Below are 114,065 nucleotides of genomic sequence, written 5' to 3'. Positions count from 1 at the left end.
CGCATCGGCCGGCTGTCGGTGATCCCGGACCGCTCGCAGCGGCTCGCCGAGATCTACCTCAACCCGATCCGGCTCGCCTTCTACCTCGGCATCCAGCAGGGTCCGGGGGAGGGGCACGACCAACTCGTCGACGACATGTACACGACACCGGCCGGGGACGCCCTGGTCGTCTCCCGGCCGAGCTTCGCCGACGTGGTCTCGATCGACCTGGCCACCGGGGCCCTGAAGTGGCGCTTCCCGGTCAGCGGGTTCCGCTCCGACCACATGGCGGTCTCCCCGGACGGTCGCTCGGTCGCGGTCTCCGCCTCCACCGGCAACACCGTGCACGTGCTCGACATCGTCACCGGCCGGCAGCTGGGCTCGTTCGCGACGGGCGACAAACCGCACGAGAACATCTACACCGACGGCGGCCGGTACCTCTGGAACAGCTCGATCGGCGAGGTCAACACCGACCTGGACGATCCCTGGCTGGACTTCACCAAGGGGGACCGGAAGATCACGATCGCCGACACCAGCACCTACCGGGTGGTCCGTACCGTCGACATGCGGACCCGACTGGACGCCTTCGGCCGGACCGACCTGTCCGACGCGGTCCGCCCCGCCGTCTTCACCCCGGACGAGTCGAAGCTCTACTTCCAGGTCTCGTTCTTCGCCGGGCTCATCGAGTACGACGTGGCCACCGACCGGATCACCCGGATCAAGGATCTGCCGCAGAACCCGGCCACCGACCCGGACCGTACCGCGTGGGTGAACGACTCCCGCCACCACGGCCTGTCGATCAGCCGGGACGGCGCGAAGCTCTGCGTCGCCGGCACCATGGACGACTACGCGACGGTGGTCGACCGGGCCACCCTCTCCCAGGGCCCGCTGGTCACCGCGATCAAGCCCTACTGGGCCACGGTCAGCGCGGACGGTCGGGACTGCGTGATCTCCGAGGCCGGCGCCGACCGGGTCACCGCGATCAGCTTCGCCACCGGCCAGGCGGTCGCCTCGGTCGCCGTCGGCGATCACCCCCAGCGGGTACGGATCGGTCAGGTCCCGGCCGGCTGGACCGCTCCCTGACCGACGGCCTGGGCGCGCCGCTCCTTGCGTTCGCGCTTACGCCGGTACATGGCGGCGTCGGCCTCGCGCAGCAGGCCGTCGCCGTCCCCCGGCTCGCCGGCCGAGACGCCGACGCTGGCGCCGACGGTGAGCAACTCGCCCCCGATCGGCATCGGCTCGGCGAGCATCGTGGCGATCCGCTCGGCCAGCCGGCCGGCCTCGGTGGCGTCGGTGCCCGGCAGCAACACCGCGAACTCGTCGCCACCGAGCCGGGCGGCCAGTTCGCCGGCCCCGAGCAGACCGGCCAGCCGCTGAGCCACCTCCGTCAACACCTGGTCGCCGGTGTGGTGCCCGTGCCGGTCGTTGATCTCCTTGAAGCCGTCCAGGTCGATCAGCAGCATGCTGACCCGCTCGGTCGCCGCGTTCAGCCGCCGGTGCAGCAGCACCCGGTTGGCCAGCCCGGTCAGAGCGTCGTGGGTGGCCTGCCGTTGCAGCTCGTCGTGCAGGGCCCGGGTCTCGCTCGCGTCCCGTGCGTTGAGCACCACCCCGGCGACGTTCGGGTTGTCGCTCAGGTCGGTGACCACCAGGTCGAGCCAGCGGTACGACCCGTCCGCGTGCCGCCACCGGACCTGGGCGGCGACCCCGGCCCCCGGGGCGCGGGTGAGCAGCTCGGTCAGTTCCGCGACCTGGGGACCGTCGTCCGGGTGGGTGCGCTCGTAGAGCGAGGTGCCGAGCAGGTCGTCGGCGGGCATGCCGAGCACCCGGAACGCGGCCGGGGTGGCGTAGCTGATGCGTCCGTCGTAGTCGATCACCAGGGTCAGGTCGGACGTGTTCTGCACCAGGGCCCGGAACCGCTCGGCCTGTCCGTCGAGCTTGGTGAGCAGCCGCTCGTTGTCGCGCATCGCCGCCACCTGCCGGCCCAGCACCAGTGCGGTGATCACCACGGCCCCGATCGCCACACCCCACACCCGCAGGTCGACGTCGTCCTCCCGGAGCGAGACGACCAGCAGGATCTGGGTCGCGATCACCGCGAAGTAGGGGAGCCGGCTGGAGCGGCCACCCATCCCGACCGACCGGGTCTCGGTGAGCCGCCACACGTGCAGCTGTTGGACCCGGAAGGCCGCCGAGGCGAGCACACACGGCAGAAGTGCCACGATCGCGGCGCCGCCGGGGCCCGGGTCGCCGATCAACCCGAGGGTCACCGGTCCGGCGAAGGCGGTGCCGGACACCCCGATCGCGGCCGCGATCCCGGCCGAGCGGGTGAACGGGGCGGTGCCGCTGAGAATCAGTTTGAGCAGCCCGAACGTGATCAGCAGCATCACCACGGCGGTGGCCGCGGCGCCCCAGCGGTCGGCCGCCTGCCGACCACTCAGGTCGGCGGCCAGCACGAAATACCACAGGAAGACCGCGACGCCGGTGAGTACCGTGGTCGCATCGAACCAGAGCCGCAGCCGCTGCCGACCGGCGCCGCCGAGCGGGTGCCGCAGCATCGCGCCGACCACGATGACCATGCCGAGCACGACGAGGCCGGTCTGGATCGGGCTGACCGCGGTGGTCGACGGGTCCAACACCAGCCGGACGGTCTGATATCCGTCACCGAGCAGGCAGCCCGCGCAGGCGATCACCGCGGCCCACCAGAACCGTCGGCCGGCCGCCGACATGCCCTGGTGGGTGGCGGTTCGGAAGGTGAAGTACACGTTCGCGGCGTCGATGGTGGTCTGTAGACCCCAGGAGACCCGCTGCTGGTCACCGAAGTGCAGGAACCACGGAACCAGGAGCACACCGAGCGCCACCAGGCCCAGCAGGACCGGGTCGGTGACCACGGATCGCTTCGGCATGAGGGCTCCCGTCGGCGACAGCTCCGGATGGCTTCCGGGTCGGTACGTTCCATCGGCCGTCGCCGGGCGGACGTGAGTGATCCGTTCCGGTCAGAGGAACCTTAGAGGAGCGGCTTCGACTGCGTCTGACCTGCGGCGCGGCTGAACGGACAAGGAGCCATATTCGGGTACTTTCTTGGACATGATGACCGGTCGGGGCAGTGCACTGCCGCGGTCGATCGTCGTCCTTTTCGCCCTTCTGGTGGCGCTACTCGCGGCCGTCGGCGAAGGGGCCGCCGGCGAAGGGGCCGCCGGCGAACTGGCCGCCGTCGAAGTGACCGCCGCCGAAGTGACCGCCAGTGCGGCACCGCCCCGCCCCGTGGCCGCCTCCTGCGCGCGGACGGAGCACGTAACCCGTACCGGCGCGGCTGAGGTGTCGACCATCGTCGAACCCGCCGCCGAACCGCCTGCCGTGACCGCTCCGGTCGCGGACCGCGCTCCCGCGCTGACCTCGCAGGACACCGCGTGCGCCGCGGTCTCCCGCGCTCCGCCGCACGCGGCCTGAGACCTCGCGGACGCCCGATCGGGCGCCCGGGGCGACGCCTGTGCTGCGCGAACTCCCCCCACGAGCGGACGGACCCGCCATGAACATCCTTGCCGAGATGCTGCTCGCCGAGCCGACCCCGATGGCCATCTGGGCGGCGCTGATGCTGCTCACCCTGCCCGCGCTGGTGGTGCTGGCGAATCCGGATGGAGTACGCAATCCGGGCACTGCCCTGCTGGAGGCGGCGAACTTCGTCCGGCGGACCCGGCGGCGGAGGGCCGAACGGCGGGCCGCCGAGTCGGCCGAAGCACAGGCGGCGGTGCGGTATGCGCTCGAGGTCCGGGTCGCGGCCACACAGGCCGCCGAGGCGGTCGAGCGGTGGCAGGCGCATTGGCGGGCGGCCGCCGACCGGGTGGACGCGACGTGGGCGGCGTTCCGGGTGGCCGACGCGCGGCGGGCGCGCAGTCGGCAGGCGGCGGCCTTCGGCACGCCGTGGACCCCTCAGGATCCCGCGGAGTACGCCGCCCGCGAGCGTTTCCTGCATGAGGGGGTACGAGCCGCCGTGTCCCGGGCCGAGCTGCCGGTGTCGGCGCTGGCCGACGCCCTGGCCGGCCGGGCCGGGTGGGACCCGCGACGGCACCCGGCCGAGCAGGAGGTGGTCCTGGAGCGGGCGTGCGCCGAGCACCTGGAACGGTTGCATCGGGCCGCGGTCGTGGCCGAGCGGGCGGCCTGGCACGACACCCGGCTGGCGTGCCGGGGCCGGGACAGTCTGCGACGGGAGGCCGGGATCGCCGAGTCACGGGTGGCGACCTGGCCGATCTTCATCATGGCTGCGGGTGACTCGCCGCTCACTGTGGGAAACGGCGCTCACCCACTGTTCCCGATCCACTCCGGAAATGGATGAACGGAAGCAGTTTCACGTTTTCGGAATGCGTGATCGCCCGGTCGCTGGAAGCGACCGGGCGGTGCCTTCCGGGTGCACATCGTGAAAGTCCGGGCCTCAGCGCGGGACTTCCATCGGTGCGCACCTATCGGTAGGCTTTCACGAAACGATGTCGAATTCGCCGTCCTTGGCTGAGTCCACGAAGGCGGTCCACTCCGCCGACGTGAACATGAGGGCCGGTCCCATCCGGTCCTTGCTGTCTCGGACGGCAATTCCCTCGTCGAGGAATGCGACCTCGACGCAGTTGCTGCCGCCGGTTCCGTTACTGCGGCTGCCCTTCTTCCAGACAGCTCCGTCGATTTGGTGCGCGCGCAACTCAAGCACCTCCCTTCGATGTGAGATTTCCTCGGGAGTGCTAAGCGACGAGCAGACTCTCGATCATCTTTATGGTCGTGCGATGGTCGAGCGCCATGGCGCTCAATCGCTCGAACTCCTGCCGGTACCAGTCAACCATGTCTGGTTGTTCCTCGTACAAGTCTCCCGCAAGGCCTTCCATATAAACAACATCCAAATGGGTGGTCTCTCGGAACTCCAAAAGCGCCGCCGGCCCGCTCAGGAAGGGGTGCGCACCAGCGGTGAAGGGGAGTATCTGCAGGAATACATTTGGCAATTTAGCTATCTCGATTAAATGGCGGAGCTGGTCGGTCATGACCGCTCGATCGCCGATCACCCGATGCAGTGAGCCCTCGTCCATGAACGCCGACAATTCCAAAGGACGATCGCTGGTGAGCCGGCCCTGCCGGGTCTGGCGCAGCGCGATACGCCTGTCGATGTGCTCCTCGGGGTCGGTCGGCCGACCGCTTCTCATCAGTGACCGCATGTAGTCGGGCGTCTGGAGGAGGCCGGGAATCAGCACCGGCTCCCACGTGCGCATCGCCGACGCGGCGGCCTCCAGGCCCACGAAGTTGCCCGGGCGCATGATGTCGCGATAGTCGGTCCACCACGTGCGCTCGCGGGACTGGCGAGCCAGCTCGACCAGCGCCTCGCGCATGTTCTGATCGCGCACGTTGTAGAGAGTGAGCAGGTCACGGACGTCCCGCGGGGTGACCGCGACCCGCGCGGTCTCGATGCGGGTCACCTTGGCGGAGTGCCACTCGAAATGTCGGGACACGTCCTGTTGTGTGAGGCCGGCGGCTTCCCGGCAGCGTTTGAGCTCAGCCCCAAGGCGGCGGCGTCGCAGCGTCGGACCCTCTATATCGGACACCTGGACTCCCTACGGTCCTGATGTGGTCGATATTACGACCGCGCCAACACGATCCAGATACCCATTTCATGATCGCGATTCTCGAATGATCAAATACTGCGGGTGCTGAATAAGAAGTCTAGTACTTCTTGTATTGACCTTGATGTTGGGTACATGATGCTGCGGACATCGAGTTCTGTCTTGTTTCCTACATTCCTAGGTAAAAGATCATTGGAACTTGCGTCTAAGGGGCGTGGACGGAGTGTTGGCTGACCAGTATTACCTGATCGCACACGAGGACCGCACCGGGCGGTCCCGGCTGCATCCTCGTGCGACCGGCCTGGGGCTGGCTGCCGCATTACTCGCGGAGTTGGTCCTCGAAGGCCGTATCGCCGTCAACGACGGCGACCTGATCGTCCTCGACCGGCGCCCGCCACGCGACGCGCTCAACCACGACATCCTCGACCTGCTCAACGCCCAGCCACAGCACCGCGACATCCGTACCTGGCTCGCCTTCCTCGCGCAGGACTCGGCGTTGCGGGTCGCCGAGCGGCTGATGCGGGTCGGAGCGGTCGAGCTGGTGACCAAGCGCCGGATGCTCGGCACCACCCAGACCCTCTACATGCCCAACACCGCACGCCAGCGCAACGCCGCCGCCTGGGCCTCCACCCGGGTCGCCAACATGCTGGTCCGCGGGATGGAGCTGAACGTCACCGATCGGATGCTGGTCGGTCTCGTCGTCTCCACCGGTCTGACCAGGCATGTGATGTACGGGTTCGAGAACTACCCGCACATCTACCACGCGCTGCCCAGCATGATCGCCTCCCTGCCGGGTGACCTGCAGGAGCTGGTCGAGTGCACCGAGGCCCTGGTCGGTTCGGCTCTCGCGGTCGGTCGCCGGTGAGCCCCGGACGCCATCAACGACGACGTGACAACGTCGACCGCTGGGCCGGCACGATGCTGAACGAACTGAACCGGGAGGCGGCCGCCAAGCGCGGCGGCCCCGGTTCGGACATCATCAGCGCGGCCCTCGCCAACAACCGGCTCGGCGTCTCGTCGGTGGTCTTCTTCGGCGTCGCCGGAGCCGCCCCGCTCACGGTGATCATCGGAGCCATCACGACGGTGTACGCCGTGGTCGGCAACACCGCACTACCACTGGTCTACATCGTCGTCGCGGGCATCCTGTCGATCTTCACGGTCGGGTTCGTGGCGATGAGCCGACACATCGTGAACTCGGGTGCCTTCTACTCGTACATCAGTCATGGTCTCGGCCGGGAGCTCGGTGTCGCGGCGGCCTTCGTGGCCCTGCCGGCGTACGCGATGATGCAGATCGGTCTGTTCGGGCTCTTCGGCGTGGTCGCCGCCGGCATCCTCGGCTCGCTCGGATTGAACGTCCCATGGGTGGTGTGCGCGCTCTTCGCCTGGGCGATCATCGCGGTGCTCGGCATGCTCTGGGTCGACCTGAGCGGCAAGGTGCTCGGCATCCTGCTGGTCGCCGAGATCGCCGTGGTGCTGATCTACGACCTGGTGATGGTGGCCAACCCGCGGGACGGTGAGGTCAGCGTCGCGATGCTCAACCCGGCGCAGCTGCTCACGCCCGAGGTGGTCGCGATGATGGTGATCGCGATCGGCGGCTTCACCGGTTTCGAGGCCACGGTCGTGCTCTCCGAGGAGGCCAAGGACCCGAAACGGACCATCTCTCGGGCCACCCACATCGCGGTGCTGCTCGCCGGTCTGATGTGCGCGGTGTCCGCCTGGGCGATGTCGGTCGGGGCCGGTCCGGGCCGGATCGTGGCGGACGCCCAGCGGGAGGAGACGAACCTGGTCTTCAGCCTGGTCGGTCCACATGTGCCGGACATCATGATCACCATTGGCTATCTGCTCTTCATGACCAGTATCTTCGCGGCGCTGCTGGCCTTCCACGCGGCGGTCTCCCGGTACCAGTTCGCCCTGGGCCGCGAGCGGATGCTGCCGAGTCGCTGGGGCTACACCCACCCGCGGACCGGTGCGCCGGTGGTCGGCTCGATCACTCAGAGCGTGCTCTCCCTGGTCGCGATCCTGGCCTACTGGTTCACCCAGGCCGACCCGCTGGTGCAGCTCTTCGGCTATCTCACCGTGGTCGGTGGGTTGGGCGTCCTGATTTTGATGTGGGGTACGTCGGCCGCGGTGATCGCGTTCTTCGTACAGCATCCGAGGCTGGAGAACGTGTGGCGTGGCCGGGTCACCCCGGTGATCGCGTTCTTCCTGCTCAGCATCATCCTGTTCGCGACCGTGGTGGGGCTCGGCGACGTTCTCGGGCTCGCCGAGGACTCGATCTTCAACTGGGCCTTCGCGGCCGGGTATGCGGTTCTCGCGGTGCTCGGCGCCGGCTGGGCGGCGATCGTCAGATACACCAAGCCGGACGTGTACGCGGTGATCGGCCGTGGTGTGGAACGCCGGACCCTCTTCGAGTTCCCCGAGCCGCCCCGGCCGCACTCCCACTCGATGGCCTTCCAGGACCACTATTCGACGACCAGCTCAGGTAGGGAATCCCGATGACGTACGCCATCCAGGAACTCGTGATCCGTCACGTGTCGCCGTTCGACACCGAGGAGATCACCGACCTCGTGGCCGCAGCGATGTGGGACGGACCGGTCGCCCGCTGGCTGCACCCGGACGCCGCCGAGCGCCGTCGCCTGTCACCGGGCTACTTCGAGATCTTCGTCGAGTACGCGCTGCAGTACGGCGAGGTCTACAGCACCGCCGACGCCGACGACGGCCGGATGTGCGGGGTCGCCCTCTGGTTCCCGCTCACCGCGATGATCCCGCCGCCGATGGACTACGAGCGGCGGGTCAAGGAGGCGTCCGACACCGCGTTCCACCGCGTGCAGCAGCTGGACGCGGCGCTGGAGGGGGAACACCCCCTCGACCCGCACCACTATCTGGCGTTCCTCGCCGTCCGGCCCGGCCGGCAGAACGAGGGCATCGGCAGCGCGCTACTCGACCGCCACCATTCCCGTCTGGACCGGGCCGGGATTCCGGCCTATCTGGAGGCGAACGACCCGCGCAACCGCGATCTCTACCTCCGGCACGGATACCAGGTCCGGTCCGTGATCGAGCTACCCGACGGGCCGCCGTTGTGGAGCATGTGGAGGGCGCCCATGGGTTTGAGCTAGCGATCAGGCAGCGACCTTGAGACTGGGGGCCGCCGGGAACTCGTAGATCCAGAACGACTGCTGGTCCAGGCATTCGGCGCGCATCGCGCCACCGGACAGGCGCTTCAGCATCAGCCGGACCACCCGGCCGAAATTGCGCTCGTCGTCGTTGTACCGGCAGTAGTCGATCCCGATCATGCCGTTCCGCGCGGCGGCGGTCTGTTGCATGGCCGTGACCAGTTCCGAGAAGGCCCTCGTGTCCCGGGCCTCGGTGCCGACCGCGGCGAATCCGACGTACCAGATGCGCTTCTGCGCGTACATCTCCGGCCATCGGCGCTCGAAATACTCGGGCGCGATCAGTGGCACCGCGTAGAGGTCGTTGGTGAACGTGGACAGGCCGCAGAGCTTGCCGTCGTCGTTGAGGCAGAGGTACTTGTCGACCCTCGGGTCGCGCATGACCTCTTCGAACTCTGACCGATACATCAGGTGACGTTGCACGGCGAGGGAGCGGAGGTCGCGGAACGCGCCTTCATAGAGTTCCCAGGCTGCCTTGTGCATCTCATCGTCGGTGATCTGGTCGATGATCTTGACAAGCATGGCTGCTCCCCGCGTTTCATCGTACTCAAGGCGATCGATGATGTTGGGCTTTAGAGTACGAACAGTTTTGGCGCCGCGACAATAGGTAGTCGCGGGAATTGTGTGCCAATCCTGATTGGAGGTACGCCGTTCGAAACAGCGAGTATGCAACTTGCGTAGTTGCAGGTAGACGGCCACATCTCACCCGTTCGAACCCTTGTCGCAGCTTTTCGCCGGAGACAGGTTAATCGGTTTACTCGAAGCGCATGATTCGGTGAGTCAGCCTTTTAGTGGAATGCACCGAGGACTAGCCTTCGTGTGTTGAGCGCCGTGCGTTCGCCTTTTTGTCGAATGGCCGGCGCGCGACTAGGGATCACCCTTCGACGACGCAGCGGGGCAAGAGGTGCGAGCCGCATGGGACGGGCCGTCCGAGCGAGGAGAGCATCCCCCTCTCGCCCGGACGGCCCGTTCATCTCTGTCCATCGATTGACATAGTTTGGGATCCATACTTAGTCTGCCGAGGTCAGACCTCCCCGACTGTCCTCCTAGGAGCGTCATGTCGCGCCTGCTCGGCAGATTGCTCGTCCTAGCGCTGCTCGTCACCGGCCTGTCCACCGCAGGTTCGTCCGCAGCGAGCGCCCGCGAGTCCGTCCGTACCCCCGCCCAAGCCGTCGCCGCCATGCAGCCCGGCTGGAACCTCGGCAACACCTTCGACTCCACCGGCGACGACGAGACGTCATGGGGTAACCCGCGAGTCACCCGTGAACTGCTCGCCGGCATCCGTGACCAGGGCTTCAACAGCATCCGCATCCCGGTCACCTGGGGCGGGCACCTGAGCCCGGACCTCGTTCTCGACCCGGCCTACCTGGCCCGTGTCCAGGAGGTCGTCGGTTGGGCCATCGACGAGGGCTTCTACGTGATGATCAACATTCATCACGACTCGTGGCAGTGGATCGCCACCATGCCCACCGACCACGACAATGTCCTGAACCGCTACAACGCCATCTGGACGCAGGTCGCCGCCGCCTTCCGGGACGCGTCGCCCCGCCTGGTGCTGGAGAGCGTCAACGAACCACAGTTCTGGGGCAGCAGCGGCGACGCCGAGAACTACGCCCTCCTCGCCGAGTTGAACACGTCCTTCCACCGGATCGTCCGCGGCTCCGGCGGCGGCAACGCCACTCGACTTCTGGTACTACCCACGCTGCACACCAACGCCGATCAGGGTCGGCTCGACGCGTTGACGGCTGAATTCGCCGCACTGAACGACCCCTACCTGATCGCCACCGTGCACTACTACGGCTACTGGCCCTTCAGCGTCAATGTGGCAGGTGGATACCGTTTCGACGCCACCGCGCAGGCCGATCTGCTCGGCACCTTCGAAAGGTTGCGTACCTCATTCGTCAGCAAGGGCATCCCGGTCATTCTCGGTGAATACGGATTGCTCGGCTTCGACCGGCACACCGGCACCATCGAACAGGGCGAGAAACTCAAGTTCTTCGAACTCTTCGGGCACCAGGCGCGGATCAGCAAGATCACCACGATGCTCTGGGACAACGGGCAGCACTTCGACCGTACCGCCGGCGTCTGGCGCGACGCCGAGCTCTTCGGACAGATCGCCTCCAGCTGGCGCACCCGCTCCGGCACCGCCGCGAGCGACCTGCTGTTCGTCAGGCGCGGCGTGCCGGTCACCGCACAGACCATCACCCTCAACCCCAACGGCACCGGCTTCACCCACGTCCGGCTCGGGGCGGCGACCCTGCGCCGCGGTCCGGACTATCAGGTGTCCGGCGATCAACTCACCCTGAGCGCGGGGTTGCTGTCCAGGCTTCAGCGGTACGGGGAGAGGACCTCTCTGACACTGCGGTTCTCCCGGGGCGTCCCGTGGCGGCTCGACGTCGTCACCTTCGACACGCCCGTGCTGTCCGCCGCCACCGGGACCACCGCGGCGTTCGCGGTGCCCACCGCGTTCAACGGTGACCAGCTCGCCACGATGACCGCCACCTACGCCGACGGCGGCTACGCCGGCCCGCACAACTGGACCGCGTACAAGGAGTTCGATCGGGCCTTCGCCCCCGACTACACCGCCGGAGCGATCAAGCTGACCCCGGAGTTCTTCGCCGAAGTGACCGACGGTGCCCCGGTCACCCTGACGTTCGTCTTCTGGAGCGGGTCGACGGTCAGCTACCAGGTGACCCGCAACGGCACCTCGGTGACCGGAACCCTCTCCTGAAACCACCGGGCGGTTGGAGGCGGTCGGGCCACCGCCCCCGCCGCCCGGTCTCCACCCCGGCCGGTCGTCAGGGCTGTCGCGGACCCGTCCGGACAGCCCTGACGACCAGCCTCATTCAGGAGGTGGCGGCCAGGCGCAGGCCCAGGGCCACCAGGACGGCGCCGGTGACGGCGTCCAGCGAACGGCGCACAGCCGGCCGGGACAGCACCCGGTGCATCGCGGCCACCAGGTTGGCGACCACCACGAACCAGGCGATCGTCACCGCCACCGCGACCAGCGACAGCAGCATCACGTCGCCGGCCGAGCCGTCCACCGGCGCGAACTGGGGCAGCACGGCCACGAAGAAGACACCACACTTCGGATTCAGCACGTTGGTCAGCAGGCCGTCCCGGAACGAACCCCACAGCCGCGCCTCGGCGCGCCCGGCGAGCTGCCGGTCCGGGCCCGAACCTCCGCGCCGGGCCGCGAGCAGGGCACTGACCCCCAACCACATCAGGTACGCCGCACCGGCCAGCTTGACCACGGTGAACGCCACGGCCGACGCCTCCAGCAGAGCGGCCACCCCGACCGCGGCCGCCACCGACCAGACGAACACCCCGGCTGCCACTCCGGCGGCGGCGACCATCCCGTGCATGCGGCCGGCCACCACCGAACGCCGCACCACGATGGCGAAGTCCGGCCCCGGCGACACCGCCGCCAGCCCGATCACACCCGCGAACGCCAGCGCCTGCCCCACGTCGCTCATGCCCCGATCCTCACCCATCCCGGCCGCTCCGAGCGACCCCGGCCGGTTCCCAGGGCTGCCCCACACCGCCGGGGACAGCCGTGGGAGCCGGCCGGAGTGTGGGTTTCAGGCGAAAGTCACGGAGGTCAGCGTGATCCCGGGCTGGTCGAAGAGGACGAACAGGGCGTGTGGGCCGGTCACCGGTGGGATCGGGGCGGTCGCCTCGCGCGAAGAGTCGGCGGCCAGAGTGGCCAGGATCGGGCCGGACAGGGGGTCGTCCAGGCGCAGGGTGACCGTTGCGCCCGCACCGGCAGCCGCGAAATCGGCGGTCACCGTGGTGACCGGGTGGCTGAAGTCGAGGCCGTCGAAGACCACCCAGGCGGAGTCGTCGTCGCTGCGAAGGGCCTCACCCGGCGTCGTCGGGATGGCCACCGGGGTCGTCTGGGCGTACCCATCGTTGTCGATCATCCGGAGCACGGACCTCGGTGACCGGGCCGGAATCCTCTCGCCGCGGACGCGTAGCGACGCGGTGCGGCGCCAATCGGCGCTGGACGAGCCGGCGGCGATGGTGTGTGTGGCGTCCTCGATCACCCAGCGGGAGCGGGTGACGTCCCAGAAGGCCAGCTCGGCGGCGGGCAGCGTGAATTCCACTGTGGTGCGTCGGCCGGGCTTGAGACGCACCTGACGGTGCCCGCGCAGTCGGCGCAGCGGCTGCTTGACGCGGGAGCTCCGCTGGCGGGTGTAGAGCTGCACGACCTCCGTGCCCGGGCGGTCGCCGACGTTCACCACGTCGACGCGGACCGTCACCTCGCCGTCCGGGTCGATCGTGTCGGCGGTGAGCCGCAGGTCCTCGTAGGCGAACCGGGTGTAGGACAGCCCGTGCCCGAACGGGAACAGCGGCGCGCCCCGGAAGTAGAGGTAGGTGGCGTCGCTCGCGATGATGTCGTAGTCGAGCAGGTCGGGCAGATCACCGGCGTCGTGGTACCAGGTCTGGGTGAGCCGGCCGGTCGGGTCGACGGGCGCTCCCGTCCGGTCCGAGCCGAACAGCACGTCGGCCAGCCCGGTGCCGTGCTCCTGGCCACCGTGCGCCGACCACAGCAGGGCCGGCAGGTGGTCTGCGGCCCAGCCGACCGCATACGGGTAACTGCTGGTCAGCGCCAAGATCGTGCGCGGATTGGCGGCGTGCACGGCGTGTAGCAGGGCGTCCTGTGTGCCGGGCAGGTTCAGGTCGCGGCGGTCCTCGGTCTCCCGGCCGGCCACCAGTGGGTGGTTACCCAGGGAGAGCACCACCACATCGGCCTCGGCGGCCACCGCGGCGGCCTCGGCCACCCCGTCGACCAGCAGGTCCACGGTGAAGACGGTCGCTTCATCGGCGGTACGGACCAGGCCGTCCACCCCCACGAACAGGTAGCGGCGGCTCTGCACGTGCCGGATCGCCACCCCGCCGTCTCGCGGCTCCAGGCGGAACGTCTCGCGAACCTCCCAGCCGTTCGGTCCCGGACGGTCGCTGACCAGCAGGTGTTCCTCGGATCCCAGACCGTCCGCACCGACGAAACCCGAGATCACCGACCGTAGGGAGATCGTCTCCTCACCCCAGTCGAAGACGTCGAACAGTGCGGCGTCCGGGATGTCGTCGGCGGCCCGCACCGCCAGCGGGCCGGCACCAGCCACCAGCAGGCCGGCCGAGCAGCGCAGAGCGATCCGGTCGACACCCTCGTGGAAGATCACCGCGTCGGTGCCGAGCCGTTCGGCGAGCGCGGCCCGCAGCGTCCTGCGGTACGGCGGGGTGCCGCTGTACCAGTCGTCGAACGTGGTGTCGCCGAGCGGACCGATCACCGCCACCCGGCCCACGCCGGCCGGATCCAGCGGGAGGATGCCGTCGTTGCCGAGCAGCACGACCGAGGCACGGGCGGCCTCCCGGGCCAGCGCGCGATGCTCCGGGCAGTCGATCACTTCAACACCGATGCTTCGGTACGGGTCCTCGTCCGGATTGAACTCGCCGAGCCGTACACGTACCGAAAGAATGTGCCGCACCGCCGCGTCCACGTCGGACTCGGTGATCGATCCGCGTTCGAGAGCGGTGGTGAACGACGCCTCGGACAGCGGTCCCGGCTCGGTCACACAGTCGATGCCGGCCCGTAGCGCCGCCGCGAACCCGGCCGGGTGATCCTCGAAGAGCGCCTGGTCACCGGCGAGGTTCTGCACCGCGAAGGCGTCACCGACGACCATCACGTCATCCTCGGACCAACCCCGCAGCACCTCGTTGATCAGTGGGCTGAGGTGGGTGGGCCGCCCGTTGATCAGGTTGTAGGAGGCCATCACGGCGACCGCGGCTCCGGCGGCGATGGCCGGCCGGAACGCGGGCAGTTCATATTCGTGCAGCACTCGCGGCGGCATGTTGCTCGACGTCAGACAGCGATCGGTCTCGTTGTTGTAACCGAGGAAGTGCTTCAGGGTGGGCGCGGTGCGCAGCCGGCGCGGATCGTCGCCGCGCAACCCTTCCGAGTACGCCGTGCTCAGCACCCCGGTCAGCCACGGGTCCTCGGCGTAGCCCTCCTCGTTGCGGCCCCACCGCGGATCGCGCAGCAGATTGACGACCGGCGCCCAGACGTTGAGCCCGACGTTCTCCGGGTCGCGGTGGTGCATGGCCCGCACCTCGGTGCCGACCGCCGTGCCGACCCGGCGCAGCAGATCCGGGTCCCAGCTCGAAGCCAGCCCGACGGCCTGGGGGAAAGCGCTTGCCGTACCGAGCCAGGCGACGCCGTGGAGAGCTTCGGTTCCGGTGCGGAACGAACCGACGCCGAGACGTGGGACGGCGGCCTGGTGCTGATGCAGGAGGGCGATCTTCTCCGCCAGGTCGAGCCGGCCCAGAAGGTCGGACACCCGAGCGGCGAGCTTCTGCTGCGGGTCGCGAAAGACGATGCGAGAGGGGGATTCGGTCACAACGTGTTCCTTCGGGCCAAGCCGTGTCGTCGAAGCGCTTCGACTGCGCGGCGAAAGAAGCCTCCGCGAGTGGTTTCGCGAATGTTTCGGACGGAGTTCCCTGAGGCTCGCACCACAGTTACGCCTCGGTCAAGGCGCTGCGGCCATGTTTGGTCATCGATTGTTACCCGCCCCGCCGACCGACCCTTGCTGGTCGGCGTCCACTTCGCCCGCATTGATCCCTGCGCATGCACTCCGACGCTCCAGATCGGACCCCCGGCTCTCGGGCCGCGTAACCGGTCCGGGGCTTTGTCGGCTCGGGGCTTTGTCGGTCCGGGGCTTTGCTGGCCCCGGTCCGGGGCTCTGCCGGTCCGGGGCTTTGTCGGTCCGGGGCTTTGCTTGTGCGGCTTTGCCTGTCCGGCGGTGGCCGAGGTCCGGGCAGGGGACGCGCTCGACACCGCCGCCCAGACCCGCTGCGGCCCGTGCTCCCGGCTGGTCCTCAGGGCTGTCGCGGCGGGCTCGCGGCTGAGAACCAGCCGTTTGGAGGGGTGGCGCTTCGGTGGCTGGTTCTTGGAGCTGCTTTGGCGTGGTGGTGCCAGCCCTGAGAACCAGCTGCATGATCGGCGAGGTGACCGTGCGTGCGGACCCGGGGCGGGCGCGGGTCTAAGGGGCGGCGGTGGGTAGCGCGCCGGTGTCGATGCGGTCCAGGTGGGCCACTGCTCCGCCCAGGGCCGCGGCGTGCAGACCCAGCGACGACGCGACCAGTCGGGCGCCGCCGGCTGCCGGGGCCAGGGTGTTTCGGGAGAGCTCGGCTTCGGCGGCCGGGAGGATCCACTCGGCCAGCGTGGCGTAGTGGTCGCCGAGCACGATCACCTCGGGATTGACCAGGTTCGCGAGTAGGGCCAGGCCCTGACCCAGGTGACAGCCCGTGTCCCGGAGCGCGGCCAGCGCGGTCGTGTCGCCGGATCGGGCCTCGGTCGCCACCTGTTCCACCGCCGGGGTGAGGTCGGACAGCTCCGCCGGGTCGAAACCGGGCAGGGCGCGCCGGACCAACTGGTCGACGCCGGCCAGGTCGGCCAGAGTGGGGGAGCCGGCCGGGCCGAGACTGAACCGTCCGATCTGGCCGGTCAAACCCCGTGCGCCGTGCAGGAGGCGGCCGTCGACGACGATGCCGGCTTCGATCCCGGCGGCGCCGGTGACGTACGTCAGATCGGATTGTGCCTGATGACCGCCGTGCCGTAGCTCGGCGATCGCGGCGAGGCCCGCATGGTTGGCGACGGCGACGTCCAGGTCGGGCTGACGCAGCGAGCCGGTGAGTAGACCGCGAAGGTCGACGTCGGACCAGCCGAGCGCCGGTGACAGGCTGACCGTGCCACCGTCGGAGACCAGGCCGGGCACCGCCACGGTGAGGCCGAGCACCTGCCGGCCGTGCTGCCGGACCCGGGTGGCGGCACGCTGGGCCAGAGCGGCCACCGCGCTGATCGCCCGCCCGTCGGCGGCGCCGTTTCCGGTAGGGTCGAGGTCGAGGGCGGCGGTGCCCGGGCCGCTGGAGAACTGCCGGTGCCACAGCAGCAGCTGCTCGCCGGCGAAGTCCACGGCCAGGGCGGTCAGGCGGTCGCCGGCGATCTGCAGGCCGATCGCGGCATATGCCGAACCGTCCAGCGCCAGCGCCGTCCCGGGTCGGCCGATCCGGTTGCCGCTCAGGCCCGTCTCACGCAGGAGACGCTGCTCGATGAGGCTGCCGGTGAGGCTGGAGACGGTCGCCTTGTTGAGCCCGGTGGACGCGGCGATCGAGGCGCGGGAGCTGGGCCCGTGGGCGCGCAGGTGTCGCAGGACCACGGCCAGGTTGGTGGCGCGCACGTCGGTGAAGTCGGCCGGTTGTGGGTCGGCCCGGGTGGTCTTCACATCAAGCCCCGCTCTCGGCGCGCACACATGCTGTCCGCCTGGTCATCTTGCCGCATCACCGCGGTTCGTCGTCTCCCCTGATCGGCGCCTGTCCGTGGGTGCGCTCCCATTCGATGCTTGTCCGGTCGGCACCACGTCGGTTAGCTTGTCTTCGATGTACTTAGTTTAGACGCTAACCAAACTAAACCCATAACGGAAGGGTGGTGCGCCGTGGCTAGAGCGATGGAAGGCGCGTCGACGAACAGGCGGAACTTCCTCGGACTGGTCGGCCTCGGCGCCGCCTCCCTGGCCAGTGGCGGAGTTCTCGCCGGTTGCAGCAAGGACCCGAGCACCGGGGGCTCGGCCACCAACGCCCAGCAGGCCGCCGGTCTGCTTCCGCAGTTCAAGGACTCCACCCTGGTCCAGCCGGACGTCAAGGGCATCCGTCCGATGGCGGACGGCTACGTGAAGTACCCGACGTCGCTGGTCGACGCCATCAGCGACAAGGCGATCACCAGCGGCAAGCCGGTCACCGCGACCACCCCGTGGTGGGGTCCGGCGCCACCGGCCGGCAACAAGCTCAACGAGGCGGTCAACGCCGATCTGGGTGGCGCGATCAACTTCAACATCCAGGACGGCAACACGTACGGCGACAAGCTCAACACCATGCTGGGCGCCCGGGACGTACCCGATCTGACCTGCATCCCGGGTTGGGAGGTGGCCAAGCTGGCCCGGTTCTCCGAGGGTGTGCACGCGCTCTTCGAGGACCTCACCCCGCACCTGTCCGGGGACAAGGTCAACGCGTACCCGATGCTCGCCGGCCTGGAGACCGGGGCCTGGCAGGACTCGGTGTGGGGCGGCAAGCTGATGGGCGTCCCGTTCCCGACCGACGCGCCGTACCCCTCGGTGCTCTTCATCCGTAAGGACGTCACCCAGGAGCGCGGCGTCGCCGACCCGACCACGCTGGACGAGCTCTACGAGTTCGGCAAGAAGATGACGAACGCCGACAAGGGCGAGTGGGCGTTCGGTGACATCTGGCTCGAGGTGCAGCAGATCTGCGGCGCGGGCGGCTCGGAGGACGGCTGGCTGAAGACCGCCGACGGCAAGGTCGTGCACCGGATGGAGCTGCCGCAGTACAAACGGGCCGTCGAATTCATGGCTCGGCTCTACGCCGAGAAGCTGGTCCACCCCGACATCGCGTCGAGCAAGGGCGGCGACACCCAGGCCCTCTTCAAGGGCGGCAAGATGTTCATGTACGGCACCGGCGGCGGCTCCTGGAAGGAGACGTGGCGGCCGGCCGTGCAGATCAATCCGAAGTTCAACATGCAGGCCGTCAAGGTGTTCGGTGCGGACAAGGGTCAGGCACCGGTCCGCTGGCGGACCCGCCCGGCGATCCTCTGGACGTTCGTCAAGAAGGGACTCGGTCAGGAACGCACCCAGGAACTGCTGCGTGTCCTTAACTACACCGCGGCGCCGTTCGGCACCAAGGAGTGGGAGCTGCAGAACTACGGGGTCGAGGGCACCCACTTCAAGCGGGACGCCAGTGGTGCGCCGGTCACCAACGACCTGTGGGTGAAGGAGTTCGCCAACCAGTTCATCTTCCTCGGCGGCCGCCCGCCGGTCGTCGTCGGCGGCCCGGACATCCCGACCTACGCCGCGGACTTCGTGAACTGGGGTAACGACGCCTCGAAGTACCTCGAGGTCAATCCGTGGGACGGCATCAAGGTGGAGAAGCCGACCCAGATGGCGGCCCTCGCGCAGCCCACCGAAGACAAGATCACCGACATCCTCAAGGGCCGCACTCCGGTCAGCGAGTTCGACAAGGTGGTCTCCGACTGGCGCGCCGCCGGTGGCGACGCGGGCCGCGAGTTCTACGCCAAGGTTCTGGCTGACAACGGGCGATGAGCGCGCCCCCTGTCGCTGCTGAACCGCAGGTCGCGGTGAAGAAGGCGAAGAAGAAAGTCAAGGTGGTCTCGCGGCAGCAGCTGTCCTTCGGGCAGCGGCTGCGGCGGGACTGGCCGCTGCTGCTCATGTGCTTCCCGGCGATGGCGCTGCTGCTGGTGTTCCACTACATCCCGGCGCTCGGCAACATCATCGCCTTCCAGGACTACAACCCGTTCGTCGGCGACAACCCCCTGGAGGCGTTCCTCTACAGCGAGTGGATCGGGTTCGGGAACTTCGAGTACCTGTTCAAGACGAGCGCGTTCTGGGACTCGGTGATCACCACGCTGTCGATCACCGCGTTCCAGCTGGTCTTCTACTTCCCGATTCCGATCGCCCTGGCCGTCCTGCTGAACAGCGTCCTGTCGCCGCGGATCCGGTCGCTGGTGCAGAGCGTCGTCTACCTGCCGCACTTCTTCAGCTGGGTGCTGGTGGTGTCGCTGTTCCAGATGATGCTCGGCGGGGCCGGTCTGCTCGCGCAGACGCTGCGTCAGGCGGGGTACACGCCGCCGGAGATCATGACCAACCCGGATACGTTCATGTTCCTGATCACCTCCCAGGCGATCTGGAAGGACGCCGGCTGGGGCATGATCGTCTTCCTGGCGGCGCTCGCGGCCATCGACCCCTCGCTCTACGAGGCGGCGGCCGCGGACGGCGCCGGCCGCTGGCGCCGGATGTGGCACATCACCCTGCCCGGCCTGCGGTCGGTCATCGTGCTGCTGCTGATCCTGCGGCTGGGCGACGCTCTCAACGTCGGCTTCGAGCAGTTCGTGCTGCAACGCGAGATGGTCGGCCGGGAGGCGGCCGAGGTGGTCGACACCTACGTCTACTACCAGGGCATCGCGGTCCAACAGTGGGGTGTCGGTGCGGCGGCCGGTCTGTTCAAGGCGGCGGTCGGGATCCTGCTGATCGTGGGGGCCAACAAGCTGGCGCACCGTTTCGGCGAGCAAGGGATCTATTCGAAGAGATGAGCGCAGACACCGTGGTCCGGCCGCGTCGCAACACGCTGCGGCCGGTGTGGGAGGAGCAGCCGTCGCTGCTCGGCCAGTTCGGCAAGGGCACGATCCTCACCCTGGTGGTGGCGGTCGTGGTGGTGCCGCTCTGGGTGGTCGTGGTGACCAGCCTGTCGTCCGAGAAGACGATCAACGACGCCGGTGGGTACGTGTTCCTCCCGCGCGAGTTCAACCCGTCGGCGTACGTGGTGATCTTCTCGGGTGGGCAGATCACCGACGCGATCCTGGTGAGCACGATCGTCACGCTCGCCGGAACGGCGCTCAGCCTGGTCGTCACGGTGCTCGCCGCGTACGGCCTGTCCCGGCCGGGCACGCTCGGGCACCGGCCGATCCTGTTCTACTTCCTGCTGACGTTCCTGATCTACCCCGGCATGATCCCGAGCTACCTGGTGGTCACCGGCCTGGGGCTGAAGGACAACCTGCTGTCGCTGATCCTGCCGACCGCGATCAGCGCGTTCAACCTGGTGGTGCTGCGGGCGTTCTTCATGAGCATCCCCGGTGAGCTGTACGACAGCGCCCGCATGGACGGTGCCGGTGAACTGCGCATCCTGACCCGGATCGTGCTGCCGCTCTCCAAGGCGGTGACCGCCGTGGTCGGTCTGTTCTACGCGGTCGGCTACTGGAACGCGTTCTTCAACGCGATCCTCTACATCGACCGGAACGACCTCCAGCCGGTCCAGCGGGTGTTGCAGCAGTTCATCCTGGCCGGCCAGTCACCGGCATCGTCAGGTGCGTCGGTCGCCATCCCGGGTCTCGGCTCGACGGTCCCGCCGAGCCTGGCGATCAAGATGGCGGTGGTGGTCGTGACGGTCGTCCCGGCGCTGATCATCTACCCGTTCGTCCAGCGCCACTTCACCAAGGGCGTGATCATCGGAGCGGTGAAGGGCTAGAGCCGGTGTGGGACGTTCGCCCGGAGGGTGATCGTCTCGACCGCGCCGGAGGGGAGTCCGATGTGCACGGTGCGATCGGCGGCGGAGGTCAGGACCGCCCGCACCGTGCCCGGGGACCAGGTCAGGTCGACCGTCACCGGGCCGCGGGCGATCAGGCCGCGGACCGAACCGGTGGGCCACGCCGCGGGCAGGGCCGGGAGCAGGTCGATCCGGGCGACGCCGTCGGCGAGGACGTCACGGCTGCGCAGCAGCATGGCCACCACCAGGGCCGGTAGGCCGCCGGCCAGGTCCACGTTGAACATGTGGTCCCGGTTGTGGGTGGGCGCCCGGTTGGGCCGCCAGTACGCCTCGGAGATCCTGGTCAGGGCCGCGTAGGCCTCCTCGGCCAGCCCCAGATGGGCCGCCGCTACGCCGAGCAGTGCCAGGCCGTACCCCATCTCGTCGGAGGCCTCGCTCAACCACCACCGCAACCGGGCCCGCACCGCACGCACCGCCGCGGCGCGCAGCGCCGGATCCTCGTCGAACGCCGGATCCCCGCCGTAGTAGAGCGGGTAGAGATGACTGCAGTGCCGGTGCTCGTGGTTGTCCGGAAAGCGCGGATCGACCCATTCGGCCAGCTCGCCGGCGTCGTTGACACGCATCGGCGGGAGCGCCGCGAGCAGCGACTTCCACCGCAGCGTGTCCGGGTCGGTGATCCCCAGCACCTCGGTGACGGTCAGCAGGCCGCGCAGCAGCGCGCCGACCGCCTGGACGTCCAGGGTGGCGTCGACGGTCGCCTGCTCACCGGAGCCACCCGGATCGTTCTCCGGGGAGTAGGACGGGCTGAACCGTGCGCGCCCGTTCCTGATCGTGGCGAACGACAGCTGGAACTCGGCCGCCGCACGCAGGAACGGCAGCGCCCGCTCCCGGAGGAAGTCCAGGTCACCGGTGTGCTGCCAGTGCTCCAGGTAGAGGCGGGCCAGCCAGGCGGCCCCGGCGGTCCAGAACGTCAGGCACCAGATGGGTCCGAAATGGTTCTGCCGGCCGTGTGTGCCGAGATGTGCCGGCACGAACAGGCCGGGCAGACCGTAGAGGCGGTGCGCGTTCTCCCGGAAGTCGTCGAACTGCTCGTCGAGCAGGTCGAACAGCGGCGGCATCAGCTCCGGCGTCCCGGTCGGCAGGACGGCGAGTAGCGCGGCCTGCAGGTTGCCGTCGATCGTCCAGCCACTGCGCCACGGCGGCGAATACGTGCCGCTCCACACCCCCTGCAGCGTCGGCGGGCGCCGGCCGGTGCTGCTGAGGATCGTGTAGCGGCCGGCGTCGAACAGTTCCCGCGCGGGATGCCCGCCGAGGTCGAGATCGACCCGGCCGAACAGGTTTCCATGCTCGGCCACGTGCTCTTTCAGCAGGTCGTCGAAGTCTCCGGCGGGCAGATCGGCGAGGGCGTCGGCCGGCGCGGGCGTTCCGGTCACGGTTCGAGCAAAGATCAAAATCCCTTCTTCGGTACGCCGTACGCGTACCGCCAAGGCCCACCCCGGCAGGGCCCCGGCCCAGAGCGGCTGCTCGAATCGTCCGGTCAGGACGAGATCGTCCCCGAACTCGTCGACGGTGTAGTGGATCGGCCGCTCCGGGGTGCCGTCGATCGGGCCCACCCCGACCGTCCCGTCCGTGCCGACGACCCGGATGACCAGCACGTCCGCCGTCCGGGAGACGAAGGCGTCGACGGTCACCCCGGCCCACTCCTGCCGGACCACACCGGTGCTGAAGTCGGTGCCGCGCCGATAGTCGTCCCCCGGGTTCGCCGGAGTGAAAGTCAATGTTCCGGCGCCGATCAGCGGATCGATCCAGCGCGTCTGCTCGTACCCCGGATGCTCCTGAACGGCGAGGTCGCAGACCGCGCGAGCCGCGTCGCGGAACCGGTCGGCGTCGAGAAGCTCGCGTAGTCGCGGCAGCGCCGGGGCGGTCAGCGGAGCCGGCAGCGGCTCGGTGACCGGCTGGAACAGGTCCTCGTGGGCCAGGGTGAACCGCAGCCGGGCGGGCGAGCCGTAACAGAGCGCACCCTGCCGGCCGTTGCCGCTGATCAGCGCGCGCTCCCAGTCCTCGGTGGACTCGGCGTCACGGAACGACGGATTGACGTTGCTCTGCACGGCTCATATTTTGTTTAGGGTTCAAACTAATAGCAAGAGGTGGTCTGATTGCTCTTCTTCGGCGGCGACTACAACCCGGAGCAGTGGCCGGAGGAGGTGTGGGCGGAGGACGTCGCGCTGATGCGGCAGGCCGGGGTGAACATCGCCACGGTCGGCGTCTTCGCCTGGTCCGACCTCGAACCGGAGCCGGGTCGCTACGAGTTCGGCTGGCTCGACCGGGTGCTCGACCTGCTCCACGCGGGCGGGATCCGGGTCGCGCTGGCCACTCCGACCGCGTCGCCGCCGCCCTGGTTCAGCCTCGCCCACCCGGAGGCGCTGCCGGTCACCGCCGACGGGGTGCGACTCACCCACGGCAGCCGGGACACCTACTGCGTGTCGGCGCCCGCCTACCGCGCCGCGGCCCGGGACATCGCCGGTCGCCTGGCCCAGCGGTACGCCCACCACCCGGCGCTGGCCATGTGGCACGTGCACAACGAGTACGGCACCGATTGCCGCTGCGACGCCACGGCCACCGCGTTCCGGCTGTGGCTGCAGAAGAAGCACGGCGACCTGAGCGTCCTCAACGAGGCGTGGACCACGTCGTTCTGGAGCCAGCGCTATTCCGACTGGGCACAGATCACCCCGCCGCGCGCCACCCAGTACATGCCGAACCCGGCGCACGTGCTCGACTTCCGCCGGTTCCTCTCCGACGAACTGCTGGACGGTTTCATCGAGCAGCGTGACCTGCTGCGCGCGGCCAACCCGGACGTGCCCGTCACCACCAACTTCGTGCAGGGCGGCTGGGTCAGTGTCGACCACGCGCGCTGGGCCGAGGAGGTCGACATCGTCGCCGTCGACCACTACCCGGACGACGCGGGCACCGGCGCCGAGGAGCAGACCGCGTTCGCCGCCGACCTGGCCCGCGGCTGGGGCGGCGGATCGTGGCTGCTGATGGAGACCGGGCCGAACCTGATCTACACCGCCGGGCGGATGCACTCCAAGGAACCGGGACGGCTCACCCGGCACAGCCTCGGGTACGTGGCACGGGGCTCCGGCGGGGCGATGTACTTCCAGTGGCGGCAGCCGCGCGGCGGGGCCGAACTGTTCCACTCGGCGCTCGTGCCGCACGCGGGACCGGACACCCCGGTCTTCCGGGAGGCGATCGCGCTTGGCCGTACCCTCCGGAATCTGGAAGTGACCGAAACCGAACAGCCCACCGCGAGTGTCGCGGTGACCTGGGACGCGCCCTCGTGGTGGGCCCTGCAGGGGCCCGGTCTGCCCGCCGGGGACATCGACTACCTGGCCGCCGTGCGGCAGGCGCATCGCGCGCTGTACCGGGCCAAGCTGCAGGCTGATTTCGTCTTCCCCGGCGTCTCCACCGACCTCGGCGACTACCGGATGATCGTCATGCCGCACCTCTATCTCGTCTCCGACGAGGCGGCCGCGGCCTTCCGGGACTACGTCGCCGCCGGCGGGACGCTCGTGGTCACCTACCTGAGCGGCATCGCCGAACCGGACAGCCGGATCCGGCTGGGTGGTTACCCGGGTGCGTTCCGCGAGGTCCTGGGGATGCGGGTGGTCGAATGGCACCCGCAGGCACCGGAAACCGTGATCAACCTGTCCGCCGCCTCCTCCGCCGGCACCGCTCTCACTGCCGAACGTTGGATCGAACGGGTCGAGACCGCCGGGGCCGAGACGATCAGCCTGTACGCCGACGGGCCGCTGGCCGGAGCGCCGGCGATCACCCGCAACCGGTACGGCGCCGGCACCGCCTGGTACCTCTCCACCGCATTGACCGACGACTCGCTCCAGGCGCTGCTGCATCAGGTGGCGGTCGATGCCGGTATCGAGCCGGTGCTGCCCGATCTGCCGTCCGATGTGGAGGCGGTCCGTCGTGGTGACCTGCTGTTCCTCTTCAACCACGGCACCGAGCCGGCCACCGTGGGTGACCTCCTCCTGCCGCCGGGCGGGACGCGGATCCGGTCAGCTCATGTGGAAGGCGCGCCGGTAGGCCGAGGGTGACGTGCGCATCGACTGCGCGAAATGGTGCCGGAAGGTGACCGGGCTCTCGAACCCGACCGCGGCCGCCACCTCCTCGATCGGTGTGCCGGTCGTCTCCAGCAGGGCCAGGCTGGCGTGCACCCGCTGGCTGATCAGCCAGCGGATCGGCGTCGTCCCGGTCGCGCGGGAGAAATGCCGTAGGTAGGTGCGCTCGGACATGTGCGCCCGCCGGGCCAGGATCTCCACCGAGATCGGCGTGGCCAGGTTGCCGAGCGCCCACTCCATGCTGCGCGACAGTCTGTCGTCGGCCGGGTCGTCGGGCATCGGCGCCTCGATGAACTGGGCCTGGCCGCCGTCCCGGTGCGGCTGCACGACCAGGCGGCGGGCCACCAGGTTCGCCGCCTTCGGGCCGTGGTCTCGGCGGATCACGTGTAGGCACAGATCCAGGCCGGCCGCGCTGCCGGCGCTGGTCAGCACGTCGCCGAGATCGATGTAGAGGACGTCGGCGTCGACCGCGACAGCCGGGTGGCGGCGGCGCAGGATCTCCGCGTACCGCCAATGGGTGGTGGCCCGGCGCCCGTCCAGGAGACCGGCGCCGGCCAGCGCGAACGCGCCCGAGCAGATGGACATGATCCGCGCGCCCCGGGCGTGGGCCGCCCTGATCGCCGCCACCAGCTCCGGTGACGGGCCGACCCGCATGTCCGGGACCCCGGGAACGATCAGCGTGTCGGCGGCCGCGAAGGTGTCCAGCCCGTGCTCGGTGTGCAGGGTCGCGCCACCGACCAGCCGGACCGGCCCGGGCGTCTCGGCGCAGATGGTCAGCTCATACCAGGGGAAGTCGAACTCGGGCCGGGGCAGCCCGAACACCTCGGTGACGATGCCCGTCTCGAAGACCGACATCCCCTGATAGGCGAGAACCGCCACGGTATGCATGGCGGGATCTTAGCGGCCGGTGTCGTCACCGCCACTGGGCTCGACGCCGGCGGAACGGCACGATCAACGTCATGACCAGCGCGATCGAACACTTCAGCAACCGGCTCCGCTTCGAGACCGACGTCAGCGACGTCCACCACGACCTGCACGCGGGCACGCCCGGCCTGGTGGTCGTCGACTCCCGCGGCACCGAGGCCTGGGACCAGGGCCACCTGCCCGGCGCGATCCACCTGCCGACCCGGGAGATCGCCGCCCGGGCCGCCGCGCTCGTGCCGGTCGGCAGCTCGGTGGTCACCTACTGTTGGGGACCCGGTTGCAACGGCGCGACGCGGGCCGCGCTGGAGTTCGCGAAGCTCGGCTACCAGGTCAAGGAGATGATCGGCGGGTACGAGTACTGGGTGCGCGAGGGCTTCGCCGTCCAGGACCTGACGGGTGAGTGGTCGCGCCCGGCCGACGACCTGACCGCCCCGGCCGGTGCCGCCTGCGGCTGTTAACCGAGGAGCGCGTCCAGCCAGGGGTTGCGGAAAGCGCCGGTGGGGTCGAAACGGGTGACCAGCGCGGCGAAGTCGGTGAACCGGGGATAGGCGGCCCGCAACTCGGACGGGGCGGTCGTGAAGACCTTGCCCCAATGTGGACGGGCGCCCAGGGGCGTCAACGCCTTCTCCAGGTCGGCGACCACCGGGAGCACGGCGTCGGTGTCGGCGATCCAGGTGAAGTGCAGGGCCAGACTGTCCCGCTCGTGGTGGGGGCTCAGCCACAGGTCGTCGGCGGCGATCGTCCGGATCTCGCACACCTGCAGCACCGCGGCGACCCGGTCGCGGAGGCCGGAGACCGCCTCGATCGCGGAGAGCGCCGCCGAACGTGGCAGATGCCACTCGGACTGCAACTCCGCACCACTGCTCGGCGTGAACTCCATCCGGAAATGCGGCAGCCTGGTATGCCACGGGCCGGGCACCCCGCCCTGCTCGGTGCAGTTCTCCGTGGGCATGCCGGGCACCGGGTGCCGTGGACCGTCGGCCGGGCGGGCGCCGAAGAAGTCGCCCGCCATCGGTTCGGCCCGCTTGAGCCACACCTGGTCGATGCCGGGACCGGCCCAACGGGTGAAGAGGCTGGCGCTGTAACCCGACGACAGGATCTCGTCGAGGTGCTCGTGCAGGGCCGCCTCGGGCAGGTCGTCGTAGACGTACTGACGTAGCTCGAAAGCGGGACCGACATCGAGCGTGAGGGCGGTGACCACACCGAGCGCACCGAGGCCGACGACCGCGCCGGCCAGCTCGGGATCCGACCGGTCGAGCACCGTCACCGAACCGTCGGCCCGCAGGATCTCCAGGCCGGAGACGGCGGTGGCCAGGTTGCCGTTACGGACGCCGGAGCCGTGGGTGGCGGTGGCGACCGCCCCGGCCACCGAGATGTGCGGGAGTGAGGCCATGTTGTGCACGGCCAGTCCCGCGGAGGCCAGGTGAGCGGCCAACTCGCCATACCGCATACCGCCGTCGATCTTGACCGTGGCCCGATCGGCGGCGATCTCGACGGTGCGCGGCTGGCCGGCCAAGGAGACCAGGTCGCCGTCGGTGTCGGCGAGACGGTTGAACGAATGGCCACTGCCCAGCACCCGCAGGCGCTCCGAACCGGTGACCACCTCGCGCAACTCGTCGAGGGTGCGCGGACGGTATAGCCGCCGTGCGTCGAACTCGATGTTCCCCGCCCAGTTGGTCAGACGCTCCGGCATTGCTACACCCTACGTGTATTGCCTGTTCACGGCCACGGCGTGGGGGATCCGGGTTATCGTCGGGCGACCCGTGGGACGAGCGATGGGGGAACACCGATGGCGTCGATCGTGGTCGCCGAGGACGACACCGACATCGCGCAGCTGCTCTCCACGGTGCTGAGCAACGCCGGGCACACCGTGCGTACCGCGCCGACCGGCGCCGACGCGCTCGACATGGTCAACGAGGTCGGCCCGGACCTGGTCATCCTGGACCATCACATGCCCGGCATGAGCGGACTGGACGTGGCCGGCCGACTGCGCGGCGACGCCGCGACCGCGGCCATCCCGCTGATCATGCTGTCCGCTGCGGCGCCGGCCGCGGCCCGCGGGCTGTGCGATGTGACGATCTCGAAACCGGTGCGCCCCAAACACGTGGTGGACGCGACAAACGAGTTGCTGGCCGCCCACGGTGGCCGGCATCACGATGCCGCCGACCAGTTGGTCGACGTGGAACGCCTGCTCGCGGTCTCCGACTATCTGACCCGACCGGCCCACGCCGACGCTCTGGACGCCTTCGCCGCGAGACTGACCGAGCTGACCGGGGTGCCGGCGGCGGCGATCACGCTGGTGCTCAACGACAGCGTGGTGGTGGCCGGGTCGCACGGCATGCCGCGCTGGGTGCGCGAGGCCGGCGGGGTGCCCGTCGAGTGGTCGCCGGACACCATCGTGGTGTCCGAGGACGTGCCGGTCCTGATCGGCGACAGCGCGGCCGACGAGGAGTACGCCGGCTCGCCGCTCTTCTCGGTCAGCGGGGTGCGTTCCTACGCGAGTGTGCCGCTCAACTCGACCGAGGGGCACGTGGTCGGCACCCTCTGCGTGATGGACGAGAAGCCCGGGACCTGCACCGAGGACACCGTGCAGATCCTGCACTCTCAGCGTGCGCAGGCGCTGGTCCTGTTGGCCCGCGCCGGGTGATCCGTACCTTTGTGAGTATTTCTCCGATGTTACCGAAAGTTATCTTTGGCGACACCTTTCCCGAGTGATGACTGTGTGACAGTCTGTGGGCTTATGTCGCCGGAAGTGCGGGTAGCCGCTCCGTCTCACGTTTGGCGTGATCCAAATCGAGATGCTGTGCACGTTCTCTCGTAACGAAACCTGCGTCACAATCAGTCACGCCCATGGCGGTGGTGCGGGCAGTATGCAGCCTGGCGGAATCGCGAACGAGAGGAACGGCGCGAGATGGCGCAGATCCATCACTTCGAGTACGGGGCGTTGACCCCCACGGTCAGCTACATCCTCTCCGTGCTCGGGTCACTACTCGGACTCACCAGCGCTGTCCGGCTGCGGTCGGCGAAGACCGGCAGCGAGCGTTTCTGGTGGCTCACCCTGGCCGCGGTCGCCATCGGCGCGACCGGCATCTGGAGCATGCACTTCGTCGCCATGATGGGCTTCGACGTCGACGGCACCCCGATCCGGTACGACATCGGCCTGACCGTGGCCAGCGCGATCATCGCCCTGGTGTCGGTGGGCGTCGGCCTGTCCATCGCGCTCCTCGGGCGTACGGCCTCCAAGATCCGCATCCTGATCGGTGGCGTCCTGGCCGGCCTCGGTGTCGCGGCGATGCACTACACCGGGATGGCGGCGATGGAGCTGCGCGGCCAGATCCACTACGCCGGCCGTGAGGTGATCGCCTCGATCGCCATCGCCGTGGTCGCCGCGACGGTCGCCCTCTGGCTCACCCTGGTGGTCACCAAGCCGATCGCGATCTTCGCGTCCGCGTTGGTCATGGGCATCGCGGTGAACGGCATGCACTTCACCGGCATGCTGGCCATGTCGGTCGTCCCGGAGAGCCAGTTCGGCTCGGTCGAGGGCGCCACCGCGGCCGGTCTGCTCGTGCCGGTCGGTGCCGCGGTCGTCTTCGCGATCATCGGCATGGGTTACGCGCTGGTCTCCGCGCCCACCGAGGAGGATCGGGCCGCGGCCGAGTACCTCAAGGCCCGGATCGACCACCGGCACGCCCAGGGGGCCACTCCGACCCCGGAGCAGGTGCCGTTCGGTGGCCGGCCCGCCGGTCAGCAGCAGCCGCAGGGCCGCGCCGGTCGCACTACTCTCGGTGACGGATCGTGGACGTACCGGGACCGCGGTCGCCAGTAGTCACCACCCCGGGCCGATGGCGGCCTGCCGACTGTCTCCTTTTCATCAGCCGAATCGACAGCTGATCGATCCGCACGTCACCGCCCTGCGGAACTACCTTTGCAGGGCGGTTTCGGGAAACGTGAAAACGTGCGGAGAGCTGGGAGAACAGGCGTGGCGGTAGGCATTCTCGGTACCGGGTCGTACCTCCCCGAGCGAGTCGTGACCAACGTGGACCTGCTCGCTCTGGTGCCCGATGCGGACCCCGAATGGGTGTCCCGGAAGACGATGATCGAAGCCCGCCGGTTCGCCGCCCCGGACGAGGCGGCCTCCGACCTGGCGGCCCGCGCGGCACAGGCGGCGCTGCGGCGGGCGGGGGTGACGGCGGCCGAGATCGACTACATCATCGTGTCGACCTCGACCGGCGACTCCCCGCAGCCGCCGACCTCGAACCTGGTGCAGCACACGATCGGCGCCACCGGCGCGGCCTGCTTCGACGTCAACGCCGTCTGCGCCGGGTTCGTCTTCGCCCTCAGCGTCGCGAACGGCCTGGTCCAGGCCCGGCCGGACGCGCTCGTGCTGGTGATCGCGTCCGATGTGTACTCGCGGATCCTGGACTTCGGCGACCGGCGGACCGCTGTGCTCTTCGGTGACGGCGCCGGCGCCGCGGTCGTCGGCCGCGTCCCCGACGGCTACGGCATCATCGACCTCGAGCTGTCGTCCCGCGGCGACGCCAACGACCTGATCCACGTCAAGGCGGGTGGCAGCCGGCTCCCGGCCTCCCCGCAGACCGTCGCCGACGGGGACCACTACTTCCGGATGAACGGCCGTGGTGTCCGCGAGTTCGTGGCGACCGGGGTGCCGCCCGCCCTCGACGATCTGCTGCGGCGCAACGAGTTCAAGGCCGACGACGTCGACCACTTCGTCCCGCACCAGGCCAACGGCATCATGCTCCAGGAGCTGGTGGAGTCGGCCGGGCTCCAGGACGCACACACCCACCTGACGCTGCCCTGGTACGGCAACGTGGGCAGCGCCTCGCTCCCGGTCACCCTGGACGACGCCGCCCACAACGGCTCGCTGCGTGACGGCGAGCTGGTGCTGCTGGCCGGTTTCGGCGGCGGCATGTCCCTGGGGGCCTGCCTGCTCCGCTGGGGCCGAGGCTAGAAACAGGTCGGCCGGTTCGCAGAGCTGTCCCGGAGCGCCGGGGCAGCACTGAGAGCCGGCCGATTTTTCATTTGGGCTGGATCAGCCACTCCCAGGCGCGTTTCAGGCCGGTGGCCCGGTTCTCGGCCAGTTCGGCCGGGGTGTCGGCGCTCGGGGTGGGGAGCCGGTCGGCCGGTTCGGCGACGATCACGCCGTGCTCGAACAGGCCGTCCACCTGATCGCCGGCGGCGAACCGGTGCCCGTCGCCGGTCTTGATCAGGAGGCCGTGGAAGACGTTCGCCGGTTCGTCGGCGAGCACGTGGTCAACCGTGCCGACCTCGGCTCCGGAGCGGTCGTAGACGGCCGTGCCGTCCTTGAGGACGAGGTACGACACCTGGGCGCCGAGATCCTCTGGTGCGGTGTGCTGCGTCATGTCGTCGCATTACCCCGTCCCCGGGGTGATTCAGCCGAGCCCGCCAACATCATCTTTTCGACTTACGTGATGCAAGCGTTTTGCCCGGATTATCTTTTTCACACCGAAACGCCGTCGAAAATAATGGCGTACGGCGGAATCCCGCATAGTGTCCGCTTTGTCAAGCCGGTCGAAGGCGACCGGCGGACTCGCGTACGGCGCTGCTCTCGCCGCCCGTGTCGCGTAGCACCGGCCCGGGGTGGCCTGGACGGTCCGGGCGGTCCCGGACACGGCCGGCCGGGTGGCCCGAGCCACGGCGGTCCCGGCGTTCCGGGGCACGGTGGTGGGGGCCAGGGGCGCGAATGGGAGTGACGCCCGATCGGGAATTCCCGATCGGGCGTCACTTCGCATAGCCGTACCATTGCTGATCGATCTTTAATACATTTCAGCGACGCGCCATGATCAATCCGGCCGGGTCGGTGCAGACCAGTTCCAGTGCCCGGGCGACGAGCGCCGGGTGGTAGGTGCTGGCGTGGAACGTCGCCTCCAGGTGCAGGACACCGTTCATCTCGCTGGTGGTCAGCGTGATGCCCTCCGGGCCGTTGAGCGTCGGCACGCTCTGGTTCACCCGCCCGGCCGGCTCGACCGCCCACGGCAGGTCGCCGAGCACGTCGTGCCGGCCCTGGTTGCTGAAGGTGAGCCGGGGCCGGGCCTCGGCCGCGATCTCGGACGGGAACGGGTCGGGCATCCCGGGCGCGCCGGTCAGCAGGATCTTGCCCTCGCGCAGCAGCATCATGGTCAGGATCCGCCCGGTGGCCAGCTCCGCCTTCAGCGTCTTGTGGATGGCCACCGGGTCGGTCAGGCTCGGCGGCGTCAGGTACGGGCCCATGCAGAAGTTGCTGTCGATGCTGACGTCCCGGTCCAGGTAGCGACGGGCGTCAGCCAGGAACGTGCCGCCCCGCAGGTCCGGGTCGAGACCGAGTTCGATCAGCGCCGAGGTGAACGCCGCGAAGGTGATCGCCGAGGTGGTGACACCTGGTGCGTACTGGTCACGCCAGGTCCGCATCTGGCCGAGCACCTGGCTGGAGCGGGCCGTCGTCACGGTCAGGTTCGCCTGCCACGGGCGGGCCGGACCCTCCTCGGTGTGCGGCGGACGGGCGAAGCTCAGCCCCTCCTTCCACCGGGCGGGCTGCAGTCCGAACTGCTTCCACCAGGCCTTCAGCAGTGCGGTGCGGTGTCGCTTGGACGGCGCGATCCGGGCCGCGCGGCCCTCGTACGCCGCCTGAACCAGCTCGTGGACCAGCGTGTTGACCGGCCCGGCGTCGCCGTAGGCGTGCGACACCTTGAGCGCGAAGTATCCGCCGCCGACCAGGATCCGCACCGGGTGATCGGCCCGGGGTTCGGCCTGCAGCTGCCGGGTCATCGCGTCGAAGTCGACCGGACCGGGGCCGAGATCGGTGACCGCGTCCCACACCCAGCCGGCGAACGACGCCGCGTCCATGTGCTGCCACTTCGCGCCGGAGCGGTCCAGTCGGGAGACCGCGCGGTGGGTGGGGTCGGCGGCGTGCAGGCCGATCAGCGCGTTGCGGACCCGGGCCGCGTCGACCCCGGTCAGCGGGCCGACGGTGCGGATGTACTCCAACGGCAGCCAGGCGCGCTCGTGCAGGGTCAGGCTGGTGGTGGACATGACGTTGACTCCCTCTACTACCGCGGATTCGGCGACCGGCGCGAAGACGACCTTCAGCACCGTCGGGGCGACCAGCACCGTCTCGACGGCCATCACGACGGCCACCGCGGTGACCAGGTCGTTCAGATCGCCGTGGGTGCCGGCCCACCAGGCGGCCAGCAACTCGGCGATGCCCGCGAAGACCGAGAAGATCCCCGCGCCGCGCAGACGGTTCTGCACCCGGGAGATGGCCAGGAAGAAGTGGTGGAAGACGAACGGGACGTAGGTCAGCGACAGGATGGCGAGGGCCGCACCGGCCGACTTCGCGTAGCCCGCGCCGAACAGGCCCATGATCTGCTCGGACAGCAGGAACACCACGAGCGACGCCGGCAGGCCGCCACCGAGGCAGATCAGTAGGCCGACCCGGACCTTGCCGCGCAGCGCGCTCCGGTCACCGGCGGTCACCGCGAAGAGCGTCAGGGCCACGTTGCCCGGCACCATCGCCATGAACGACAGCACCATGAACGCGGTGTAGAAGGCCGCGTTGGCCTCCGCCGACAGGGTCGCCGTGACGATCAGCGGCAGCGCGGCCCGGGGCAGGTAGGTGGCCAGGTTCAGCAGGTTGTGGTCGAAGGTGGCCCGGCCACGACCGCGCATCAGGGCCGGCCGGGGCCGTAGCGAGTCGATCATGCCGCGGCGGCGCAGCACCCGGAACAGGATCGCGGTCGACGCGACGATGCCCGCCACCCAGGTCAGCAGGAGCACGGTGCCGGTCAGCGCCAGGCCCGGTACGACCGCGACCAGGCCGAGCAGCACCAGCTTGATCAGCGAGAACCAGGCGTTGCGCATCAGCTGGAGCGGGCCCTGCAGCAGGCCGACCATGGCCTCGTCGAGGACCAGCGTCATCGCGTTCAGGGCGATGCCGATCACCAGTAGGACGGTGCCGAGGCTGCCGCCGAGCGCGTCCTGGAGGCCGGGCGCCCACAGGTGGGCGGCCAGGACGTAGAACAGCCCGCCCGCGGTGGCCGCGGTGCCCGCGGTCAGCAGGCAGGTGGAGATCAGGTCCCATCTACCGCGGGCCACGGTCGGTAGTTCGGAGATGAGCATGGTGCCCATCCCGAACATGCCGATCGTGCCGATCAGCGTCATCGCCGACACCGCGGCCGATGCCTGGCCGACCGCGGCCTGCGGGGCCAGATGGGCCGCGACCCACCAGTAGGCGAACCCGAACGCGGACGTGACGAGGGTCGTCGCCATCAGCGAACCGGCGTTGAGGAAAAGGTCGACGTGGCCCTTGAGGGCCGTGAACATGCCGTGCCGTGCGTGCCGTGGCAAGGCTTCGGTTGCCGTCACGCTGAATCCCCCCAATGATCGACTCAGTTACGGAACTTAGTAACTCGCCGTGTTCATTGGTAGGGCGGTACGCGTGGGTTCGGCCGTCCGTCTGGCCTGCAAAACGACCGAATCGGTGGACTTTGGCGCAGTGACTCTAAGTGACTACAGCCAGCCCGACTTTTTCAGACGGTGATATACGCCGCCGCCGATCAGTGACATCGCGGCGATCGAGACGTAGAAGCCGTACGGCGAATCCAGTCCCGGCATCTCCTCGAAATTCATCCCGAAGATCCCGGCGATGACGGTCGGCACCGCCGCGATGGCCGCCCACGCGGCGATCTTGCGCATGTCGTGGTTCTGATCGACCGACACCTGCGCGAGCCGGGCCTGCAGGATCGAGTTGAGCAGGTCGTCGAAACTTCCGACCCGGTCCACGGCCCGGGCCAGCCGGCCGCGCACGTCCTCCAGGTACGGCCGCAGCCCAGCCGGCAGTTCCGCCGACTTGAGCAGCACGGAGAGCGGCTCGGACAGCGGCAGCACCGCCCGCTTGAACTCCACCATCTCCCGTTTGAGCTGGTAGATGTGAGCGAACTCGGAGGTGCGGACGGAGGCGAAGGTCTCCTCCTCGATGCGTTCCAGATCCCGCTCCACGTGCTCGGCCACGTCCAGGTAGCTGTCCACCATCCGGCTGCCCACCGCGTACGCCACCGACCACGGACCCTGGCGCAGCACCTCGGGTCGGTTCTGCAGCTCGTTGCGCACCGCCCAGAGCGGACCGACCGGGCCGTGCCGCACGGTGATCGCGAACCAGGGGCCGATCAGCACCGTCACGTCGCCGGTCTCCACCACCTCGGAGGTGGCGGTCAGCCGGTCGTGCTCGACGTAGCGGGCGGTCCGCAGCACCAGTCGGGTCACCTCGCCGAGCGTCTGCACACCTGGTCGGTGACCACCCGCGACGGCCTGCTCGACGAGGAGGTCGTGCAGGCCGAACACCTCGGCGACCGGGCGCATGGTGGCCAGGTCGGGCTCGTGCAGGCCGAGCCAGACGAACGCGCCGCGCCGACGCCGGGCGAGCCGGGCCGCGTCGGTGAACGAGACCTGTGCCGCGCCGCCGTGCCGCAGCCCGCCGGCGTAGACCGCGCAGTCGACGATGGCGTCCGGATTGCCGGCACGTGTGGCCTTCTCGCCGTCGGGCCGCCGAGTGATGGTGCCCAGGAATTCCTGGAACACCCCGGAAATCAGTCGGCGTCGCATCGGCCCGCCACCTTCCACCTCGCCATGAGCTGCGAGGGACAAGGTAGCGGGCCGAGGCCCGGCCGGCACCGGTGCCGGTATGCGCGCGCCGACCGGAAAAGGTCAGCCGTCTCAGTCGGAGCGCTGCATCGCCCGAACGCCGACGGTCAGACCCAGCGCGCCGACCAGCACCGCTGCGATCAGTCCGGCCAGCGTGTCCCGGTTCCACACGTCACCGTTGAACAGTGCCCGTTCGGCGGTCACCACGTACGTCATCGGGTTGATCTTCGAAAGCGCCTGCAGCCAGCCCGGCCCGTTGTCCAGTGGTAGCAGCACCCCGGCCAGCAGGAGCAGCGGAAACAGGAGCGTCTGCTGCACGGTCCAGAACAGCCACTCCTTGTTCTTCGAGGCCAGAGCCAGGGTGTACGACAGCGCGCCGAGCCCGACGCAGAACCCGGTCAGGACGGCCACGCCGAGCAGCGCCCCGCCGAGGTGCAGCTCGAAACCGAACGGGAGGCAGACGGCCACGATCAGGACGGCCTGCGCCAGCATCGGGACGATCTCCTTGAGCGCCCGGCCGATCAGCAGCGCGGGCCGGCGCAGGGGGGTGACCAGCATCCGCTCGTGTGAGCCGGTCTGGATCTCGAACAGCAGGTTGGAACCGGTCATCGAGGAGCCGAAAAGGCAGGACATCACGATGATTCCGGGTACGAACCACTGCAGCGACTCGTCACCCGGCAGCAGTGGCGCGAACAGTCCGAGGAAGAACAGCGGCTGGACCATCGAGAAGATCACGGAGAACGGGTCGCGGATCACCGGCCGCAGCTCACGGCTGAAGACCACCCGGGTGTCGGTGACGAGTGAGGTCATGATCAGGCTCCTACGAGGGTGTTCGCTTCTTCGCGCAGACTGCGCCCGGTCAGGGTGAGGAAGACGTCGTCCAGGGTCGGGCGGATGACCTCGATCGAGATCGGGTGGAAGGAGGCCAGTTCGGCGGCGAGCCGGGGCCCGTCCTCGGTGGTGATCCGGACCAGGGCGCCGTCCGGCGTCCCGCCCGGTACGAGAGCGGCCTGGTCGGCCGAGTCGAAACCCAGGATCACCCGATCACCGACGTGTTTGGCCTTGAGCTGCTGTGGGGTGTCGTCGGCGATGATCCGCCCGTGGTCGATGACCACCACCCGCTCGGCCATCGAGTCGGCCTCGTCCAGGTAATGCGTGGTCAGCACGATCGTGGTGCCGTGCTCGGCCCGCAGCCGCAGGATGTGCTCCTGGAGGTTGGCCCGGTTCTGCGGATCGAGCCCGGTCGACGGCTCGTCGAGGAAGAGCAGTTCGGGTGCGTGGATCAGACCCATGGCGATGTCCAGGCGACGGCGCTGGCCGCCGGAGAGCGTGGAGACGGTACGGTCCGCGACCTCGCCGAGCCCGAGCGAGTCGATCAGCTCGTCGGCGCGTCTGCGGGCGGCCGGGACCGTCATGCCGTACGCCCGACCCTGGCTGATCAGCTCGTCCCGGCCGCGCTGGCTGTGCCCGGCGCCGTTGCCCTGTCCGATGTAGCCGATCCGGAGTCGGACCTCCCGCTGCTGCCGGGTCACGTCGAAACCGGCCACCCGGGCGCTGCCGCTGGTCGGTGGGATGAGGGTGGTGAGCATCCGCAGGGTGGTCGACTTGCCGGCGCCGTTCGGCCCGAGCAGCGCCACCAGTTCGCCCCGGGCCACCGTCAGATCGATGCCGTCGACGGCGCGGACGTCCTTGAACCGCTTCGTCAGCTCTCGCGTCTCAATCATGCTTCGACGTTAGGATTCACTGCGGCCACTTTCTGACCGCAATGGGAGAGAGTCTGGTGCCATGGCGAACACGAGTGCACGGATGCTGCGACTGCTGTCGCTGCTCCAGACCCACCGCTACTGGCCGGGCTCCGAACTCGCCGACCGTCTCGAGGTCAGCGCCCGGACGCTGCGGCGTGACGTGGACCGGCTCCGCGAGCTGGGCTACCCGGTCGACGCCGCGCGCGGCGTAGCGGGTGGTTATCAGCTGCAGGCCGGCGCGGCGATGCCGCCGTTGCTGCTCGACGACGAGGAGGCGGTGGCCATCGCGGTCGGTCTGCGCAGCGCCGCGGCGGGCGCGGTCGCCGGGTTCGAGGAGACCTCGGTGCGGGCGCTCGCCAAGGTGATCCAGCTGCTCCCGCCCCGGTTGCGGCGGCGGATCGACGCGCTTCAGGCGGTCACCGCCCCCGGCGTGTTCGGCGGCGGCCCGGTCCTCGACGCGCTCACCCTGACCACCCTCGCGATGGCCTGCCGGGGCGAGGAGCGGCTGCGGTTCGACTACGCACCGCGGGAGGGCGAGGCCGCGCGCCGGCACGTGGAGCCGCACCGGCTGGTCTCGCTGGGCCGCCGTTGGTATCTGGTGGCCTGGGACCTGGAGCGCGGCGACTGGCGCAGTTTCCGGGTGGACCGGCTGTCCGGCCCGGAGCCGACGGGTGCCCGGTTCCGCCCGCGGGAGCTGCCCGGCGGTGATCCGGTCGAGTGGCTGCGCTCGCGGATGCGCACCATCCCGAACCGCTACGAGGTGTCGGTGGTGATCCAGGCCGACGCCGCGACGGTCCGCGGTTTCGTCGGCAACTGGGGCGGGGTCGAGGAGCTGCCGGAGGGCGGCTGCCGGCTGCGGATGAACGTCGACGACCTGGGTTGGCCGGTGATGGTGCTCGGGGTGCTGGCCGCGCCCTTCGTCGTGGAGTCACCCGACGAGCTGCGCGATCGGGCCCGGCGCGCGGGCGAGAACCTGATCCGGCACGCGGCATGATCTCTGCCGACCTCTTTGGACGGACCGGCGCCCCCGTGGCGCCGGTCCGCAAGGAAGAACCTACTGACGGGGTACGACAAATTTCTGTCACGTTTAAGTGCGGGCTTATATAAAAATCACCTCAGCCACGGCGCACCGACGCCGTCAGTTGCAGGACCTGGTCCGGGGTGAAGGTGCGCGGGGTGATCACCCGGACGATCGAACGGTCGGCCAGCCGCACCTGTGCCATCCAGAACTCCCGGCACTGGAACAGGTCGGCCGGGCGGCCCTGCACGGTGACCTTCGAGGCCTTCTCCAGGCCGTCGACCTCGGCGGCCCGGAAGAGCGGCTGTGACTTCGGCGTCCACTGCACCTGGAAGTCGACCTCCGGGTGGGCCGGATCGCGATACATCAGGATGCTCTCGTCCTTGAAGGCGGCCAGCTCCCAGCCGTCCGGGATCAGGCCGACGGTCACCTCGAAACGCAGCCGCTGCGGCTTGTCCCGGACCTTCCCGGCCAGCTTGAGGACGGCTTCCGGGGTGCCGTACCGCCCCTGGCCGGTCAGCCGCAGCCACACCCCGTCGCGGTGCTCCCAGACCAGTGTGAGCGGGGGCTTGCCGTTGTCCGAGGTGCCCTGGAACGGCAGCAGGCGACCGGGACGTCCGTTGATCTCGACGTCGGTCGACTCGGCGCCGGACCCGGGAACGGAGTCGGCCTCGGTGGCGCGGCTGAGATAGACGTCGCTGTAGTCGTCGGCCAGATAGATCGCGATGATCGGGCCGCCCGGGTCGGCGGTGAACCGCGCGTCACCCAGGCCGGGGATCGTGTAGGGGAAACCGGGCGCGGTGGCCGCCACCAGACGGATCCCCCTCGCGGTGGAGGGGACACCGGCGGGTGACCCGCTGGGCGCGACGGTCGGGGCGTCGGTGACCGCCACATCCGGGCGGGTGTCGGGGCGGGCGCCGGGCCGGGCGTCCGGGCGGGGGACCGCCACGACGGCGACGGCGACCGCGGCGGCCAGGCCGAGTCCGGCCAGTATCGGGCCGCGGCCGAACAGGGCCGGTCGCCGGCGCGGGGCCGGTGCGGTGGGGTCCATCGCGGCGAGCAGCCGGGCCCGGGCCGCGGCCAGCACCGCGTCCGAGGCGGCCGGGGCGTCCGGGCCGTACCTGTCGAGCAGTTCCAGGTCGTTCATCTCCCCACCTCCGGGTGGTCGGGCACGGCATGCGGGCCGGGCGCGGCGGACGGGTCGAGCGTGATCGCGGGTTCCAGGGCGGCACGGGTCACCTTGCGGGCCCGGTTGATGCGGGAGCGGACCGTGCCCACCGGGATGTCCAGGGTCGCGGCGATCTCGGCGTACGAGAGCTGGGCATAGGCCAGAAGCAGCAGCGCGTCGCGGTCGCCCGGCTTGAGTTTCGCCAGCGCCGCGGCCAGGTCGCCACGGAGGGCCGCGGCATCCACCCGGTCGTCGGCCCGGTCGTCGTCGTGCGGGGCGGCCTGTTCCCGCGCGACCCGGGCCAGTGCCCGGTACCGCCGTTCCTCCTGCCGGACGTGCCGGTGCAGGACGTTGGTGGCGATGCCGAACAGCCAGGGGCGTACCTCCAGCCCCTGCGGCTGGTAGGCGGCGCGTCTGCGGAAGGCGATCAGGAACGTCTCGGCGAGCAGGTCGTCCGCGGGCGTCCCGATCCGGCGGGCCAGGTAGCGATGGATCGCCACCGCGTGCCGGTCGAAAAGCGGCGCGAACTGTTCCGGCTCCCGCATCGATTCCCGGATCAGCACATCGTCGGCGAGGTGCATCGGATGCGAGCGTAGGTCGTTCACACCCGTTGATGCCCGAACCGGCCGATCCGGTTCACGAGAGCTCAGATCGGCCGGTAGAAACGCCAGGACCAGGCGTTGTCGGCCTCGGAGGAGCCGTAGGTGCGGCGCCTCTCGACCTTTTGGAAACCGCGCGCCTCGTAGAACGGGATGCCCAGCTCGTTGCCGTCCAGCGCGGCCACCCACATCTCGGTGGCGCCCAACTCGCGCAACTGCCCGGTGATCCGGTCCAGCAGCAGGGTGCCCAGCCCGCGGCCGCGCTCGTCCGGGTCGAGGTAGAGCACGAACAGCTCACCGGTGCCGGGTGCGGTGAGGCCGCCGCCGGCCGCGCCCAGGACCCGCCCGTCCTCCTCGACGACCTGATAGCCCAGCCAGCCCGGCAGCGCGGCGGGCACCTCTTTGGACACTCGCTCCAGGTGGTAGAACTCGGCGATCATCCGCTCGATGAACTCGCTGCTCAGCAGGGCCGGATAGGTCCGCCGATAGCCTCGTGCACAGATGTCGACGATCGCCGCCGCGTCCTCGTCACGAGCCGCCCGCACCACTGCCATTCGCCGAGGATAGGCCGCGCTGCCGGATGTGGTCGTCGTGCCACTCGGAGCCGACCAGGAACCGTTTCACCCCGACGATCTCGAAGCCGTGCTTGGCGTAGAACCGCGCGGCCCGCGCGTTGCGCTGGTTGACGCCGAGCCAGCAGGTCTGGGCCCCGGTCCCGGCGGCGGCGTCGAGGGTCGCGGTCATCAGCGCGCCGGCCGCCCCGCTGCCGTGCCGTTCCGGCGCCAGATAGAACTTGCTCAGCTCGATGCTGGTGGCCTGGTCGACCACGGCGGCCACGTCCGAATCGGCGATCGGGCCGCTGACCAGCATCGAATAGCCGGTCGGCGCCTCGTCGACGGAGACGATCACCAGGATGCGGGCCGGGTCGGCGAGGTAGCCGCGAAAGCCGGCGACCGACAGGTTCTTCGCGATGAACGCGTCGATGTCGGCCTGGGCGGTCCCGGGTGGACAGGCCAGGCCGAATGTCCGTGCGGCCAGGTCGTGCAGGACCTCTTCGTCACCCGCGCGGGCGAGACGTGTGATGGTCGTCATAGCCTAACTGTTTACAATCTTCAGAGTGAGCGATCGGACGCAGCGACTCGGCGATGTTATCCCTCGACCGGCTTCGGTGCGGCCGGTCCCGGCCGCATCGTTCACGATCATCCCCGGGGGTACGGCGGTGAGCGCCCCGCCCGTTCTGGAAGGCGTCGCCGCGCACCTGGACCTACCCCTGGCCGCCGACGGCGCGATCACTCTCGCGTTGGACGACACACTCGCCGCCGAGGCGTACCGCCTGGAGATCACCGCGGCCGGGGTGACCCTGACCGGAGGCTCCCCACAGGGCGTCTTCTGGGGCGTCCAGACGTTGCGCCAACTCGGCCCGGAGTTGCCCGGCGGTGTCATCGAGGACCACCCGCGCTACGCCTACCGCGGTGCGATGCTCGACCTGGCCCGGCACTTCTTCACCGTCGCCGAGATCAAGGCGCACGTCGATCTGCTGGTCCAGTTCAAGATCAATCACCTGCACCTGCACCTCACCGACGACCAGGGCTGGCGCCTGGAGATCCCCGGCTGGCCCCGGCTCACCGAGGTCAGCGGTGGAGCCGGCACCGGCGTCGACGGGGCCGGGCCGGGATTTCTGACCCTCGCCGAGTACGGCGACGTGGTCACCTATGCAGCCGAGCGGTTCGTCACGATCGTCCCCGAGATCGACATGCCCGGCCACGTCAACGCGGTGCACGTCGCCTACCCGGAACTCACCGCCGACGGGCAGCCGGTCGCCGCGCGTACCGACGCCGAGGTCGGATACTCCTCGCTGGTCGCGGGCCGGGAGGAGACGTACGCCTTCGTCGAGACCGTCCTCAAGACCGTCGCCGCCGTCACCCCGGGCCCGTACCTGCACATCGGCGGCGACGAGTGCCTGTCCACGCCGCCCGGTGACTACCGCACGTTCCTCGACCGGGTGCTGCCGATCCCGGGCCGGTTCGGCAAGAGCGTGATCGGCTGGCACGAGATCGCCGCCGTCGACCTGCCCGAGGACGCGGTAGTCCAGTACTGGCGGATCGAGGCCGCCGACGACGCCGTGGCCCGGGCCGTCGCCGGTGGCCGTCGGGTGATCGTCTCCCCGGCCGACCGCACCTACCTCGACATGAAGTACGACGCCGGCACCGCGCTCGGACTCGACTGGGCCGGCCACCTGAGCGTCGAACGCGCCTACGACTGGGACCCGGCCGAACGCCTGCCCGGTGTCGGCGAGGAGGCCATCCTCGGGGTCGAGGCGCCGCTCTGGTCGGAGACCCTGCGCAGCGTCGACGATGTGCGCTATCTCACCTTCCCGCGGTTGCCCGCGGTCGCCGAAGTGGCCTGGTCACCGCGGGACGGCCGGGACTGGCAGTCGTTCCGGGAGCGGCTGGCCGCCTTCGGGCCCCGCTGGACCGCGGCCGGGATCAGCTTCCACCGCTCGCCAGAGATCGACTGGCACTGAGCGTCGGCTCGGGCGACGACCGTACCTGTCGCTCCGGCACGACCAGGCGGATTCGGTCCCGCGGCAGCGCCGGGATCCGGGACAGATCGATCGTGGTGTCCTGCGGCGGCAGGTAGTGGTCGAGTTCGGCGAGCCGACGGGACAACGTGCCCAGCAGCGCGATGGTGATCTTCTCGCCCGGGCAGCGGTGACCGGTCCGCGGGTCGCCGCCGCCCTGGGGGATCAGGTCGAACTCGCCGATCTCCCGGCCCAGGAACCGGTCCGGGTCGAAACGGTACGGGTCGGTCCACAGTTCCGGGTCGTGGTTCTGCCCGTAGACGTCCAGCAGCACCAGCGTCCCGGCCTTGATCGGCTCGCCCCGGAAGAACATGTCCCGGGTCGCCCGGCCGCCCAGAAACGGCGCGAACGGGTAGAACCGCCGCACCTCGTGCGTGAACGCCAGCGTGTACTCGTCGTCGCCGGCCCGCATCCGGGACTGATGGCGCGGCCACATGTCCATGGCGTGCGCGGCGAACGCGACGAACCAGGACACGGCGATCGCCGGGCGGAGGATGTTCAGCAGCTCGACCGCCGCCACCCGAGGATCGAGGAGTCGTCCGTCGTCGCTGTGGTGCGCCACGATCGACAACGGGCTCGTGGTCGGCGGCTTCGCCCGTATCCCCGCAATGATCTTGGAAAGCCGGCGCTCCTGCACCCGCCTCGCCACCAGCGCCCGCGCGGCGCGCGGCCCGGCCGTCGCGAAACCGTCCACCATCGCGACACAAGCCCGGGCCAGAGCAGAGACTTCACGATCTTCCAGGGGTACGCCCACCCAGCGCGACACCGCACGCGCGATGATCCGCGCCGACTCGTCGAACAGGCGCACCGGCGGCCCGCCCCGCCAGCCGTCCGCGGCCGCGTCGAACTCCTCCCCGGCTATCTTGGCGAGCCGGTCGATCCCGTCACCCGACAGCAGCGACGTGAACAGCGCCTTCCGCCGCCGGTGATCCTCGCCGTCCAGGGTGTGCACCGCGCCCGCGCCGAACAACGTGTGCACCACCAGACCCGGCAGCGCCGTGTGCCGCTCCAGATTCCCGTCCGCGTAGAAGAACCGGGTCGCGGCGGCTCCGCACACGCCCACCGCCGGTTGCCCCATCACCCGGGTCCGCACCGGCCCGCCACCCGCCCGGCGGCGGAGATCCGGCAGCCACGCGTACCCCTTCAGGGCGACGGCCAGTGTCTGATCGAGGTCAGCCATAGCGGTCGTATTACCCACAGGGCAGACACGAAACGGTTACGCACGGTTTTGGCCCTAGTCTGGGTGGCCCACCGGGCGGGAGGAGCGCGGCTTGAGCAAGGGTGCACCAGGGGCGGGGCGGTCGGCAGCCGCGCTGGCCGGGTTCCTCGTCGTCGCCGGAGCACAGCTCGTCGTCGTGCTACTCGCCGTCTGGGCGGTGCTGTCGCCGCTGCCCGGTGCGCTCGCGCTCCGGATCGGCGTCCCGCTCAGCCTGGCCACGGCCGGGACGCTGGCCTACGTGACCTGGCGCGCCCTGCACAGTCGGCACCGCACGCCGGCCGGGGTGGCGGTCGCCCGCGACCAGGCGCCCCGCCTGTGGGAGTTGATCGACGGCGCCGCCGCGGCCGCCGGGGTCACCGCACCGGCCGGGGTGACCGTGGTCGCCGACGCCACCGTGGCCCTCGGCGAGCGCACCCGACTGCTCGGGGTCATCGGTGGGCGGCGTGACCTCTACCTGGGGCTGCCGCTGCTCCAGGCGCTCGGACCGGACCGGCTCACCGCGATCGTCACCCACGAGCTGGCCCACGGCTCGACGACGCTCGGGCGGTGGGCGCCGCTCGCCTACCGTGGCCGGGTCGCGGTCGGCCGGGCCATGCCGCGGATCTCCCGGCGCGGGCCGGCCGCGATCGTGCTGCGGGCATACGCCGGGTTCTACCGCCGGATGGACGAGCCGTTCAGCCGGGCCCAGGAGCTGGCCGCCGACCGGATCGCGGCGGCGCACGCCGGCACCGAGGCGACCATCGCGGCGCTGCGCGACCTGCCGGCGCTGGCCGGGATGCAGCGGTTGTTCCATGCCGAATACGTAGGCCCCGGGTGGCAGGCCGGATTCGTGCCCGACGACGTGTTCGGCGGGTTGCTGCGGGTGCTGGCGGCCCGGACCACCGAGATGACCATGCTGCGCGCCCGCGACCCGGAGCCGACCGGTCCGTGGGACACCCACCCGCCCCTGCCCGAGCGAATCGCCGCTCTCGCCGCGGCGGCCCCGGCCGCCCGTTCGGCATCGGCGGCCTCCTCCGCCTCCCCGGCCGTCTCCCCGGCCTCCGCCGCGTCCCCGTCCACCTCCGCGGCCTCCTCGGGGTCCGCGGGTTTCTCCCCGTCCGCGTCTCCTTCCGGCGCGTCTCCTTCCGGTCCGGCGGGTCCCTCCGCTCCGGCTTCCGCGCCCTCGGGCGCCTCCGGTTCTGCGGGCTTCGCGGGCTCTCCTTCCGACTCGGTGGGCGCGGCCTCGTTCGACGCCGCGCCCGCCGGGCCGACTTCGGCGTCCGAGATGTTCGCCGGAGCGTCTTCGGTGGGCGCCGGGTCGGTTGCCGGAGCGTCGGGGGTGGAGCCGGAGGGTGCCGGGTCCGCCCCGGGCGCGACTGAGCGCAAGCCGGCTGCGGAGCTCGTGCCCGATCTGCCGGCGCTCGGGCGGGCGTTGCAGGTCGTCGCCTTCCCGCCTCGCGGACGCACCGTGGTCAGCTGGGACGAATGCCTCAGCGTGGCTCGTACGTCCGAGATGGAACGCGAGGCGGAAGCCGCCCTGGCGGCGATCTCCCGGGCCGTCGGGAAGCCGGTACCGGATGCCGCCGAGCTGCTCACGATCGCGGCCGACGGGCGGCTCCGGGCGGCCGCCGAGACGGTCTTCCCGGAGGCGCCGCCGGAGGAGACCACGTCCCGGATCGTCGAGCTGCTCGGGCTGATGCTGGCCCTCGCCGCGCTGCGCAGCGGGGTGGCCCGGTGGCGGCACAGCTGGACCGGGGCGGCCGAGGTGGTCGGGGCCGACGGGACCTACCTCGATCTCGCCGAGCTGGCGGCCGCGGCGGCCGACCCGGAGACCACCGAGGCGGTCCGGGCCTACCTGACCGAGGCGGGCGTGGATCTCGCGGCGGTGGCGTCCCGGCCGGGCTCGACACGTGCTCAGGTCCTGGGTGGACTGATCAACCTCTCCGCCGACGGGGCGCGTACCGATGTGCTGATCACCGACCTCGGGCTGCTGCTCGTGCCGGGGCTGCCGCGCGGGCGCGGACCGGAGTCGAAACGACGGTTGACCAGGATCGCGGCGGACGGTGTGCCGGTCGGCGGGATGACCGCGTCAGCCGGTGGGACGACGGTGTCGGCCGGTGGGACGGCCGCGCCGGAGGGGGAGGTGGCCGCTCCTCCCGCGGGTGACGGGCTTGCGCTGCCCGGTGGCGGACGGTTCGTCCCGTTCGCCGATGTCGCCGGAGTCGCCACATTGTCCGGTCGGCGCAAAGGCTGGACGCTCGGCATGCGGGCCGGTGGGGAACTGAGCCTCCGGTCTGCCATCGACAGCGATGAACTTCCGGGTGGCTGGGCGGCCTGGGAGGAGGCGGTGACGTTCCTCGCCGGGACCCGATGAGGTGATCGGCTGAACCCCTCGGTGGTCATCCCCGTACCCGAAAGTGACCGCAGTCGCGTGTGCGACGAAGGAGTAATCCCTTTGTCACCTTGGGTCACAATGGCGTCAGCGATCGTTCGCTTCACCGGTGTCCGGAATGGGTAGCACAGTCCCGGGCCGAGCGAGACGATCGTCGGGCGAAGCGGGGGAGGGGCCGTCATGGAACGAGGGCCGTTGGCGCTCTTCGGAGCCATACTCGCGGTCGGTCTCGGACCGGCCCTGTGGCTCGGCGCCCAGCTCGGCGCGGTCAATCTCGCCCCAGGTCAGCGCCCCGCACCGGTCGACGAGCAGTTCCCCGGCGCGGACATGGACTTCGGCGGGGCCGGCGCCGGGGAGATGCCCGACGACGAACCGCTGAGCACGTACACGTACACCCCGCTGACCTCGACCACCTCGCCGTCCGTGGCCGAACGGTCGCCGGAGGCCGGCCGCGTCTCGGTCCGGCCGGTGCCGCCGTCGCCTCCGCCGCGCTCACCGTCGCCGTCGGTCTCGCCGTCGTCGTCGGCGAAACCGTCCGGTTCACCGTCCACGAGCGACTCTTCGTCGCCGTCCGTGCAGCCCAGCGGGTCGGTCTCGGCACCGGTCGACCCGGATCCCGAGCACGAATGACGGATGTCGATCTGGATCCCGATCGCGAATGACGGGGTCGCCCCGGCTCCCGATCGCGAATGACAAAGGGGGAGCCGACGGCTCCCCCTTGTTCGATGATCGTCAGAGGCCGAGCAGGCGGTCCAGGATGTCGCGGTAGCTGCGCAGCTCGACCCGCAGGGCCTCGGTGTCGTCGGTGCCCTTGGCGAACGAGCCCTTGTGGTCACGCAGGGCCGTGGACAGCTTGTCCACCGCCTCGTCGACCAGGCCGGCCGCGTCGGCGGTCGCGCCCTTCGGGTCGTCCACGAAACGGAGCTGCACGTCACGCCAGCGGTCGCGGAGCGGCTGGGTGTCGGCGGCCGGGAAGAACGGCAGCGGACCGGTGGCGGTCGCGGGTGCCGCCACCGGCGTCACCAGCGGCTCCGGCGTGGGGTCGGTCTCGTGCACCGGGGCCGGTTCGTCCTTCGCCGCCTCGGGCTCGGTGTCCTTCAGGTCCGGCTCGGACTCCGTGACGCCCGAGCCGGTGTCCTTGACGTCCGGGTCGGTCTCCGTGTCGGTCTTCTTGAAGTCGGGGTCGGTCTCCGCGTCCGTCTTCTTGACGTCGGGGCCGGTCGAGTCGGTGTCCTTGACGTGCGGGTCGTCGAAGGTGCCACGGTCGTCCAGGGCCGAGTCGACCGTGGTGTCGTCCGGCCGTACCCCATCGTCGGTCTTGATCTTGTCGTTTTCGGCGGCCGGGACGGTGTCGTCGGGGAGCTTGTGCTTCGGTGCCGTGTCGTCGGGGAGTGAGTGCTTGGGTGCCGGCTCCACGTCGTCACGGTCGCGGGTCACGCCGTCGCTGAACGCCACGGTCCGGTCCGCGTCGTCCACGACGGACGTGCTCGTCGCGGTGTTCGCCGGGTCGGTGTCGTGCTGCCAGGGCGAGCCGGGCCGCTGCTGCGGGACCGGCGCGGTGGCGTCGGGGTCGTCGTGGCGGTTGTTCTTGTCGTCGACGTTGTCCTGGGCCTCGTTGGAGAAGAAGCGCATCGTCGGTGCTCCTCAGCGGCTGGATTCGGTGGTGTCGGGGTGGGTGGTGTGCGCGACCGGGTCCTCGCCGAGCAGGTCGGCGAAGAGAGCGCGGTAGTGGACGAGCGCCTGGCGCAGGTCCTCGGTCTCGGCCTGTCCGTCACGGCTGCGCCGGCTGATGTCGTGTGCCGAGCGGTAGTGCTCCAGGGTGGCGGCGTGCTCCACGGACAGGTCGGCGAGCCGCTCGTCGTAGTCACCGGTCGGGTAGCCCCGCTCGGCGATCAGTCGGGTGACCAGCTCGTCGGCGGTCGAGACCGCCTCCTTCGGGTCGTCGACGAAACGGATCTGGACCTCTTCCCAGGCGGCGGAGTAGCGGGTGCGGGACTCGGGGGAGAGGGGCTTGAGCTCGAGCTGCGCGTGCCGCTTGGTGCGTTCGAGCAGTTCCTTCTCCGCCTCGGTGCGGTTGCCGGTGTCGGCGACCACGCGGTCGTACTCGGGGCCGAAGGTCTGCCGCAACCGGCGACGGCGCGCGGCCTGGACACCGACCACGATCGCGGCCGGCACCAGTAGGACGACGACGATCAGGACGACGATGAGGGTGGCGGTGGCGGACATCAGGTTCCTCCTTCTTCCGTCCCTGTATTCCCATCCGGCACCACGCGCCAATCCCGTCCGTGCGAACAACGCGCACCAGGGTCGTAATCGGGCAGTGTGCGGGCGCACAGTGTCGTAAGACCGACGATCGATGAGAAAAAGATCGTGTGCCGTTCTGGCTGGACAAACAGGAGAGACGGCAGGGATCCGGCGGGTCCGGGAGCTAGCTGAGACGGACGTCATTACGTATTCTTTGCCAGCGCTCGCCACGGGCGTACCGGACGTTCCCCCCGTTTCCAGCGGCCGGTGCCACGGGCGGTCCGCTGATCGTTCCCTGCCGAACCCCTTCTGGCGGAGCTTGATGAGAAGCCGCAACTGGTCGATCCGTTCGAAGATCATCGCGATGGTCGCGGTGCCGCTGTCCGCGTTGCTCGCGATCTGGATCTTCGCGACCGTGGTCACTGCCGGCCCGGCCTTCACGCTGCTCAACGCGCGTGACGCGGTGCAGAGACTGGGTGATCCCGGCCTGCGGTTGATCGCCCAGCTGCAACGGGAACGACACTTCTCGGCCATCTATCAGGCCACCACCCGGCCGGCCAAGACCGAGCTGGGCCGCGAGCGCGACACCACCGACCAGATCATCGACGAGTTCCGGCTGGCCGCAGCGGACACCGAGATGACCGACGACCTGAAGGTCGAGGTGGACGCCTTCCTCGTCAAGATCGATGAGCTGGAGCCGCTCCGCCAGGAGGTCGACGAGCGGAAGACCAGCTTCCTCTACCTGGCGCAGAAGTACGACTCGATCATCGAGTTGGCGTTCGACGTCTCCCGTACCGCCGCGGTGTTCTTCCACGAGCGGGTGGACCGGGAGGTCCGTGGCGTCATCGCCACCTTCCGTGGCCTGGAGTATCTGAGCCGCATCGACGCGCTGCTGGCCGGGGCCAACGCGGGCGGCCGGATCGACAACAAGACGCGCGAGACCCTGATCGAGTACATCGGCGTCGAGCGGTACCTGCTCGGCGCGGGTGTGGCCGACCTGCCGGAGAGCTCGCAGGACGACTACGCCCGGCTGATCATCCACCCGACCTTCATCGACCTCGACATCCTGCAGAACAAGCTGCTGGCGCAGAACTACGCGGGTGGCGCACCCCCGGTCTCCGGCACCGAGTGGCAACACGCGTACGACTACGCCGCCCAGGAGCTGCGGCTCTTCGGCGAGCGCACGATCTCGCAGGTGGCCAAGGACGCGACCCCGTTCGCCATCGACATCCTCGGCAAGCTGGGCCTGGCCGCGGTGCTCGGTCTGGTCGCCCTGGGCGCCTCGGTCTACGTCTCGGTCCGTCTCGGTCGCTCGCTGGTCGGCCGCCTGATCCGGCTGCGGCGCGACGCCATCGAGCTGGCCTCCGAGCAGCTGCCCTCGGTGGTGCGGCGTCTCCAACGCGGCGAGATGGTCGACGTCGACACCGAGACACCGCCGCTGGCGTACGGCCAGGACGAGATCGGCCAGCTCGGCCGCGCGTTCACCGCCGTGCAGCGGACCGCCGTGCAGTCCGCGGTCGACGAGGCGAACGTCCGGCGCGGCATCAACGAGGTCTTCCTCAACATCGCCCGGCGCAGCCAGACGCTGCTGCACCGCCAGCTGTCCCTGCTGGACAAGATGGAGCGTCGGGAGACCGATCCGCGGGAGCTGGAGGACCTGTACCGGGTCGACCACCTCGCCACCCGGATGCGGCGGCACGCCGAGGACCTGGTCATCCTGGCCGGCGCCGCGCCCGGCCGAGGCTGGCGCAACCCGGTCCCGGTGATCGACGTGGTCCGTGGCGCGATCAGTGAGGTGGAGGACTACAAGCGGGTCGACATCCGCACGATCGCCTCCTCGTCCCTGGTCGGCCGGTCCGTCGGTGACGTGATCCACCTGCTCGCCGAGCTGATCGAGAACGCGGCCTCGTACTCGCCGCCGCACACCCGGGTCCAGGTGACCGGCCAGACCCTGCCGAACGGCTACGCCGTCGAGATCGAGGACCGTGGTCTGGGCATGACCCCGGAGGCGATCCTCGAGGCGAACCGCCGCCTGGTCGAGCCACCCGACTTCGATCCGGCGGACAGTGCCCGGCTCGGTCTGTTCGTGGTGGCCCAGCTCGCTCAGCGGCACAACATCCGGGTCTCGCTGCGTGCTTCGGCGTACGGCGGCATCACCGCGGTGGTACTCGTCCCGAGTGAGTTGGTGGCCGGCTTCGGTGGTTCGGCCGAGGTCCCGCCCGCTGACGTGAAGTCCCTGCCGGAGTGGCCCGGCGGCTCGACCGCGCCCGACGACGTCCCGGTCATCGCCGGTGCCCCGGCGGTCGAGGCACCGTCGCTGAACGGTCACCACCGGACCGCCCCGGAGATCACCGGCCCGGCCCCGAGCACGGTCGCGACCGAGTTGAGCGCGGAGGGCCTGGTGCAGCGCCGCCGGACCCGTAAGCCGACGCTGCCGACGCCGGTGAACGGTTCCGCCGAGGCGGACAAGACGGTCGACCTGTCGGTGCTCGACGAGCTGGCCGCGGGCCTGCCGGTGGCGCCCCGCGCGGTGCCGCGCGGTTCGGCTCCGGCGGTCGAGGAGACCACACCGGTCGTCGACGAGAGGATCCCCGGCGAGACCACCGGGGAGATCATCGGCGAGGACGGGCTGCCCCGCCGGATCCGGCAGGCGAACCTGGCCCCGCAGCTGCGCAAGCCTGTCGTCGAGCCGGAGGCGACCGGCCCGGCCGTCAGCCCCGAGCAGGCGCGTTCACGGATGAGCGCCCTGCAGACCGGCACCAACCGTGGCCGCGCCGATGCGGCCCGTACCGAGCAGCCGACGGCCGACGAACACGCCGCGCAGCCTGACGACGTGACGATCACCGATGCGGCTACCGTCAGTCTCCCGGCTCTCGCGGATCACGCGGCGACCGGGGAGAAAGCACCATCCGGGCCGGAGGCCGGCGTGAACGGCGATCACGCCGATGGTCCCGGGGAGAACCTCATGCTGGAGAAGGACGCATAAGTGGCACAGACGAAGCAGAGCGCGAATCTCACCTGGCTCCTCGACGACCTGGTCGAGCGGGTGCCAACCGCGCAGCAGGCGGTGGTGCTCTCGGCCGACGGCCTGATGCTGGGGGCGTCGGCGGCGATGAACCAGGAGGACGCGGAGCACCTGTCGGCGATGGCGGCCGGTTTCCAGAGCCTTGCCAAGGGGGCGAGCCGGCACTTCGAGGCCGGGCCGGTCCGTCAGACGGTGGTGGAGATGGAGGAGGCCTTCCTCTTCGTCACCGCCGCCGGGCAGGGCGCGTGCCTGGCCGTGCTCGCGTCCGCCGACGCCGACCTGGGCCTGATCGCCTACGAGATGGCGATGCTGGTCACCCGGGTCGGCCAGACGATGGCCGCCCCCGAACGGACGGTGCTCACACCGTCCGACGTCTTCTGAGCAGCCGCGTGTGACTCACGACTGGCTGGACAACGACGCGGGCCCGGTGGTGCGTCCCTACGCGATGACCGGCGGACGTGTCGCCCCGGCGGACTGCGACTTCGACCTGGTCGCGTTCGTCGTGGCGACGGTGCCCGACCTCACCTCCGGCCAGCAGTTGCAGCCGGAGCACCACGCCATCGTGGCAGCGGCCTGGGAGCCGATCTCCGTGGTCGAGCTGGCCTCTCAGCTCGACCTGGCGGTCGGCGTGGTCCGGGTGTTCCTCGGTGATCTACGCTCAGCGGGTTTGATCTCGCTGTACGAACCCCCGGCTGCCTCGCAGCCGCATGACGTCGACGTACTCAAGGCGGTTGTCAATGGACTCCGTGCGCTCTGACCGCAACGGCGGATCGTCGCGCATTCCCGTCGCCCTCAAGATCCTCATCGCGGGCGGCTTCGGGGCGGGTAAGACCACGATGGTCGGATCGGTCAGTGAGATCCGGCCGCTCCAGACCGAGGAGATTCTCACCGGAGCCGAGGGCGCCGACGACGTCTCCGGTGTGGAGGCGAAGACCACCACCACGGTGACCATGGACTTCGGTCGGATCACCATCACCGAGGATCTCCAGCTCTACCTGTTCGGCACGCCCGGCCAGGACCGGTTCTGGTTCCTGTGGGACGAGCTGTCGCAGGGTGCGCTAGGTGCGGTGGTGCTGGCCGACACCCGCCGGCTCGCCGACTGCTTCCCGTCCATCGACTACTTCGAGCAGCGCGGTACGCCGTTCGTGGTCGCGGTGAACTGCTTCGACACCCAGCCCCAATATGCGCCGGAGGCGGTGGCCCGCGCGCTCGATCTGGACCCGGGTGTCCCGGTCGTGCTGTTCGACGCGCGTGACCAGGGCGCCGCCCGTAACGTGTTGATCGAGCTGGTGGAGTACGTGGCGCGCCGTCAGATGGCCGCCGCCGCGGCCCGCTAGGGCAGATCCGGCGTGTCGGCCCGGACCGGTGCCACCGGCGGCACGCAGATCAGCCACGGTGCGACGCGCCGCAGTGTCTTCGGCCGCAGCAGGCCGCGTCGTACCAGGTCGGACGGGTCGCGGTAGGGCCCGTTCTCGAACCTGTCGACGGCGATCCGATGCGCCTCGATCGGGTTGATCCCCTGTACCCGGGCGATCTCCTGCACCGGCGCGTGGTTGAGGTCCACCAGTCCACCGTCGTCGAAGGATCGCAGCAGGTCGGGCCGGCCGATGCCGGCCTGCAGGGCCGCGGCCGGGTGGAACGTCGCGTACTGCCGGGCCAGGTCACGCTGGTGGCGGGCGCGCCGGGTGTCGCCGGGATAGCAGGCCAGGATCGCGCCGTGGAACGCGGCGACGGCGATGACGAGGAGTGCCAGCAGGATCGCGCCCGCCTCGGCATCGGAGATCATCTCGGCTTCCGGTGCGCTCGGGTCGGCGAACTGGAGCACGAGCACCGCGAAGACCGCGGCGAGATACCCGCAGGCGACGAGCACGTGATTGATCGACCGCCGCTGGTACGCCGCGTAGGCGAAGTACAGCCAGCTGCCGAACGAGCAGGTCACCAGCGGCAGCACCGCGGCGAGGATCACCTCGGCCCACAGGATGCCGGACCGGCGGGGCATGAACGGCAGCCCCGGCATCATGGCGTGCGGCGGGGGCGCCGACGGGTACGGCAAGGGCGCCGGAGAGTACGGGGCCACGCTCTCCGGCTGACGTGGCTGCGGGACCGCCGCGGCCGGGATCACCGCGGCCGGGATCGGCTCGTTGCGCAGGATCCGCCGGTGCGTCTCCTGGAGCCGTTCCCCGGGTTCGACGCCGAGCTCGTCCAGCAGATACTCACGGGTGTCGCGGAAGACGGCGAGCGCCTCGCCCTGCCGTCCGCTGCGGTGCAGGGCGATCATCAGTTGGGCCCGCAGCCCTTCGCGTAACGGGAACTCCTGCACCAGTCTGGACAGTTCAGACACCAGCCCGGCGAACCCGCCGCGGGACAGCTCGATGTCCGCCCACAGTTCACAGGCGTTGGCTCGCTCCTCGACCAGCCGGGTCCGGGCGGAGTCGAAGATCGGGCCGGTGAGCCCGCCGAGGGCCTCGCCGTGCCACAGGTCGAGGGCGCTGTGGGCGATCCGGGCGGCCTCCTCCAGCCGACCGGCGCGGCGCTCGGCGTCGGCGCGGGCCAGCCGGTTGCGGAAGTCCTCGGTGTCGAGGGCGCCGACCTGGAGCACGTAACCGCCGTCGGTCAGCGTCAGTAACTCGCCGGAGGTGCGCGGGGACCGGTCGGGGTCGAGCACACGCCGCAGGCCGGCCACGTACTTCTGAACGACGTTGGTGCCGTTCTCCGGGGGCTCGTCACCCCACACGGCGTCCACGATCCGGTGGGTCGGCACCGGTTTGCCCGGGCTCAGCAGGAGGACGGCGAGGACGGCACGCTGTTTCGCCGGGCCGAGGTCGATCGGCAGTCCGTCCCGCAGGGCCCGGACGGGACCCAGCACCTCGAACCGCAGCGCGCCGGACACGGGTTGGTCGGTCACCGGCACCCCCTGTCTGACCTGCGGTTTCCATCGACGGCAGCGGAACGGCAGCCGGCAGCAGCATAGCCGCAGCGCATCGGCAGTCGTCTCCAGGAGCCTGTGTCCATCAACGCACCGCGAACCTCGTGAGGAAAGACAAGACGATGAACGTTCTCACCAAGCGCCTGGCTCTGACCGGCGCCCTGCTGATCGCCGGCGCCGGGCTGAGCGCTTGTGGCGTAGCGGACACGGTCGAGGAGACGGTCGAGCAGGTCTCCGCCGCCACCACCCTGGCGAAGGGGGTGCCGGGCCGCACCACTCCGGCGTTCCACTACTCGGTCAAGGGCGGGCAGCAGTCGTTCAGCGGCGTGCTGGACGCCCCGCACAAGTCGGTCACCAGTGACTTCTTCGAGAAGATCCCGGACTCCGAGATGACCCTGACGATGAAGTTCCTGGTCGTCGAGAAGCAGGCGTACGCGAAGATCGCCTTCGACAACGCGCCGGCCGGGGCCGGACTGCCGAAGTTCCCGAAGAAGTGGATGAAGCTCGACCAGAGCAAGCTCTCCAAGGACTCGGCCGAGGACCTCACCTACGCCGGTGAGACCGACCCGGGTTATGTGAGCACGCTGCTGACCGCCGCCGCCGACCTCAAGGAGACCGGCAGCGGCACCTACACCGGCACCACCGACCTGACCAGGTCGACCGTGGCCGAGATCGTCGACGCGGACACCCTCAAGGCGCTCGGCGAGAAGGCGAAGACGGTACCCCTGGAGGTGACGCTCGACGGTGCGGGCCGGGTCACCAAGGCCGTCGTCAAGATCCCGGCGGCCGGCAAGGCGAAGGCGGCCACCTACGAGGTCGTCTACGACCAGTACGGCCAGGCGTCCCCGATCGAAACCCCCTCCGACGCGGTAGCCGCGACGGCGGACGCCTACGAGTTGCTGAACGGCTGATCGGGGAGCACCGGCGGCACCGCTGCCGGCAGCGCGGGCGATCAACGGGGGTCCGCGCCGCCGGCGGCGGTGTCCTGCCGTGCGTTCCCGGCGTTCTGTGGTGGGATCGACGCATGGGTTCGAGCCATGAGTACGTCTTCGTCGGCTGCTACACGGGTGACAAGGGAGGTGAGGGGGACGGCATCACGCTGTTGCGGCGTGATCCGGTGACCGGGGACCTGACCCGGCTCGGGCTGGCCGCCCGGACCCCGTCGCCGTCCTTCCTGGCGCAGCACCCCACCCTTCCGGTCCTGTACGCGGTGAACGAGCTGGACCAGGGCACGGTCTCGGCCTTCTCGGTGGCGCCGGACTGCTCGCTGATCCCGCTGACGACGCGGTCCACGGGCGGTTCGGATCCGTGTCACCTGGCGGTCACCGGTGACGGGCGGCATCTGGTGGTGGCCAACTACGCGAGCGGCTCGGTGTCGGTGCACCCGCTCGACGGCGCTGGTGTGCCGGGGGAGCGCAGCGACTCGCTGACCCTGACCGGCGCCGGCCCGGACGCGGAACGCCAGGCCGGCCCGCATGCGCACCAGGTGGTCCCGGACGGCGCCGACGTGCTGATCTCCGACCTGGGTTCGGACCGGGTGTGGCGGGCCCGGCTGGACGCGAACACGGGCCGTCTGGGCCTGCCGGAGACCGCGGTGGAGGCGAAGCCGGGCACCGGGCCGCGGCACCTGCTGCGATCGGCCGACGGGGCGCTTCTGCTGGTCGGCGAGCTGACCGGCACGCTCAGCTGGCACCGCGCGGCCGGCGCTCCGGTGCTGGAGCCGCGCGGCGAGATCGCCACCAGCACCTCGGCCGGTCCGGTCTACCCGTCGGAGATCACCATGGGCCGGGACGGTCGGTTCGTCTATGTGGCCAATCGCGGGCCGGACACCGTCTCGACCTTCGCCTGGAACGGCGACGACGTCACGCTGGTCGCCGAGGTGCCGGCCGGTGGGGTGTGGCCGAGGCACATGGTTCTGCTCGGCGATCACCTCTACGTGACCAATCAGCGTTCACACAACGTGACCGTTTTCCGCATCGACCCGGAGACCGGAATTCCGGGACTCCAAGGTGAACCGACCGGTGAACCGACCCCGACCTGCCTGCTCCGGTGGAATCCGCCGATGATCAGATCATAGGGAAGTTCGGACATTGCGGCGTGTCGGTTGCGAAAATATCTCAAAACCGGCATGTCGCAGGTCAAAGTTGATACACATCGAGACGACGTCATCACTCTGGGTGTTTTCTAGATCGGGAAGCGCCAATCTGAGTAATTTTCGTCCGAACGTATATGGCATTCAGCTTCGGACATGCGCACTATGGAGCGCGTGTCTGGCCGCCATCGTAGAAACTTCAACTCAAAGGGAGCGGGCGTCGTCGGAGGTGCGATGGCGATAGTCGTCGTAATTGCGGGGACGTACCTGGGCTATCAGCAGTTCGCCGCCTCCGGATGCTCCGGATCCGTGCGACTGAACGTAGCCGCCGCTCCCGAGATCGTGCCCGCCATCAAGTCGGTCGCCGATCAGTGGACCAAGGCGGGTGCCGAAATCGACGGCACCTGCATCGCGGTCGACGTCACCGACGAGCTTCCGGCGACGATCGCGAGCGCGGTCACCCGCGACCACTCGGTCGCCCTCATCGGCCTCAACCCGGCCCCCGACGCCAAGCAGGTTCCGGACGTCTGGGTTCCGGACTCCTCCACCTGGCTGCTCCGTATTCAGACCGAGGCGGCCGGCTTCCTGCCGCGTACCGCCACGTCGGTCGCGCAGAGCCCGCTGGTGCTGGCGATGCCGGAGCCGATCGCCAAGAACTTCGGCTGGCCCAACAAGTCGATCGGCTGGGGCGACCTGCTGACGAACTTCTCCACCGACGAGCCGCTCCAGGTCGGCATCATGGACCCGACGCAGGACGCGTCCGGCCTGACCAGCCTGCTGGCGCTCAGCCAGGCCTCCGGCGCGGTCGGCGGCGACCCGATCGAGGCCCTCAAGGCCAAGTCGCGGGCGCTCACCGCGCTGGACACCAACAAGGCCGTGCTGCGCGAGGAGCTGGTCGCGAAGTTCCCCAAGTCGGAAGCCGACATCGGGAGCAGCAACACGGTGAGCGCGGCTCCACTGTCCGAGGAGGACGTGGTCGCCTACAACGCGGAGCGCCCGGCCATCCCGCTCAGTGCCATCTACATGGAGCCGAGCCCGGCGCCGCTGGACTATCCGTACACGATCATGCCGCAGGTGGTCGACGAGCAGAAGAAGAACGCCGCCGAGGACCTGCTCGAGCAGCTCCAGTCCGCCGTCGCCAAGAACGCGCTGGCCGCGGCCGGTCTGCGGGCGCCGGACGGCAGCTACGGCGCGAACTTCCCGGCCCCGATGGGTGCGCCCAAGGCGTCCCCGGCGGTCACCCCCGCGGCCACCAAGTCGGCCGAGGGCACCGCGGCGTCGGCCGCTCTCACCGGCGCCGACCTGAGCGCCGTGGTCGGTGGCTGGATCGCGACCACCAAGCCGGGTCAGGCACTCACCGTGTTCGACACGTCCGGCTCGATGGGCGAGGCGGTGCCGACCGCCGGCGGCAAGACCCGGGCGCAGGTCACCCAGGCCGCCGCCAGCGTGGGCCTCTCGCTCTTCAGTAACAAGTGGTCGGTCGGCGTGTGGCGGTTCTCCACCAACGAGAACGGCTCCAGGCCCTGGAAGCAGCTGGTCGGCATCACCTCGCTGACCACCGGCCGAGAGAAGCTGCAGAACTCGATCGCGCAGCTGGACCCGAACAAGGACGGCGGTACCGGTCTCTACGACACGGTTCTCGACGCGTACAACCACGTGAAGAAGAACTACTCGCCGCAGAAGATCAACTCGGTCATCCTCTTCACCGACGGTGCCAACGAGAACAGCGCCGGCCTCGACAAGGACCAGGTCGTCGCCGCGCTCAAGAAGGCCCAGGACCCGAAGAGGCCGATCCGCCTGGTGCTCATCGGCATCGGCGACAAGGTCAGCGTGGACGAGCTGAAGATGCTGCGGGACGCCCTCCCGAACAGCAACAGCGGCGTCTTCCTGGCCCCGGACCCCACGAAGATCACCAGCATCTTCGCGCAGGCCATCGGCTCGCGGACCGGCGTCATCTAGGAAACGAACGACACACCCGGCGGCCACCGTCCCTCTCACCGAGGGCCGGTGGTCGCCGTTTTTTCAACCCCGCAGCGGTACGGCCACGCGTCCTCACCTCAACCAGGAGGCACGTCCCGGGTACCCCACCCGAGCCGAACATCCCGCCGTTCACGGCCCGAGCGCCGCGGCGTGCCCGACCAGAGGCTCGACCCGATGGCGCAGGGTGGGTCGAGCCGCGGGTCACCGGGTGGGTGACGGCCCGGAGAAGCGGCGTAGCCAGGCGGCCGGGTCCTCGCGTACCACCCGGATGATCGTGTCCGCCGCGCCCCGCATCGCCGCGTCCGGCCCGAGTGCCGCCGGGCGCAGTGCGACCGGTGCGAGGCCCGCGGTCAGCACCCGGCGTCGCAGCTCGGCCTCGATGCCGTCGCGCAGCGTGCCGAAGATCGGGGCGTAGGCGCCACCGAGCACGATCACCGGCACGTCGAGCAGGTTGACCACGGCCGACAGCGCGATACCCAGCGCGGCGGCGGCCAGCTGCGTGTCCCGGGCCAGGGCTTCCTGTCCGGCGTACTGCTCCAGGCATCCGCGGGCGCCGCACCGGCACGGCCGACCGTCGGGATAGACGGTGACGTGCCCGATCTCGCCGCTCCAGCCCCGCACTCCGCGGTAGAGCTCGCCGTCGATCACCAGCCCCGCGCCGATGCCGATCTCCCCGGAGACGTACAGGAACGAATGCCCCGTCCGAAGATCGGCCCCGTCGCCGATCGGGGAGGGCGGGTCGGCGGAGGAGAAAGCGTCAGAGGGGGAGGCGCTGACGGAGGAGAGGGAGGCGCCGGTGGAGGAGGGAACGTCGGTGGGGGAGGGGCCGGTGGAGGAGGGAGCGCCGGCGGTGAAGGTGGCGTCGGGCAGGCCGGGGGTGTCGGCGGTCACCCGGAGTTCGCCCAGAGCGGCCAGGTTGGCCTCGTTGTCGACCGTGATCGGGAGGTCGGCCAGCTCCGGGACGGCGCGCAGGGCGGCGACCGCGTCCACGTCCTGCCAGCCCAGGTTGGGGGCGACCCGGACCAGGCCGTCGGCGACCAGGCCGGGCACCGCCAGGGCGGCTCCGGCGACGGTCAGACCGTCGGCCTCGGCGGCGAGCCGGGCGGCCGCGCCGAGCCGGCCGAGGGCGGCCAGCGCCTGGGCCGGGTCGACCGGCCGCTGGTCGGCGTGTTCGACGTGACGGTGGCGGACCGCGCCGGTCAGGTCGACCACGCAGGCGGCCAGGTAGTCGACGTTGATCTCCAGTCCGAGCCCGGCCGGGCCGGTGGAGGTGAGTGCGAGACCCACCGCGGGCCGCCCGGCGCCGGTCCTCGGTGGCGGATCGACCTCGACCAGCAGGCCTCCGGCCACTAGGTCGTCGACAAGGGCGGAAACGGTCGCACGGGTCAGCCCGGTGGCTGCCGCGACCGCTGCACGGGAGGGCGGATATGTGCTGTTTGCCACGGTGTGCAGAACCAGCGCGAGATTATGGGCGCGCACGCTCGCCTGGCGCACCGGAGTCGTGGAGGCGGCCAACACGCCCTTGACAGTGCCATACCGCGGTCAAATAATTCAACCACTAAACAATTTCCGGGAGGTTACCCGTGTCCGTCCAGCCCACACGCGACGACAAGTTCTCCTTCGGCCTCTGGACCGTCGGCTGGCAGGCCCGCGACCCGTTCGGTGACGCCACCCGCCCGGCCCTCGACCCGGTCGAGGCGGTCCACAAGCTCGCCGAGGTCGGCGCCTACGGCATCACGTTCCACGACGACGACCTGGTCCCGTTCGGCGCCGACGCGCAGACCCGGGACGGCATCGTGGCCGGGTTCAAGAAGGCGCTCGACGAGACCGGCCTGATCGTTCCGATGGTCACCACCAACCTGTTCACCCACCCGGTGTTCAAGGACGGCGGCTTCACCAGCAACGACCGCAACGTCCGCCGCTACGCGCTGCGCAAGGTGCTGCGCCAGATGGACCTCGGCGCCGAGCTGGGTGCCAAGACCCTGGTCCTGTGGGGTGGCCGCGAGGGCGCGGAGTACGACTCGGCCAAGGACGTGCAGGCCGCTCTCGACCGCTACCGGGAGGCCCTCAACCTGCTCGCGCAGTACTCCGAGGACCGTGGCTACGGCTTCCGCTTCGCCATCGAGCCGAAGCCCAACGAGCCCCGCGGCGACATCCTGCTCCCGACCGCCGGCCACGCCATCGCGTTCACCCAGGAACTGGACCGCCCCGAGCTGTTCGGTATCAACCCCGAGGTCGGCCACGAGCAGATGGCCGGGCTCAACTTCACCCAGGGCATCGCCCAGGCGCTGTGGCACGGCAAGCTGTTCCACATCGACCTGAACGGCCAGCACGGCCCGAAGTACGACCAGGACCTGGTCTTCGGCCACGGTGACCTGCTCAGCGCGTTCTCCCTGGTCGACCTGCTGGAGAACGGCGGCGTCGACGGCGCACCGGCCTACGAGGGCCCGCGGCACTTCGACTACAAGCCGTCGCGTACCGAGGACTTCGACGGCGTCTGGGAGTCGGCCCGCGCCAACATCAAGATGTACCTGCTGCTCAAGGAGCGGGCCAAGGCGTTCCGCGCCGATCCCGAGGTGCAGGCCGCGCTGGCCGCCGCGAAGGTCGCCGAGCTGGGCGTGCCCACCCTGAACCCGGGCGAGAGCTACAGCGACCTGCTCGCCGACCGCAGCGCGTTCGAGGACTTCGACGCCGACGCCGCGGGCGCGCAGGGATACCACTTCGTCAAGCTCAACCAGCTCGCCATCGAGCACCTCATCGGGGCGCGCTAATCATGGCGCTCGTCGCCGGGATCGACAGCTCGACCCAGTCGTGCAAGGTCGTGATCCGCGATGCCGAGACCGGCAAGCTGGTCCGGCAGGGCCGGGCCGCCCACCCGGACGGCACCGAGGTTCACCCGGACGCCTGGTGGGCCGCGCTCCAGCAGGCGATCGAGGAGGCCGGCGGCCTGGACGACGTGGCCGCCGCCTCGATCGCCGGGCAGCAGCACGGCATGGTCGCGCTCGACGAGAACGGTGAAGTGGTCCGGCCGGCACTGCTGTGGAACGACACCCGCAGCGCCGGTGCGGCCGCCGACCTGATCACCGAACTGGGCGGTGGCGCGGCCTGGGCGGACGCGGTCGGCATCGTGCCGGTCGCCAGCTTCACCCTCACGAAGCTGCGCTGGCTGGCCCGTCATGAGCCGGCGAACGCGGCGAGGGTGGCCGCGGTGTGCCTGCCGCACGACTGGCTGACCTGGAAGCTGTCCGGATCCACATCGCTCAGCGATCTGAAGACCGACCGCAGCGACGCCAGCGGGACGCTCTACTGGTCGGCCAAGACCGATGAGTACCGTCACGATCTGCTGGAACTCGGGTTCGGCCGGTCACTGATCGTGCCCGAGGTGCTCGGCCCGACCGGGATCGCCGGTCACCTGCCCAACGGTGCTCCGCTGGGCCCGGGCGCCGGGGACAACGCGGCGGCCGCCCTCGGCACCGGTGCGGCCCCCGGCGACGTGATCGTCTCGATCGGTACGTCCGGCACGGTCTTCGCCTCGTCGGAGGTCTCGCCGAACGACCCGTCGGGCACGGTCGCCGGGTTCGCCGACACCACCGGCCGGTTCCTGCCGATCGTGGTGACGCTCAACGCGGCTCGGGTCCTCGACGCGGCCGCCACCCTGCTCGGTGTCGGCCACGACGAACTGTCGAAGCTGGCCCTGAGCACCACGGCCGGTGCCGACGGTCTGGTCCTGGTGCCCTACCTGGAGGGGGAGCGGACCCCGAACCGGCCGGACGCCACCGGCTCGATCCACGGGCTCACCCTCAAGACGTCGACACCGGCGCACCTGGCCCGGGCCGCCGTCGAGGGCATGCTGTGCGCGCTCGCCGACGGGTTGGACGCGCTCACCGCGTCCGGCGCGGTGGCCGACCGGATCGTCCTGGTCGGTGGCGGGGCGCGGAGTGAGGCGGTCCGCCGCATCGCGCCCGCGCTCTTCGGTAGGCCGGTGGTCGTTCCGCCGCCCGGTGAATACGTCGCCGACGGTGCCGCCCGGCAGGCCGCGTGGGTCACCGCGGGTGGGGACGTTCCACCGACCTGGTCCGCGGAGACCCCCGAGGTGTACGAGGCGGACCCGGTCCCGTCGATCCGCGAGCAGTACGCCGCGGCCCGAGGCTGAAGCCTGGTCGGGGCTCTCACCGCTGTCGGGGAGAGCCCCGCTGTCGGTGAGGGCCCCGACTGAGAGCCGGACACGGCACCGGGGGCGGGGTGGACGCCTCTCGCGTGGGTGGGGGCGCGTGGCCGTACCCCTGGAAAAGATTTTTGAAGTTTTTGTTGTCTCTGCTCTGCAGCGGCATCTACGTGCACAGGAACACCGGCCGTCCCCCGCGGCCGTCATCCCCGCACGTGAGGAAGACCGCAGTGGCAAAGAGAAAATCGGTGGTGTTCGGCATCGCGGCCGCGATGGTCGTGCCGGCCGGGCTGATCGGCTGGTCGATCATGCCGTCGAATGCGGCGACCGCCCCGACCGCCGGCACCACGTATCAGCTGATCGTGAAGAAGAGCGGCAAATGCCTCGACGTTCCGTCGGCATCGACCGCGAACGGCGCCCTGCTGCAGCAGTGGGGCTGTACCGCGAACTCGGCGTGGCAGCAGTTCAAGCTGGTGGCCGCGGGTGGCAACTTCCTGATCCAGAACGTCAACAGCGGTAAGTGCCTCGATGTGCCGGCCGGTTCGACGACCTCGGGTCAGCAGTTGCAGCAGTGGGGTTGCGCGTCGACGCAGACCAACCAGCAGTGGCGGCTGTCGGCGAGTGGCACCGACACCTTCCAGGTGATCAACGTGAACAGTGGCCTGTGCATCTCGGACCAGGGCGCCTCGACGGCGAACGGTGCGGCGGTCATCCAGGAGACGTGTACCGCGAACTCGAACAAGCAGTGGGCGTTCACCGCTGTCTCGTCGTCGGTCTCCTACACGGTCGCCGCCGACGGCACCGGGACCTACAAGACCGTGCAGGCCGCCATCGACGCGGTCGGTACCGGCAACACCAGCCGTAAGACGATCACCATCAAGCCCGGCACCTACCGGGAGATCGTGACGATTCCGGCGACCAAGCCGTTCATCACGCTCCAGGGCGGCGGCGACTCCAACGACGATGTGGTGATCGTCAACAACCGCAGCAACGCCGGTGGCTACGGCACCTCGGGCAGCGCCACGCTCTTCGCCAACGGCAAGGAGTTCAACGCGGTCAACCTGACGATCTCCAACGACTACGGCGAAGGCTCGCAGGCGGTGGCCGCGAACCTGAACGCCGACCGGCTGCTCTTCGACAACGTACGGTTCCTCGGCGCCCAGGACACCCTGCTGGTCAACAGCGGCCGGGCCTACGTCAAGGGCGGTTACGTGGAGGGCACCGTCGACTTCATCTTCGGTTCCGGCACGGCCGTCTTCAACGGCACGAAGATCTACCAGAAGCGCAGCACCGGTGGCCCGATCACGGCGGCCCGGACCGACGCGGCGAACGCCTACGGCTTCCTGATCTACAAGAGCACCATCACCGGCGCGACGAACAACACCACCCAGCTCGGCCGGCCGTGGGGTCCGAACGCGCAGGTGCTGTTCCGGGAGTCGAGCCTGAGCGCGACCATCAAGACCGCGCAGCCCTGGACCGACATGTCGGGGAACGTCTGGCAGAACGCGCGTTTCCTCGAGTACAAGAACACCGGTTCCGGCGCCACCACCAACAGTAACCGGCCGCAGCTGAGTGACTCGCAGGCCGCGAACTACACCCCGCAGAAGTATCTCGCGGGCACCGACAACTGGAACCCGGTGGGTTGATCATGAAGAAGAAGCGCATCCTGCTGGCCGCCGCGATCCTGGCCGTCCCGACCGCGTTCGTCGGCTGGTCGATCATGCCGTCGAACGCGGCGACCGCCCCGACGGCGGGCACCGCCTACCAGTTGATCGTCAAGAAGAGCGGCAAGTGCATCGACGTGCCGGCCGCCTCGACCGCGAACAGCGCTCTGCTGCAGCAGTGGGGCTGTACCGCGAACTCGACGTGGCAGCAGTTCAAGCTGGTGGCGTCGGGCGGCAACTTCCTGATCCAGAACGTCAACAGCGGCAAGTGCATCGACGTGCCGGCCGCGTCGACCACCTCCGGTGCCCAGCTCCAGCAGTACACGTGTGTCGGCTCGCAGACGAACCAGCAGTGGAGGCTTGCGGCGTCCGGCACTGACACGTTCCAGATCATCAACGCCGGCAACGGCCTGTGCATCTCCGACCAGGGCGCGTCGACCGAGAACGGTGCGGCGATCATCCAGGAGACCTGCTCCGCGAACTCGAACAAGCAGTGGGCGTTCACGCCGGTCGGGACCACGTCCGGTCGCACCTGGGCGTCCACTCCGGACGGCTTCGCCTCGACCGGGGGCGGCACCACCGGCGGCGCCGCCGGCACCACGGTCACCGTCACCACCCTCGCCGACCTGACGAAGTACGTCACCGCGACCGAGCCTTACGTGATCAAGGTGGGTGGTCCGATCACGATCACCCCGAAGGGCACCGAGCTCAAGGTCAAGTCGAACAAGACGATCGTCGGCGTCGGCACCAAGGGTGAGATCGTCGGCGGCGGGTTCTTCCTCGGCACCGGCGTCAAGAACGTCATCATCCGCAACCTCACCATCCGCGACACGCAGATGACCGACGACGACCCGGACGACAAGACGTACGACTACGACGGCATCCAGATGGACACGGCCGATCACATCTGGATCGACCACAACAAGATCACCCGGATGAACGACGGCATGATCGACAGTCGTAAGGACACCACGTACCTGACCGTGTCCTGGAACGTCCTGGAGACCGGCAACAAGGCGTTCGGCATCGGCTGGACCGAGAACGTGACCGCCCGGATGACCATCCACCACAACTGGATCAAGGGCACCAACCAGCGGAACCCGAGCACCGACAACGTCGCCTACGCGCACCTCTACAACAACTACCTGCAGAACATCACGTCGTACGGCAACCTGTCGCGCGGCGGCACGAAGATGGTTCTGGAGAACAGCTACTTCGACAACGTCGTGAACCCGTTCTACAACGACACGTCGGCCGCCCAGCTCAAGCAGAGCGGCAGCATCGTGAAGAACTCGTCGGGCAAGCAGCAGACCAACGGCTCGGCCTTCGACCCGAAGAGCTTCTACGCGTACACCCTGGACGCGGCGGCCGACGTTCCGGCACTGCTGGCCACCTACGCCGGCCCGCAGGCGAACATCGGCAACTGATCACCTGGCGGCGCTGCCTCCGGGCAGCGCCGCCAGTCCAGCGTGCCCGGCGAGAAAACCGTTCACCGCATTCGACCAGGGGAAACCTTCAGCCTGGGTACGGGCTGCCGCGCGCCGTTCGGCGGCCGGGCGGGCCAGCAGGTCCCGCACCGCCGCGGCGAACCCGTCCGGGGCGGCGGCCACTCCGGCCGGGCCGACGACCTCGGGCAGGGCGCTGCTCGCCCGTACCACCGCCGGGGTTCCACTGGCCAGCGCCTCCAGAGCGGACAGGCCGAAGGTCTCGATCGGGCCGGGCGCCAGCACCACGTCGGCGGTGGCCAGCAGCCCGCGCGGGTCGCTCACGTGACCGAGGAAACGGACCGGCAGCCGCCGCCGTTCCGCGTCCGCCGACAGCTCCGCGCGCAACGGCCCGTCCCCGGCCACGACCAGGACCGCGTCCACTCCATCGGCCCGCAATGCGGCCAGCGTGGTCAGCGACAGCCCGGGCTCCTTCTCGGCCGACAGACGACCGCAGTGCAACAGCATCACCGACGTGGTCCCGGCGAGCCCGGTCCGCAATCCGGCATCCCGCGAGGCGGGCGAGAACCGATCAAGATCAACGCCAAGGGGTACGCGGACCGGCGCGGCCCCGAGTCGCAGGAACTCCCGCTGCGCCCACTCGGTCGTGCAGACCACCGTGTCGAACGCCGCGACGGTCCGTGCGTTGAGCCGGTCGGCGACCCACGGCGCGACCGGACCACCCGGGCCGAAGAGTCGCAGCAGCCCGTCCAGGCTCTCGTGGGAGACCATCATCGACGGGACGCCGTTCTGCCGTGCCCAGCTCCCGAGCCAGCGCAGCGTGCTGCGGTCGTGCACCTCGATCCGGTCCGGCCCCAGTCGTCTCAGCACGTCCCGCACCGCCGCGCGGTTCAGCAGCACCCGGTATCCGCCGAGCCCCGGAACGACCGGCCCGGGAACCGTGATCACCCGGCCCTGCGGGGTCTGCTCCTCGCCGGCCCGGTCACCGGGAACGATCAGTACCGCCTCGTGCCCGGCCGCCTGATAACCCCGGCCGAGCTCGCGCAGCGCGGTGCGTAGCCCGCCGGAGGTGGCGTGGACGAAGTTGGCGACGCGGACGATCATCACCGGTCCAGATCACTCACGTCCCGGATCGGCCCGGCGAAGATCTGCTGACCCGACGCTGAACGCTTCGACAACAGGTCGAACCCGGCTGCTCCGCCGGGCTGTCGCGCGTGCTCCGAGACAGCGCCGAGAGTCGGCCGGACGCTAACCTTCTCCGGTGATGGGCAGGGGTGGCACGGCGCACCGCGTGTACAGCGTGGTGGTCTTCGTCGTTCTCGCCGCTCTCGACAACATCGCGATCGGCATCGTCCCGCCGCTCTACGGCAGCATCGGCGTCGAACTCGGCGTCACCGAGGCACACATCGCGCTGTCCACCACGATCATGTTCCTGATCAGCGCGGTCGCCGCGATCGGGTTCGCCTATCTGGGCGACCGCACCGATCGCAAACCGGTCCTGGTGGCCGGCACGGTGATCTGGGTGATCGGCACCGCCTGGTCCGGGTTGGCCGGCGGCTACGGCACGTTCCTGGCCGGTCAGGTGCTTGCCGCGTTCGGGCTCGGCGGGGTGGCCTCGGTCAGCTTCTCGGTGGTCAGCGACCTGATCTCACCGCGGCGCCGTGGCCTCGTGATGAGCTTCTGGGGGCTGTCACAGGGTGTCGGCACCCTGGCCGGCACCCTGGTCGGCGGCATCCTGGGGCACGACGACTGGCGGCGGCCGTTCCTGGTGACGGCGGCGGCCGGGCTGATCGCCACCGCGGCGTACCTGTTCACCTTCAACGTGCCGCGCGGCGACAGCCAGCCCGAGTTGGCCGGCATCGACTACGAGGAGCGGATCCACCACGAGGACCTGCCGGTCATCCTGAAACGGCGGACCAACGTGTGGCTGATCCTCCAGGGCGGGACGGCACAGATCGCGTTCGGCTCGATGGTGTGGCTGCCGGTGCTGTTCCGGGCGCGGGCCGAGGATCAGGGCTACACCACCGGCACGGCGGTGCTGATCGGCAGCGTGTTCGCCACGCTCTTCCAGCTCGGCGCGGCGCTGTCGATCCTCGGCGGCCTGGCCGGGGACCGGTTGCAGCGGCGTACTCCCCGCGGCCGTGCCCTCGTCGCGTCGATCGGGGTGCTGGCGGCCGTACCCCTCTATGTGGTGTTGTTCTTCGTCCCTATGAAGATCACCGTGCCGGACGGTGAGGGGACCGCCTCGGTGATCCGTGGTGTGCTGGCCAACGTGGTGACCGAGCCGACCGTCGGGCTCTGCCTGGTGGTGGCGGTGTTCGCGCTGATGCTGACGTCGGCGAACTCGCCGAACTGGTTCGCGATGATCGCCGACGTCAACCCGCCGCAGCATCGGGGCACCGTCTACAGCCTCGGCAACCTGGTCAACGGTGCCGGCCGGGCGGGCGGCAACGTGCTGGTGGCGGTCGCTTTCGCGAGTCTGGCCGGGGCCTACCCGCCGCCGCTGAACTACGCGGTCGGGCTGGCCGCCTTCCAGGTCTTCTTCGTGCCCACCGGCATCATGTACTGGCTGGCCAGCAGGACGGTGGCGGCGGACATGGCCGACACGCACGCCGCCCTGCTGGCGGTCGCCTCAGAACACCGACCAGACCGTCACATCGGTGGGGATCCGCCCGTCGGCGTCGAGGGGCTCGCTGCTCAGCAGGACCCGGGCGCCGGGCGGTAGCGTCACCGGCTCGGCGCTGAAGTTGGTCACCACCGTCAGGTCGCCGTTGCGGAACGCCAGAGCGCCCTCGTCACCGGCCAGCCAGACCAGTTCCCCGGAGCCGAGCTCGTGTTCACGCCGGGTGGCCAGCGCCGACCGGTACAGCTCCCAGGTGGAACCGGGCACGTCGATCTGGCGATCCAGCGCGTACTCGGCCCAGATCTTCGGCTGCGGCAGCCAGCTCGCGTCGGCCGGCCCGAAACCGTAGGACGGCGCGTCGGCCTCCCACGGGATCGGCACCCGGCAGCCGTCCCGGCCCCGCTCGGTGTGCCCGGACCGCTCCCAGGCCGGGTCCTCGCGGAACTCGTCGGGCAGCGTGGTGTGCTCCGGCAGCCCCAACTCCTCGCCCTGGTAGAGGTAGGCCGAGCCGGGCAGCGCCAGCATCAGCAGGGTGGCCGCGCGGGCCCGGCGCAGGCCGAGAGCGCTGTCCGGCTGGGGGTCGCCGACGCCGATGCCCGGTTTGCGGCCCTCACCCGGTGGGAAGCCGAGCCGGGAGGCGTGCCGCACCACGTCGTGGTTGGAGAGCACCCAGGTGGTGGTCGCACCGACCGCGTCGTTGGCGGCCAGAGACGAGTCGATGATCTCCCGCAGCGGCTCCGGCGACCAGGGCGCCTCCAGGTACGGGAAGTTGAACGCCTGGTGCATCTCGTCCGGACGCACATACCGGGCCAGCCGCTCCTCCGGCTGGACCCAGGCCTCGGCGACCAGGATGCGGCCACCCGGATAGCCGTCCAGCACGGACCGCCACTGCCGGTAGATCTCGTGCACACCCTCCTGGTCCCACATCGGTGGCGGCGGGCCGACCGGATCCAGGCCGCCCAGGATCACCGACGGGGCGGTCCAGTCGGTCAGGTCGGCGTCCTTGATCAGGCCGTGCGCCACGTCCACCCGGAACCCGTCGACCCCGCGGTCCAGCCAGAACCGCAGGATGTCGAGGAACTCGGCCCGTACCTCGGGGTGGTCCCAGTTGAGGTCCGGCTGGGAGACGTCGAACAGATGCAGATACCACTGGCCGTCCGGCAGCCGCTCCCAGGCGGATCCGCCGAAGACGCTCTGCCACGAGTTGGGCGGTTCGTCACCATCTCGGAAGATGTACCGTTCGCGCTCCGGGCTGCCCGGCCCGGCCTCGACGGCGGCCCGGAACCACTCGTGCTCGTTCGACGTGTGGTTGGGCACCAGGTCCACGATGATCTTCAGGCCCAGATCGTGGGCGGTGGCGATCAGCTTGTCGGCGTCACCGAGCGAACCGAACCGGCTGTCCACGCCGCGGTAGTCGGCGACGTCGTAACCGGCGTCGTGCTGCGGGCTGGGATAGAACGGCGACAGCCAGATCGCGTCGACGCCGAGCCGCCGCAGCAGGGGCAGCCGGGCGGTGATGCCGGGCAGGTCGCCCATGCCGTCGCCGTCCGCGTCGGCGAACGATCGGGGATAAATCTGGTAGATGACCGCGTCCCGCCACCAGGCGTCAGTAGGCATGGCCCCACGGTAGTTCGGGCTCCGCCCCTACTCGTCGAGGATCGCGGCGAAACGCTCCTCGGCCAGGTCCAGCTGGTCCAGGATGTGCTCCTTGGCCTGCGTGGACAGCGGGGTGTCCGGCCGCCCGACGAGTTCCCGCAGTTTGGGCACGAGCGGCCGGTACTTGCGGGCTGAGCTGGTCGCCTTCTCCAGGGTGGTGTGGATGACGCCGACACCGTTGTCGGTGAAGTCGGAGATCTTGATCACCCGGGCCCACGGATCGCGTTCCAGGTTCTCCGCGACGTGGATCCGGTACTGCTCGTGCTTGTCGCGGTCCGGGTCGTACTCCGGGTTGGTGACCGACCGGACCAGTTCGGCGACCCGCGGGTTGAAGCGACGGGCCAGTTCGGCCAGCGCCGCCTCGGTCAGCTCGGCGTGCGAGGCGCCCGGCTCCAGCCCGGCCAGCTCGGCCGGATGGTCCTCGACCGCGTCGTGCAGCAACGCCGCGACCAGCACGTCGATGTCGCGCACCCGGTAATACCGGATGATCCGGATCGCGACCCGGAGCAGATGGTTCAGGTACGGCTCCCGCACCCGGCGGTCGGCGGCGTGCAGATCGGAGGCCAGATCGAGGGCCTCGGCGAGCAGTTTGCGCTCGTCGGCCGGGAAGGACTCGGCCTCCAGCGCGAATCGGTCACGCAGGCCGGCTTCGCCGTACACCTCGGTGATGGCGTGCAGTGGCATCGAGAGCAGCATCCTTGGCGCCATGTCGATCAGGTATACCGGATCGCGGGCGGGGATGGGTTTCGATCAGCTGCCGGATGTGGCCGGTGGTGCGGCCTGTGCCGGAGAGGGTGACGGCCGGGGGGACGGACGTGGCCCGGGAGAGGGACGTGGCCCGGGAGAGGGACGGCTGCCGCCGGCGGCCCGGCCGGCGGCGACCGCCCGGGCGGCCGGGGTGAGCCGCATCGCGCCCATCGACGTGTGCTTCACCGTCCACGGCTGCGGGGGCTCGGCGTGCACGCCCCGTTTCGGGCTGCCGGCGCCGTCGGTGAACTCCTCCTCGGTCATCGCCTGCAGCGCGCTGAGCGCCACGCCGACGATGGTGGCCGTGGTGATCAGGATGATCGGGACCAGCATGGTGAGCGGCCGGACCCCACCCGCGGGCGGTGCACCGGGCGTCAGCTCGATCGACATGGCGGCCATGCCGGTGTAATGCATGCCGCAGACGGCGAGGGCCATCACCGCGGCGGCGCCGGTCACCCGGGCCCAACCCTGCACCGAGACGGCGAACCAGAGGGCGACGGTGCTGGCCGCGACCGCGATCAGGCCGGACGCGACGACCAGGACCAGGTTGTAGTGGATGGTCGCGGAGAGACGGATGCCCTCCATGCCGGTGTAGTGCATGGCGATCACGCCGCCGCCGGTGAGCAGCCCGGCCGCCAGGGTCTTGGCGACGCTGCGGTCGCCGTGTCCGACGATCATCAGGCCGACGCCCACCGTGACCACCGAGAAGGCCAGGCTCAGCAGGGTCAGCGGTAGGTCGTACCGCACCGGGCTGACCGGCACGTCGAAGCCGAGCATCGCGGAGAAGTGCATGAGCCAGATCCCGCCGCCGCCGAGCGCGAACGCGGCGATCGCCAGCCACCTGTTGCGCCGGCTGCGGTTGTGGGCGTCCCGGGCCCGGCCGGTGCAGAGCAGACCGAGGAACGAGCCGAGGAAGGCCAGCAGGTAGGCGGCTATCGGGTTGTAAGCGCCGTAGGTGAAGTGATGGACGTCAGCCACGCGGGGATTGAGTCAGATATCCGCGGGCGTACATCGCACGTTGTGTGCGGCGGCGCACGAAAGAGAGAACCGGGGTCACCGAGGCTGTGTCCGTTTCGGACCAAGCCGCGGCGACCCCGGTTCAGGATCGAGAGAGCGGTTCGACGAGGGAGTTCAGGACGATCAGGTGAAGATGCTGACGCCGCCGGGGCCCACCAGGAGACCGACGATGATCAGTACGACACCCCAGAGGATCTGCCGCCGGAACAGCGCGAGAACACCGGCGACCACGAGGATTACGGCGAGAATCCAAAGCAGAAGGTCCATGTCATCTCGGATACCCGAAGCCTCGAAATCGGAAACCTGGGTTCAGGCCGGTACGAGTTCGGAATCCACGGACTCGGAGAGCAGCTGGTACACGTTGTACGCCTGCTTGATCACCGGGTGCGCGACGTTACGGACCGGCACCCCGCCGGGCGTACGGCCACGCTCCGATCCGTGGTGCGCGTGCCCGTGCAGCGCCAGCGCGGTCGGCGCCGAGTCGACCGCGTTGCCGAGCTGGTAGCAGCCGAGGAACGGGTAGATCTCCAACGGCTCACCGACCAGGGTGTCCGGCACCGGGGCGTAGTGGGTGAGCGCGACCAGCGCGTCGCACTGCACCGATCGCAGAGCCTCGCCGAGCCGGGTCGAGATGTCCTCGGTCACACCGACGAACGTCTTCATCTCGCGTTCGCCGAAGTTGCTGGCGCACGCCCCGGCGAACCCGCCGCCGAATCCCTTGGCGCCGGCGATGCCGAGCCGGTGGCCGCGAATCTCCAGAACCGTCGACGAGCACTCCAACACGGTGATCCCGGCGTCGGTGAGCACCTCGGTGACCTGTTGCTCCTGATCACTCTGGTGGTCGTGGTTACCGAGCACCACCACGACCGGTACCGCCAGACCGCCGAACTCGGTCGCGAAACACTTCGCCTCGTCGACGGTCCCGTGCCGGGTCAGGTCGCCCGCGACGAGGAGGGCGTCGGCACGGTCGGGCAGCTGCTCCAGGGCGGGCCGGTAGCGGCCCACCACGTCCTTGTCCACGTGGACGTCGCCCACGGCGGCGATCCGGATCATGAAATCTCCTCCACCTCGCTCGGCGCCTGCGCCCGGGTGATGCCGATGTCGCAGGTGATCTCGATCTCGGGGAAGTGGCTGGAGATCTGCCGGCAGACCTCGTCGCGCCGCTGCGCGCTCTCCACCTCCCCGCCGAGGACCACCACGTTGTCCCGGCGGTGCACGGTGATGCCCTGCTCGGCGACTCGATCATGTTCGGTGAGCAGGCGCTGGATCTCGGCTTCGAGATCGATCTGGTTGGTCATCTCATCCCCCTATCCGCTCCTTTGCGAAAGGCACCACGTCCAACCGGTCCAGGAGCACCAGGAACGCTTCGGCGTACGGCGAGCCTTCGGTCTCCCGGCGGACCCGGTCCCAGTCGATCTGCTCGCGCAGTGAGCGGGCGACCGGCAGCCCGGTGGCGAAGTCGCAGTAGTGCTGGCTGTAGCTGAGCAGCTTGTGCACCATCAGCCGGGACGCGGAGATCACCGGCATGTAGATCGCCTCGACCGAGATCTGCTCGGTGTCCTTGAGCGTCTCCTCGTCGACCGGTGACTCGACCGGGCGGTAGATCAGGTCCGCCATCCGGCCCTCGTCGTAGACCTTGACCAGCCAGTCCTCCGGCGGCTGTTCGGTCTCGAAGCCGACCGCGGCCAGTTCCTGCAACGCCCGTTCCTTGTCCTGTTCCCGGATCAGGAAGTCGACGTCGTGATCGCTGGAGTAGCCGCCGCGGGCGTAGACCGCGAAGCTCCCGCCCAGTGCGAAGGGGATGTCCGCGCTCTTCAGCGTCGAGGCGACCCGCTTCAAGGTGATGGCCAGACCCTCGTCCACACGGTGTGGCATGCCGTCCTCCTGTCCCGTGTCCGGTTCGTGAACGACTACCCGGAGTCGCGGCACCTTGAACCCACACGATCATTCTGGAGGACCGCCCGTGCCCGCCGGTGCGGAACAGAATGTGCCGACGGGAGCTACCGTGGGTCGGTATGGCTCTCCTCGCGCAGTCCGGTCCGGTCCCCGCCCCCTCCGGCGGGCCTCGCCGGATGCCGCGCACCATCGCCCTGGTCGGCATCGACGGCTCCGGTAAGACCACCCAGGCCCGTGTCGTCGCCGCCGAGCTGGCCGCCGCCGGGCACCCGGCGCGGTACCGGCAGAACGCCGGCGGCCGCCACTGGTTCGGCCGGATCGCGAAGACGGCCGGTCGCAGCGACGCCGAGGACCTGTTCGGGCGCCGCGGCACGCTCGTCGTCGAGTCGGCGCTGCGGTGGCTGGCCATCGCCCGGACCCTGCTGCGGCGGGCGGTCCGCCGGGAGATCGCGGTGATGGACAGGTATGCGGTGTGCCAGTACGCGAGCCTGCGCGCCCACGGGGCCCGCCCGGCCGCCGAGCGGTTCGCCCGCCTGGCCTACCGGCTGTTCCCGCGGCCGGACGTGACGTTCTTTCTGGCCGTCGACCCGGAGGTGGCCCGGGACCGGATCGAGCGCCGTGGCTACGACAGCGAGACCATGGACTACCTGCGGACCGCGGACCTGGCCTACCGCTCGCTACGGGAGTACCCGACGTTCGTGGTGATCGACGCGAACGGCACTCCCGAGCAGGTGACGAAGGCCATCCTGGCCGAGCTCGGCGCCTGAGCGACGGGTCAGGCCCGACCGTAGACCGGGATCTGCGCGCCGCTGATCGGCGCCGAGGCGTCCGAGGCGAGGAAGAGCACGGTCTCGGCGATCTCGGCCGGGCCGACCCAGCGGCCGTGGTCGGCGTCCGGCATGGCAGCCCGGTTGGCCGGAGTGTCGATCACGCTGGGCAGGACGGTGTTGCAGCGCACGTTCTTCGTGCGGTACTCGACGTCGACCGCGGCGGCGAAGGCGAGCACGGCCGCCTTGGCGGTCACGTAGCCGGCCGCGCCCGGGAACGGGGACTTCGCGGCCCGCGACGAGACGCACACCACCGAGCCACCGCCGGCCGCGATCAGGTGCGGCAGGGCCGCCGCCGTGGTCAGGTAGGTGGGCCGCAGGTTGATCGCCAACATCGCCTCGAAGTCGGCCACCGGGGTGTCCGCGATCAGGCCGGCCCCCGCGTAGCCGCCGACCAGGTTGACCGCCGCCCGCAGTGGCGCCTGCGGGTCGCTCGCGGCGCGGTCGGCCGCGGCCCGCACGTCGGCCTCACTGGTCAGATCCGCCTCCACGGCGACCACCCCGGCCGGCAGCTGATCGGCCGTCCCGGGTCGCACCGGGGCCACCACCCGCCAGCCCGCGGCCAGGAACGCGCTGATGGTGGCGGTGCCGAGCCCGCCGTTGCCGCCGGTGATCAGAGCCGTACGCGTCGAGATCATGGGAGCAGCTTGTCACACCGTCGTGGATGTGCTGTTCCTCACTTCTCCGTGGGAACCGGCCGCCACCTGGGAATGTTTCGCGCTCACCGGGCGTCACCCGTGTGGGCGAGTGAAGTGTGGCTTGGCGTGGCGCATTGTGACCGTGGTCCCGTTCGATCCGCGGGCACGAGCTTTCGCGGAGCCGTTTGTTTCAGGCTTGTCGAAGTCCAGCCGATGCTGCACATGAACCCCAGAGGCGCGAGACACGTACTCGGGGGTGACGAGCATCGCGTAGCGCAGGGTGATGCCCGTCGCTGTGACGATGAGAGGCCGATGGTGTTATGAAGCGGGTAGAGGGTAACCGATCGTCAGCACGACGATCGCGAAGATCCCGTATTCAGCTTCCGCGCACTGGGCTCTCAGGTACCACCCAGACATTCGTGACACTTTCGATCCACCAGCCGGAATCAGTGCGGCCAGCAATTTGTTGTGTAGATGTGTCAGCAACCGCAATGCACGAGCTGCGGACGTTACGGGAGAGGGCTGATGGACGCAGGTAATGCCCGTAACAGGGTTAGTGACGGCAATGAGGGGACCGTGGGCAACGTGGAGAAGAACACCGTGATGCGTACCGACCAGGTCGCTGAGGAGCGCGACCTCGTTGGAGTCTACCTGCACGAGATCTCCCGGACGCCGCTGTTGGACGCCGCACGGGAGGTCGAACTCTCGAAGGCTATCGAGGCGGGCCTCTACGCCGAGCACCTGCTCGAGACGGGCGAGGAGCGCCGCGGCGTCAGCCGGGAGGAACTGGAACGTCTCGTCACCGAGGGCCAGCGCGCGAAGGACCTGTTCATTCGGGCCAACCTTCGTCTGGTCGTCTCCATCGCACGCCGCTACGTCCGGTCCGGCATGCCGATGCTGGACCTCATCCAGGAGGGCAACACCGGCCTGGTCCGCGCGGTCGAGAAGTTCGACTACGAGCGCGGTTACAAGTTCTCCACCTACGCCACCTGGTGGGTGCGCCAGGCGATCAGCCGGGCCATCGCCCAGCAGGAGCGCACCGTCCGGCTCCCCGTCCACCTGGTCGAGGACGTCAACCGGATGCGCAACGTCACCCGGCAGCTGGTTCGCGAGCTGGGCGCCGACCCGGAGCCCGAGCAGATCGCGGCCGCGCTGGGCGTCACCGTCGAGCGGGTCAACGAGCTCACCCGCTGGGCGCAGGACACCGTCTCGCTGGACACCCCGGTCGGCGACGACGGCGACACCAACCTCGGTGACCTGGTCGCCGACAGCGACGCCCCGAGCCCCGAGGAGATCGTCCTCAACGCGCTCGAGCGGCAGCGCATCGAGGGCCTGCTCAACCACCTGGACGACCGGTCGGCCGGCATCATGCGGGCGCGGTACGGCCTGGAGGACGGCCGCGAGCACTCGCTGACCGAGGTGGCGTCCCGCTTCTCGCTGAGCCGGGAGCGGATCCGCCAGCTCGAGATCCAGGCGCTCGGCCGGCTGCGTGAGCTGGCTCGGGCCGAGGGTCTGCAGGCCGCCTGACCAGTGGTTCTCTGAAACGATCAAGGCCGGTGCCTCAGACGGGGCACCGGCCTTCTCGTGTCTGACTGTCGAGGTCCCGGCTGGTCCATCGACTTCCGGCTGGTCCTCAGGGCTGCCGCAACGGTGCTGCGACAGCCCTGGGATCCGGTCGGATCTGCTACTTGACCCGGCCGTAGCCGTTCGGGGTCATGATGTCGATCGTGCGATGCAGTACGTCTCGGCCGGCCGACGGGGCGTCGATGATCTTGCCGCCGCCGACGTACAGGGCGACGTGCCCGTTGCTCCGGTAGAACACCAGGTCACCGGGTTGCAGATCGGCGCGGCTGATCCGGGCGGTGGCACTGTACTGCGCGGCGGCGTTGTGTGGCAGCGACTTGCCCGCCGCCGCCCATGCCGCCGAGGTGAGACCCGAGCAGTCGTACGAGTTCGGGCCGGCGTCGCCGTAGCCGTACGGCTTGCCGATCTGGTTGAACGCGAACGTGACCGCCTTGCCGGCCGAGCCCGGGATGTCGGGGATCGTGCCGGTGTAGGAGCCGCTGTTCTCGGTGGCGCTGCCGTAGGCGGTCTCGCGCATGTCGTACAGCTTCTCGAGGTCGCCCTCGATCTTCTTCTTGCGATTGACCAGTTCAGTGGCCTGGGCGGCCTGCTTGTCCTGGGTGACCTTGAGCGCGGCCTTGCGTTCGGCGAAGGTGGTCGTGGTCTCGGTGAAGGTGTCGATGTCCTGCTGGTTGGACTTGGTGATCTGGTCGAGCACCGCGAGCCGCTCCAGCAGGGTCGCCGAGTCACCGCTCACCAGCACCGTCATCGCGCCGGTGCGGCCCTGCATGTAGGTGGTGGTGGCGATGGTCTGCACCTTGGCCGTGGCGGCGGCGAGCGCTGCCTGGGCAGGCTTGAGGGAGGACTCCAGCTTGGCCGCGTCGGCCTTGGTGGCCTTCGCGTCGAGCCGGAGCTTGTTGTACTGCTCGGTGACGTCCTCGAGTTGCTCCGAGGCCTTGTCGATCTTCTTCTTGAGCTCGGCCTCGGACGGCGCCGCATGGGCAGCCGTCGCTCCCGACGTCGTGATCGCGAACGCCGTCAGCGCGACCACGAGCGCCCGGAACCGGGTACGGGGGTGTGGCACTGGTCAGGGGCCTTTCTTCCGCTTGGCCGCCTACCGGGTCGGCGGGACCGTCGGGCTGGAAGAAGACCCTGTCCGCGTGTGTATCCGGTCCGGTTGCGGCGTCCGGCGCCCCTGGGGGTGGGAGCCGGATCGCCGCGCGTCATTCGGCGGCGTTGGCCGGCGCCACCCGAGGGTTTGTGGCTGCGGACCGGACCAACCGCATTAACCTATCGACGGAAGAAAAGAAATCAAGGCCTGGCCGAGTGATTTTCACCAATGGCCGGACTTGCGAGAATAGTCCCGATAACGGGCTGTTATTTGACCGCCGCTGAGCGTTAATTCGTCGCGGTAATCGGACTATTCGCTCAGTGCCGGGACGGCGGCCGGAACCCAGTGGCGGCTCACGTGACGCTCGGCCCAGAACGAGAAGAACGGAACCGTCCCGGCCAGCATGACGAGCAGCATCCGCTTGAACGGCCACGGCACCCGCCGGGACAGGTCGAAGGTGCACGCCAGGTAGACCATGTAGAGGAAGCCGTGGAACTGGCCCACCGTCTTGACCAGGGTGTCGTCGTCGGCCGGGCCGTATTTCAGCACCATGCCGACGGTGAGGACGAGCAGGACCACGCCGACGATCCAGGCGATGATCCGGTAGCGGGTGAGGGCTCCCTGCACGGCGGGTGGCTCCTTGCTTCCTGTGGCGATGCTTTATGTGGTGATGCGGCCGGGGTAGTCGGACGGGCGCGCGCCGGGATTGGCGGCCAGCCAGGCCAGATAGTCGTTGTAGGCGTCCAGCTCCGGGTCGGGTGCGCTGCCGGCGGCGGGCTCGACCGCGACCCGGACCGGGCGGCCCAGGGTGACCGGCGCGCCCGGGACGGCCGGGGACGGCGGGGCGGGCGGCTCGGCCGCGGTCGACGGCGCGCCCGCGGCCCTACCGAGGGCGAGCTGAACCTCGCGCCACCAGATGAACACGACGAACCCACCGAAGACCGGCCACTGGAACATGTAGCCCCAGCTGATCGAGTTGCCGTCGGCGGCGCGACTGTATTGCCACCAGCCCAGGGCCAGGCACCCGACGGTCAGGACGAGCGCCAGGAGATGACGGGCCATCCACGCCGGTGTCCACAGCCCTCTCATGCCCTCGAGCCTACCGGCGGGTTTGGCGGCGGCCCGCTCGGGCAAGCGGTGCAATCGAGTGGAGCCGGAAACGACGGGAGGCGCACGACGATGAAGGCACGACACGACGAGGGCGCGGCGGTGACCTTCGACACCGGTATCGACCCGGCCGGACTGTCCGACGACGACCTCTTTCGGGAACTGGCCAGCCTCTACCGGACCCGGCTGCACACGCTGCGGCACGGCCCGGACGCGGCGCTGGAGAACCACTTCAAACGGACCGCCGAGCTGGAGACCGAGTACATGGCCCGGTATCCGGGGCGCGAGGTCGACCCGGAACGACTCACCCGGGACTTCTGAGCGGAGGCTGTTTGGCGAACTCCGGGGCGTGATCCACGTCACACCCGCTCATGGAATCACCGGGTGGTGCCGACGGTTGTGAACGGATGCCGGTGTGCCCAGTGTCCCCGGGCCTCACCCAACGCCTGCACGGAATACCGTTCGGCTGGAGCCGTGTTGAGCCACTCGCCGCGAGGCGACCTGCACACCGGCATCCGCGCCGCCTCCCGGACCACCGGGGGGCGGCGCAAAACTTTCCGGGACAAAATTTCCGCACCCGGTTTATCCAGGCAACACCCCCCGATCGTGGCACCTGATCGCGCACGATTCCGGATAGACGTGGCAATATCCGTCGAGTGTCTGCCCCGAAACGTCGTGTCCCGGCCGCGCAGCGTGGCGCCCGGCTGGCCCGGCGCACCCCCAAAGACGGCACGTCATCGCTGACCCCGCGCCGCGGCTCGCGGCACACGGCTCCGGTCACCGGCGCCATCACCGGTGGGCCACACCCGGTGGAACTCGCCGGCCTCCTGCACGAGGTCACCGTCCGCCTGCTCACCGCGGACTCCCTGCATCAGGCCCTCGACCGGTTCGCCGCGTTCGCGACGGCCACTCTGCCCGGCATCGTCCGCTGCTCGGTCGCCCTGATCGGCGAGGGCGGGCCACTCACCGCGGCCGGGTCCGGCCCGGCCGGTGAGACCTTCGATCAGCAGCAGTACGCCGGAAGCACCGGCCCGGGCATGGAGGCGGCCCGCACCCGCACCGTGGTGACCGCGGACGACCTGCCGGCCGACGAGAGATGGCCGGAGTTGGCCGGCGCGGCCCGAGCCGACGGCCTGCGGGCGGTCGCCGCGATCCCGCTGGACGTGCGGCGGACCGCGGTCGGGGCGGTCAGCATCTACCCGGACCGGGCCGGTGCGGTGGACCCGGAGGTCCTGGTGACCGCGATGGCCCTGGCCGGCCAAGCCGAGGTGCTGCTGGGGGAGCTGCACCGCCGGGAGGCGCTGACCGAGGGCGCCGAGGTCGACCGGGCGGCCGGGGTGATAATCGCGCAGCGAGGCTGTGGCGTCCAGGAGGCCTACGCGGTGCTCCAGGAGAGCGCCCAGCGCCTCGGACTGGACCGGGGGACCGTGGCCACCCGGCTGGTGGCCGCAGCCGCCCGTAACAGCTCCTGAACGGCCGATGGCGTACCCGGACGACCCGGGTACGCCATCGTGGCGTCAGCCGGCCTTCTGGACCGACTGGACGACCTCGAACTCCAGGAGGCTGGCGCCGGAGGCCACCGGCTTGGCCCGCTCGCCGGCGTGTGCCTCCTTGGCGCCGCCGTTCGCCCAGTTCTGGAAGTCCTCCTCGGACTCCCAGCGGGTGTAGACGAAGTAGCGGGTGTCGCCGGCGACCGGGCGCAGCAGCTCGAAACCGAGGAACCCGGGCGAGTTCTCCACGGCGCCGTGCCGGGCCGCGAACCGCTTCTCCAGCTCGGGGCCGGCGCCCTCGGGGACCTCAATCGCGTTGATCTTCACAACAGCCATGCGGTCACGCTACTGCGCGTTCCTGGGAGGGTTGCCCGACGGCACCGGGGGCTCGGTCGGAAGATCCGCGCCGCCCGTCTTCACCGCCGCCTCCGCGCCGCCTGCCTTGACCGCCGCCTCCGCGTCGCCTGCCTTGACCGCCGCCTCCTCGGCTCGGGCCTGCTGGGCCGAGCGCTGCGAGAGCGGAAGCTCGGGCAGGAAGAAGACCACGATCAGGCCGAGGATCATCACGAAGAACGCGATCAGGTAGACCACGTGCACGCTGTCGGCGAAACCGACCTTGAACGGGTGCGAGATCGGGTCGGCCAGCTTGCTGAGGAACGACGTGTCGCTGAGGCCTGCGCCGCTCATCGCGACCTTCAGGGTCTCCGCCTGCGACGGGTCGGCCGCGATCGCCTGCTGGAACGCCGGAGTCGGCTGCGCCTCGGCGTACGCGTCCTGGATGTTGCCGGGCAGCACGTTGAACAGCACCGACAGGAAGACCGCGGTGCCGAGCGTGCCGCCCATCGAGCGGAAGAACGTGACCGCGCCGGTGGCGGTGCCGATCTCCCGAGGCGACACCGCGTTCTGCACGGCGGTGATCATCGGCTGCATGTTGCTGCCCAGACCGAGGCCCATCAGCACCATCACCAGCATCACCCGCCACAACGGGGTGTCCGCGCCGATCAGCGAGAACAGGTAGAGCGCGGCCACCATGAAGACGCTGCCGACGATCGGGAAGATCCGGTAGCGGCCGGTGCGGGAGATCAGCTGGCCGGAGATGATCGAGCCGGCCATGATGCCGACCACGAACGGGATCATCTGCAGGCCGGCCAGGGTGGCCGAGGAGCCCTTCACGATCTGCAGATACAGCGGGACGGTCATCAGGCCGCCGAACATCGCCATGCCGAGGATGGTGCTGGCGGTGACGCCGACGGCGACGGTGCGTTTGCCGAGCAGGGCCAGCGGCAGCAGCGCCTCGTCCTTGTAGGCGCGCTCGGCCAGGATGAAGCCGATCAGGCCGAGGGCGCCGACCACGAAGCAGGCGATCGAACGGCCGGAGTCCCAGCCCCACTCGCGGCCCTGCTCGGCCACGGTCAGCAGCGGCACCAGGGCCAGGATCAGGGTGAGCGCGCCGGGCCAGTCGATGCGGTGGTCGACCCGGTGGTGCGGCAGGTGCAGCACCCGGGCGACCACGGCCATCGCGGCCAGGCCGATCGGCACGTTGAGGTAGAACACCCAGCGCCAGCCGTCGGTGCCGAGGATCGTGTCGGCGCCGGCGAAGAAGCCGCCCAGGATCGGGCCGAGGACACTCGCGGTGCCGAAGACGGCCAGGAAGAAACCCTGGTACTTGGCGCGCTCACGGGGCGGGACGATGTCGCCGATGATCGCCAGGGCGAGCGACATCAGGCCGCCGGCACCGAGGCCCTGGATGGCCCGGAACGCGGCCAGCTGCCACATGTTGTCGGAGAGGCCGCAGAGGAACGATCCGACGATGAAGATGCCGATGGCGAGGAGGAAGAACGGGCGCCGGCCGTAGATGTCGGACAACTTGCCGTACAGCGGCGTGGAGATCGTCGAGGTGATCAGGAAGGCCGTGGTGGCCCAGGCCTGCAGGTCGAAGCCCTGCAGGTCGTCGGCGATGGTCCGGGTCGCGGTGGCCATGATCGTCTGATCCAGCGCGGCGAGGAACATGCCCATCATCAGGCCGCCGAGGATCGTCAGGATCTGGCGGTGGGTGAATTCCACCGGCGCCGACGCCGATGGGCTGGGTGGCTCACGCAGTCTCCCGTGGGGGTGATGCCGGGTCGGAGCGCAGGTGCGCCTCGACCGCGTTGTTGAACTCTTCGAAAAGATCCGTGAAGGCGGCGACCCGGTCGGCGGGCCAGTCGGTCAGGACCTGGGTCAGCATGTCCACCCGGGCCTGGCGCACCCGCTCGCAGGCGGCCACCCCGGCCTCGGTCACGGCCAGACGTGACGCGCGGCCGTCGGCCGGATCCGCCTCACGGCGGGCCAGACCGGCCTTGACGAGCTGGGCGGCCTGGCGGCTGACCGTCGACGGATCGGCCCCCTTCACCTCGGCCAGATCGGTCACCCGCATCGGCCCCATCGCGCGCAACGGTGGCAGCAACATCAGCGCGGAGAACTCGGCGCCGAGATCTCCCGTCTTGAGCATGCCCCGGAATCGCGCGCCCATCCGGACCAACCGCGTGATTTCGTCGGCCAGCCGGGTGGATTCGTGTTCGTGCACGGGCGTGGTCCTCCGGATCGAGATATGCGTGTAGCTTACAACTAGTTGCGTGATGAACGCATACGCCAGATGCCTGTGGTGAGCGTCTCGGTCTCCTCCAGCGTGCGGGGGACCGGTACGACGTACTCGGTGACCAGATCGAAGAGACGCTCCGGGAAGAAACCCCGTCCCGGGTCGCCGACCAGCACCTCGGCGCCCGCCTTCCGGGCGGCGCGCAACTGGGCGACCATCTTCGGGGCGACCACCGGGCTGTAGAAGACGTCCCCGGCCAGCAGCACCTGGGGATCGTCGAGCCGGCCCACGAGGGACAGGCCGTTGGCCGACGCGTTGCGGTGCGCCGCCTCGACCGCGGCCGGGTCGATGTCGGTACAGGCCACCGCGGCGGCCCCGGCGTAGGCGGCGGCGATCGCGGCCACCCCGGAGCCGGTGGCCACGTCCAGCACACGGCGCCCGGCGACCTCGGACGGGTGATCCAGCAGAAAACGAGCGAGTGCCTGACCGCCCGCCCAGGCGAACGCCCAGAACGGCGGCGGCCGGTCACTGCGGAACTCGCCGCCGGTCAGGTCGAACAGCCCGACCGGTTGGGTGACGAGATAGAGCGAGAGCTCCGGGGCCAATGGCACCGGCGACAGGGTGGTGGGCAGCACCCGGTGATTGTCCTGGAACTAGCCGATCGGCTGCGGCTCGCCCGCCATGATCAGTTTCGTCCGGTACTCGGCGCGGGCCTCGGCGGCCCACGGGGCGTCCTCGTCCTCCAGCAGCGGACGCGACGCGAGGAAGGCGGCGGCGGCCAGAGGGCGGGCCGCACGGGCCGGCGGGCGCTCGGCGGCCAGCGCCACCAACTGGTCGAACGTCGCGGTGTCCACGTGCACCCGGTCGCGGGCCAGGCCGACCCGGCCCCGGCGGGACGTGATCACCGACTCCCGGTGACCGACGCCGGGCTCCAGGCGGTCCCGCAGGATGCCCAGATCGTCCTTCAGTGTCGTCGGGGAGACACCGAGCGTGTCGGCCAGCTCCACAAGCGACCACTCACCCCGCAACGCCAGTAGGGCGAGGAGGTGACGCGGCCGGGCGCCGCCGAAGTCTTCCCCGGTAAGGCGGATGCCTCGGGTGCGGACCTCGAGAACGCCGAAGAGCTGGATGTCGTGCATGATCCAGAACTCTGCTGTTTCAGGTGTACCAGCGGCAAGCCCCAAAGCGAGGGGGTGGGGTTGACCGAAAGACGCATCATCGGGTCCGCTCGGAGGCATCCGGCCGTCGGGCGTACGGGTGGGCAGCCTGTTGGTAGGGAAGGCAGTCCGTCGGGTAATCCTTAGACTGCGCGGAGCCCGTCGGGGGCACATCGAGGAAGGTGACGTATGGACAGCGGCGACACGATCACTGTGCTCGTCGTCGACGGTCACCAGACCTTCGCCGAGCTTCTGGGGCACGCTCTTGCAGGTCAGGCCGACCTTCAGTGGGTCGGGCACGCGCGCACCGGGGCGGAGGCGCTACGGCTCGCGGCCGAACTGCTGCCCGATGTGATCGTGATGGACCCGGAACTGTCCGATGCCGACGGCATCGCCATCGCCGAACTCATTCGGGTTAGACAGCCCGCCTCACGTGTGGTGATCCTCACTGCCAGCGAAGATCAAACCCTCGTTCGGCGGGCCACCACCGCCGGTGCGGCCGGGTTCCTCTCCAAGAACGGTGCGCTCGGTGACGTACTGAATGCATTGCGCACCGCCCACCGCGGCAGCATGACCGTCTCCACCGACATCCTCGCCCGCCTGCTGCGCAGCACCACCCCGGCGGTGGCCGGACAGCGCGGCAACGGGCTCACCGCGGGTGGTCTCACCCAGCGCGAGGACGAGGTACTGCAGCTGATGGCGGCCGGTCTGGACGCTCGCGCGGTGGCCCGCCGGCTGGGTATCAGCGTGCACACGTGCCGCGGCTATCAGAAGGCGGTGCTCGCCAAACTGGGGGCGCACAGTCAGCTCGAGGCGGTCGCGATCGCCACCCGGCGGGGACTGGTTCGACCTGACCCACGGTAAACATTCCTGTCACTCATCCGGAAGAGCGGTTCCTTACGTACTTCCTGCGGGGGACATCGTGGGTGCGCTGCGCAGGGAGGAATCGTGGACCGTACCGCTCCGGCCGGAGTGCCGGGGGAGGAGAGCTCGGCCTTGCCGCTCAGACGGCGGCAGCCGGCTCGGGAGCCGGACGCCGACAGTGGGGACAAGCCGCTCGGCTGGTTCGGCGATCCGAAACCATCCGAGTCAGGGTCGATCTCGTCACCGGTAGCCGCTCCGGGCTCACCGGCTGTTCCGTCGCCGGGCTCACCGGCTGTTCCGTCGCCCCGGGTTTCGGGGGGCGACACGTCCGCTCCGGAGTTCGGGCCGGCGTCGCCCGGTGGGCCGGGACGGGTCTCCTTCGGATTCAGTGACGGGCCGATCGGCGGGGCGCGTGTGGGGCGCGGCCGCGGCATCGACGACACGGGGGGTCTGCGTCGGGTCTCGGACGACACCGGCGGTCTGCGTCGGGTCTCGGACGACACCGGCGGTTTGCGTCGTGTCTCGGATGACACCGGTGGTCTGCGGAAGGTCTCCGACGAGCCGTCGACGGGTGGGTTCCGGGCGGCCGGTGACGATCTGCCGCGACGTGGCCGGTCCGGATGGGACTCGGGGGCGTCGTCCTCCTCTTCAGAGGATCTGCCGATCGTCCGCACAGGCGGCAACGGCACCGACACGCCGTCGTGGAGCAGTGATCCCGACCCGTTCAGCGTCGGGATCGGGTCGCTGCCGGCCGACGCCGCGTCGAGCACACCATGGCCGGATTCGTTCGCGGCGGGCTCGTCCTCGTCGGGCGGCTGGGCGGGCGCCGGAACCGGTGCCTCCGGTGGCTGGGACCGTCGCGACGAGCCGGTCATGTGGTCCGACACCCTGCCGGGCGGCGGCACACCGTCCGGGCCGGTGGCCACCCTGTCCAACGGGCCGATCTCCGGACCACCCGGGGCTTCGACGCCGGGGATGACACCGCCCGGGACGCGGCCGCCGCGCCGGCAGTCCCGACTCGTCACCGCCGGCATGGCGGTGCTCGGCGTCGTCGCGCTGGCCGTGGTCGCGCTCACCGGGGTCGTCTACTACTCGGGCGACGACAACCAGATCGCCGACCTCATCGGTGGGGGCGGTGGGGATCAGCGGGTCGTCAGCGGGCCACTGGAGGATCGGACGATCGCCACGTTCGAGATGCTCGCCGCCACCGACCGGGTGCAGCTGCGGATCGCCGACCTGGGCGACGACCTCTACCAGATCAGTTCGCCGGAGGGCGCCGGCATCAAACCCAGCGCGGAGATGCGCGACGACCGACTCCGGGTCGACGTGACCCGCGACGACGCCGGTGTCGGCGGTGAGGTGGAGGTGGTCCTGGCCGCGAAGGTGCGGTGGACCATCCGTTTCTCCGGCTACTCGGCCGAGCGGATCGTCGACTTGAGCGCCGGCCGGGTCCGTGGCATCGAGATCGTCGGTGGCACCCGGCGGGCCGAGGTGACCCTCGCCGAGGCGGCCGGCACGGTGCCCATGAAGATCACCGGCGGGGTGGAGGAACTGGTCCTGCGGGCGCCCACCGGCAGCCCGGTGCGGATAAAGGTCGGCGGCGGCGCCGGCACGGTCACGGCCGGTTCGCGGACCCTGCGGGACGTGGCGCCCGGCTCGACTCTGACCCCGAAAGACTGGACCACCGGCAACAGGTACGACGTCGACGCGGTCGCCCCGGTCACGCTGCTGACGGTCGAGACCACCTGACCTGCCCGGTCAGGTGGTCCCGGCCGCCGGAACTCAGTTCAGCACACGCAGCCGGACGGTCTGCTCCATGTCACGGAGCTGGTCCAGCACCTCGTCGGGGTAGCCGCGGGCGATGTCGGTGATCAGGTAGCCGTACTCCCCGCGGGTGCTCAGCATCTGGCCCTCGACGTTGACGTTGTGCTCGGCGAGGATCCGGTTGACCTGTGCCAACACACCCGGGGTGTTCTTGTGCATGTGCACGATGCGGTGCATGCCGGGCAGCTCGGGCAGGGTGACGCCGGGCAGGTTCACGCTCAGCGAGGTGTTGCCCTCGGTCACGAACTTGGCCAGCTTGTTCGCCACGAAGCCGCCGATGTCGGACTGCGCCTCCTCGGTCGAACCGCCGATGTGCGGGGTGAGGATCACGTTCGGCAGGCCGCGCAGCTCGGACAGGAACTCGTCGCCGCGGCCCTTCGGCTCGGCCGGGAACACGTCGACCGCGGCACCGGCCAGGCGGCCGCTCTTCAACGCGTCACGCAGCGCCAGGTGGTCGACGACGATGCCCCGCGACAGGTTCAGGAACAGGCTTCCGGGCCGCATCTTGGCGAACTGCTCGGCGCCGAAGAAACCGGCGTTACCGGGACGGCCGTCGACGTGCATGGTGACGATGTCACTGGACTCCAGCAGCTCGTCGAGGCTGGCGCAGCGGTGCGCGTTGCTCAGCGCCAGCTTGTCCGAGGTGTCGTAGAACGACACTGACATGCCCAGGTTCTCCGCCAGGACCGACAGCTGGGTGCCGATGTTGCCGTAGCCGATGATGCCGAGACGACGGCCGCGGATCTCGTGGGCGCCGTCGGCCGACTTGTCCCACACGCCGGCGTGCATCAGCGCGTTCTTCTCGGTGAGGCGGCGGGTCAGCGCGATGATCTCGGCGATCGCCAGCTCGACCACCGAGCGGGTGTTCGAGAACGGGGCGTTGAACACCGCGACACCACCGGCCGACGCGGCGGCCAGGTCGATCTGGTCGGTGCCGATGCAGAACGCGCCGATGCCGACGAGCTTGTCGGCCGCCTCCAGCACCTTCGCCGTCACCTGCGTCTTGGACCGGATGCCGAGCAGATTGACTCCGGAGATGCGCTCGATCAGCTCGACCTCGTCGAGGGCGTTGCGCAGGGACTCGACCTGGAAGCCGTCCTCCTCGAGGCGGGAAACCGCGTCGGGGTGGATGCTCTCCAGAAGCAGGACTCGCACCTTGGGCTGCTCGGTCATCGTTTTCCGTTCCATGATTCGGTTGGGCGCCCGGGCCGCCACGCCGAAGCCCAGTTCACGGGCGTCAAGCCTAGTCTCCCGGCGTGCCGGGCCCGGTGCGGTGTGCTTGAGGTCCCATCTACCGGTCAACCCCGTAACTGTTACGAGTCGGCAGCGGGTGTGGTTCAGCCCCGTTTCGGTGATTACGGCCGGTCAGTCCCCGAACGCGGCACGCAGCCACGGCACCAGCGCGTCACCCTGGAAACGTTGGAACTCCCGGATCGTCGGCAGCCCCGGCGGTGCCGGGCGGCGGGCGCTGTTCAGGAAATAGCCGGCGGTGGCGGCGACGACATCGACCGCGGTCCGCGGGTCGGCATCGGACAGCAGCGGGCCGGGGTCGCCGCCGTGCACCACCACGTTGATCGCCAGCAGCACCGCGTCCAGCCAGTCCGGGCCGGTGCAGCCCCACGGCCAGTCGATGAACACGAACCGGCCGTCCGGGCGGATCAGGATGTTGTCGGCCCGCAGGTCGGTGTGCACGACGGTGTCGCCGGTGGAGATGGCGGTCCGGGCCCGGTCGGCGGCCTCGCACAGCCGGTCCAGGTGTCGGGCGGCCCACGGGTCGAGGTCGGCCGGTGGGTCGGCGGCGACCTCCGGCCAGCCGCCGAACGCGGGCGCGAGACGGCCGGCCGCCTGCGGCAGGCCGGGGATCGGCGACGGCGTGAGCGCTGCGGCGAGGTCACGCAACGCGGCTGCGGCGCCGCGGATCTCGTCCTCGACCCAGGGGGTACGGGGATGCGTGCCCTCGACGTCCTCCAGGACCAGCGCCACCCATTCGCCGTCGTCGAAGCCGCCGAGGACCCGGGGCACCGGCGCGCCGGCCGGCATCGCGGCGCTGATCCGCAGCTCAGCCCGGGCCATCGCGGCCGATTCGACGTTGATGGTGGGGGTGACCGCCTTCACGAACGCGGGCCGGCCGGATTCGGTGCGGACCCGGTCGGCGGTCCCCGGGGAGAAGCCACCGGCCTGGGACCGGGCCGTCACCACCGGGCCGCCGCCGATGATCCGCTCGATCTCGCCGCGGACCGGGCCGGGTAGGTCCGCCCAGCCGATCCGCACACCGCTCGCCACCACCATGCCGGTGATCGTGGCAGGGACCGGGTGCGGTGCCCAACCGGATTTCCACGTCCGTGGAGCGACCGGCCCGGGCCGCTACGGGCTCGGTATCGTCGATGCAGGCCGCGTCTTTCAGGTGGGGGCGATGGGATCGCTGGGGTGGGCAGTCACGCTCTCCCTGCTGTCCGTCGCCGCCTACGCGTCGGCCGCGGTGGCGCAGGAGCGGCTCGCCGGCAGCGGGCATCGCGGCCGATCACGGTGGGCGGCGGCGCTGCTGCTCACCGCTGCCGGAGCGAGCCTGCACGTGGTGGCGCTGAATTTCGGGACGGTCGCCGTGGTGCAGGCGTTGGGCACGCTCACGCTGCTGTTCGCGCTGCCGATCGAGGTGGTCCGCTACCGGACGCGGATCAGCGCGGCATCGTGGCGGGACGCGGCGGCGACGGTCGCCGGGCTGGCGCTGATCCTGTCGCTGTCGGTGGGGCCGGACCGGCCGGCGCTGCTGACCGGGCCGGTCATCGTGCGGCTCGCGCTGATCACGGTGGCCGTGATGCTGGCCTGCGGCCTCGGCGCGTGGCGGGCCGGGCCGCGGGGCCGGGCGGTGCTGCTGGCCGCGGCGGCCGGGGTCGCGTTCGGGATGTCGTCGGTGCTGTCCAAGGCGGTGCTGACCTCGTTCACCACCGGCGGGTCGGGTGCGGTGTCGGTGCCCGCGGCGCTGCTGGTGGCGGTGTTCGCGGTGGGTGGCTACCTGCTCGGGCAGATGTCCTATCGGGGTGCCGGGCTGGCCGCGCCGCTGGCCACCGTCAGTGTCACGAATCCGCTGGTCGCGGCGGTGGCCGGGGTGGTGCTGTTCGGTGAGGGCGTCCGGTTCGGTGCGGCCGGGCTGGTCACCGTGGCGGTCGCGGCGCTGGTCATGGGGTGGGGTGTGGTCGGGCTGGCCCGGCGTAGCGCGGCCACCTCGACAGCCGGGATGTCCGTCCGGTGACCAGCGGCTTCCGCCCGAAAGTCGCGCTGGTGGGCGGGACCACCGCCGGTGTCGCGGGGTGGCCCCGGGACTTTCGTGGCCGTACCGAATAAGGGTTTTTCAGGGCGCCCGGGGAAGCAGGACGGTGACCGTGAGGCCGCCCTCGTCGCGGGCGTCGGCCCGCAGCCGACCGTGATGGGCGCCGACGACGGCCTGGACGATGGAGAGGCCCAGGCCGGCGCCCGGAGCGGCCAGGCGTTCCCGGTGGAAGCGACGGAACGGCTGGAACAGGCCGGCCACCTCGTAACGCGGCACGATCGGACCGGAGTTGCCGACCTGCAGCTCGACCCAGCCGTCGGGCCGGGTGCAGGTGGTGACCCGGACCCAGCCGCCCTCCGGGACGTTGTGCCGAACACCGTTCTCCACCAGGTTCTGCACCAGGCGTTCCAACAGCACCGGATCACCGAGGACGGCCGCCTCCTCCGTCTCGGTGACGACCTTGACAGTGTCCGAGACGGCGACGTGATCGACGATGTCGGCCAGGTCGACATAGGACCGCTCGGTGACTTCCCGCTCGGACCGGGCCAGCAGCAGCAGACCGTCGATCAACCGGCCGTGCCGGTCGTTGATGGCCAGCAGTGTCGTGCCGAGCTGCCGCACCTCGGGCGAGGTGTCCGCCGGTTCGAGCGCCACCTCCAGCAGCGTCCGGTTGAGAGTGAGCGGGGTCCGCAGTTCGTGTGACGCGTTCGCGATGAACCGACGGTGCCCGTCGAGCGACTGCTCCAGCCGGGCCAGCATCAGGTCGAACGTGTCGGCCAGCTGTTTCAGCTCGTCGTTCGGCCCGTCCAGGGCGATCCGCTCAGGCAGCCCACGATCGGGTAACGGCGCCTCGGCGATCCGCCGAGCGGTCGCGGTGATCTGATGCAGTGGCTGCAGCATCCGCCCGGCGATCAGCCAGCCCAGCGCGATCGTCGCCGCGCTCACCACCACCAGCGCGATCGCGGCCTGCACCACCACACTGTGCAACAGCTCACCCGGCCCGCCGGTCACCTTCTCGACGAACAGGGAACCCTCGGCGGCGCCCTTCGGCGGCGGCGCCTCACCGGACGGGCTCGCGGTGCCGGCGACGAGAGTCCCGCTCCGTTCCACCAGCACGTAGATGGCGCCCAGCAGCGTCAGACCGGCCGAGACGAACAGGCCACCGTAGACGGCGGTCAGCCGGGCACGCACGGTCAGTCTCATCGGATGCGGTACCCCACTCCCGGTTCGGTCAGCACCACCGGCGGATCGCCGAGTTTGCGGCGCAGTTTCAGGATCGTCATCCGTACCGCGTGTGTGAAGGGGTCGGCGTTCTCGTCCCACGCCTTCTCCAGCAGCGTCTCCGCAGACACCGCCGTCCCGTCCGCGCGCAGCAGCTCGGCCAGCACCGCGAACTCCTTCCGCGACAGCGGCACATAACGGCCGTCGCGGTGCACCTCCCGCCGGTACGGGTCGAGGCTGATCCCGGCCCGCCGCAGCACCGGCGGCGCCGCCGGACGGGCCCGCCGGCCGAGTGCGGCGACCCGGGCCGACAGCTCCCGGAACGCGAACGGTTTCGGCAGGTAGTCGTCGGCACCCAGGGCCAGCCCGTTGACCCGGTCGTCGATCCCGGCGGCCGCGGTCAACATCAGCACCCGGATGTCGGCCTTGCGTTCGGCCAACACCCGACACACCTTGTCGCCGTGCACCACCGGCACGTCCCGGTCCAGCACCACCACGTCGTAGTCGTTGACGTCGATCCGCTCCAGAGCCGATCCGCCGTCGTAGACGACGTCGACGGCGTGCGCCTCGTGCCGTAACCCCTGCGCCACCGCATCGGCGAGCAGCGGTTCGTCCTCCACCACCAGGATCCGCATGCGTCCATCTTGAACCCGGCCGCCGTCAACTCGGCGTCACGTTTTCCGGTGACGCCGGGGATACACGGCGGTCGCTCTACTCGGTCCGTGGCGGCCACCCGGCCGCCGGCTGAGGAGACGAGATGAGGATCAGGACGATCGTCGCGCTCGGCGTCCTACTCGCGGCCACGACCGCGGGCTGTTCCCGGGCCACCGGCGACGACGGCGGGGGAGTGGCCACCGTCGACGGGACAGCGAAACCGTCGGCCACCGCCGCCGACAGCGGACCGGACCGGGACGCGTCGCTCAAGTTCTCGCAATGCATGCGCGAACAGGGCCTGGAATGGTTCCCCGACCCGAAGCCCGACGGCCGGATGGAACTGTCCCTGCCACAGGGCGTCGACCCGGCCGCCGTCGACCAGGCCCAACAGGCGTGTAGACAGTTCCTGCCCAACGGCGGGGAGCCGCCGAAACTGTCGGCCGAGGAGATCGAGAAGAACCGGCAGCTCGCCAAATGCATGCGCGAGAACGGGGTGCCGAACTTCCCCGACCCGGGCGCCGACGGCGAACTCGGCATCGACGGCGACAAACTCGGCACCGGCCCCGGCGACCCGGCCTTCGACGCCGCCGACAAAGCCTGCGCCCGGTACCGCCCGAAAGGCGCCGAAGAACGCAGCGAACACACGGAGACGACATGAGAAAACTCGTGATCGCCGGCTTGCTGCTGCTCACCGCGGCCTGCAGCCCGGCCCGAACGAACGAACCGACCGTCGCCAGCGTCCAGAAGGGGACCACCACCCCGGCCCCCTCGGCGTCGGCGTCGTTCGACCCGGACGCCCCGCTCAAACACGCCAAATGCATGCGCGAACACGGAATGACCTGGTTCCCGGACCCGCCGCCGCCGGGCGAGGGGCAGGCCCTGGAGATCCCGAACGGCACCGACCAGAAGGCCTTCGACGCCGCCATGAAGGCGTGCGAACAGTACCTCCGAAACGCCGTCGACAAGGGCGGTCCGAACGCCGAGGACATCGAACGGCTCCGCGACTTCGCCAAATGCATGCGGGCGAACGGAATGCCCGACTTCCCCGACCCGAAAGCCGACGGCTCGTCGGAGATCCGCATCGAGGAGGGCGACGACGCGAAGTTCGCCGCCGCCGAGAAGGCCTGCGAACAGTACAAACCGGAAGGCGCGCAGCGGCAGGTCGCCGGCGGGCCACAAAAAGCGGGAGGCAACTAGATGAGACGCCGATGGACGACCGCCGCCGTGGCGGTGGCCCTGACCGCCGGTGGCGTGACCGCGTTCCTGCTCACCGGCGGCCTGCCGGACACCGAAGGCACCGGCGCCCAGGCCGCCGGCACCCAGCCCGCCGCGACCGCCGACATCACCAGGCAGACCCTCGTCGACAAGGAGAGCCACGGCGGCTCCCTCGGCTTCGGCGACGACGCATCCCTCACCACCAGACTGTCCGGCACCGTCACCGCGCTACCCGCCGTCGACACGACCATCAAACGCGGCGGCACCCTCTACCAGGTCGACAACGATCCGGTGGTGCTGCTGTACGGCTCCCTACCCGCCTACCGGGCCCTGTCCCCGGGCGACGAGGGCGCCGACGTCGCCCAGTTCGAAAAGAACCTGTGGGCACTCGGCTACCGCGGTTTCACCGTCGACGACGAATACACCTCGGCGACCGCCGACGCCGTCGAAGACTGGCAGGACGACCTCGGCCTCGACGACACCGGCACCCTCGAACTGGGCCGCGTCGTCTACGCCGGCGGCCCCATCCGGGTCGCCTCCCGCAGCGCCGACCTCGGCGCGAGCGTCCAACCCGGCACCGAACTGCTGATCACCAGCGCCACCAGCCGGGTCGCCACCGTCGAACTCGGCATCGACGACCAACGGCTCGCCAAGAAAGGCGCCAAGGTCGACGTGACCCTGCCGGACGGCAAGACGGTCACCGGGAAGATCACCGGCGTCACCACCACGGTCGAGGAGGCGGAGAACCCCGGCCAGCGGGACACCACCAACATCGTGGTCACCGTCGGGTTCGACAAGGCACCCCAGGGGCTCGACGACGCGGCCGTCGAGGTCCTGTTCGTCTCCGCACAGCGGGAGAACGTGTTGACCGTACCCGTGAACGCTCTTCTCGCCCTCGCCGAAGGCGGCTACGGCCTGCAGATCGTCGACGGCACCGGCACCCGCATCGTCGCCGTCGAAACCGGGCTCTTCGCCTCCGGGCGGGTCGAAGTCACCGGCGACGGCCTCGCCGAAGGCCAGAAAGTGGGCATCCCGACGTGACCGCCGTCATCGAACTGCACCAGGTCACCAAAAGCTACCCGGGCGGCGTCACCGCGCTGCGCGACGTCGACCTCACCGTCGAACACGGCGAACTGATCGCCATCGTCGGACCGTCCGGCTCCGGCAAATCCACCATGCTCAACCTGATCGGCACCCTCGACCGGCCCACCTCCGGCGAAGTCCGCATCGACGGCCACGACATCGCCGTACTCTCCGACCGGCAACTGTCCGCACTGCGGGCCCGCCGCATCGGCTTCGTCTTCCAGTCCTTCCACCTCGCACCCGGCCGGGACGCCCGCGCCAACGTCGCCGACGGCCTGCTCTACACCGGCCTACCCAAACCCGAACGGGAACGCCGCGCCGAGCAGGCCCTCACTCGGGTCGGGCTCGGCGACCGCCTCACCCACCGACCCCACCAACTGTCCGGCGGCGAACGACAGCGCGTCGCCGTCGCCCGCGCCGTCGCCGGCGACCCGGCGGTACTCCTCGCCGACGAACCGACGGGCAACCTCGACTCGGTCTCCGGACACGGCGTCATGGACCTGCTACGTGAACTCAACACCGCCGGCACCACCGTCCTGGTGATCACCCACGACCACGAGATCGCCGGCTCCCTGCCGCGCCAGGTGCCCATGCTCGACGGACAGGTGATCTGACATGAACCCGCTGCGCCCGGCGAGGCTGCGCCCCTCCGACCTACTGCGACTCGGGGGGTACGGCCTGCGCTCCCGCCCGTTGCGGGCCGTCCTGTCCGCCCTCGGCATCGCCATCGGTATCGCCGCCATGGTGTCGGTCGTCGGCATCTCCACCTCCGGGCAGGCCGACCTCGACGAACAACTCGACGCCCTGGGCACCAACATGCTGACCGTCGCACCCGGCCGGACCATGTTCGGCGACGACGCGACCCTCCCCGACGACGCCCTCTCCATGATCAAACGGATCGGTCCGGTCACCTCGGCCACCGCCGTCGGCACCGTCGGCGACACGTCCGTCTACCGCACCGACCAGATCCCCAAAGGGGAGACCGGCGGCCTCGCCGTCGTCGCCGCGCAACTCGACCTGCTCGGCACCGTCAACGCCCGACTCGCCGGCGGCACCTGGCTCAACGCGGCCACCGCCCGATACCCGGCCGTCGTCCTCGGCGCCGCCGCCGCCCGCCGGCTCGGCGACGTCCCGGCCGTCTGGATCGGCGGCCGCCACTACTCGGTCGTCGGCGTCCTCGACACCGTCGCCCTCGCCCCCGAACTCGACACCGCCGTCCTGATCGGCTGGGACGCCGCCGAGTCCTACCTCGACTTCGACGGCCACGCCACCCGCGTCTACACCCGCTCCATCGAATCCCAGGTCGAAGCGGTCCGCGGCGTGCTCGCCGCCACCGCCAACCCGCAGAACCCCGACCAGGTCGACGTCTCCAACCCGTCCGACGCGCTCACCGCCCAACGGGCCGCCAGCCAGACCTTCAACTCGCTGCTCCTCGGCCTCGGCGCCGTCGCCCTGCTCGTCGGCGGCATCGGCGTCGCCAACACCATGGTCATCTCGGTACTCGAACGCCGCGCCGAAATCGGGCTGCGCCGCTCCCTCGGCGCCACCCGCGGCCAGGTCCGCACCCAGTTCGTCGCCGAATCCCTGCTGCTGTCCCTGCTCGGCGGCATCGGCGGGGTGCTCGGCGGACTCACCGTCACCGTCGTCTACGCCGGCACCCAGCAGTGGCCGCCCGTCGTACCACTCTGGGCCGTCGCCGGCGGACTCGGCGCCACCCTGCTCATCGGCGCGACAGCCGGCCTCTACCCGGCGATCCGGGCGGCCCGCCTCGCACCCACCGAAGCCCTCGGCGCCGCCTGAGGAAATCTTCCCGCCGCGTTGATCCAACCTGGGAGCGTTCCCGTATCGATCGTCGTAGGGTTCCATCGGGATCGGGAAAGCAGCAGGCCAATGCACCGGAAACTCGTCATCACAGTCGGGCTCGCCGTGACCATGGCGGGTGCCGGGATCGGCATCGCCTCGGCCGCCCAAGCCGCCGTGCCCACGGTCAACTGCCCGCAGGTCTACATCACCGTCAACGTGCCCGCCCAGGCACAGGCGGAAGTGGACAGCAACCTCCGGCAGATCGACCAGCAGATCAACGAGGCCAACAACCGCATCGCATCCACACAGGGACAGGGCGGCGCGAACTTCATCCAGAACGCGATCCTCGGCCCGCTGAAGGACAAGCGGTTCGCCGCCATCAACCGGATCGAGACCGCGATCTCCCGCAACGCGGCCCGGCCCAACCTCAACGCCGAGCGCATCGCCGCCTGCACCCTCAACCAGAACGGCGGCGCACCCGCGGTCACCACCCCGGCAGCCGCCCAGCCCGGCAACAACCTCGGCATCCTCACCGACAGCTGCGACACCAGCCGCCTCGAAGCACACGACGGCTTCCAGAAGGGCAACCGGTGCGTCTCCACCGAATTCGGTGAAGTCGGCAACGCCGCCAACAACCCCACCCTGCTGATCACCAACGCGCCCCGGCAGGTCAACCGGAACCAGCCGTTCACGATCCAGGTCAGCACCCGCAACCTGATCCGTGACCGGTTCCTCGCAGCCGGCCAGGGCGGCTACTACGTGGAGAGCAGCGTCCTGCAGAACGGGCTGGTCCGCGGCCACTTCCACACCGCCTGCCGGATCCTCGACAGCCAGCAGCAGGCCCCGGCACCCGACCCGGTCCCCGGCTTCTTCGTCGCCACCGAGGACAGCCGCGGCGGCGCCCAGCCCGACACCATCGCCATCCAGGTGCCCGGGCTGGCCCAGTCCGGCAACTTCCAGTGCTCCGCCTGGGCCGGCGACGGCTCACACCGCATCCCGATGATGGAACGCGCCAACCAGACGCCCGCCCTCGACTCCGTCCGGGTCCGCGTCCGCTAGCAGCAGCACAACGGCCCGCCCAGTCCATCTGGACCGGGCGGGCCCTTTTGCGCGCCCGGCAGGATTCGAACCTGCGACCGGTGGATTAGAAGTCCACTGCTCTATCCGCTGAGCTACGAGCGCTGGCCTAGCCAGCACATCCTAGGCGGTCGTGCCGGACTTGTCGTCCGCCTCGTCCGCCGCGGCATGCTCCACCACGGCTTCCGCCTGCACGAGGGCGGCGGCAACGCCCGGTTGATCCTCCGGCGCGGGCGGAATCTCCGGCTCCGGCGAACCAGGCGCCGGCAGAAAACCGTCCACCCAGCGTCCCACCTCACGGAACACCTCGGCCCGCACCTCCTTGCCGGAGAGCGTCAAATCGTGCATGCCGCCGTCGAACTGGGCGATCGTCACATGCGGCCCCAGCCCTGGCGCCCACCTGACGATGTGCTCCACATCCAGCACCGTGTCCGTCACCCGGACGTCCTCGTGCCAATCCCGGCCCCGGAACGTCCGCGTCGAACACGCCACCAGCACCGGAACATCGATCGCCAGACCGGACCGCAGCTTGCTCTGCCCCCGACGGATCGCGCCCAGCCAGCCCATCGTCACCGGAAAACCGAGAATCGGCTTCCACGCCAGGTCGTACGCCCACTCACCCTCGTGGTCCGAGTGCAGGCTCTTGCCATACAGACCCAGAGAAGCGACGGGCATCTTCTTGTACGGCGAACGGCCACTCACCGCGAGCACCGCCGACATCAGCGGGCGACGCATCAGCCACGGCAGATTGAAATCGAAGAACGGGCTGTTCAGGAACAGGCCGTCGACCTTGCGCTGATCGCGGCGCGAATGCGCCCACAACGACGTGATCAGTCCACCCGTCGAATGACCGGTCACCAGCAGCTGATCGTGCCCGTCCTCCTCGCGGATGATCCGGGTCGCCTCGTCCAGCTCCGGGAAGTACTCGGTCAGGCTCCGTGCGAAGTTCGGCGTCTGATGCGGCAGCAGACTCCGGCCGTACTTCCGCAGATCCAGCGCATAGAAATCCCAGCCCCGCTCGGCGAAGAAGTCAGCCATGTGGGTCTGGAAGAAATAGTCCACGAACCCGTGGACATGCAGCACTGCCCGCCGCGACGGCGTCTCCGCCCGACGGCGCACCAGCGTCGCCACCACCGGGCCCTCGTCGTCACTGCCCAGCTCGATGGTGTGCCGCTCGTACGGCCATCCGAGGACGTCGGTCTCCACGACGACAGGTTACCCATGGGTACCTACCGGCGCGCCATATCAGATCCGTGATCCTCCACGCCCGTCATCCACAATTCATCGCCGTCCACAATCCGTCACCACAAGATCATCGCCGGTGACGCAATCTCGAACCCGACCTGAGCACCAGCACCGCAGAGAGGAAGCAACGTCGTGTTCGAAACGCACCTCGCCGTCGTCGGCAACGTCCTCACCGCCCCCGAATGGCGACGCACCACCAACGGCAACGCGCTCGTCGCCAACTTCCGGATCGCCTCCACCGCCCGCCGCTTCGACCGCGAAACCGGCCGCTGGACCGACGGCAACAGCCTCCGCGTCCGCGTCACCGCCTGGCGCCGCCTCGCCGAAGGAGTCGCCTCCTCGATCAGCGTCGGCGACCCGATCGTCGCCTACGGCCGCATCTACACCCGCGACTGGGTCGACGACGACAACAACAACCGCGTCTCCTACGAGATGGAGGCCTTCGCCATCGGCCACGACCTGGCCCGCGGCCGCGCCCGCTTCTACCGCAGCAAACCCGCCGCCAACAGCATGATCGAAAGCGCGGAGACCGACACCGTCATCCGTGGCGAGACCACCCACGCCCTCGACGACGACGAGATCCCGGTCGGCTTCGGCGACGGACTCCCCGAGCGGGATCCCGACGACAGCCCCACCTTCCTCGAAGTCGTCGCCGCGATCGCCGACGAGACCGCCGAGCCCGGCGACGACCAGGCACCGGCCGTTCCCGTCCCGTCGCCGCCCGCCTCGCCCGATCCGGCTCCGCCCGTGCCGACGCCGCCCGGTTCGACTTCGCCCGGTTCGGTCGGTTCCGATTCGGCCGGTTCTGATCCAGTCGGTTCTGATTCGGTCGGTTCTGATTCGGTCGCGCCTGATTCGGTCGCGCCCGTCTCGGCGCCGCCCGCCGACACCCGTCGCATCCGGCGCACCGGCCGCCGCGAACCCGTCGCGGCCTGAGACCTTCCCGGGAGCCGCCGCCACCGGAAACCGAGTCCCTGCGGGTAACCGGTAGCGGCGGCGCCCGGCGGCCCGGCCGGCGCCGGGATCACGTCCCCCACCACCGCCCGGGTGGCGGGACAACCGGCCGGGCCGCCGTGGTCCCCCCGCACTCACCCACCCCACCACGGCCCTCCGCAATCCCATCCGGACCCTTCCGTGCAGGCCTTCGCAGTCGCTCGAAAGAGGGACGAATGCATCCACGGCAGAACGGGTACAGACCAGGGTTTACTCGACATTCATGGATTCCATCTATCGGGATAGGCCGATCGGACCCCGGGAACAGGCCACCAGTCGGAGCGGCCCGGCTGGGCTTCCCGCATCACCAACCGGCAGACTGAACCCGTGCTGCTGAAGGACATCCGCGCCATCGCGACCGAGACGATGGTGCTATCGCCGGAGGACCCGTCGGCCGAGGACGCCAACACCAGCTGGTTCGGCGCTCCGCCGCACGAACGCATGGGCCTGTCCGCGGACGAGGTCGTCACCGCTTTCGAAGAGACCGCGGCCGGCATCCGCGACCGGGTCGCCGGCCTCGGCCACCGGGGCACCGCCACCTTCTACGTCTGGCACGACGCCATCGCCGGGCAGCTCCGCTGCTCAGCCGGCACGTGCAAACCCAGCGACCTGCCGTTCAACGCCGCCTACCAGGTGACCGACGACCTACGGGCCATCGTCGTCGAATTCCTCGAAGACCGAGCCCCCGGCTCCATCGTCTGGGGCGAATTGGAACCCGTGCCCTACCCCGAAGACACCGACAACGAACCCCCGGCCCTCGCCGTCTGGGCGTTCGACCTCACCCCGTTCGGCCGCTGACGTGCCACCACGCTGGGCCGCCGACGCGGCCGGCCTCATCGCCGGATACCTGCTCGACGCCGCGATCGGAGACCCACGGCGACTACACCCGGTCGCCGGCTACGGCACCGCCACCAGCGCCCTCGAACAGCGCGTCTACCGACCCCACCGCGCGGCCGGAACACTCTTCACCACCATCGCCGTCGGAGTACCCGTACTCGCCGGGCTCGCCGCCGGACGCGCCACCCGCAACCACCCGGCCGCCCGGTTCGCGGTGACCGCCGCGGCCACCTGGACCGTCCTCGGCGGCCGCACCCTGCGCCGCGAGGCCCGGACCATGGCCCGCCACCTCGACGCCGGCGACCTGCCGGCCGCCCGAGGCCGGCTCAACCACCTGTGCGGCCGCGACCCGTCCGCACTCGACGAACCCGAACTCGCCCGCGCCACCGTCGAATCAGTCGCCGAGAACACCTCTGACGCCGTCGTCGCGCCCCTCGTCTGGGGTGCGCTCCTCGGCCCGGCGGGGCTCCTCGGATACCGGGCCGCCAACACGCTCGACGCCATGGTCGGGCACCGGTCGCCGCGGTACGCCCGGTTCGGTACCCCGTCGGCCCGGCTCGACGACCTGCTCAACCTGGCGCCGTCCCGCCTCACTGGGCTGATCACCGCGGCCGTCTCGCCGATCGCGGGCGGGACACCGAAAGAGACGCTGCGCGTCTGGCGACGCGACCGGAACGACCATCCGTCGCCCAACGCGGGTCAATGCGAGTCGGCCATGGCGGGGGCTCTGGGCGTACGGCTGGGTGGGCGCAACGTCTATTTCGGACGAAGTGAGACGCGACCGTTCCTCGGGGACGGGCCCCGGCCGTCGGCCGTGCATCTGCGGCGGGCGGCGCGGGTGTCGGGCGCGGTGGGGGCGGTGGCCGTCGTGCTGGCGGCCGGCGTCGCGGCGGCCCGAGGCGGGCTGACGGCACGAAGCGGGATCACAGCCGGTGGAGGCGGCGGGGGCGGGGCGGGGCCCGAAGGGCCGAGACTGTTCCGCGCCAGGCCCCGATCATGACCGGCGGCCTCCTGATCGCCGGCACCACCTCCGACGCCGGCAAGAGCGTCCTCACCGCCGGCATCTGCCGCTGGCTGCACCGCCAGGGCGTACGAGTGGCCCCGTACAAGGCCCAGAACATGTCCAACAACTCGGTCGTGGTGGTGACCGCCGACGGCCGGGGCGGCGAGATCGGTCGAGCCCAGGCCATGCAGGCCGCAGCCTGCGGCATCGCCCCCGACCTCCGGTTCAACCCGGTGCTGCTGAAGCCCGGCAGCGACCGCTCCAGCCAGGTGGTCCTGCTGGGCGAGGCGGTGGACACGGTGACAGCCGGTAACTACCGGACGTTGCGCCCGCGGTTGGCGGAGACCGCACACTCGGCCCTGGCCGATCTGCGGACCGACTACGACGTGGTGATCTGCGAGGGGGCCGGGAGCCCCACCGAGATCAACCTGCGCGACGGTGATTTCGTCAACATGGGCCTGGCCCGCCGGTTCGGTCTGCCGACGGTGGTGGTGGGTGACATCGACCGGGGTGGGGTGTTCGCCGCGTTCTTCGGCACGCTGGCGCTGCTGTCCCGGGCGGATCAGGAGCTCGTCTCCGCGTTCGTGATCAACAAGTTTCGGGGTGACCTGGGGATTCTCCGCCCCGGGCTGGACATGATCACCGCGGCGACCGGGCGGCCGGTGCACGGCGTGCTGCCGTTCGACCTGGATGTCTGGCTCGACGCGGAGGACTCTCTCGCGTACGGCCGAGTGTTGGGGCGTCCGGGGCCGCCGCGCGGGACCGCCTGGCTGCGCGTCGCGGTGATTCGGGTGCCGCGGATCTCGAATGCCACCGATGCCGAGGCGCTGGCCGCCGAGCCGGGGGTGCGGGTGCAGCTGACCATCGAGCCGGCCGAGATCGCCGACGCCGACCTGGTGGTGATCCCCGGCTCCAAGGCTACGGTGAGTGACCTCGCCTGGCTGCGTGAGACGGGCCTCGCCGACGCGATCGCCACCCACGCGGCGGCCGGCAAGCCGCTGCTGGGCATCTGCGGTGGTTTCCAGATGCTCGGCGAGCGCATCCATGACGAGGTGGAGAGCGCCCGCGGCACGGTTCCGGGGCTGGGTCTGCTTCCGGTGGAGGTCACCTTCGCCGCTCGTAAGACGCTGGCCAGGTCATCCGGGGTCGGCCTGGGCGAGCCGGTGGACGGCTACGAGATCCATCACGGGTACGTGTCGGCGGGCGCCCCCGAGCCGCTGTTGCGCTACGACGACGGCCGTCCGGAGGGCGCGGTGGCCGGGAACGTGTTCGGCACGCACTGGCACGGGGCGTTCGAGTCGGACGCCTTCCGTCGCCGGTTCCTCACCGAGGCGGCCCGCCTGGCCGGGCGGCACGGGTTCACGGTCGCCGGGGACACCCGATATGCGGCGGTACGGGAGCGCGCCTTGGACACGCTGGGTGATCTCGTCGAGGAGCACCTGGACACCGATGCGCTGTGGCGGCTGATCGAGAAGGGGCCCACCCCGGGCCTGCCGTTCCTGCCCCCGGGTGCCCCGTAGGGGACTTCTCCGGGTCGCCGGCATGGGACACACGTTGCGTCTGCGGCGTACGTTGGGCGCGGAAGCGCGGCCCGGCGCCGCGGCAGCGGCAGAACGGGGTGAGGCAGATGACGACCGAGGACGAGACCCGGCCGGCACGCCGTCGCGTGACCCTGACCGGGATCAGCTCGAGGGCGTGGGAGCACCCGGCCGACCGGGGCGCGTTGTCCGCGCTGCGCGAGTTGCGCGGCTTCGACGACGTGGTGAAGACGTTCTTCGGCATGTGGAATGAGCGGGGGTTCCGGCTCATGTTCCTGGCCGGTGCGATCCGCGTCGACCATCGGCAGTATCCGCGGGTGCATCAGCTGTTCGCGGAGGCGGCGAGCACGCTCGACGTGGCGGAGCTCCCGGAGCTCTACGTGACGCAGGACCCGCGGATCAACGGGCAGGCGATCGGCCTGGACCGGCCGTTCATCGTGATCACCACGGGTGCGGTGGACAAACTCGACGACGACGAGCTGCGTGCGCTGCTCGGCCACGAGGTCGGGCATGTGCGCAGCGGACACGCCGTCTACAAGACGATCATGCGGATCCTGACCGACTGGATCGCCAACATCAGCTGGCTGCCGGTCGGGGTGATGGCGCTGCGGGCGATCGTCGCGGCGATGTATGAGTGGTGGCGCAAGGCGGAGCTGTCCGCCGACCGGGCCGGGCTGCTCGCCGGCCAGGATCCGGCCGCCTCGCTGCGTCTGCTGATGAAGCTGGCCGGCGGTGGCGACCTGTCCCAGATCGACACGGCGGCGTTCCTGGAGCAGGCCGCCGAGTATGAAAGCGGCGGCGATCTGCGCGACAGCATCCACAAGATCGGCCTGACCGCGTGGAGCAGCCACCCGGTTCCGGTCGCGCGGGCCGCCGAGCTGCGTAAATGGATCGACTCCGGGGAGTATGCGCGGATTATCGGTGGCGACTACCCGCGCCGCGATTCGGACGGCGACGCCTCGGTCACCGAGGATGTGAAAGCGGCCGCGAAGGCGTATCGCGAAGACTTCGCCAACTCGCAGGATCCGCTGGTCGGGCTGGTCCGGCGACTCGGCGGCGGTGCCGCTGACCTGGCCGGGGCGGCCGCCGGCAAGGCGTATGGCTGGGCCAGTGAGGCGGCCCGGCGTGGGCGTGGTGACAACCGCGGAGAGGGTACGCCGGACGCATGATCCACCGGCCGGGCCGGAAACCTGTCACATCTCCGGCCTACGATCGGCGGCATGAGCCTGAGTGAATCCGATCTGCGCGCCGCGATCCGGCGCGAGATGCCCGGTGTCCGCACCGACCTGGAACGGCTGGTGCGGATCCCGGGTGTCGCCTTCGAAGGTTTCGACCACTCGCACGTGGAGCGGTCCGCGGAGGCGGTCGCCGAGCTGTTGCGCGGGTGTGGGCTCGACACCGAGATCGTCCGCCACGGCGGTCAGCCTGCGGTGATCGGCCGTAAGGCGGCCCCGGCCGGAGCGCCGACCGTCCTGCTTTACGCGCATCATGACGTGCAGCCGGCCGGCGACCCGGCGCTGTGGACGAGTGACCCGTTCGAGCCGGTGGAGCGTGATGGCCGTCTCTACGGCCGTGGCGCGGCCGACGACAAGGCGGGTGTGATGGCGCACGTCGCGGCGTTGCGCGCGTTCGGCGACCAGCTTCCCGTCGGTGTCGTCGTGTTCGTGGAGGGCGAGGAGGAGTATGGGTCCGACTCCCTCGACACGATCATCCACGAGCATCTGGAGGAGCTGCGCTCCGACGTGATCGTGATCGCCGACTCCGGTAACTGGGACATCGGCCAGCCCGCGCTGACCACCTCTCTGCGCGGCCTGGTCAACCTGTTCGCCGAGGTCAAGGTGCTGAAGAGTGCCGTGCACAGCGGCATGTTCGGCGGCCCGGTGCCGGATGCGCTGATCACCCTGGCCCGGCTGCTGTCGACGTTGCACGACGACGACGGCGAGGTCGCGGTGACCGGTCTGGTCGGCCGTGAGGGGGCGAGCGTCGACTACCCGGCCGACCGTTTCCGGCACGAGGCCGGCATCCTCGACGGAGTCGAGCTGATCGGTAAGGGCACGATCACCGACCGCATCTGGACCAAGCCGTCGGTGTCGGTGCTCGGCATCGACGCGCCGCGGACCCTGGAGGCGGCGAACGCGTTGCAGCCCACCGCCAAGGCCAAGATCAGCGTACGGCTGGCGCCCGGCGACGACCCGAAATCGGCGTTCGAAGCGGTCCGCGCCCACCTGGAGAAGAACGTTCCGTGGGGCGCGAGCCTGGAGGTCACGCTGGAGAGCGACGGCGCTCCGTGCGTGATCGACGCGACCGGCCCGGTGTATGACGCGGCTCGGGCCGCCTTCAGCTCGGCGTGGGACGGCACCGACCCGGTGGACATGGGTGTCGGCGGGTCGATCCCGTTCATCGCCACTTTCCAGGAGCTGTTCCCCGGCGCGGCGATCCTGGTCACCGGGGTCGAAGACCCGCACGCGGCGGCGCACGGTCCGGACGAGAGCCTGCACCTGGGCGAGTTCGAGAAGGTGTGTGTCGCCGAGGCACTGCTGCTCAAGAACGTTGCGGAGACTCTGACGAAGTAGGAAGCGGGGTGGCCGATGGCCGAGCTGTCTTGTGAGGTCCTCGTGGTGGGCGCCGGCCCGACCGGGCTGATGCTCGCCAACTGGCTGACCAGGCTCGGGGTGCAGGTGATCGTCGTGGACGGCAAGGACGGCCCGACGGCGGAGTCCCGCGCGCTCGTCGTGCAGGCCCGCAGCCTGGAGATCTACGACCAACTCGGCATCGGCGACCACGTTCTGGAGGCGGCGCACCGGGCCGAGGCACTCGCGCCCGGGTTCGGTGCGCGGGCCTTCGGGCGGATTCCGCTCGGCCGGCTCGGCGCGCGGCTCACCCCGTACCCCTTCATCGAGGTTTTGGAGCAGAGTCGCAACGAGGAGATCCTTTACGACAATCTGCGCAAACTCGGCGGCGACGTGTATTGGGAGTCGCCGGTCACCGCGGTCGTGCAGACCGATGACGGTGTCGAGGCGAAAGTCGGGAACCACACGGTGCGGGCCCGGTTCTGCGTGGGCTGCGACGGGGCGAATTCGGTGGTCCGCAAGGCCCGCCGGATCGACTTCGAAGGTGTCACCAACCCGCACCGGTTCTTCGTGCTGGACGCGATCGGCGCGCACGGCCTGGTGCCGGACGCGGTGAACGTCCGCCCCGAACGGACCGATTTCCTGCTCGGCTTCCCGATGCGCGGCGAGGGCGGCTGGCGGCTGATCGGCCTGGTCCGCGACACGAACTCCGACGGTGACCTGGACGAGGAGGACGCCCGCGAGCGGATGCGGCGCACCTACGGCGTCACCTACGACCGGGCCCGCTGGTTCGCCACCTACCGGGTGCACCATCGGGTCGCCGCGGCCTTCCGGGACGGTCCGTTCTTCCTGGCCGGCGACGCCGCCCACGTGCACTCGCCGGTCGGCGGCCAGGGCATGAACACCGGCCTGCAGGACGCGCACAACCTTGCCTTCAAACTCGCCGACGTGCTACGCGGCGCCCGCCGGGACAGCTGGCTGGACCGCTACGAGGCGGAGCGCCGGCCGGTCGCCCGCAAACTCGTCGCCACCACCGACCGGCTGTTCAACGCGATCACCTCCACCCGTCTGCCGGCGCGGGCACTGCGGCGCATCGTGATCCCGCTGCTCGCCCCGATCGCGGTGCGGGTGCTGCCCGGCTCGTCCGGCGGTTCCCGCCTGTTCCAGTACGTGTCGCAGATCCGCATCCACTACCGCCTCGACCCCGACGCGAAGCCGGGCGGCCCGCGCGATCCGGTGATCGGCCGGCGTCTGCCCTGGACCGGGAACAACCATGCAGTGCTCCGCGCCGCCTGCTGGCAGATCCACGGTTACGGCGAGGTCGTCGCCTCCGACGCGCCCGACCTCGGGATGCCTGTGCACATCTTCCCGCCGGCACCCGAAACAGGCCTGCTACCTGGGCTTCTCTACCTGATCCGGGCGGACGGGTTCGTCGCCGCGAGTGCGGTGCCGGCCGAGGCGGAGACGCATTTCCGGCACGCCCAGGGCAGGTGAAATTCGGCGTCCACAGGGTGGATCGGCGGTGTCGACGGCGTCCGTTCCTGTTAGGATTCGAACATGCGTTCGATTGCCTCGCCTGCACCGAACATGCCTGCCACCAACAGGCCTGCCACGCAGCTCTCCGCTGCGCTGGCCGGTCGCGCGGCCCGGGTGACCCCCGCCGGCCCACGTGACTCGCTCGACCGTCTTCGCACACGCGAGCGGATCGAGTCGATCGCCCGGCTCCGTGCCGCGGCCCGCGCCCTCGGCGACGTCGACGTCTCCGGGTGGGACGACGCCACCCTCACCGATCACCTCGACGATCTCTCCAAAGTCCTCTGCACGCTCGACGCCGAGCTGGCCCGGGTCGCTGACGCGGTCCGAGCCCGCGGCTTCCGCATCGAGGAGCCCAAAGCCGCATGACGAAGATTCCAAACCCAAGGCCAAATTCCGACAACTTCCCTGGGGGTACGGGGTGAGGACATCCGTGACCACCCAACGCCGTCGCGAGTCCCCACCCGGGGCGGCCTGACGACTGCGGATCGTGCCCTTTCAGGCCGCTGGCGGGTGCCGTGCCGTTTCGGGCCGCTGGCGGGTTAAGAGACGCAGGCCGCCGACGGGAACCGTGCCATTTTGGCCACTTCGAGTTTCTTGTTCCTTTTAGTCATTACGAGCGTCGCCTCTTTGGGCGCAGCGAGCTCGTGCCCTTTTCGGCCCGCTCGCGGGCGTCGTGCCCTTTCCGGCCTAGCTCGCGGGCGTCGTGCCCGATGGGCTCCGTGCGGTGAGGCCGTGCCGGTCCGCGGGTGCGTGCCCGGTGGGCTCTGTGTGGTGAGGCGGTGTCCATCGGCGAGTGCTGGCGCGGTGCGGGCCTTGCGGGGATGAGGCCGTGTTCGGCCGCGGGCCTCGCGGTGGTGTCTTGCCGCGGTGCGGGGCCGCGGTGCGGTTTGGTTTCGGTGGATCGTTTTCTTCGTGTGTCACGGGGGCACACGGTGAACGTGATCGGCTGCCAGGATGGGGATCGTGCGGTTCGTTGACATAGCAGCCACCTCGGCCGCGGTCGCCGCGACCTCGGGCCGTAAGGCCAAGATCGAGCTGCTTGCCGGTGCGTTGCGGCGGCTGGACCCCGGCGAGATCGTCGCCGGGGCCGCCTACCTGGCCGGTGAGCTGCGACAGCGTCAGACCGGGGTCGGCTACGCCTCGTTGCGTGACCGGCCCGCGCCCGCCGCTGAGCCCACCCTCACCGTGGCCGAGGTCGACGCGGCGATCGCGGAGATCTCGGCCGTCTCCGGCACCGGGTCACAGGCCCGCCGGAAACAGATGCTCGGAGCCCTGTTCGGTGCGGCCACCGCTCCCGAGCAGCTACTGCTCATCGGCCTGTTCGGCGGCGAGCTGCGACAGGGCGCCCAGGCCGGCCTGCTGGCCGAGGCGATCGCGTCCGCCGCCGAGGTTCCGGCCGCCACCGTCCGGCGGGCACTACTGCTCGCCGGTGACCTGAAGATCGTGGCCGAGGCCGCCCTGATCGGTGGTGCGCCCGCCCTCGCCCAGATCCACCTGCGTGTCGGTACCCCGCTGAGCCCGATGTTGGCGAGCAGCGCCCCCGACGTTGCGGCCGCCCTGCTCGCCACCGGCATGCCCGCCGCCGTCGACGACAAGCTCGACGGCATCCGCATCCAGGTGCACCGTTCCGGCGACGACGTGGCCGTCTACACCCGCAGCCTCGACGACATCACCGCCCGGCTGCCGGAGGTGGTCGCCCAGGTCCGGGCACTGCCGCTGCGCGAGGCGATCCTCGACGGCGAGGCCATGCTGCTCGACGAGACGGGCCGACCCCGCCCGTTCCAGGAGACGTCCAGCCGGGCCGCGACCCGTGGTGCCCGGTCCTCGGTTCGCGCGGCTCCTCCTCCGGGCGGCGAACCGGCCGCCGCAGTCGATGTCGCTTCCGGACTTCCGGCCGCGGACGGTGGCGCACCCGCGGCGGCTGGAACGGCCGGTGCGGTGCCCGCGGCGGAGCCGTTCCAAGGCGGTGCTCCGGCCGCTTTCCGAGGTGGCACTTCGGCGGGCGGCCCTCCGGCGGCCTCTTTTCGGGGTGGCTCACCGGCGGCTGCTTCTCGGGGTGGCTCTCCGGCGGGCGGGCTTCGGCCGTACTTCTTCGATCTTCTTCATCTTGATGGTGTTGATCTTCTCGATGAGCCGGGCCGGGTTCGATGGGCCGCCCTCGCCGAGACCGTCCCGGCGGCCGCGACCGTCGGCCGGTCGGTCGTCGAGAGCGAGGAGCAGGCGGCCGCCGTGTTCGCCGCGGCCCTGGCCGCGGGCCAGGAAGGCGTCGTGATCAAGGATCCGGAGGCGCCCTACGACGTCGGCCGCCGCGGCTCCGCCTGGGTGAAGGTGAAACCCCGGCACACTCTCGACCTGGTCGTTCTCGCGGTCGAGTGGGGTCACGGTCGCCGCCATGGCTGGCTGTCCAACCTGCATCTCGGCGCCCGTGATCCGGAGTCGGGCGGGTTCGTGATGCTCGGCAAGACGTTCAAGGGCCTCACCGACGAACTGCTCCGTTGGCAGACCGAGCGGTTCCAGGAGTTGGCCGTCGCCGACAACGGATGGGGCGTGACCGTCCGGCCCGAACAGGTGGTGGAGATCGCCTTCGACGGCGTCCAGACGTCACCGCGATATCCGGGTGGTGTGGCGCTGCGGTTCGCTCGGGTGCTCCGCTACCGCGACGACAAATCCGCCGGCGAAGCCGACACCATCGACACGGTCCGGGCGATCGGCGCCGGTCACCCGCCCGCACCGGAGTGACCACGGTCGCGCCTGCCCTCGGCTCGCGGTCCGTTACAGGGCGGCGAGGCTCCGGATGTAGTTGACCTGCTGGTTGATGGCGGCCACATCGTCCTCGTGTTGGACCGGGACGCGGGAGACGTACTGCTGCTGACCGCTCGTCACGGTGACGTTCACGGTGCCCTGCGCGACCTGCTCCTTGAACATCAGCAGGAAGAGGCTGAGCCCGGCGGTGAAGCAGATGCCGGCGAAGGCCACGATCTTCGCCCAAGTGGGCGTGCGCCGCTGGCTCGTCCAATGATCGGTGACCAACCACCGGGAACCGGCCAGCGGCAGGTCTCCCACCGGGGTGTGCACCCGGGTGGAGGTGATCTGCATCTCGGCGATCTCCACGATCACCGGTCCGGACGGCTCGGGTGTTTCCGGGGTCTCCGATGGGCCCGGCGTCACGGACGCGGGCGGAGGCGTCGGAACGCCCCACGGATCACCCGACGGGAAGGTCATGCCCGCGACATTAATCGGCGTCGTCCTCCGTCGCGAGGCGACGCTCGCACACCGCCGCCGCCGACCTGGACCGGCTGGCGAATCAGTTGGTCCCGGCCTCGGCGGCCTTCCGGTCCGCCTCCGCCACACGATCCGCCGCCTCGGCCGCCTTCCGGTCGGCTGCGGCGACGCGGTCTTCGGTTGCGGCCGCTTTCCGGTCGGCTGCGGCGACGCGGTCCTCGGTTGCGGCCGCTTTCCGGTCGGCTGCGGCGACGCGGTCCTCGGTTGCGGCCGCTTTCCGGTCGGCTGCGGCGACGCGGTCCTCGGTTGCGGCCGCCCTCCGATCCGCTGCGGCGACCCGGTCGCGGCTGTCCGCCTCGGTGACCCGGTCGCGTGAGTCGGCGTCGGCGAGCCGGTCCCGTGGTCGGGCGGCGGGCTGAGCGGGCCGGGGACCGCCCGACGCCTCCTGCGCCTCGCGTCGCGCCTGCCAGCCGAACAGGACGTAAACCATGCCGGCGAAGAGCCACCACTGGACGGCGTAGCCACCGTTCTGCCACGAGTCCTCGTGCGGAATGGGGATCGTCACGAACGCCGGATCGGCCGCCGGGGTCTGCTCGGTCAACAGCACATACGCCCCGTACACCGGAAACGGAAGCTCGGTCGCCAACCGGGGCAGACTCACTCGCCGGGTGTCCAGACGACCGTCGCGACGTTCCACCGGAGCGGGTCGGCTTTCCGACAGGTGTACCTGGCCGACGACGGTGACCCGGCCGGTCGGGGCGGCCGGGACCTGTGGTGATTCGAGCGCACCACCGGGTGGCGCGGGCACCCAGCCCCGGTCGATGAGCACAGCCGTACCGTCGTCGAGGATCAGCGGCGTGATGATCTCGAAACCGACCTCGTTGGCGACCGTGCGCCCCCGGGCCTGAATCTCGTTGGCCGGGTCGTAGCGGCCGCTGACGGTCACCTTTGTCCAGGCCACAGCCTCGCCGGGGTCGGGACCGGGCGTCCCGGCGACGGTCGGGGCGGCGAGCGCCTCGGTCAGCGGGACGGCCGCGACGGCGTTGGCGTTGTCGATCCGGGTATTGATGGCAGTGCGTTCCCGATAACGATCCAGCTGCCAATTGCCGAGCAGCACCATGACCACCGAGGCGACGATCGTGAGCGCGGCAGCACCCAGCCAGCGCCGGGTCAGCAGGAACCGATACACCCCATGAGGCTACCTGGCGAAGCGGTGGCTCCTGCCGCAGCCAGGTAGTCTGCGACATCCGGCAGTCGATAGAACACGTGGCGGCCGCCTGCGGAAACCTCGGGGGAGACATTGATCACCGCCCAGCCTCGTCTGGTCGTGAGCGCGCCGTCGTCGGGCCACGGCAAGACGGCCATCGCCGTGGGACTGCTCGCTGCCCTCAGTGGCCGTGGCGTCCCGACGGCGGGTTTCAAGGTCGGCCCGGATCACACCGACGCGGCGTACCTCGGTCTCGCGGCCGGCCGGCCCGGCCGCAACCTCGACCCGCGGTTGGTCGGCGCCCAGCGAGTCGCGCCGCTCTTCGCCCACGGGGCCTCCGGCGCCCAGGTCGCCGTCATCGAGGGCGCGATGGGCCTGTTCGACAGCCTCACCGGCCAGCCGGAGATCGACGGCACCGCCTCGGTCGCGGCCGCCCTGCGCGCGCCCGTCGTCCTGGTCGTCGACGTCGCCGCGATGGGCCACTCGCTGGCCGCTCTGGTGCACGGTTTCCGGATGTTCGACGAGATGGTGCATCTCGGTGGCGTGATCCTCAACCGGGTCGCCTCGGACCGGCACGAGCAGATGCTGCGCAGTGCCATGGACGACATCGGCATGCCGGTGCTCGGCGCGCTGCACCGTGGTGACCTGCCCAACGCGCTTCCGGCCCGCACCCACGGGCTGGTTCCGGTGGCGCACCGGACCGTCGAGGCCGGCCGCGCGGTGCGCCGCCTCGGCGAGGCCGTCGCCGGCTCCCTCGACATCGAGCGCCTGGTGGCGCTCGCCTCGTCGGCGCCGCCGATCCCCGGCCCCATCTGGACCCCGTCCGAGGCGGCCGGGGACCAGCAGTTCGACTTCCGGCCGGTGATCGCCCTGGCCGGGGGCCAGGGCGCCCCCTACACCTACGTGGAGACGGCCGAGCTGCTCACCGCCGCCGGTGCGGACGTCGCGGTGGTCGACCCGCTTCGCGACGAGGCACTACCGCCGGGAACGCGCGGGCTGGTCGTCGGTTCGGGACTTCCCGAGGGGTACGCCGAAGAGCTCTCCGCCAACCGTCGGCTCTGTTCGGCCGTCGCCCAGTTCGCTCGGGACGGCTGGCCGGTCATCGCCGAGGGTGTCGCTCTGCCATGGCTCGGTCACGAGCTGGACGGGCGTCCGATGTGCGGCGTCCTGGACGCGACCGCGACCACCGCCGAGCAGACCGTCGCCGGATACCGCGAGGCCACCGCCCCCGGTACGTCGGTGCTGGCCCCGGCCGGCGCCCGGATCACCGGGTACAAACAGCACCGCGCGGTCGTCACGCCGCGGGCCGGCGCCACCCCGGCGTGGACCTGGTCGGGCGGCAACCCGGAGGGTTTCGTCTGGCGTCAGGTGCACGCCTCCCAGCTCGGTCTGCACTGGGCCGCGGCCCCGGAGATCGCCCGCCGTCTGGTCGGCGCCGCTCACGCCGGGCCGCCCAGCAGCACCGGAGGCTCTCCGGGCCAGTCCGGCCCGCCCGGTTCCACCGGCTCGTCGGGCACCTCGGGTTCGCATGGTCCTTCCGGTTCGCATGGTCCTTCCGGTTCGCAGGGTTCCGCTGGTTCGCATGGCCCCGCCGGTTCCCCGAGCGTTCCCGGCCCGCCGAACAATCCGATGCCGCCGAATATGCCGTCCGGCCCTCCGCAGGGCATGCCGTCGGCCCCGCCCGCCGGCCATCCGGCGATGCCGCCGCAGGCCGTTCCCGTCGGCCAGGGCATGCCGTCCGGCCCGGGCTCGCCGAGCGTCCCCCTCGGTCCGCCATCAGGCATGCCGCACGACCCGGCCGCGGTGCCGCCGGGCCAGCCGATTCCCGGCTCCGGCATCCCGGGCGGTCCGGGTTCGAGCCTGCCAGGGACGGGGTACGCCGCTCCCGGCCAGCCGATGTCGGCCGGCCCCGGCAGCGGCGTGGCCGGTGCGCAGCCGCCGTTGTCCGGCCAGGTGCTGCCACCACTCCCGGGCTATCACGGCCACTCGTCATCCGACACCCAGGCGCCGCTGACCGGCCAGGTGCTGCCACCACTGCCCGACTACCACGCTCAGCAGGACTTCCACGACCAGCCCGACAGCCGCGACCAGCCGGACTTCCGCCAGGCGGGTGGCCAGGGTCAGCCGGAGTTCCCTGCCCAGCCGAGTGGCCAGCCTGACGTCCGTGGCGGACAGTCCGAATACGCCGGCCAGCAGCACTTCCGGGGTCAGGGTCCGTCTGATTTTCCGGGTTCGCAGGAGTTCCGTGGTCAGGGCTCGTCTGATTTTCCCGGTTCGCAGGAGTTGCGGGGCCCAGGCCTGTCCGAATTCCCGGGCCAGCAGGACATCCGGGGCCAGGCTGGTGACCGGCGTCAGTCCGACTATGCCGGTCAGCCGGACTTTCACGGCCAGGACTTCCGCGGTCAGGCGGGCGGTCACGGCCAGTCCGACTACCCGGGTCAACCGGACTTCCCGGGCCAGTCCGATTTTTCGGGCCAGCCTGACTTCCGCGGGCAGTCAGGCGGTTCTGGGCAGCCTGACTTCCGCGGTCAGCCAGGCGGAAACGGGCAGCCTGACTTCCGGGGCCAGCCAGGCGGAAACGGACAGCCCGACTTCGGCGGCCAGCCAGGCGGAAACAGGAAGCCCGACTTTGACGGCCAGCCCGACTTCCGCGGGCAGTCCGATTTTCGCGGACCGGCGGGT

101 protein-coding genes, 1 tRNA gene and 1 pseudogene (2 of these 103 running past the window's edge) are annotated in these 114,065 nt (G+C 70.2%); 54 read left to right on the top strand and 49 right to left on the bottom strand.

The window, feature by feature from the left end:
- Positions 1-1,062, top strand: the 3' portion of a protein-coding gene (locus Q0Z83_RS38650) for a YncE family protein (RefSeq protein ID WP_378078898.1). Its footprint begins 174 nt before the window's first position; only the last 1,062 of its 1,236 coding nucleotides appear in the window; its start codon lies off the left edge, out of view; the stop codon is at positions 1,060-1,062.
- Here Q0Z83_RS38650 and Q0Z83_RS38645 read toward each other — a convergent pair.
- Positions 1,032-2,879 carry a GGDEF domain-containing protein gene (locus Q0Z83_RS38645; protein ID WP_317788294.1) on the bottom strand — a complete coding sequence of 616 codons (1,848 nt, stop codon included), beginning with the start codon at positions 2,877-2,879 and terminating at the stop codon, positions 1,032-1,034. The two genes, Q0Z83_RS38650 and Q0Z83_RS38645, sit on opposite strands and share 31 nt — an antisense overlap.
- Positions 2,880-3,060: 181 nt before the next feature.
- Here Q0Z83_RS38645 and Q0Z83_RS38640 point away from each other — a divergent pair, with 181 nt between their 5' ends.
- Positions 3,061-3,423, top strand: coding sequence for a hypothetical protein (locus Q0Z83_RS38640; protein ID WP_317788293.1), 363 nt, complete (start codon positions 3,061-3,063; stop codon positions 3,421-3,423).
- Between the two features lie 79 nt (positions 3,424-3,502).
- A complete protein-coding gene (locus tag Q0Z83_RS38635; RefSeq protein ID WP_317788292.1) occupies positions 3,503-4,306 on the top strand; it encodes a hypothetical protein in 804 nt (267 codons plus the stop codon).
- A 138-nt stretch (positions 4,307-4,444) separates the two neighbouring features.
- Here the strand turns inward: Q0Z83_RS38635 and Q0Z83_RS38630 are convergent, their stop codons facing one another.
- On the bottom strand, positions 4,445-4,669 hold the full coding sequence (locus tag Q0Z83_RS38630; RefSeq protein ID WP_378078899.1) for a DUF397 domain-containing protein: 225 nt from the start codon (positions 4,667-4,669) through the stop codon (positions 4,445-4,447).
- A gap of 31 nt (positions 4,670-4,700) precedes the next feature.
- Positions 4,701-5,549 carry a helix-turn-helix domain-containing protein gene (locus Q0Z83_RS38625; protein WP_317788290.1) on the bottom strand — a complete coding sequence of 283 codons (849 nt, stop codon included), beginning with the start codon at positions 5,547-5,549 and terminating at the stop codon, positions 4,701-4,703.
- 241 nt (positions 5,550-5,790) lie between these two features.
- On the opposite strand from Q0Z83_RS38625, the gene Q0Z83_RS38620 reads away from it, so the two are divergent.
- The 3 genes from Q0Z83_RS38620 to Q0Z83_RS38610 are packed head-to-tail and all read left to right on the top strand — an operon-like array spanning position 5,791 to position 8,683.
- Complete coding sequence (locus Q0Z83_RS38620) at positions 5,791-6,432, top strand: GOLPH3/VPS74 family protein (protein WP_317788288.1); 642 nt, start codon at positions 5,791-5,793, stop codon at positions 6,430-6,432.
- 53 nt (positions 6,433-6,485) lie between these two features.
- Positions 6,486-8,066 (top strand): APC family permease, encoded by a 1,581-nt coding sequence (locus tag Q0Z83_RS38615; protein ID WP_378078907.1) that lies wholly within the window; start codon positions 6,486-6,488, stop codon positions 8,064-8,066.
- Complete coding sequence (locus Q0Z83_RS38610; protein ID WP_317788285.1) at positions 8,063-8,683, top strand: GNAT family N-acetyltransferase; 621 nt, start codon at positions 8,063-8,065, stop codon at positions 8,681-8,683. Before Q0Z83_RS38615 ends, Q0Z83_RS38610 begins: the two co-directional genes overlap by 4 nt.
- A 3-nt stretch (positions 8,684-8,686) precedes the next feature.
- Here the strand turns inward: Q0Z83_RS38610 and Q0Z83_RS38605 are convergent, their stop codons facing one another.
- A complete protein-coding gene (locus Q0Z83_RS38605; RefSeq protein ID WP_317788284.1) occupies positions 8,687-9,259 on the bottom strand; it encodes a hypothetical protein in 573 nt (190 codons plus the stop codon).
- Between the two features lie 535 nt (positions 9,260-9,794).
- Between Q0Z83_RS38605 and Q0Z83_RS38600 the strand changes: the two genes are divergently transcribed.
- On the top strand, positions 9,795-11,468 hold the full coding sequence (locus Q0Z83_RS38600; protein WP_317788282.1) for a cellulase family glycosylhydrolase: 1,674 nt from the start codon (positions 9,795-9,797) through the stop codon (positions 11,466-11,468).
- Between the two features lie 115 nt (positions 11,469-11,583).
- Here Q0Z83_RS38600 and Q0Z83_RS38595 read toward each other — a convergent pair whose 3' ends face one another.
- The 3 genes from Q0Z83_RS38595 to Q0Z83_RS38585 form a co-directional block, all read right to left on the bottom strand.
- Positions 11,584-12,213: a LysE family translocator gene (locus tag Q0Z83_RS38595; RefSeq protein WP_317788280.1), complete on the bottom strand. Its 630-nt coding sequence runs from the start codon at positions 12,211-12,213 to the stop codon at positions 11,584-11,586.
- A gap of 105 nt (positions 12,214-12,318) precedes the next feature.
- Complete coding sequence (locus Q0Z83_RS38590; protein WP_317788278.1) at positions 12,319-15,135, bottom strand: glycoside hydrolase family 3 protein; 2,817 nt, start codon at positions 15,133-15,135, stop codon at positions 12,319-12,321.
- Between the two features lie 642 nt (positions 15,136-15,777).
- A complete protein-coding gene (locus Q0Z83_RS38585) occupies positions 15,778-17,019 on the bottom strand; it encodes an ROK family protein (RefSeq protein ID WP_317788277.1) in 1,242 nt (413 codons plus the stop codon).
- Positions 17,020-17,229: 210 nt separating this feature from the next.
- Here Q0Z83_RS38585 and Q0Z83_RS38580 point away from each other — a divergent pair, with 210 nt between their 5' ends.
- From Q0Z83_RS38580 to Q0Z83_RS38570, 3 genes are read left to right on the top strand one after another with little or no spacing between them, the layout of a single operon-like run.
- Positions 17,230-18,903, top strand: a complete 1,674-nt coding sequence (locus tag Q0Z83_RS38580) for an extracellular solute-binding protein (protein WP_317788276.1) — start codon at positions 17,230-17,232, stop codon at positions 18,901-18,903.
- Positions 18,900-19,910 carry an ABC transporter permease gene (locus Q0Z83_RS38575; protein WP_317788274.1) on the top strand — a complete coding sequence of 337 codons (1,011 nt, stop codon included), beginning with the start codon at positions 18,900-18,902 and terminating at the stop codon, positions 19,908-19,910. The genes Q0Z83_RS38580 and Q0Z83_RS38575 overlap by 4 nt, the downstream gene beginning before the upstream one ends.
- Entirely contained in the window at positions 19,907-20,842 is a 936-nt protein-coding gene (locus tag Q0Z83_RS38570) for a carbohydrate ABC transporter permease (RefSeq protein WP_317788273.1), read from the top strand. Before Q0Z83_RS38575 ends, Q0Z83_RS38570 begins: the two co-directional genes overlap by 4 nt.
- On the opposite strand, the gene Q0Z83_RS38565 is transcribed toward Q0Z83_RS38570, so the two are convergent.
- Positions 20,839-22,968 carry a glycosyl hydrolase family 95 catalytic domain-containing protein gene (locus tag Q0Z83_RS38565; protein WP_317788272.1) on the bottom strand — a complete coding sequence of 710 codons (2,130 nt, stop codon included), beginning with the start codon at positions 22,966-22,968 and terminating at the stop codon, positions 20,839-20,841. The two genes, Q0Z83_RS38570 and Q0Z83_RS38565, sit on opposite strands and share 4 nt — an antisense overlap.
- 48 nt (positions 22,969-23,016) lie before the next feature.
- Here Q0Z83_RS38565 and Q0Z83_RS38560 point away from each other — a divergent pair, with 48 nt between their 5' ends.
- Complete coding sequence (locus tag Q0Z83_RS38560) at positions 23,017-24,969, top strand: beta-galactosidase (protein ID WP_317788271.1); 1,953 nt, start codon at positions 23,017-23,019, stop codon at positions 24,967-24,969.
- Here the strand turns inward: Q0Z83_RS38560 and ftrA are convergent.
- Entirely contained in the window at positions 24,931-25,881 is a 951-nt protein-coding gene (gene ftrA, locus Q0Z83_RS38555; RefSeq protein ID WP_317788270.1) for a transcriptional regulator FtrA, read from the bottom strand. The genes Q0Z83_RS38560 and ftrA overlap by 39 nt on opposite strands.
- A 71-nt stretch (positions 25,882-25,952) precedes the next feature.
- On the opposite strand from ftrA, the gene Q0Z83_RS38550 reads away from it, so the two are divergent.
- The gene (locus tag Q0Z83_RS38550) at positions 25,953-26,375 is read left to right on the top strand and encodes a rhodanese-like domain-containing protein (protein WP_317788269.1); all 423 of its coding nucleotides are present in this window, start codon (positions 25,953-25,955) and stop codon (positions 26,373-26,375) included.
- Here the strand turns inward: Q0Z83_RS38550 and Q0Z83_RS38545 are convergent.
- On the bottom strand, positions 26,372-27,610 hold the full coding sequence (locus Q0Z83_RS38545; protein ID WP_317788268.1) for a D-arabinono-1,4-lactone oxidase: 1,239 nt from the start codon (positions 27,608-27,610) through the stop codon (positions 26,372-26,374). The two genes, Q0Z83_RS38550 and Q0Z83_RS38545, sit on opposite strands and share 4 nt — an antisense overlap.
- 96 nt (positions 27,611-27,706) lie before the next feature.
- Here Q0Z83_RS38545 and Q0Z83_RS38540 point away from each other — a divergent pair, with 96 nt between their 5' ends.
- The 3 genes from Q0Z83_RS38540 (at position 27,707) to Q0Z83_RS38530 (ending at position 30,886) form a co-directional block, all read left to right on the top strand.
- Positions 27,707-28,564 carry a response regulator gene (locus Q0Z83_RS38540; protein WP_317788267.1) on the top strand — a complete coding sequence of 286 codons (858 nt, stop codon included), beginning with the start codon at positions 27,707-27,709 and terminating at the stop codon, positions 28,562-28,564.
- A gap of 264 nt (positions 28,565-28,828) precedes the next feature.
- On the top strand, positions 28,829-29,743 hold the full coding sequence (locus Q0Z83_RS38535) for an MHYT domain-containing protein (protein WP_317788265.1): 915 nt from the start codon (positions 28,829-28,831) through the stop codon (positions 29,741-29,743).
- A gap of 129 nt (positions 29,744-29,872) precedes the next feature.
- Positions 29,873-30,886 (top strand): 3-oxoacyl-ACP synthase III family protein, encoded by a 1,014-nt coding sequence (locus Q0Z83_RS38530; protein ID WP_317788264.1) that lies wholly within the window; start codon positions 29,873-29,875, stop codon positions 30,884-30,886.
- Positions 30,887-30,953: 67 nt separating this feature from the next.
- Here the strand turns inward: Q0Z83_RS38530 and Q0Z83_RS38525 are convergent, their stop codons facing one another.
- The 5 genes from Q0Z83_RS38525 to Q0Z83_RS38505 all read right to left on the bottom strand — a co-directional run bounded on the left by Q0Z83_RS38525 (position 30,954) and on the right by Q0Z83_RS38505 (position 37,295).
- Positions 30,954-31,298, bottom strand: a complete 345-nt coding sequence (locus Q0Z83_RS38525; protein WP_317788263.1) for a PRC-barrel domain-containing protein — start codon at positions 31,296-31,298, stop codon at positions 30,954-30,956.
- Positions 31,299-31,722: 424 nt separating this feature from the next.
- Entirely contained in the window at positions 31,723-34,296 is a 2,574-nt protein-coding gene (locus Q0Z83_RS38520) for a lipopolysaccharide biosynthesis protein (RefSeq protein WP_317788262.1), read from the bottom strand.
- A 144-nt stretch (positions 34,297-34,440) separates the two neighbouring features.
- Positions 34,441-35,532 carry a magnesium and cobalt transport protein CorA gene (locus tag Q0Z83_RS38515; RefSeq protein WP_317788261.1) on the bottom strand — a complete coding sequence of 364 codons (1,092 nt, stop codon included), beginning with the start codon at positions 35,530-35,532 and terminating at the stop codon, positions 34,441-34,443.
- A 111-nt stretch (positions 35,533-35,643) separates the two neighbouring features.
- On the bottom strand, positions 35,644-36,381 hold the full coding sequence (locus Q0Z83_RS38510) for an ABC transporter permease (RefSeq protein WP_317788260.1): 738 nt from the start codon (positions 36,379-36,381) through the stop codon (positions 35,644-35,646).
- A gap of 2 nt (positions 36,382-36,383) precedes the next feature.
- Positions 36,384-37,295, bottom strand: coding sequence for an ABC transporter ATP-binding protein (locus Q0Z83_RS38505; protein WP_317788259.1), 912 nt, complete (start codon positions 37,293-37,295; stop codon positions 36,384-36,386).
- Positions 37,296-37,356: 61 nt separating this feature from the next.
- Between Q0Z83_RS38505 and Q0Z83_RS38500 the strand changes: the two genes are divergently transcribed.
- Entirely contained in the window at positions 37,357-38,310 is a 954-nt protein-coding gene (locus Q0Z83_RS38500; RefSeq protein WP_317788258.1) for a helix-turn-helix transcriptional regulator, read from the top strand.
- Between the two features lie 121 nt (positions 38,311-38,431).
- Here the strand turns inward: Q0Z83_RS38500 and Q0Z83_RS38495 are convergent, their stop codons facing one another.
- The 4 genes from Q0Z83_RS38495 to Q0Z83_RS38480 form a co-directional block, all read right to left on the bottom strand.
- Complete coding sequence (locus Q0Z83_RS38495; RefSeq protein WP_317788257.1) at positions 38,432-39,481, bottom strand: hypothetical protein; 1,050 nt, start codon at positions 39,479-39,481, stop codon at positions 38,432-38,434.
- On the bottom strand, positions 39,478-40,083 hold the full coding sequence (locus tag Q0Z83_RS38490) for an RNA polymerase sigma factor (RefSeq protein ID WP_317788256.1): 606 nt from the start codon (positions 40,081-40,083) through the stop codon (positions 39,478-39,480). The genes Q0Z83_RS38495 and Q0Z83_RS38490 overlap by 4 nt, the downstream gene beginning before the upstream one ends.
- Positions 40,084-40,148: 65 nt before the next feature.
- Positions 40,149-40,655, bottom strand: coding sequence for a GNAT family N-acetyltransferase (locus Q0Z83_RS38485; RefSeq protein ID WP_317788254.1), 507 nt, complete (start codon positions 40,653-40,655; stop codon positions 40,149-40,151).
- Entirely contained in the window at positions 40,630-41,193 is a 564-nt protein-coding gene (locus tag Q0Z83_RS38480; protein WP_317788252.1) for a GNAT family N-acetyltransferase, read from the bottom strand. Before Q0Z83_RS38480 ends, Q0Z83_RS38485 begins: the two co-directional genes overlap by 26 nt.
- A 25-nt stretch (positions 41,194-41,218) precedes the next feature.
- Between Q0Z83_RS38480 and Q0Z83_RS38475 the strand changes: the two genes are divergently transcribed.
- A complete protein-coding gene (locus Q0Z83_RS38475) occupies positions 41,219-42,625 on the top strand; it encodes a family 20 glycosylhydrolase (protein ID WP_317788251.1) in 1,407 nt (468 codons plus the stop codon).
- On the opposite strand, the gene Q0Z83_RS38470 is transcribed toward Q0Z83_RS38475, so the two are convergent.
- Positions 42,588-43,862, bottom strand: a complete 1,275-nt coding sequence (locus tag Q0Z83_RS38470; RefSeq protein ID WP_317788250.1) for a cytochrome P450 — start codon at positions 43,860-43,862, stop codon at positions 42,588-42,590. The genes Q0Z83_RS38475 and Q0Z83_RS38470 overlap by 38 nt on opposite strands.
- Positions 43,863-43,953: 91 nt before the next feature.
- On the opposite strand from Q0Z83_RS38470, the gene Q0Z83_RS38465 reads away from it, so the two are divergent.
- Together Q0Z83_RS38465 and Q0Z83_RS38460 are read left to right on the top strand one after the other, a co-directional pair.
- Complete coding sequence (locus tag Q0Z83_RS38465) at positions 43,954-46,254, top strand: M48 family metallopeptidase (RefSeq protein WP_317788249.1); 2,301 nt, start codon at positions 43,954-43,956, stop codon at positions 46,252-46,254.
- A 198-nt stretch (positions 46,255-46,452) separates the two neighbouring features.
- The gene (locus Q0Z83_RS38460) at positions 46,453-46,902 is read left to right on the top strand and encodes a hypothetical protein (protein ID WP_317788248.1); all 450 of its coding nucleotides are present in this window, start codon (positions 46,453-46,455) and stop codon (positions 46,900-46,902) included.
- A gap of 102 nt (positions 46,903-47,004) precedes the next feature.
- Here Q0Z83_RS38460 and Q0Z83_RS38455 read toward each other — a convergent pair whose 3' ends face one another.
- Complete coding sequence (locus Q0Z83_RS38455; protein WP_317788247.1) at positions 47,005-47,904, bottom strand: hypothetical protein; 900 nt, start codon at positions 47,902-47,904, stop codon at positions 47,005-47,007.
- Positions 47,905-47,916: 12 nt separating this feature from the next.
- A complete protein-coding gene (locus tag Q0Z83_RS38450) occupies positions 47,917-48,498 on the bottom strand; it encodes a hypothetical protein (RefSeq protein ID WP_317788246.1) in 582 nt (193 codons plus the stop codon).
- Positions 48,499-48,838: 340 nt separating this feature from the next.
- Here Q0Z83_RS38450 and Q0Z83_RS38445 point away from each other — a divergent pair, with 340 nt between their 5' ends.
- The 4 genes from Q0Z83_RS38445 to Q0Z83_RS38430 all read left to right on the top strand — a co-directional run bounded on the left by Q0Z83_RS38445 (position 48,839) and on the right by Q0Z83_RS38430 (position 52,878).
- Positions 48,839-51,502, top strand: coding sequence for a sensor histidine kinase (locus Q0Z83_RS38445; RefSeq protein WP_317788245.1), 2,664 nt, complete (start codon positions 48,839-48,841; stop codon positions 51,500-51,502).
- Positions 51,503-51,922 (top strand): roadblock/LC7 domain-containing protein, encoded by a 420-nt coding sequence (locus Q0Z83_RS38440; RefSeq protein ID WP_317788244.1) that lies wholly within the window; start codon positions 51,503-51,505, stop codon positions 51,920-51,922.
- A gap of 64 nt (positions 51,923-51,986) precedes the next feature.
- Positions 51,987-52,298: a DUF742 domain-containing protein gene (locus Q0Z83_RS38435; protein WP_317797234.1), complete on the top strand. Its 312-nt coding sequence runs from the start codon at positions 51,987-51,989 to the stop codon at positions 52,296-52,298.
- Positions 52,279-52,878 carry a GTP-binding protein gene (locus Q0Z83_RS38430; RefSeq protein ID WP_317788243.1) on the top strand — a complete coding sequence of 200 codons (600 nt, stop codon included), beginning with the start codon at positions 52,279-52,281 and terminating at the stop codon, positions 52,876-52,878. The genes Q0Z83_RS38435 and Q0Z83_RS38430 overlap by 20 nt, the downstream gene beginning before the upstream one ends.
- Here Q0Z83_RS38430 and Q0Z83_RS38425 read toward each other — a convergent pair.
- Entirely contained in the window at positions 52,875-54,446 is a 1,572-nt protein-coding gene (locus Q0Z83_RS38425; protein ID WP_317788242.1) for a BTAD domain-containing putative transcriptional regulator, read from the bottom strand. The two genes, Q0Z83_RS38430 and Q0Z83_RS38425, sit on opposite strands and share 4 nt — an antisense overlap.
- Positions 54,447-54,589: 143 nt before the next feature.
- On the opposite strand from Q0Z83_RS38425, the gene Q0Z83_RS38420 reads away from it, so the two are divergent.
- The 3 genes from Q0Z83_RS38420 to Q0Z83_RS38410 all read left to right on the top strand — a co-directional run bounded on the left by Q0Z83_RS38420 (position 54,590) and on the right by Q0Z83_RS38410 (position 58,518).
- Positions 54,590-55,378 (top strand): hypothetical protein, encoded by a 789-nt coding sequence (locus Q0Z83_RS38420; protein ID WP_317788241.1) that lies wholly within the window; start codon positions 54,590-54,592, stop codon positions 55,376-55,378.
- A gap of 113 nt (positions 55,379-55,491) precedes the next feature.
- Positions 55,492-56,544: a lactonase family protein gene (locus tag Q0Z83_RS38415; RefSeq protein ID WP_317788240.1), complete on the top strand. Its 1,053-nt coding sequence runs from the start codon at positions 55,492-55,494 to the stop codon at positions 56,542-56,544.
- 324 nt (positions 56,545-56,868) lie between these two features.
- Positions 56,869-58,518, top strand: a complete 1,650-nt coding sequence (locus Q0Z83_RS38410) for a substrate-binding domain-containing protein (protein ID WP_317788239.1) — start codon at positions 56,869-56,871, stop codon at positions 58,516-58,518.
- 222 nt (positions 58,519-58,740) lie between these two features.
- Here the strand turns inward: Q0Z83_RS38410 and Q0Z83_RS38405 are convergent, their stop codons facing one another.
- The gene (locus tag Q0Z83_RS38405) at positions 58,741-60,057 is read right to left on the bottom strand and encodes an ROK family transcriptional regulator (RefSeq protein ID WP_317788238.1); all 1,317 of its coding nucleotides are present in this window, start codon (positions 60,055-60,057) and stop codon (positions 58,741-58,743) included.
- 65 nt (positions 60,058-60,122) lie between these two features.
- On the opposite strand from Q0Z83_RS38405, the gene xylA reads away from it, so the two are divergent.
- The 4 genes from xylA (at position 60,123) to Q0Z83_RS38385 (ending at position 65,795) form a co-directional block, all read left to right on the top strand.
- Positions 60,123-61,310, top strand: coding sequence for a xylose isomerase (gene xylA / locus Q0Z83_RS38400; protein ID WP_317788237.1), 1,188 nt, complete (start codon positions 60,123-60,125; stop codon positions 61,308-61,310).
- Between the two features lie 2 nt (positions 61,311-61,312).
- On the top strand, positions 61,313-62,692 hold the full coding sequence (xylB, locus tag Q0Z83_RS38395; protein WP_317788236.1) for a xylulokinase: 1,380 nt from the start codon (positions 61,313-61,315) through the stop codon (positions 62,690-62,692).
- Between the two features lie 242 nt (positions 62,693-62,934).
- Positions 62,935-64,350, top strand: a complete 1,416-nt coding sequence (locus Q0Z83_RS38390; protein WP_317788235.1) for a pectinesterase family protein — start codon at positions 62,935-62,937, stop codon at positions 64,348-64,350.
- Between the two features lie 2 nt (positions 64,351-64,352).
- Positions 64,353-65,795, top strand: coding sequence for an RICIN domain-containing protein (locus Q0Z83_RS38385; protein WP_317788234.1), 1,443 nt, complete (start codon positions 64,353-64,355; stop codon positions 65,793-65,795).
- Here the strand turns inward: Q0Z83_RS38385 and Q0Z83_RS38380 are convergent, their stop codons facing one another.
- Complete coding sequence (locus tag Q0Z83_RS38380; protein WP_317788233.1) at positions 65,796-66,917, bottom strand: glycosyltransferase; 1,122 nt, start codon at positions 66,915-66,917, stop codon at positions 65,796-65,798.
- Positions 66,918-67,077: 160 nt separating this feature from the next.
- Between Q0Z83_RS38380 and Q0Z83_RS38375 the strand changes: the two genes are divergently transcribed.
- Entirely contained in the window at positions 67,078-68,538 is a 1,461-nt protein-coding gene (locus Q0Z83_RS38375) for an MFS transporter (protein WP_317797233.1), read from the top strand.
- Here the strand turns inward: Q0Z83_RS38375 and Q0Z83_RS38370 are convergent.
- The 7 genes from Q0Z83_RS38370 to Q0Z83_RS38340 form a co-directional block, all read right to left on the bottom strand.
- A complete protein-coding gene (locus Q0Z83_RS38370) occupies positions 68,446-70,053 on the bottom strand; it encodes a glycoside hydrolase family 13 protein (RefSeq protein ID WP_317788232.1) in 1,608 nt (535 codons plus the stop codon). The two genes, Q0Z83_RS38375 and Q0Z83_RS38370, sit on opposite strands and share 93 nt — an antisense overlap.
- Before the next feature lie 27 nt (positions 70,054-70,080).
- Positions 70,081-70,776: an HD domain-containing protein gene (locus tag Q0Z83_RS38365; protein WP_317788231.1), complete on the bottom strand. Its 696-nt coding sequence runs from the start codon at positions 70,774-70,776 to the stop codon at positions 70,081-70,083.
- Positions 70,777-70,842: 66 nt separating this feature from the next.
- Positions 70,843-71,817: an MHYT domain-containing protein gene (locus tag Q0Z83_RS38360; RefSeq protein ID WP_317788230.1), complete on the bottom strand. Its 975-nt coding sequence runs from the start codon at positions 71,815-71,817 to the stop codon at positions 70,843-70,845.
- Between the two features lie 162 nt (positions 71,818-71,979).
- A complete protein-coding gene (locus Q0Z83_RS38355; protein WP_170167261.1) occupies positions 71,980-72,123 on the bottom strand; it encodes a GPGG-motif small membrane protein in 144 nt (47 codons plus the stop codon).
- A gap of 42 nt (positions 72,124-72,165) precedes the next feature.
- Positions 72,166-72,909: a metallophosphoesterase family protein gene (locus Q0Z83_RS38350; protein WP_317788228.1), complete on the bottom strand. Its 744-nt coding sequence runs from the start codon at positions 72,907-72,909 to the stop codon at positions 72,166-72,168.
- Complete coding sequence (locus Q0Z83_RS38345) at positions 72,906-73,154, bottom strand: hypothetical protein (RefSeq protein WP_317788227.1); 249 nt, start codon at positions 73,152-73,154, stop codon at positions 72,906-72,908. The genes Q0Z83_RS38350 and Q0Z83_RS38345 overlap by 4 nt, the downstream gene beginning before the upstream one ends.
- Position 73,155: 1 nt before the next feature.
- A complete protein-coding gene (locus tag Q0Z83_RS38340; RefSeq protein ID WP_317788225.1) occupies positions 73,156-73,731 on the bottom strand; it encodes a nucleotidyltransferase in 576 nt (191 codons plus the stop codon).
- Between the two features lie 197 nt (positions 73,732-73,928).
- On the opposite strand from Q0Z83_RS38340, the gene Q0Z83_RS38335 reads away from it, so the two are divergent.
- A complete protein-coding gene (locus tag Q0Z83_RS38335; RefSeq protein WP_317797232.1) occupies positions 73,929-74,519 on the top strand; it encodes a dTMP kinase in 591 nt (196 codons plus the stop codon).
- Between the two features lie 8 nt (positions 74,520-74,527).
- On the opposite strand, the gene Q0Z83_RS38330 is transcribed toward Q0Z83_RS38335, so the two are convergent.
- Entirely contained in the window at positions 74,528-75,214 is a 687-nt protein-coding gene (locus Q0Z83_RS38330) for an SDR family NAD(P)-dependent oxidoreductase (RefSeq protein WP_317797231.1), read from the bottom strand.
- Between the two features lie 528 nt (positions 75,215-75,742).
- Here Q0Z83_RS38330 and Q0Z83_RS38325 point away from each other — a divergent pair.
- Positions 75,743-76,744, top strand: coding sequence for a sigma-70 family RNA polymerase sigma factor (locus Q0Z83_RS38325; protein ID WP_093620358.1), 1,002 nt, complete (start codon positions 75,743-75,745; stop codon positions 76,742-76,744).
- A 157-nt stretch (positions 76,745-76,901) separates the two neighbouring features.
- On the opposite strand, the gene Q0Z83_RS38320 is transcribed toward Q0Z83_RS38325, so the two are convergent.
- The 3 genes from Q0Z83_RS38320 to Q0Z83_RS38310 form a co-directional block, all read right to left on the bottom strand.
- The gene (locus tag Q0Z83_RS38320; protein ID WP_317788224.1) at positions 76,902-77,864 is read right to left on the bottom strand and encodes a C40 family peptidase; all 963 of its coding nucleotides are present in this window, start codon (positions 77,862-77,864) and stop codon (positions 76,902-76,904) included.
- A gap of 336 nt (positions 77,865-78,200) precedes the next feature.
- Positions 78,201-78,518, bottom strand: a complete 318-nt coding sequence (locus Q0Z83_RS38315) for a DUF3817 domain-containing protein (RefSeq protein ID WP_317788223.1) — start codon at positions 78,516-78,518, stop codon at positions 78,201-78,203.
- A gap of 33 nt (positions 78,519-78,551) precedes the next feature.
- Positions 78,552-78,980, bottom strand: a complete 429-nt coding sequence (locus Q0Z83_RS38310; protein WP_317788222.1) for a hypothetical protein — start codon at positions 78,978-78,980, stop codon at positions 78,552-78,554.
- Between the two features lie 90 nt (positions 78,981-79,070).
- On the opposite strand from Q0Z83_RS38310, the gene Q0Z83_RS38305 reads away from it, so the two are divergent.
- Both Q0Z83_RS38305 and Q0Z83_RS38300 read left to right on the top strand, forming a co-directional pair.
- On the top strand, positions 79,071-79,319 hold the full coding sequence (locus Q0Z83_RS38305) for a DUF6158 family protein (RefSeq protein WP_317788221.1): 249 nt from the start codon (positions 79,071-79,073) through the stop codon (positions 79,317-79,319).
- Between the two features lie 335 nt (positions 79,320-79,654).
- Positions 79,655-80,470: a GAF and ANTAR domain-containing protein gene (locus Q0Z83_RS38300; protein ID WP_317788220.1), complete on the top strand. Its 816-nt coding sequence runs from the start codon at positions 79,655-79,657 to the stop codon at positions 80,468-80,470.
- Between the two features lie 45 nt (positions 80,471-80,515).
- Here Q0Z83_RS38300 and Q0Z83_RS38295 read toward each other — a convergent pair whose 3' ends face one another.
- The 5 genes from Q0Z83_RS38295 to Q0Z83_RS38275 are packed head-to-tail and all read right to left on the bottom strand — an operon-like array spanning position 80,516 to position 84,205.
- Entirely contained in the window at positions 80,516-80,824 is a 309-nt protein-coding gene (locus tag Q0Z83_RS38295; RefSeq protein WP_317788219.1) for an antibiotic biosynthesis monooxygenase family protein, read from the bottom strand.
- A 9-nt stretch (positions 80,825-80,833) separates the two neighbouring features.
- A complete protein-coding gene (locus tag Q0Z83_RS38290) occupies positions 80,834-82,552 on the bottom strand; it encodes an MDR family MFS transporter (protein WP_317788218.1) in 1,719 nt (572 codons plus the stop codon).
- 28 nt (positions 82,553-82,580) lie between these two features.
- Complete coding sequence (locus Q0Z83_RS38285) at positions 82,581-83,054, bottom strand: MarR family winged helix-turn-helix transcriptional regulator (RefSeq protein WP_317788217.1); 474 nt, start codon at positions 83,052-83,054, stop codon at positions 82,581-82,583.
- Positions 83,055-83,095: 41 nt separating this feature from the next.
- On the bottom strand, positions 83,096-83,698 hold the full coding sequence (locus Q0Z83_RS38280; RefSeq protein WP_378078909.1) for a class I SAM-dependent methyltransferase: 603 nt from the start codon (positions 83,696-83,698) through the stop codon (positions 83,096-83,098).
- A 21-nt stretch (positions 83,699-83,719) separates the two neighbouring features.
- Positions 83,720-84,205: an HTH domain-containing protein gene (locus Q0Z83_RS38275; RefSeq protein WP_317788215.1), complete on the bottom strand. Its 486-nt coding sequence runs from the start codon at positions 84,203-84,205 to the stop codon at positions 83,720-83,722.
- 207 nt (positions 84,206-84,412) lie between these two features.
- Between Q0Z83_RS38275 and Q0Z83_RS38270 the strand changes: the two genes are divergently transcribed.
- Positions 84,413-85,087 (top strand): response regulator, encoded by a 675-nt coding sequence (locus Q0Z83_RS38270; RefSeq protein ID WP_093620368.1) that lies wholly within the window; start codon positions 84,413-84,415, stop codon positions 85,085-85,087.
- Between the two features lie 414 nt (positions 85,088-85,501).
- Positions 85,502-86,836, top strand: a complete 1,335-nt coding sequence (locus Q0Z83_RS38265) for a hypothetical protein (RefSeq protein ID WP_317788214.1) — start codon at positions 85,502-85,504, stop codon at positions 86,834-86,836.
- 33 nt (positions 86,837-86,869) lie between these two features.
- On the opposite strand, the gene serA is transcribed toward Q0Z83_RS38265, so the two are convergent.
- Positions 86,870-88,084, bottom strand: coding sequence for a phosphoglycerate dehydrogenase (gene serA / locus Q0Z83_RS38260; protein ID WP_449701846.1), 1,215 nt, complete (start codon positions 88,082-88,084; stop codon positions 86,870-86,872).
- Positions 88,085-88,276: 192 nt separating this feature from the next.
- A complete protein-coding gene (locus Q0Z83_RS38255; protein ID WP_317788212.1) occupies positions 88,277-89,200 on the bottom strand; it encodes a phosphotransferase in 924 nt (307 codons plus the stop codon).
- A 124-nt stretch (positions 89,201-89,324) separates the two neighbouring features.
- On the opposite strand from Q0Z83_RS38255, the gene Q0Z83_RS38250 reads away from it, so the two are divergent.
- Positions 89,325-90,161 (top strand): DMT family transporter, encoded by an 837-nt coding sequence (locus Q0Z83_RS38250; RefSeq protein WP_317788211.1) that lies wholly within the window; start codon positions 89,325-89,327, stop codon positions 90,159-90,161.
- A gap of 99 nt (positions 90,162-90,260) precedes the next feature.
- Here the strand turns inward: Q0Z83_RS38250 and Q0Z83_RS38245 are convergent, their stop codons facing one another.
- Together Q0Z83_RS38245 and Q0Z83_RS38240 are read right to left on the bottom strand one after the other, a co-directional pair.
- Positions 90,261-91,382, bottom strand: a complete 1,122-nt coding sequence (locus Q0Z83_RS38245; protein WP_317788210.1) for a sensor histidine kinase — start codon at positions 91,380-91,382, stop codon at positions 90,261-90,263.
- Entirely contained in the window at positions 91,379-92,035 is a 657-nt protein-coding gene (locus Q0Z83_RS38240) for a response regulator transcription factor (RefSeq protein WP_317788209.1), read from the bottom strand. The genes Q0Z83_RS38245 and Q0Z83_RS38240 overlap by 4 nt, the downstream gene beginning before the upstream one ends.
- A gap of 122 nt (positions 92,036-92,157) precedes the next feature.
- Here Q0Z83_RS38240 and Q0Z83_RS38235 point away from each other — a divergent pair, with 122 nt between their 5' ends.
- The 6 genes from Q0Z83_RS38235 (at position 92,158) to Q0Z83_RS38210 (ending at position 97,214) form a co-directional block, all read left to right on the top strand.
- A complete protein-coding gene (locus Q0Z83_RS38235) occupies positions 92,158-92,712 on the top strand; it encodes a hypothetical protein (protein ID WP_317788207.1) in 555 nt (184 codons plus the stop codon).
- Positions 92,709-93,251 carry a hypothetical protein gene (locus tag Q0Z83_RS38230; protein ID WP_317788206.1) on the top strand — a complete coding sequence of 181 codons (543 nt, stop codon included), beginning with the start codon at positions 92,709-92,711 and terminating at the stop codon, positions 93,249-93,251. The genes Q0Z83_RS38235 and Q0Z83_RS38230 overlap by 4 nt, the downstream gene beginning before the upstream one ends.
- Positions 93,252-94,310 carry an efflux RND transporter periplasmic adaptor subunit gene (locus Q0Z83_RS38225; protein ID WP_317788205.1) on the top strand — a complete coding sequence of 353 codons (1,059 nt, stop codon included), beginning with the start codon at positions 93,252-93,254 and terminating at the stop codon, positions 94,308-94,310.
- Positions 94,307-94,966: an ABC transporter ATP-binding protein gene (locus Q0Z83_RS38220; protein ID WP_317788204.1), complete on the top strand. Its 660-nt coding sequence runs from the start codon at positions 94,307-94,309 to the stop codon at positions 94,964-94,966. Before Q0Z83_RS38225 ends, Q0Z83_RS38220 begins: the two co-directional genes overlap by 4 nt.
- Before the next feature lies 1 nt (position 94,967).
- The gene (locus Q0Z83_RS38215) at positions 94,968-96,152 is read left to right on the top strand and encodes an ABC transporter permease (RefSeq protein ID WP_317788202.1); all 1,185 of its coding nucleotides are present in this window, start codon (positions 94,968-94,970) and stop codon (positions 96,150-96,152) included.
- A gap of 90 nt (positions 96,153-96,242) precedes the next feature.
- A complete protein-coding gene (locus Q0Z83_RS38210; protein WP_317788201.1) occupies positions 96,243-97,214 on the top strand; it encodes a hypothetical protein in 972 nt (323 codons plus the stop codon).
- A 50-nt stretch (positions 97,215-97,264) separates the two neighbouring features.
- Here the strand turns inward: Q0Z83_RS38210 and Q0Z83_RS38205 are convergent.
- Together Q0Z83_RS38205 and Q0Z83_RS38200 are read right to left on the bottom strand one after the other, a co-directional pair.
- Positions 97,265-97,337, bottom strand: a tRNA-Arg gene (locus Q0Z83_RS38205).
- Between the two features lie 18 nt (positions 97,338-97,355).
- Complete coding sequence (locus tag Q0Z83_RS38200; protein WP_317788200.1) at positions 97,356-98,438, bottom strand: alpha/beta hydrolase; 1,083 nt, start codon at positions 98,436-98,438, stop codon at positions 97,356-97,358.
- Positions 98,439-98,609: 171 nt separating this feature from the next.
- Between Q0Z83_RS38200 and Q0Z83_RS38195 the strand changes: the two genes are divergently transcribed.
- The 9 genes from Q0Z83_RS38195 (at position 98,610) to Q0Z83_RS38155 (ending at position 109,693) form a co-directional block, all read left to right on the top strand.
- Positions 98,610-99,413 (top strand): single-stranded DNA-binding protein, encoded by an 804-nt coding sequence (locus Q0Z83_RS38195; protein WP_317788199.1) that lies wholly within the window; start codon positions 98,610-98,612, stop codon positions 99,411-99,413.
- Positions 99,414-99,797: 384 nt separating this feature from the next.
- A complete protein-coding gene (locus Q0Z83_RS38190) occupies positions 99,798-100,268 on the top strand; it encodes a hypothetical protein (RefSeq protein WP_317788198.1) in 471 nt (156 codons plus the stop codon).
- A 1-nt stretch (position 100,269) separates the two neighbouring features.
- The gene (locus Q0Z83_RS38185; protein ID WP_317788197.1) at positions 100,270-101,307 is read left to right on the top strand and encodes a cobalamin biosynthesis protein; all 1,038 of its coding nucleotides are present in this window, start codon (positions 100,270-100,272) and stop codon (positions 101,305-101,307) included.
- Positions 101,304-102,830 (top strand): cobyric acid synthase, encoded by a 1,527-nt coding sequence (locus tag Q0Z83_RS38180; protein ID WP_317788196.1) that lies wholly within the window; start codon positions 101,304-101,306, stop codon positions 102,828-102,830. The genes Q0Z83_RS38185 and Q0Z83_RS38180 overlap by 4 nt, the downstream gene beginning before the upstream one ends.
- Positions 102,831-102,937: 107 nt before the next feature.
- Positions 102,938-104,017 (top strand): M48 family metallopeptidase, encoded by a 1,080-nt coding sequence (locus Q0Z83_RS38175; RefSeq protein ID WP_317788195.1) that lies wholly within the window; start codon positions 102,938-102,940, stop codon positions 104,015-104,017.
- Between the two features lie 57 nt (positions 104,018-104,074).
- Complete coding sequence (locus Q0Z83_RS38170; RefSeq protein ID WP_317797230.1) at positions 104,075-105,421, top strand: dipeptidase; 1,347 nt, start codon at positions 104,075-104,077, stop codon at positions 105,419-105,421.
- A gap of 15 nt (positions 105,422-105,436) precedes the next feature.
- A complete protein-coding gene (locus Q0Z83_RS38165; RefSeq protein WP_317788193.1) occupies positions 105,437-106,912 on the top strand; it encodes an FAD-dependent monooxygenase in 1,476 nt (491 codons plus the stop codon).
- 219 nt (positions 106,913-107,131) lie between these two features.
- On the top strand, positions 107,132-107,320 hold the full coding sequence (locus Q0Z83_RS38160) for a hypothetical protein (RefSeq protein WP_317797229.1): 189 nt from the start codon (positions 107,132-107,134) through the stop codon (positions 107,318-107,320).
- Between the two features lie 588 nt (positions 107,321-107,908).
- Positions 107,909-109,693 carry an ATP-dependent DNA ligase gene (locus Q0Z83_RS38155; protein WP_317788192.1) on the top strand — a complete coding sequence of 595 codons (1,785 nt, stop codon included), beginning with the start codon at positions 107,909-107,911 and terminating at the stop codon, positions 109,691-109,693.
- A 33-nt stretch (positions 109,694-109,726) separates the two neighbouring features.
- Here Q0Z83_RS38155 and Q0Z83_RS38150 read toward each other — a convergent pair whose 3' ends face one another.
- Positions 109,727-110,176: a hypothetical protein gene (locus Q0Z83_RS38150; protein WP_317788191.1), complete on the bottom strand. Its 450-nt coding sequence runs from the start codon at positions 110,174-110,176 to the stop codon at positions 109,727-109,729.
- A gap of 373 nt (positions 110,177-110,549) precedes the next feature.
- Positions 110,550-111,365: pseudogene (locus Q0Z83_RS38145) on the bottom strand (SURF1 family cytochrome oxidase biogenesis protein); the annotation flags it as partial.
- Positions 111,366-111,503: 138 nt separating this feature from the next.
- Here Q0Z83_RS38145 and Q0Z83_RS38140 point away from each other — a divergent pair.
- A protein-coding gene (locus Q0Z83_RS38140) for a cobyrinate a,c-diamide synthase (protein WP_317788189.1) crosses the window boundary here: on the top strand, positions 111,504-114,065 show its 5' portion. It continues 369 nt past the right edge of the window; the window shows 2,562 of its 2,931 coding nt (coding positions 1-2,562); the start codon lies at positions 111,504-111,506; its stop codon lies off the right edge, out of view.

The sequence above is a fragment of the Actinoplanes sichuanensis genome (genome assembly GCF_033097365.1).
GTDB classification, from domain to species: domain Bacteria; phylum Actinomycetota; class Actinomycetes; order Mycobacteriales; family Micromonosporaceae; genus Actinoplanes; species Actinoplanes sichuanensis.
This window is presented reverse-complemented; position numbering and strand designations above follow the sequence as displayed.

What these genes read in the sequence shown, in the direction of transcription:
- Q0Z83_RS38215 (WP_317788202.1), top strand. Translation starts at nt 94,968, where the DNA reads ATGAACCCGCTGCGCCCGGCGAGGCTGCGCCCCTCCGACCTACTGCGA.
- xylB (WP_317788236.1), top strand. Translation starts at nt 61,313, where the DNA reads ATGGCGCTCGTCGCCGGGATCGACAGCTCGACCCAGTCGTGCAAGGTC.
- Q0Z83_RS38385 (WP_317788234.1), top strand. Translation starts at nt 64,353, where the DNA reads ATGAAGAAGAAGCGCATCCTGCTGGCCGCCGCGATCCTGGCCGTCCCG.
- Q0Z83_RS38235 (WP_317788207.1), top strand. Translation starts at nt 92,158, where the DNA reads ATGAGGATCAGGACGATCGTCGCGCTCGGCGTCCTACTCGCGGCCACG.
- Q0Z83_RS38540 (WP_317788267.1), top strand. Translation starts at nt 27,707, where the DNA reads ATGGCGTCGATCGTGGTCGCCGAGGACGACACCGACATCGCGCAGCTG.
- Q0Z83_RS38645 (WP_317788294.1), bottom strand. Translation starts at nt 2,879, where the DNA reads ATGCCGAAGCGATCCGTGGTCACCGACCCGGTCCTGCTGGGCCTGGTG.
- Q0Z83_RS38415 (WP_317788240.1), top strand. Translation starts at nt 55,492, where the DNA reads ATGGGTTCGAGCCATGAGTACGTCTTCGTCGGCTGCTACACGGGTGAC.
- Q0Z83_RS38460 (WP_317788248.1), top strand. Translation starts at nt 46,453, where the DNA reads ATGGAACGAGGGCCGTTGGCGCTCTTCGGAGCCATACTCGCGGTCGGT.
- Q0Z83_RS38270 (WP_093620368.1), top strand. Translation starts at nt 84,413, where the DNA reads ATGGACAGCGGCGACACGATCACTGTGCTCGTCGTCGACGGTCACCAG.
- Q0Z83_RS38605 (WP_317788284.1), bottom strand. Translation starts at nt 9,259, where the DNA reads ATGCTTGTCAAGATCATCGACCAGATCACCGACGATGAGATGCACAAG.
- Q0Z83_RS38365 (WP_317788231.1), bottom strand. Translation starts at nt 70,776, where the DNA reads ATGCCACTGCACGCCATCACCGAGGTGTACGGCGAAGCCGGCCTGCGT.
- Q0Z83_RS38470 (WP_317788250.1), bottom strand. Translation starts at nt 43,862, where the DNA reads ATGGCTGACCTCGATCAGACACTGGCCGTCGCCCTGAAGGGGTACGCG.
- Q0Z83_RS38310 (WP_317788222.1), bottom strand. Translation starts at nt 78,980, where the DNA reads ATGAGAGGGCTGTGGACACCGGCGTGGATGGCCCGTCATCTCCTGGCG.
- Q0Z83_RS38225 (WP_317788205.1), top strand. Translation starts at nt 93,252, where the DNA reads ATGAGACGCCGATGGACGACCGCCGCCGTGGCGGTGGCCCTGACCGCC.
- Q0Z83_RS38350 (WP_317788228.1), bottom strand. Translation starts at nt 72,909, where the DNA reads ATGATCCGGATCGCCGCCGTGGGCGACGTCCACGTGGACAAGGACGTG.
- Q0Z83_RS38445 (WP_317788245.1), top strand. Translation starts at nt 48,839, where the DNA reads ATGAGAAGCCGCAACTGGTCGATCCGTTCGAAGATCATCGCGATGGTC.
- Q0Z83_RS38480 (WP_317788252.1), bottom strand. Translation starts at nt 41,193, where the DNA reads ATGACGACCATCACACGTCTCGCCCGCGCGGGTGACGAAGAGGTCCTG.
- Q0Z83_RS38545 (WP_317788268.1), bottom strand. Translation starts at nt 27,610, where the DNA reads ATGCCGGAGCGTCTGACCAACTGGGCGGGGAACATCGAGTTCGACGCA.
- Q0Z83_RS38255 (WP_317788212.1), bottom strand. Translation starts at nt 89,200, where the DNA reads ATGGTGGTGGCGAGCGGTGTGCGGATCGGCTGGGCGGACCTACCCGGC.
- serA (WP_449701846.1), bottom strand. Translation starts at nt 88,084, where the DNA reads ATGACCGAGCAGCCCAAGGTGCGAGTCCTGCTTCTGGAGAGCATCCAC.
- Q0Z83_RS38335 (WP_317797232.1), top strand. Translation starts at nt 73,929, where the DNA reads ATGCCGCGCACCATCGCCCTGGTCGGCATCGACGGCTCCGGTAAGACC.
- Q0Z83_RS38525 (WP_317788263.1), bottom strand. Translation starts at nt 31,298, where the DNA reads ATGACGCAGCACACCGCACCAGAGGATCTCGGCGCCCAGGTGTCGTAC.
- Q0Z83_RS38500 (WP_317788258.1), top strand. Translation starts at nt 37,357, where the DNA reads ATGGCGAACACGAGTGCACGGATGCTGCGACTGCTGTCGCTGCTCCAG.
- Q0Z83_RS38510 (WP_317788260.1), bottom strand. Translation starts at nt 36,381, where the DNA reads ATGACCTCACTCGTCACCGACACCCGGGTGGTCTTCAGCCGTGAGCTG.
- Q0Z83_RS38230 (WP_317788206.1), top strand. Translation starts at nt 92,709, where the DNA reads ATGAGAAAACTCGTGATCGCCGGCTTGCTGCTGCTCACCGCGGCCTGC.
- Q0Z83_RS38595 (WP_317788280.1), bottom strand. Translation starts at nt 12,213, where the DNA reads ATGAGCGACGTGGGGCAGGCGCTGGCGTTCGCGGGTGTGATCGGGCTG.
- Q0Z83_RS38455 (WP_317788247.1), bottom strand. Translation starts at nt 47,904, where the DNA reads ATGCGCTTCTTCTCCAACGAGGCCCAGGACAACGTCGACGACAAGAAC.
- Q0Z83_RS38295 (WP_317788219.1), bottom strand. Translation starts at nt 80,824, where the DNA reads ATGGCTGTTGTGAAGATCAACGCGATTGAGGTCCCCGAGGGCGCCGGC.
- Q0Z83_RS38420 (WP_317788241.1), top strand. Translation starts at nt 54,590, where the DNA reads ATGAACGTTCTCACCAAGCGCCTGGCTCTGACCGGCGCCCTGCTGATC.
- Q0Z83_RS38340 (WP_317788225.1), bottom strand. Translation starts at nt 73,731, where the DNA reads ATGCCACACCGTGTGGACGAGGGTCTGGCCATCACCTTGAAGCGGGTC.
- Q0Z83_RS38450 (WP_317788246.1), bottom strand. Translation starts at nt 48,498, where the DNA reads ATGTCCGCCACCGCCACCCTCATCGTCGTCCTGATCGTCGTCGTCCTA.
- Q0Z83_RS38635 (WP_317788292.1), top strand. Translation starts at nt 3,503, where the DNA reads ATGAACATCCTTGCCGAGATGCTGCTCGCCGAGCCGACCCCGATGGCC.
- Q0Z83_RS38250 (WP_317788211.1), top strand. Translation starts at nt 89,325, where the DNA reads ATGGGATCGCTGGGGTGGGCAGTCACGCTCTCCCTGCTGTCCGTCGCC.
- Q0Z83_RS38245 (WP_317788210.1), bottom strand. Translation starts at nt 91,382, where the DNA reads ATGAGACTGACCGTGCGTGCCCGGCTGACCGCCGTCTACGGTGGCCTG.
- Q0Z83_RS38325 (WP_093620358.1), top strand. Translation starts at nt 75,743, where the DNA reads ATGGACGCAGGTAATGCCCGTAACAGGGTTAGTGACGGCAATGAGGGG.
- Q0Z83_RS38615 (WP_378078907.1), top strand. Translation starts at nt 6,486, where the DNA reads ATGCTGAACGAACTGAACCGGGAGGCGGCCGCCAAGCGCGGCGGCCCC.
- Q0Z83_RS38575 (WP_317788274.1), top strand. Translation starts at nt 18,900, where the DNA reads ATGAGCGCGCCCCCTGTCGCTGCTGAACCGCAGGTCGCGGTGAAGAAG.
- Q0Z83_RS38165 (WP_317788193.1), top strand. Translation starts at nt 105,437, where the DNA reads ATGGCCGAGCTGTCTTGTGAGGTCCTCGTGGTGGGCGCCGGCCCGACC.
- Q0Z83_RS38210 (WP_317788201.1), top strand. Translation starts at nt 96,243, where the DNA reads ATGCACCGGAAACTCGTCATCACAGTCGGGCTCGCCGTGACCATGGCG.
- Q0Z83_RS38570 (WP_317788273.1), top strand. Translation starts at nt 19,907, where the DNA reads ATGAGCGCAGACACCGTGGTCCGGCCGCGTCGCAACACGCTGCGGCCG.
- Q0Z83_RS38370 (WP_317788232.1), bottom strand. Translation starts at nt 70,053, where the DNA reads ATGCCTACTGACGCCTGGTGGCGGGACGCGGTCATCTACCAGATTTAT.
- Q0Z83_RS38180 (WP_317788196.1), top strand. Translation starts at nt 101,304, where the DNA reads ATGACCGGCGGCCTCCTGATCGCCGGCACCACCTCCGACGCCGGCAAG.
- Q0Z83_RS38175 (WP_317788195.1), top strand. Translation starts at nt 102,938, where the DNA reads ATGACGACCGAGGACGAGACCCGGCCGGCACGCCGTCGCGTGACCCTG.
- Q0Z83_RS38275 (WP_317788215.1), bottom strand. Translation starts at nt 84,205, where the DNA reads ATGCACGACATCCAGCTCTTCGGCGTTCTCGAGGTCCGCACCCGAGGC.
- Q0Z83_RS38515 (WP_317788261.1), bottom strand. Translation starts at nt 35,532, where the DNA reads ATGCGACGCCGACTGATTTCCGGGGTGTTCCAGGAATTCCTGGGCACC.
- Q0Z83_RS38345 (WP_317788227.1), bottom strand. Translation starts at nt 73,154, where the DNA reads ATGACCAACCAGATCGATCTCGAAGCCGAGATCCAGCGCCTGCTCACC.
- Q0Z83_RS38490 (WP_317788256.1), bottom strand. Translation starts at nt 40,083, where the DNA reads ATGCACCTCGCCGACGATGTGCTGATCCGGGAATCGATGCGGGAGCCG.
- Q0Z83_RS38485 (WP_317788254.1), bottom strand. Translation starts at nt 40,655, where the DNA reads ATGGCAGTGGTGCGGGCGGCTCGTGACGAGGACGCGGCGGCGATCGTC.
- Q0Z83_RS38150 (WP_317788191.1), bottom strand. Translation starts at nt 110,176, where the DNA reads ATGACCTTCCCGTCGGGTGATCCGTGGGGCGTTCCGACGCCTCCGCCC.
- Q0Z83_RS38155 (WP_317788192.1), top strand. Translation starts at nt 107,909, where the DNA reads ATGGGGATCGTGCGGTTCGTTGACATAGCAGCCACCTCGGCCGCGGTC.
- Q0Z83_RS38375 (WP_317797233.1), top strand. Translation starts at nt 67,078, where the DNA reads ATGGGCAGGGGTGGCACGGCGCACCGCGTGTACAGCGTGGTGGTCTTC.
- Q0Z83_RS38305 (WP_317788221.1), top strand. Translation starts at nt 79,071, where the DNA reads ATGAAGGCACGACACGACGAGGGCGCGGCGGTGACCTTCGACACCGGT.
- Q0Z83_RS38550 (WP_317788269.1), top strand. Translation starts at nt 25,953, where the DNA reads ATGACCAGCGCGATCGAACACTTCAGCAACCGGCTCCGCTTCGAGACC.
- Q0Z83_RS38535 (WP_317788265.1), top strand. Translation starts at nt 28,829, where the DNA reads ATGGCGCAGATCCATCACTTCGAGTACGGGGCGTTGACCCCCACGGTC.
- Q0Z83_RS38435 (WP_317797234.1), top strand. Translation starts at nt 51,987, where the DNA reads ATGACCGGCGGACGTGTCGCCCCGGCGGACTGCGACTTCGACCTGGTC.
- ftrA (WP_317788270.1), bottom strand. Translation starts at nt 25,881, where the DNA reads ATGCATACCGTGGCGGTTCTCGCCTATCAGGGGATGTCGGTCTTCGAG.
- Q0Z83_RS38495 (WP_317788257.1), bottom strand. Translation starts at nt 39,481, where the DNA reads ATGAACGACCTGGAACTGCTCGACAGGTACGGCCCGGACGCCCCGGCC.
- Q0Z83_RS38430 (WP_317788243.1), top strand. Translation starts at nt 52,279, where the DNA reads ATGGACTCCGTGCGCTCTGACCGCAACGGCGGATCGTCGCGCATTCCC.
- Q0Z83_RS38380 (WP_317788233.1), bottom strand. Translation starts at nt 66,917, where the DNA reads ATGATCGTCCGCGTCGCCAACTTCGTCCACGCCACCTCCGGCGGGCTA.
- Q0Z83_RS38640 (WP_317788293.1), top strand. Translation starts at nt 3,061, where the DNA reads ATGATGACCGGTCGGGGCAGTGCACTGCCGCGGTCGATCGTCGTCCTT.
- Q0Z83_RS38600 (WP_317788282.1), top strand. Translation starts at nt 9,795, where the DNA reads ATGTCGCGCCTGCTCGGCAGATTGCTCGTCCTAGCGCTGCTCGTCACC.
- Q0Z83_RS38355 (WP_170167261.1), bottom strand. Translation starts at nt 72,123, where the DNA reads ATGGACCTTCTGCTTTGGATTCTCGCCGTAATCCTCGTGGTCGCCGGT.
- Q0Z83_RS38610 (WP_317788285.1), top strand. Translation starts at nt 8,063, where the DNA reads ATGACGTACGCCATCCAGGAACTCGTGATCCGTCACGTGTCGCCGTTC.
- Q0Z83_RS38505 (WP_317788259.1), bottom strand. Translation starts at nt 37,295, where the DNA reads ATGATTGAGACGCGAGAGCTGACGAAGCGGTTCAAGGACGTCCGCGCC.
- Q0Z83_RS38240 (WP_317788209.1), bottom strand. Translation starts at nt 92,035, where the DNA reads ATGCGGATCCTGGTGGTGGAGGACGAACCGCTGCTCGCCGATGCGGTG.